Annotated in this window: 110 protein-coding genes (2 of these 110 only partly in view); 65 read left to right on the top strand and 45 right to left on the bottom strand. The window is 40.8% G+C overall.

Annotation, left to right across the window (positions count from 1 at the left end; genetic code table 11):
• From pbpC to G4Y78_RS24405, 7 genes are all read right to left on the bottom strand, one after another.
• Window positions 1–2,097 carry the 5' portion of a penicillin-binding protein 1C gene (pbpC, locus tag G4Y78_RS24435; protein WP_163835490.1) on the bottom strand. Its footprint begins 201 nt before the window's first position, so 2,097 of the gene's 2,298 nt are visible here — the first part of the coding sequence; its start codon is at window positions 2,095–2,097; its stop codon lies beyond the left edge, outside the window.
• A gap of 243 nt (window positions 2,098–2,340) precedes the next feature.
• Complete coding sequence (locus G4Y78_RS24430; protein ID WP_163835489.1) at window positions 2,341–7,212, bottom strand: alpha-2-macroglobulin family protein; 4,872 nt, start codon at window positions 7,210–7,212, stop codon at window positions 2,341–2,343.
• Window positions 7,213–7,507: 295 nt separating this feature from the next.
• The gene (gene ppa / locus G4Y78_RS24425) at window positions 7,508–8,038 is read right to left on the bottom strand and encodes an inorganic diphosphatase (protein WP_163835488.1); all 531 of its coding nucleotides are present in this window, start codon (window positions 8,036–8,038) and stop codon (window positions 7,508–7,510) included.
• A gap of 77 nt (window positions 8,039–8,115) precedes the next feature.
• Entirely contained in the window at window positions 8,116–8,985 is an 870-nt protein-coding gene (locus G4Y78_RS24420) for a hypothetical protein (protein ID WP_163835487.1), read from the bottom strand.
• Window positions 8,986–9,209: 224 nt separating this feature from the next.
• A complete protein-coding gene (locus G4Y78_RS24415; RefSeq protein ID WP_456242949.1) occupies window positions 9,210–9,689 on the bottom strand; it encodes an Hsp20 family protein in 480 nt (159 codons plus the stop codon).
• A gap of 252 nt (window positions 9,690–9,941) precedes the next feature.
• Window positions 9,942–10,148 (bottom strand): HAD-IG family 5'-nucleotidase, encoded by a 207-nt coding sequence (locus G4Y78_RS24410; protein WP_163835486.1) that lies wholly within the window; start codon window positions 10,146–10,148, stop codon window positions 9,942–9,944.
• Between the two features lie 252 nt (window positions 10,149–10,400).
• Window positions 10,401–10,640, bottom strand: a complete 240-nt coding sequence (locus G4Y78_RS24405) for a DUF1127 domain-containing protein (protein ID WP_163835485.1) — start codon at window positions 10,638–10,640, stop codon at window positions 10,401–10,403.
• 301 nt (window positions 10,641–10,941) lie between these two features.
• On the opposite strand from G4Y78_RS24405, the gene G4Y78_RS24400 reads away from it, so the two are divergent.
• On the top strand, window positions 10,942–11,871 hold the full coding sequence (locus G4Y78_RS24400) for a LysR substrate-binding domain-containing protein (RefSeq protein WP_163835484.1): 930 nt from the start codon (window positions 10,942–10,944) through the stop codon (window positions 11,869–11,871).
• Window positions 11,872–11,897: 26 nt separating this feature from the next.
• Here G4Y78_RS24400 and G4Y78_RS24395 read toward each other — a convergent pair whose 3' ends face one another.
• Complete coding sequence (locus G4Y78_RS24395) at window positions 11,898–12,914, bottom strand: AraC family transcriptional regulator (protein ID WP_163835483.1); 1,017 nt, start codon at window positions 12,912–12,914, stop codon at window positions 11,898–11,900.
• A 505-nt stretch (window positions 12,915–13,419) separates the two neighbouring features.
• On the opposite strand from G4Y78_RS24395, the gene G4Y78_RS24390 reads away from it, so the two are divergent.
• A complete protein-coding gene (locus G4Y78_RS24390; RefSeq protein WP_222937579.1) occupies window positions 13,420–14,421 on the top strand; it encodes an AraC family transcriptional regulator in 1,002 nt (333 codons plus the stop codon).
• Between the two features lie 49 nt (window positions 14,422–14,470).
• Here the strand turns inward: G4Y78_RS24390 and G4Y78_RS24385 are convergent, their stop codons facing one another.
• Complete coding sequence (locus G4Y78_RS24385; RefSeq protein WP_163835481.1) at window positions 14,471–15,391, bottom strand: response regulator; 921 nt, start codon at window positions 15,389–15,391, stop codon at window positions 14,471–14,473.
• 922 nt (window positions 15,392–16,313) lie between these two features.
• Here G4Y78_RS24385 and G4Y78_RS24380 point away from each other — a divergent pair.
• Both G4Y78_RS24380 and G4Y78_RS24375 read left to right on the top strand, forming a co-directional pair.
• Window positions 16,314–16,685, top strand: coding sequence for a Mor transcription activator family protein (locus tag G4Y78_RS24380; RefSeq protein ID WP_163835480.1), 372 nt, complete (start codon window positions 16,314–16,316; stop codon window positions 16,683–16,685).
• A gap of 427 nt (window positions 16,686–17,112) precedes the next feature.
• The gene (locus G4Y78_RS24375; RefSeq protein ID WP_163835479.1) at window positions 17,113–17,412 is read left to right on the top strand and encodes a putative quinol monooxygenase; all 300 of its coding nucleotides are present in this window, start codon (window positions 17,113–17,115) and stop codon (window positions 17,410–17,412) included.
• A gap of 139 nt (window positions 17,413–17,551) precedes the next feature.
• On the opposite strand, the gene G4Y78_RS24370 is transcribed toward G4Y78_RS24375, so the two are convergent.
• The 4 genes from G4Y78_RS24370 to mtgA all read right to left on the bottom strand — a co-directional run bounded on the left by G4Y78_RS24370 (window position 17,552) and on the right by mtgA (window position 20,556).
• Window positions 17,552–18,439, bottom strand: a complete 888-nt coding sequence (locus G4Y78_RS24370) for a TraB/GumN family protein (RefSeq protein ID WP_163835478.1) — start codon at window positions 18,437–18,439, stop codon at window positions 17,552–17,554.
• A gap of 84 nt (window positions 18,440–18,523) precedes the next feature.
• Complete coding sequence (locus G4Y78_RS24365; RefSeq protein ID WP_222937578.1) at window positions 18,524–19,012, bottom strand: hypothetical protein; 489 nt, start codon at window positions 19,010–19,012, stop codon at window positions 18,524–18,526.
• Window positions 18,993–19,727 (bottom strand): helix-turn-helix domain-containing protein, encoded by a 735-nt coding sequence (locus tag G4Y78_RS24360; protein WP_163835477.1) that lies wholly within the window; start codon window positions 19,725–19,727, stop codon window positions 18,993–18,995. Before G4Y78_RS24360 ends, G4Y78_RS24365 begins: the two co-directional genes overlap by 20 nt.
• A 76-nt stretch (window positions 19,728–19,803) precedes the next feature.
• Window positions 19,804–20,556, bottom strand: coding sequence for a monofunctional biosynthetic peptidoglycan transglycosylase (mtgA, locus tag G4Y78_RS24355; RefSeq protein ID WP_163835476.1), 753 nt, complete (start codon window positions 20,554–20,556; stop codon window positions 19,804–19,806).
• Between the two features lie 302 nt (window positions 20,557–20,858).
• On the opposite strand from mtgA, the gene G4Y78_RS24350 reads away from it, so the two are divergent.
• Complete coding sequence (locus G4Y78_RS24350; RefSeq protein ID WP_163835475.1) at window positions 20,859–22,181, top strand: NAD(P)/FAD-dependent oxidoreductase; 1,323 nt, start codon at window positions 20,859–20,861, stop codon at window positions 22,179–22,181.
• Between the two features lie 69 nt (window positions 22,182–22,250).
• Here the strand turns inward: G4Y78_RS24350 and G4Y78_RS30875 are convergent, their stop codons facing one another.
• The 3 genes from G4Y78_RS30875 to G4Y78_RS24340 form a co-directional block, all read right to left on the bottom strand.
• Entirely contained in the window at window positions 22,251–22,484 is a 234-nt protein-coding gene (locus G4Y78_RS30875; RefSeq protein WP_222937577.1) for a hypothetical protein, read from the bottom strand.
• Window positions 22,481–22,834 (bottom strand): zf-TFIIB domain-containing protein, encoded by a 354-nt coding sequence (locus tag G4Y78_RS30870; RefSeq protein WP_222937576.1) that lies wholly within the window; start codon window positions 22,832–22,834, stop codon window positions 22,481–22,483. Before G4Y78_RS30870 ends, G4Y78_RS30875 begins: the two co-directional genes overlap by 4 nt.
• Before the next feature lie 154 nt (window positions 22,835–22,988).
• A complete protein-coding gene (locus tag G4Y78_RS24340) occupies window positions 22,989–23,423 on the bottom strand; it encodes a VOC family protein (protein WP_163835474.1) in 435 nt (144 codons plus the stop codon).
• 425 nt (window positions 23,424–23,848) lie between these two features.
• On the opposite strand from G4Y78_RS24340, the gene G4Y78_RS24335 reads away from it, so the two are divergent.
• Both G4Y78_RS24335 and G4Y78_RS24330 read left to right on the top strand, forming a co-directional pair.
• Window positions 23,849–24,442 carry a c-type cytochrome gene (locus tag G4Y78_RS24335; RefSeq protein ID WP_163835473.1) on the top strand — a complete coding sequence of 198 codons (594 nt, stop codon included), beginning with the start codon at window positions 23,849–23,851 and terminating at the stop codon, window positions 24,440–24,442.
• A gap of 48 nt (window positions 24,443–24,490) precedes the next feature.
• Entirely contained in the window at window positions 24,491–25,219 is a 729-nt protein-coding gene (locus G4Y78_RS24330; protein ID WP_163835472.1) for a hypothetical protein, read from the top strand.
• Between the two features lie 16 nt (window positions 25,220–25,235).
• On the opposite strand, the gene G4Y78_RS24325 is transcribed toward G4Y78_RS24330, so the two are convergent.
• On the bottom strand, window positions 25,236–26,357 hold the full coding sequence (locus G4Y78_RS24325; RefSeq protein ID WP_163835471.1) for an acyltransferase family protein: 1,122 nt from the start codon (window positions 26,355–26,357) through the stop codon (window positions 25,236–25,238).
• 145 nt (window positions 26,358–26,502) lie between these two features.
• Window positions 26,503–27,768 (bottom strand): 6-phosphofructokinase, encoded by a 1,266-nt coding sequence (locus G4Y78_RS24320; RefSeq protein WP_163835470.1) that lies wholly within the window; start codon window positions 27,766–27,768, stop codon window positions 26,503–26,505.
• 373 nt (window positions 27,769–28,141) lie between these two features.
• On the opposite strand from G4Y78_RS24320, the gene mpl reads away from it, so the two are divergent.
• From mpl to G4Y78_RS24305, 3 genes are all read left to right on the top strand, one after another.
• Window positions 28,142–29,503 (top strand): UDP-N-acetylmuramate:L-alanyl-gamma-D-glutamyl-meso-diaminopimelate ligase, encoded by a 1,362-nt coding sequence (gene mpl, locus G4Y78_RS24315; protein WP_163835469.1) that lies wholly within the window; start codon window positions 28,142–28,144, stop codon window positions 29,501–29,503.
• Window positions 29,500–30,147, top strand: coding sequence for a flavin prenyltransferase UbiX (locus G4Y78_RS24310; RefSeq protein ID WP_163835468.1), 648 nt, complete (start codon window positions 29,500–29,502; stop codon window positions 30,145–30,147). Before mpl ends, G4Y78_RS24310 begins: the two co-directional genes overlap by 4 nt.
• Before the next feature lie 108 nt (window positions 30,148–30,255).
• Entirely contained in the window at window positions 30,256–30,843 is a 588-nt protein-coding gene (locus tag G4Y78_RS24305) for an LON peptidase substrate-binding domain-containing protein (protein WP_163835467.1), read from the top strand.
• A 2-nt stretch (window positions 30,844–30,845) separates the two neighbouring features.
• Here the strand turns inward: G4Y78_RS24305 and G4Y78_RS24300 are convergent, their stop codons facing one another.
• Window positions 30,846–32,279, bottom strand: a complete 1,434-nt coding sequence (locus G4Y78_RS24300; RefSeq protein WP_163835466.1) for a bifunctional DedA family/phosphatase PAP2 family protein — start codon at window positions 32,277–32,279, stop codon at window positions 30,846–30,848.
• Window positions 32,280–32,590: 311 nt separating this feature from the next.
• Between G4Y78_RS24300 and G4Y78_RS24295 the strand changes: the two genes are divergently transcribed.
• From G4Y78_RS24295 to lipA, 13 genes are all read left to right on the top strand, one after another.
• The gene (locus tag G4Y78_RS24295; protein ID WP_163835465.1) at window positions 32,591–34,180 is read left to right on the top strand and encodes a M28 family metallopeptidase; all 1,590 of its coding nucleotides are present in this window, start codon (window positions 32,591–32,593) and stop codon (window positions 34,178–34,180) included.
• A gap of 161 nt (window positions 34,181–34,341) precedes the next feature.
• Window positions 34,342–34,935 (top strand): DUF2845 domain-containing protein, encoded by a 594-nt coding sequence (locus G4Y78_RS24290; RefSeq protein ID WP_163835464.1) that lies wholly within the window; start codon window positions 34,342–34,344, stop codon window positions 34,933–34,935.
• 172 nt (window positions 34,936–35,107) lie between these two features.
• On the top strand, window positions 35,108–36,364 hold the full coding sequence (locus G4Y78_RS24285) for a glutamate-5-semialdehyde dehydrogenase (protein ID WP_163835463.1): 1,257 nt from the start codon (window positions 35,108–35,110) through the stop codon (window positions 36,362–36,364).
• Window positions 36,365–36,423: 59 nt separating this feature from the next.
• Window positions 36,424–36,771 (top strand): ribosome silencing factor, encoded by a 348-nt coding sequence (gene rsfS, locus G4Y78_RS24280; RefSeq protein ID WP_163835462.1) that lies wholly within the window; start codon window positions 36,424–36,426, stop codon window positions 36,769–36,771.
• A 21-nt stretch (window positions 36,772–36,792) separates the two neighbouring features.
• Window positions 36,793–37,260 carry a 23S rRNA (pseudouridine(1915)-N(3))-methyltransferase RlmH gene (gene rlmH, locus G4Y78_RS24275; protein ID WP_163835461.1) on the top strand — a complete coding sequence of 156 codons (468 nt, stop codon included), beginning with the start codon at window positions 36,793–36,795 and terminating at the stop codon, window positions 37,258–37,260.
• 24 nt (window positions 37,261–37,284) lie between these two features.
• On the top strand, window positions 37,285–39,159 hold the full coding sequence (gene mrdA, locus G4Y78_RS24270; protein ID WP_163835460.1) for a penicillin-binding protein 2: 1,875 nt from the start codon (window positions 37,285–37,287) through the stop codon (window positions 39,157–39,159).
• Complete coding sequence (rodA, locus tag G4Y78_RS24265; protein WP_163835459.1) at window positions 39,156–40,313, top strand: rod shape-determining protein RodA; 1,158 nt, start codon at window positions 39,156–39,158, stop codon at window positions 40,311–40,313. Before mrdA ends, rodA begins: the two co-directional genes overlap by 4 nt.
• A 180-nt stretch (window positions 40,314–40,493) precedes the next feature.
• Entirely contained in the window at window positions 40,494–41,516 is a 1,023-nt protein-coding gene (gene mltB / locus G4Y78_RS24260) for a lytic murein transglycosylase B (protein ID WP_163835458.1), read from the top strand.
• A gap of 61 nt (window positions 41,517–41,577) precedes the next feature.
• Entirely contained in the window at window positions 41,578–42,405 is an 828-nt protein-coding gene (locus G4Y78_RS24255) for a septal ring lytic transglycosylase RlpA family protein (RefSeq protein ID WP_163835457.1), read from the top strand.
• Between the two features lie 158 nt (window positions 42,406–42,563).
• Entirely contained in the window at window positions 42,564–43,754 is a 1,191-nt protein-coding gene (locus tag G4Y78_RS24250; RefSeq protein ID WP_163835456.1) for a D-alanyl-D-alanine carboxypeptidase family protein, read from the top strand.
• A 290-nt stretch (window positions 43,755–44,044) separates the two neighbouring features.
• Entirely contained in the window at window positions 44,045–44,323 is a 279-nt protein-coding gene (locus tag G4Y78_RS24245; RefSeq protein ID WP_163835455.1) for an HP0495 family protein, read from the top strand.
• A 13-nt stretch (window positions 44,324–44,336) separates the two neighbouring features.
• Window positions 44,337–45,020: a lipoyl(octanoyl) transferase LipB gene (lipB, locus tag G4Y78_RS24240; protein WP_163835454.1), complete on the top strand. Its 684-nt coding sequence runs from the start codon at window positions 44,337–44,339 to the stop codon at window positions 45,018–45,020.
• Between the two features lie 3 nt (window positions 45,021–45,023).
• Window positions 45,024–46,016 carry a lipoyl synthase gene (lipA, locus tag G4Y78_RS24235; RefSeq protein WP_222937574.1) on the top strand — a complete coding sequence of 331 codons (993 nt, stop codon included), beginning with the start codon at window positions 45,024–45,026 and terminating at the stop codon, window positions 46,014–46,016.
• A gap of 91 nt (window positions 46,017–46,107) precedes the next feature.
• Here the strand turns inward: lipA and holA are convergent, their stop codons facing one another.
• The 3 genes from holA to leuS are packed head-to-tail and all read right to left on the bottom strand — an operon-like array spanning window position 46,108 to window position 50,370.
• Window positions 46,108–47,115 carry a DNA polymerase III subunit delta gene (gene holA / locus G4Y78_RS24230; RefSeq protein ID WP_163835453.1) on the bottom strand — a complete coding sequence of 336 codons (1,008 nt, stop codon included), beginning with the start codon at window positions 47,113–47,115 and terminating at the stop codon, window positions 46,108–46,110.
• A 45-nt stretch (window positions 47,116–47,160) separates the two neighbouring features.
• Window positions 47,161–47,736: an LPS-assembly lipoprotein LptE gene (locus tag G4Y78_RS24225; protein ID WP_163835452.1), complete on the bottom strand. Its 576-nt coding sequence runs from the start codon at window positions 47,734–47,736 to the stop codon at window positions 47,161–47,163.
• Between the two features lie 27 nt (window positions 47,737–47,763).
• Window positions 47,764–50,370, bottom strand: coding sequence for a leucine--tRNA ligase (gene leuS, locus G4Y78_RS24220; RefSeq protein WP_163835451.1), 2,607 nt, complete (start codon window positions 50,368–50,370; stop codon window positions 47,764–47,766).
• A 278-nt stretch (window positions 50,371–50,648) separates the two neighbouring features.
• Between leuS and G4Y78_RS24215 the strand changes: the two genes are divergently transcribed.
• Window positions 50,649–50,957 carry a hypothetical protein gene (locus tag G4Y78_RS24215; RefSeq protein WP_163835450.1) on the top strand — a complete coding sequence of 103 codons (309 nt, stop codon included), beginning with the start codon at window positions 50,649–50,651 and terminating at the stop codon, window positions 50,955–50,957.
• Between the two features lie 169 nt (window positions 50,958–51,126).
• Window positions 51,127–51,870 carry a YdcF family protein gene (locus G4Y78_RS24210; protein ID WP_163835449.1) on the top strand — a complete coding sequence of 248 codons (744 nt, stop codon included), beginning with the start codon at window positions 51,127–51,129 and terminating at the stop codon, window positions 51,868–51,870.
• Here the strand turns inward: G4Y78_RS24210 and lnt are convergent.
• The 5 genes from lnt to miaB all read right to left on the bottom strand — a co-directional run bounded on the left by lnt (window position 51,867) and on the right by miaB (window position 57,453).
• On the bottom strand, window positions 51,867–53,420 hold the full coding sequence (gene lnt / locus G4Y78_RS24205; RefSeq protein WP_163835448.1) for an apolipoprotein N-acyltransferase: 1,554 nt from the start codon (window positions 53,418–53,420) through the stop codon (window positions 51,867–51,869). The genes G4Y78_RS24210 and lnt overlap by 4 nt on opposite strands.
• Before the next feature lie 126 nt (window positions 53,421–53,546).
• A complete protein-coding gene (locus tag G4Y78_RS24200) occupies window positions 53,547–54,383 on the bottom strand; it encodes an HlyC/CorC family transporter (protein WP_163835447.1) in 837 nt (278 codons plus the stop codon).
• Between the two features lie 13 nt (window positions 54,384–54,396).
• Complete coding sequence (ybeY, locus tag G4Y78_RS24195) at window positions 54,397–54,861, bottom strand: rRNA maturation RNase YbeY (protein WP_222937573.1); 465 nt, start codon at window positions 54,859–54,861, stop codon at window positions 54,397–54,399.
• Window positions 54,858–55,868, bottom strand: a complete 1,011-nt coding sequence (locus G4Y78_RS24190) for a PhoH family protein (protein WP_163835446.1) — start codon at window positions 55,866–55,868, stop codon at window positions 54,858–54,860. Before G4Y78_RS24190 ends, ybeY begins: the two co-directional genes overlap by 4 nt.
• Window positions 55,869–56,094: 226 nt before the next feature.
• Entirely contained in the window at window positions 56,095–57,453 is a 1,359-nt protein-coding gene (gene miaB / locus G4Y78_RS24185) for a tRNA (N6-isopentenyl adenosine(37)-C2)-methylthiotransferase MiaB (RefSeq protein WP_163835445.1), read from the bottom strand.
• 249 nt (window positions 57,454–57,702) lie between these two features.
• On the opposite strand from miaB, the gene G4Y78_RS24180 reads away from it, so the two are divergent.
• The gene (locus G4Y78_RS24180) at window positions 57,703–58,026 is read left to right on the top strand and encodes a DUF1820 family protein (protein ID WP_163835444.1); all 324 of its coding nucleotides are present in this window, start codon (window positions 57,703–57,705) and stop codon (window positions 58,024–58,026) included.
• A 199-nt stretch (window positions 58,027–58,225) separates the two neighbouring features.
• Complete coding sequence (locus G4Y78_RS24175) at window positions 58,226–58,474, top strand: hypothetical protein (protein ID WP_163835443.1); 249 nt, start codon at window positions 58,226–58,228, stop codon at window positions 58,472–58,474.
• 4 nt (window positions 58,475–58,478) lie between these two features.
• On the opposite strand, the gene G4Y78_RS24170 is transcribed toward G4Y78_RS24175, so the two are convergent.
• From G4Y78_RS24170 to ettA, 7 genes are all read right to left on the bottom strand, one after another.
• Window positions 58,479–59,162, bottom strand: coding sequence for a tetratricopeptide repeat protein (locus G4Y78_RS24170; RefSeq protein WP_163835442.1), 684 nt, complete (start codon window positions 59,160–59,162; stop codon window positions 58,479–58,481).
• A 162-nt stretch (window positions 59,163–59,324) separates the two neighbouring features.
• Window positions 59,325–60,608: a glutamate-1-semialdehyde 2,1-aminomutase gene (gene hemL, locus G4Y78_RS24165; RefSeq protein WP_163835441.1), complete on the bottom strand. Its 1,284-nt coding sequence runs from the start codon at window positions 60,606–60,608 to the stop codon at window positions 59,325–59,327.
• A 44-nt stretch (window positions 60,609–60,652) separates the two neighbouring features.
• Complete coding sequence (gene thiE / locus G4Y78_RS24160) at window positions 60,653–61,297, bottom strand: thiamine phosphate synthase (RefSeq protein ID WP_163835440.1); 645 nt, start codon at window positions 61,295–61,297, stop codon at window positions 60,653–60,655.
• A 5-nt stretch (window positions 61,298–61,302) separates the two neighbouring features.
• Window positions 61,303–62,100 carry a bifunctional hydroxymethylpyrimidine kinase/phosphomethylpyrimidine kinase gene (gene thiD / locus G4Y78_RS24155; protein WP_163835439.1) on the bottom strand — a complete coding sequence of 266 codons (798 nt, stop codon included), beginning with the start codon at window positions 62,098–62,100 and terminating at the stop codon, window positions 61,303–61,305.
• On the bottom strand, window positions 62,090–63,460 hold the full coding sequence (gene radA, locus G4Y78_RS24150) for a DNA repair protein RadA (RefSeq protein ID WP_163835438.1): 1,371 nt from the start codon (window positions 63,458–63,460) through the stop codon (window positions 62,090–62,092). The genes thiD and radA overlap by 11 nt, the downstream gene beginning before the upstream one ends.
• Window positions 63,461–63,525: 65 nt before the next feature.
• Entirely contained in the window at window positions 63,526–63,903 is a 378-nt protein-coding gene (locus G4Y78_RS24145; protein ID WP_163835437.1) for a PilZ domain-containing protein, read from the bottom strand.
• Window positions 63,904–64,158: 255 nt separating this feature from the next.
• The gene (gene ettA, locus G4Y78_RS24140) at window positions 64,159–65,820 is read right to left on the bottom strand and encodes an energy-dependent translational throttle protein EttA (RefSeq protein ID WP_163835436.1); all 1,662 of its coding nucleotides are present in this window, start codon (window positions 65,818–65,820) and stop codon (window positions 64,159–64,161) included.
• Between the two features lie 358 nt (window positions 65,821–66,178).
• Here ettA and glyA point away from each other — a divergent pair, with 358 nt between their 5' ends.
• The 3 genes from glyA (at window position 66,179) to G4Y78_RS24125 (ending at window position 69,994) form a co-directional block, all read left to right on the top strand.
• The gene (glyA, locus tag G4Y78_RS24135; protein WP_163835435.1) at window positions 66,179–67,435 is read left to right on the top strand and encodes a serine hydroxymethyltransferase; all 1,257 of its coding nucleotides are present in this window, start codon (window positions 66,179–66,181) and stop codon (window positions 67,433–67,435) included.
• 364 nt (window positions 67,436–67,799) lie between these two features.
• The gene (locus G4Y78_RS24130) at window positions 67,800–68,675 is read left to right on the top strand and encodes a carboxylate/amino acid/amine transporter (protein ID WP_163835434.1); all 876 of its coding nucleotides are present in this window, start codon (window positions 67,800–67,802) and stop codon (window positions 68,673–68,675) included.
• A gap of 173 nt (window positions 68,676–68,848) precedes the next feature.
• On the top strand, window positions 68,849–69,994 hold the full coding sequence (locus G4Y78_RS24125) for an IS4 family transposase (RefSeq protein WP_163830996.1): 1,146 nt from the start codon (window positions 68,849–68,851) through the stop codon (window positions 69,992–69,994).
• Between the two features lie 193 nt (window positions 69,995–70,187).
• Here the strand turns inward: G4Y78_RS24125 and G4Y78_RS24120 are convergent, their stop codons facing one another.
• Complete coding sequence (locus tag G4Y78_RS24120) at window positions 70,188–70,952, bottom strand: substrate-binding periplasmic protein (protein ID WP_163835433.1); 765 nt, start codon at window positions 70,950–70,952, stop codon at window positions 70,188–70,190.
• Window positions 70,953–71,280: 328 nt separating this feature from the next.
• Between G4Y78_RS24120 and G4Y78_RS24115 the strand changes: the two genes are divergently transcribed.
• The 11 genes from G4Y78_RS24115 to ribA all read left to right on the top strand — a co-directional run bounded on the left by G4Y78_RS24115 (window position 71,281) and on the right by ribA (window position 79,268).
• Window positions 71,281–71,592, top strand: coding sequence for a hypothetical protein (locus G4Y78_RS24115; protein ID WP_163835432.1), 312 nt, complete (start codon window positions 71,281–71,283; stop codon window positions 71,590–71,592).
• Window positions 71,593–71,859: 267 nt separating this feature from the next.
• Window positions 71,860–72,321, top strand: a complete 462-nt coding sequence (gene nrdR / locus G4Y78_RS24110; RefSeq protein ID WP_163835431.1) for a transcriptional regulator NrdR — start codon at window positions 71,860–71,862, stop codon at window positions 72,319–72,321.
• Between the two features lie 40 nt (window positions 72,322–72,361).
• Entirely contained in the window at window positions 72,362–73,534 is a 1,173-nt protein-coding gene (ribD, locus tag G4Y78_RS24105; protein ID WP_230425644.1) for a bifunctional diaminohydroxyphosphoribosylaminopyrimidine deaminase/5-amino-6-(5-phosphoribosylamino)uracil reductase RibD, read from the top strand.
• Window positions 73,535–73,541: 7 nt separating this feature from the next.
• Window positions 73,542–74,198 (top strand): riboflavin synthase, encoded by a 657-nt coding sequence (locus tag G4Y78_RS24100; RefSeq protein ID WP_163835430.1) that lies wholly within the window; start codon window positions 73,542–73,544, stop codon window positions 74,196–74,198.
• Window positions 74,199–74,212: 14 nt separating this feature from the next.
• On the top strand, window positions 74,213–75,337 hold the full coding sequence (gene ribBA / locus G4Y78_RS24095) for a bifunctional 3,4-dihydroxy-2-butanone-4-phosphate synthase/GTP cyclohydrolase II (protein ID WP_163835429.1): 1,125 nt from the start codon (window positions 74,213–74,215) through the stop codon (window positions 75,335–75,337).
• Window positions 75,338–75,340: 3 nt separating this feature from the next.
• Window positions 75,341–75,817: a 6,7-dimethyl-8-ribityllumazine synthase gene (gene ribH, locus G4Y78_RS24090; RefSeq protein WP_163835428.1), complete on the top strand. Its 477-nt coding sequence runs from the start codon at window positions 75,341–75,343 to the stop codon at window positions 75,815–75,817.
• Window positions 75,818–75,821: 4 nt separating this feature from the next.
• On the top strand, window positions 75,822–76,298 hold the full coding sequence (nusB, locus tag G4Y78_RS24085; RefSeq protein WP_163835427.1) for a transcription antitermination factor NusB: 477 nt from the start codon (window positions 75,822–75,824) through the stop codon (window positions 76,296–76,298).
• 34 nt (window positions 76,299–76,332) lie between these two features.
• Entirely contained in the window at window positions 76,333–77,316 is a 984-nt protein-coding gene (gene thiL / locus G4Y78_RS24080; RefSeq protein ID WP_163835426.1) for a thiamine-phosphate kinase, read from the top strand.
• Between the two features lie 13 nt (window positions 77,317–77,329).
• A complete protein-coding gene (locus G4Y78_RS24075) occupies window positions 77,330–77,818 on the top strand; it encodes a phosphatidylglycerophosphatase A family protein (protein ID WP_163835425.1) in 489 nt (162 codons plus the stop codon).
• Between the two features lie 100 nt (window positions 77,819–77,918).
• Complete coding sequence (locus G4Y78_RS24070; protein ID WP_163835424.1) at window positions 77,919–78,572, top strand: retropepsin-like aspartic protease family protein; 654 nt, start codon at window positions 77,919–77,921, stop codon at window positions 78,570–78,572.
• A gap of 96 nt (window positions 78,573–78,668) precedes the next feature.
• Window positions 78,669–79,268 carry a GTP cyclohydrolase II gene (ribA, locus tag G4Y78_RS24065; protein WP_163835423.1) on the top strand — a complete coding sequence of 200 codons (600 nt, stop codon included), beginning with the start codon at window positions 78,669–78,671 and terminating at the stop codon, window positions 79,266–79,268.
• 182 nt (window positions 79,269–79,450) lie between these two features.
• Here the strand turns inward: ribA and dxs are convergent, their stop codons facing one another.
• From dxs to G4Y78_RS24050, 3 genes are all read right to left on the bottom strand, one after another.
• A complete protein-coding gene (gene dxs, locus G4Y78_RS24060; protein WP_163836589.1) occupies window positions 79,451–81,361 on the bottom strand; it encodes a 1-deoxy-D-xylulose-5-phosphate synthase in 1,911 nt (636 codons plus the stop codon).
• Window positions 81,362–81,691: 330 nt separating this feature from the next.
• Entirely contained in the window at window positions 81,692–82,594 is a 903-nt protein-coding gene (locus G4Y78_RS24055) for a polyprenyl synthetase family protein (RefSeq protein ID WP_230425643.1), read from the bottom strand.
• A gap of 8 nt (window positions 82,595–82,602) precedes the next feature.
• Entirely contained in the window at window positions 82,603–82,839 is a 237-nt protein-coding gene (locus tag G4Y78_RS24050) for an exodeoxyribonuclease VII small subunit (protein WP_163835422.1), read from the bottom strand.
• Between the two features lie 181 nt (window positions 82,840–83,020).
• Between G4Y78_RS24050 and pomA the strand changes: the two genes are divergently transcribed.
• From pomA to G4Y78_RS24035, 3 genes are read left to right on the top strand one after another with little or no spacing between them, the layout of a single operon-like run.
• A complete protein-coding gene (gene pomA / locus G4Y78_RS24045) occupies window positions 83,021–83,779 on the top strand; it encodes a flagellar motor protein PomA (RefSeq protein WP_163835421.1) in 759 nt (252 codons plus the stop codon).
• 11 nt (window positions 83,780–83,790) lie between these two features.
• Window positions 83,791–84,762: a type VI secretion system protein TssL, long form gene (gene tssL / locus G4Y78_RS24040; RefSeq protein WP_163835420.1), complete on the top strand. Its 972-nt coding sequence runs from the start codon at window positions 83,791–83,793 to the stop codon at window positions 84,760–84,762.
• Between the two features lie 15 nt (window positions 84,763–84,777).
• Window positions 84,778–85,353 (top strand): PilZ domain-containing protein, encoded by a 576-nt coding sequence (locus G4Y78_RS24035; protein ID WP_163835419.1) that lies wholly within the window; start codon window positions 84,778–84,780, stop codon window positions 85,351–85,353.
• A gap of 68 nt (window positions 85,354–85,421) precedes the next feature.
• On the opposite strand, the gene G4Y78_RS24030 is transcribed toward G4Y78_RS24035, so the two are convergent.
• Window positions 85,422–86,906 (bottom strand): alanine/glycine:cation symporter family protein, encoded by a 1,485-nt coding sequence (locus tag G4Y78_RS24030; protein WP_163835418.1) that lies wholly within the window; start codon window positions 86,904–86,906, stop codon window positions 85,422–85,424.
• Between the two features lie 788 nt (window positions 86,907–87,694).
• Here G4Y78_RS24030 and G4Y78_RS24025 point away from each other — a divergent pair.
• Window positions 87,695–88,735 (top strand): DUF4062 domain-containing protein, encoded by a 1,041-nt coding sequence (locus tag G4Y78_RS24025; RefSeq protein WP_163835417.1) that lies wholly within the window; start codon window positions 87,695–87,697, stop codon window positions 88,733–88,735.
• Window positions 88,736–88,802: 67 nt separating this feature from the next.
• Here G4Y78_RS24025 and G4Y78_RS24020 read toward each other — a convergent pair whose 3' ends face one another.
• Both G4Y78_RS24020 and G4Y78_RS24015 read right to left on the bottom strand, forming a co-directional pair.
• Window positions 88,803–90,707 carry an MFS transporter gene (locus G4Y78_RS24020; RefSeq protein WP_163835416.1) on the bottom strand — a complete coding sequence of 635 codons (1,905 nt, stop codon included), beginning with the start codon at window positions 90,705–90,707 and terminating at the stop codon, window positions 88,803–88,805.
• A 34-nt stretch (window positions 90,708–90,741) separates the two neighbouring features.
• Window positions 90,742–91,350: a TetR/AcrR family transcriptional regulator gene (locus G4Y78_RS24015; protein WP_163835415.1), complete on the bottom strand. Its 609-nt coding sequence runs from the start codon at window positions 91,348–91,350 to the stop codon at window positions 90,742–90,744.
• A 259-nt stretch (window positions 91,351–91,609) separates the two neighbouring features.
• On the opposite strand from G4Y78_RS24015, the gene G4Y78_RS24010 reads away from it, so the two are divergent.
• From G4Y78_RS24010 to G4Y78_RS23995, 4 genes are all read left to right on the top strand, one after another.
• A complete protein-coding gene (locus G4Y78_RS24010) occupies window positions 91,610–92,143 on the top strand; it encodes a TerB family tellurite resistance protein (protein ID WP_163835414.1) in 534 nt (177 codons plus the stop codon).
• A 158-nt stretch (window positions 92,144–92,301) separates the two neighbouring features.
• Window positions 92,302–92,844: a hypothetical protein gene (locus G4Y78_RS24005; RefSeq protein ID WP_163835413.1), complete on the top strand. Its 543-nt coding sequence runs from the start codon at window positions 92,302–92,304 to the stop codon at window positions 92,842–92,844.
• A gap of 100 nt (window positions 92,845–92,944) precedes the next feature.
• On the top strand, window positions 92,945–93,538 hold the full coding sequence (locus G4Y78_RS24000; RefSeq protein ID WP_163835412.1) for a tetratricopeptide repeat protein: 594 nt from the start codon (window positions 92,945–92,947) through the stop codon (window positions 93,536–93,538).
• Between the two features lie 111 nt (window positions 93,539–93,649).
• Window positions 93,650–94,240 carry a zinc metalloprotease gene (locus G4Y78_RS23995; protein WP_163835411.1) on the top strand — a complete coding sequence of 197 codons (591 nt, stop codon included), beginning with the start codon at window positions 93,650–93,652 and terminating at the stop codon, window positions 94,238–94,240.
• Window positions 94,241–94,339: 99 nt separating this feature from the next.
• Here the strand turns inward: G4Y78_RS23995 and G4Y78_RS23990 are convergent, their stop codons facing one another.
• Genes G4Y78_RS23990 through G4Y78_RS23980 form a run of 3 tightly spaced genes read right to left on the bottom strand, consistent with a single transcriptional unit; the run spans window position 94,340 to window position 96,724 of the window.
• Window positions 94,340–94,804 carry a GNAT family N-acetyltransferase gene (locus G4Y78_RS23990; protein ID WP_230425642.1) on the bottom strand — a complete coding sequence of 155 codons (465 nt, stop codon included), beginning with the start codon at window positions 94,802–94,804 and terminating at the stop codon, window positions 94,340–94,342.
• 50 nt (window positions 94,805–94,854) lie between these two features.
• Complete coding sequence (gene iolG, locus G4Y78_RS23985; protein WP_163835409.1) at window positions 94,855–95,844, bottom strand: inositol 2-dehydrogenase; 990 nt, start codon at window positions 95,842–95,844, stop codon at window positions 94,855–94,857.
• Window positions 95,845–95,866: 22 nt separating this feature from the next.
• On the bottom strand, window positions 95,867–96,724 hold the full coding sequence (locus G4Y78_RS23980; RefSeq protein WP_329604906.1) for a MurR/RpiR family transcriptional regulator: 858 nt from the start codon (window positions 96,722–96,724) through the stop codon (window positions 95,867–95,869).
• Window positions 96,725–97,047: 323 nt separating this feature from the next.
• On the opposite strand from G4Y78_RS23980, the gene G4Y78_RS23975 reads away from it, so the two are divergent.
• The 16 genes from G4Y78_RS23975 to G4Y78_RS23900 all read left to right on the top strand — a co-directional run bounded on the left by G4Y78_RS23975 (window position 97,048) and on the right by G4Y78_RS23900 (window position 115,216).
• Entirely contained in the window at window positions 97,048–97,974 is a 927-nt protein-coding gene (locus tag G4Y78_RS23975) for a sugar ABC transporter substrate-binding protein (RefSeq protein ID WP_163835408.1), read from the top strand.
• A 19-nt stretch (window positions 97,975–97,993) separates the two neighbouring features.
• On the top strand, window positions 97,994–99,115 hold the full coding sequence (locus G4Y78_RS23970; protein WP_163835407.1) for an ABC transporter permease: 1,122 nt from the start codon (window positions 97,994–97,996) through the stop codon (window positions 99,113–99,115).
• A 17-nt stretch (window positions 99,116–99,132) separates the two neighbouring features.
• A complete protein-coding gene (locus tag G4Y78_RS23965) occupies window positions 99,133–100,014 on the top strand; it encodes an ATP-binding cassette domain-containing protein (protein WP_163835406.1) in 882 nt (293 codons plus the stop codon).
• Window positions 100,011–101,144 carry a Gfo/Idh/MocA family protein gene (locus G4Y78_RS23960; protein ID WP_163835405.1) on the top strand — a complete coding sequence of 378 codons (1,134 nt, stop codon included), beginning with the start codon at window positions 100,011–100,013 and terminating at the stop codon, window positions 101,142–101,144. Before G4Y78_RS23965 ends, G4Y78_RS23960 begins: the two co-directional genes overlap by 4 nt.
• A gap of 18 nt (window positions 101,145–101,162) precedes the next feature.
• Entirely contained in the window at window positions 101,163–101,978 is an 816-nt protein-coding gene (locus G4Y78_RS23955) for a 5-deoxy-glucuronate isomerase (RefSeq protein ID WP_163835404.1), read from the top strand.
• Window positions 101,968–103,902: a bifunctional 5-dehydro-2-deoxygluconokinase/5-dehydro-2-deoxyphosphogluconate aldolase gene (locus G4Y78_RS23950; RefSeq protein ID WP_163835403.1), complete on the top strand. Its 1,935-nt coding sequence runs from the start codon at window positions 101,968–101,970 to the stop codon at window positions 103,900–103,902. The genes G4Y78_RS23955 and G4Y78_RS23950 overlap by 11 nt, the downstream gene beginning before the upstream one ends.
• Window positions 103,899–105,770, top strand: coding sequence for a 3D-(3,5/4)-trihydroxycyclohexane-1,2-dione acylhydrolase (decyclizing) (gene iolD / locus G4Y78_RS23945; protein ID WP_163835402.1), 1,872 nt, complete (start codon window positions 103,899–103,901; stop codon window positions 105,768–105,770). Before G4Y78_RS23950 ends, iolD begins: the two co-directional genes overlap by 4 nt.
• 47 nt (window positions 105,771–105,817) lie before the next feature.
• On the top strand, window positions 105,818–106,717 hold the full coding sequence (iolE, locus tag G4Y78_RS23940) for a myo-inosose-2 dehydratase (protein WP_163835401.1): 900 nt from the start codon (window positions 105,818–105,820) through the stop codon (window positions 106,715–106,717).
• Between the two features lie 264 nt (window positions 106,718–106,981).
• The gene (locus tag G4Y78_RS23935) at window positions 106,982–108,487 is read left to right on the top strand and encodes a CoA-acylating methylmalonate-semialdehyde dehydrogenase (RefSeq protein WP_163835400.1); all 1,506 of its coding nucleotides are present in this window, start codon (window positions 106,982–106,984) and stop codon (window positions 108,485–108,487) included.
• Between the two features lie 233 nt (window positions 108,488–108,720).
• On the top strand, window positions 108,721–109,698 hold the full coding sequence (locus tag G4Y78_RS23930; RefSeq protein ID WP_163835399.1) for a TRAP transporter substrate-binding protein: 978 nt from the start codon (window positions 108,721–108,723) through the stop codon (window positions 109,696–109,698).
• 133 nt (window positions 109,699–109,831) lie between these two features.
• Window positions 109,832–110,392, top strand: coding sequence for a TRAP transporter small permease (locus G4Y78_RS23925; protein WP_163835398.1), 561 nt, complete (start codon window positions 109,832–109,834; stop codon window positions 110,390–110,392).
• A gap of 33 nt (window positions 110,393–110,425) precedes the next feature.
• Window positions 110,426–111,745, top strand: a complete 1,320-nt coding sequence (locus G4Y78_RS23920; RefSeq protein ID WP_163835397.1) for a TRAP transporter large permease — start codon at window positions 110,426–110,428, stop codon at window positions 111,743–111,745.
• 20 nt (window positions 111,746–111,765) lie between these two features.
• Window positions 111,766–112,251 carry a GNAT family N-acetyltransferase gene (locus tag G4Y78_RS23915; RefSeq protein WP_222937572.1) on the top strand — a complete coding sequence of 162 codons (486 nt, stop codon included), beginning with the start codon at window positions 111,766–111,768 and terminating at the stop codon, window positions 112,249–112,251.
• 228 nt (window positions 112,252–112,479) lie between these two features.
• Window positions 112,480–113,706 (top strand): M1 family metallopeptidase, encoded by a 1,227-nt coding sequence (locus G4Y78_RS23910; RefSeq protein WP_163835396.1) that lies wholly within the window; start codon window positions 112,480–112,482, stop codon window positions 113,704–113,706.
• A 12-nt stretch (window positions 113,707–113,718) separates the two neighbouring features.
• Window positions 113,719–114,417 carry an MOSC domain-containing protein gene (locus G4Y78_RS23905; RefSeq protein WP_163835395.1) on the top strand — a complete coding sequence of 233 codons (699 nt, stop codon included), beginning with the start codon at window positions 113,719–113,721 and terminating at the stop codon, window positions 114,415–114,417.
• 166 nt (window positions 114,418–114,583) lie between these two features.
• On the top strand, window positions 114,584–115,216 hold the full coding sequence (locus G4Y78_RS23900; RefSeq protein ID WP_163835394.1) for a LysE family translocator: 633 nt from the start codon (window positions 114,584–114,586) through the stop codon (window positions 115,214–115,216).
• An 80-nt stretch (window positions 115,217–115,296) separates the two neighbouring features.
• On the opposite strand, the gene G4Y78_RS23895 is transcribed toward G4Y78_RS23900, so the two are convergent.
• Window positions 115,297–115,343 carry the 3' end of a polysaccharide deacetylase family protein gene (locus G4Y78_RS23895; protein ID WP_163835393.1) on the bottom strand. It continues 946 nt past the right edge of the window, so only the last 47 of its 993 coding nucleotides appear in the window; its start codon lies off the right edge, out of view; its stop codon occupies window positions 115,297–115,299.

Here is a 115,343-nt window from a genome sequence, read left to right as displayed (position 1 = left end):
TGCAGCAGGAATTAATGTGCGATCTTTTATACTGTTGATTTGAACCCCGTTAGCGAGTATTGGTTGCACGGTTTTACAGTTTGGATCAGAAGAGGGGAGTAATTGATTACGTTGCCATTTTTTCGGTAACCAAGGGTCTAGTTCCCTTGGCCAAAGAACAACTTGCTGGCGTTTAGAAGGGAGCTTTGTGCAATTAATACTGACTCGTTTGCCTGTTGTTGGGTTAATAAGCACACTGAGTTTTAACGGATTTTGAATAATTTCTGGATTGGTTAAGGTAGGTGGCACCTGATCGTTTAACACAAAGGCGCGTTTAGTCTGATAGCAATGTTGTTGGTTTTCTTTTAAGCTTTTTATTGTGCCCAGAGGCCAGCAAATAGAGGTTTGACTGACACTTTGTGGTCGTTTGATATAAGGTTTTTGGTAGGGTAGCAGTTGATAAATTTGTTGTAATAAAGGAACGGCAGTGATTCTACCGTGATAACCTGGCATAGGGCTACCATCTGGTCTGCCCAGCCAAATGCCAATGGTATAATGATCACTGACGCCGATTGCCCAGGCATCACGAAAGCCGTAACTAGTGCCTGTTTTCCAAACCAGTGGTAAATAGTCTTGTGTTGTTTGGTTATCTTGATCAACAAGCATTTGTCTTACAATCCAGGCAGCGCCTGAGCTCATTAAATAGCGTTGCTGTAGAGGTTGATCTATTGTGAAGCGAGGGTAAGCGGCTAAACCACCCATTGCTAATGCACGATAATTGCCGACTAACTCCTCTAGTTTTATTCCAACACCACCTAAGATTACCGATAAGTTGGGTTTGCCCTGTTGGGGAAAATGTAAAGCAAGACCTGCATTTTGTAGTTGAGCAGCAAACTTCTCTGGGGATAGGTATTCCAATATTTGTACGGCAGGAATATTTAATGAACGTTTTAATGCATTGGTAGCAGATACCGGCCCATGAAATCCTTGGCTAAAGTTTTCAGGGCGATAGTGTTTGTTTAAACGGGGTGCATCTGTGAGTAAAGATGCGGAATGAATAAGCCCCTCATCTAATGCCATACCATAAGCAAATGGTTTTAATGTAGAGCCTGGCGAACGAATAGCATTTATCATATCTACATGGCCTAATCGCTTGCTATCGGTGAAATCTGCAGAACCAATATAGGCTTTGGTTGCCATGGTTTTATTTTCTACAACTAATACGGCAGCAGATGTTTTTTTTGGGAGTTGACTGACATAATCCTTAACAATAGTTTCTGCTGTTACCTGTAATTGCCAGTCAATCAAGGTTTGTATTTTACTGTTACTGGGCTTGGCTAATCTTCTAGCCAATAAAGGCGCATTCAAATGATGGGCTAATTTATTGGTGTAAACAGGCTCTATTTTGGCCGATTTAATTCGTTCTTCACTCCATAACGAAAATTGGGTAAGTCGGTCTAAAACCTTATTTCTAGCTATTTCAGCCCGTTTCGGGTGCCTATCTGGCCGGAACCAGCTGGGGGCTTGAGGTAATACGGTTAACAAAGCCGCTTCTGCGTCAGATAAATATTGACTGGATTTACCTAAGTAAGCATAACTGGCAGCTTCAACCCCTATTACCGTACCGCCAAATGGTGCATTATTTAGATAAATAGTTAAAATTTCATCTTTGGTTAAATACCACTCTAGTTGTAATGCTCGAAAAATTTGTTTTAATTTGCCTGTAATAGAACGTTGGTGGGGATCAATTATTCTTGCAACTTGCATGGTTAAGGTAGACCCCCCAGAAACGACTTTTCCATTACTTGTGTTTTGCCAAAGGGCTCTTAATAAAGCAAAAGGGTTTACGCCTGGGTGGGAGTAAAAATATTGATCTTCATAGGCTAATAATGCAGTTAGATAATTTTCTGAGACTTGATTGATGGTAATAGGGTATTGCCAGTTACCTTTTTTATTAGGAAAGTTACGTAATGGAGTGCCATCTTCAGCGACGACAACTTGAGTATATTCAGATGTTTGCTGCAATTGCAGTGGGAAAAACCAATCGAGCAGCAAAAAAGCAGTTAGCAGCAGAATGCTGATTAATGCTGTGAGTTTTGTTAACTGCTTTCGTTTCATATTTTACTTCTATTTTAGCCCTCACCCAAAGAGGGAGTTGCGATATTACTCTAAACCAAGTTCCTTCTCCCCTTTGAGGCTGTCGCAAAACTACTGTGCTTGCAAGTGCTGCGTTAAAAATCGACTCAAAGTGCTCATTTATTAAGTATAAACTCCGCTTTTTCGCCGATTTTTGCCTTGTCTTTGCTGCGCTCCTGATCTTTTGCGACACCCTTCTTTGGGGAAGAAGGTTAGGATAGGGGATTATTTATTTATAATTTCTAAATTATCAGGTGTTTTTCCTATGGCTCTTTTCTCAGGTAAATACATATCTTCTATAAGTGTTGGAGGAACTGCATATTTACCTGGGGTAACAGCTCTTGCTAAATAGAAAATGTGGTAGCTATCATGGGCATAACCACTGGTATTAATAGCAGCGACGAAGCGGTCATCACGATATTCTACATGGTTGAGTTCGACACTTTCATGCCACTTGGCAATGGGCTTACCATTAATTTCGATTTGGTCTAGTTTAATGCTGTGATTCAGACTTTGATTTTCCAATTCTAATCCGGCGGGTAATAAGTCTACTGCGAGAATATTTCTAGAATAATAGTTGCTATTCACGACTAACTCAGTAATCACAAAATCACCACTTTTAAGTCGGTCAAGCTTAACAGGTTGACCTTCTAAGTTATAAAAATTACGGCTTACTTCGATGCCTCCGTTACTCACTGGTTTTGGCGGATCTAATGGGTAACCGCTGTAAAACAGAGAGGCATAAAGTGGTTTGTTGGTTTTACTTTTAATTTTAATAGCCTGGGTTAACTGTTCACCAGTTAATTTATAGTAAAAAGCTTGATCAGACTGATGTTCAATTGTTTCTCCACCAATATTCAAAGTTGCTTGCCAATTATCTTTATGAGTTAGAAAACTATAACCCGCCATTACCAGCGCATTACGCTCCTGAGTGCTTAAGTAACGACGACTTTTTAGCAAGTCTTGCAACAAGTTGGCTAATTTACCAGTGGCTTTGTCAGTAAAGTCGAGGGTATTGGCAAGATACAGAGATAAAGCCAAGTCCCTAATGCGTCCACCATAGTTAATGTAAAATTCATCATCACTTAGCAAACGGGCTTTGGCTTTTTCCCAAGCTTGGTTGGCGTGTTTGTGGTCACCATGTAACTGAAAAGCTGCTGCTAGATGGGTATAAGTTAGCGGTGAAAACTCCTTGTCACTGATTTGTTGAAATAGATTTCTCAGGCTGCCTAGAGGTGCTTTGGTGGCTTTTGCCAAAACATATCCTGCATAGGCTTTAATGCTGGCATCCCATTGATTTTTATCATTATAGTAAGTGCTTATGGTATGACGGGTTTGCACATAATGACGGAGGCGATTCTGAGCTCTTTGAATAGCATCGGTTGGCACTGTAAAACCTTTGCTTTGAGCTAGCATTAAAAAGTCTGTGGCATAAGCCGTCAGCCAAAACTCTTCATGGCTATGGCTATCCCATAGACCAAAACTGCCGTTAGATTTTTGCATACCTAAAATACGGCTAATGCCTTTATTCACCGCTTTAATTTTGCTACTGGTGCTTTTGGTTGAAACGCCGAGTTTTTGAAAGTCCTCAGAGTCCATTAGTGCATGAGGAAAAATGCCGCTGGTAGTTTGCTCAAGGCAGCCATATGGGTAAGCATTTAAGGCATCAATGTGGGCTGCAATATTAAGCGGTGGCATGCTGCTTAATGCCAAGCGGCCAACGGCTGAGCCTTCCAGCCAGTTGAAACTATCAGGTGCCAACGATATTTGTTGGTTAGGAGTAATTTCAGCAAACTGTTTGTTAGCAAGCGCCGGGTAAGCGGGTCGAGTACCTAACCGCCACTCCCGGTTAATTGAAATAGGCTGGTCATGACCGGCTAATTGAATATTATTAACGGTTAAACTAATAATCCCTTGGCCGATAATGGGTCTAGTTTTAATTGCATAGGTTAATTGGGTTTTTGCCTGGTCAGCTAGGTGTATAGTTTGTGGCTCTAAATCAGTTGTTGTTTCGATTGCATTGGCAGTGGTTAAGTGAACGGTTAAATCCTGCTGAGCATCTGACAGGTTGTGTAAGTCTAATACCAGTTGTGATTGGTCGCCGTTAGCTAAAAATCTTGGCATGCCTAACTGAGTTACAACGGGTGCTGCTACAGTGACTTCTTTATCAGCAAATCCAAACTGTTCATCATTAAAGGCGACAGCCATTAAGCGTAGTTTGCCATTAAAATCAGGGATTTCCAGACTAATTTCAGCTTCTCCGTTTTCATTTACTGGAACTAGCCCTGAAAATAAAGACACAATTTTTACTACGGTATCAGGTTTTTTCCCTCCTTTTAATAAATCGCCATCGCCCCCATAGCGTAAACTCCCTTTAACCCCTTTTGCTGCTAACATGAGTTGGTTAAAGACATCTAACTGATCAACTTCATAACGTCTTGGAGCAAAAAAGTATTTGAGTGGGTCGGGGGTAATAAAGTCAGTGATATTCAATACACCCACATCTACTGCTGCTAATGTTACATAAGCTTGTTTCGCCGGCTGTTGTTGTTTATCAATGACATTAACTTTTACTGTTAAGGTTTTTTCTGGTAACTGTTTTGCTGGGCTGTCTATATTAACTGTCAGCTTACGTTGGCTGCGATCAAGGGGCAGGTGTTTAATCCCTACAGCCCGAACTGGGAAGTCTCCTTGCTTAGCGGCTTTACCTGGTTGAATAGCAAGTGCAGAAAGATAAATATTATGTTGCTGCCAATTATTTGGTAAGGTGAATTGAATCTGGCTACCCTCTGGTTTGAAGTTAATGGCCTTTTTCCACAACAGTTGGTCACTTTCAACACTAACAAAACCTTTTCCTTCAATTGGGGCATATAGCGTTGCCACTACTTCATCACCCGGTTGGTAGTGAGGTTTATTTAATTCAATTTTAATTTGGTCTGGTCGGCTCCCTAGTGTTTCGCCACTGCGCCAAGAGGTTCTGAAGTTATACTGACTAATGGCACCACTTACGGTGTTTTTCACTTCTACTCGGTAATGTCCCCACTCAATGGGTAACGAAATTTTAGTTTTACCATTATCATTGGTTGTTACTGGCATATTGAGTAAATTGACTTGTTCTGTGGTGTACTCACTTTGCCAACCATTGTCATTATTAAAATACCAGTGGTAGTTGCGTTCTTCTTTATAAAAACTGACTTCTAAGGTTTGGTTGGCTTGTCGCAGGCCTTTATCATCAATACTGATAACTTCAAACTCTGCTTGGGTGTCATAGTCAGGCCCATCTTTGCTGAATAAAGGACGTAGACCAATTAATTGAGTAGTGGGTAATAGATAAAACAGCCGCTGTCGAGTGATAGGTCGGCCACCAGACTCTTGGACGCTGACTTCAAACTTAACGGCTAATGGTGACTTTGTTTCTTTCCACTCAGAGGTGAGTGTGATTTCATGTAAACCTTCATCGTTCAGGCTAGCTTCTTCTAAATCAACCAGCTGGTTGTATTCACGATAATTTTCCAAGCCAAAATAATAATCTTGCCATTGACTAAATGGGTGACGGTTGGGACGAATTAGTGCTAGCCCAGATATCTTGTTGCCTGCCGCGGGGGCTCCATATAAATATTGAGCATTGGCAGTAAAACTAATTTCGTCTGTATTGCCTGCTAATAATACTGATGGTTGAAGTGGGTTACCACCTAAATCCAGGCTGATCCTTTCTGGGATAAATTCTTCTACTTTAATTTTGTAGGTGTGTTTATTGTTGTCATTGGTTTTGGCGATGAAATTCCAGTCACCTGTAGGTGCATCTGCTGGAAGTGGAAAGCTAAAGCTGTAGTAGCCAGCTGCTTCACTATGCCAGCTGATATTGCTGACAACACGGCCATCGGGACGTTGTAGGCTTGCAGATAAAGGCATAACTGGTAATGGATTTCCATCATGGTCTCTTAAAATACCACTGACTTGCAGCGTTTCTCCTGGCCGGTATAAATCTCTTGGCGAATATAAAAATAATGACTGGGGCTGGCTGGTTTGTTTACCAGTAGCAAAGTCACTTAAATCCAATGTGGCCTGGGAAAGAGGCAAGATGCTGTACTGTTGTTTATCAGTGGCAATAGCCAATGCACCATCGCTGTTATCTATCCAAGTAGTAGCAATTCCTTCACTATCAGTAGTCATTTGTCTGATGGGTTTGTTATTTTTATCAAAGACAGTAATATCTACCCGGCTGGCAGGTTCAGCTGAGCTGATATCGCTTGCATAAATAGCCAGTTGTTTTTGATAGCGACGGGCATGAAGCGCGATATCACTCACCGTAAAATACACACTGGGGTTGCCATAAAGTTGGCTACCTGTTTCTTTTAATATTGCTAGGTAAACACCAGGTTTTTGTAGAGTGGGGATGTCTTTTACAGGAAGGTAGGAAACTGTTTGTGTGTTGGGTTTGGTGTTTAAATCAAAACGACCATTATAAACAAAGTCAATATGCTTTTTTAAATATCGGTTAAACTCATAGCTGTAAACATTCTGACGACTGCCATAGCTTTTAAGAAAATCAATAATCTTGTCTGCTTTAACTCGATAAAAGTCAACAATAACATCATTAGTGTTGGTCGCAAGCACAGGTAAGCCATCGGTTAAACTACCAGGTAGAATAAATCCATTACTTTTAAAGCTAACATGAGGAGGTAATGGAGGTGTTGTAATTGACTTGTCTACGGGGGTTGCAAGGGTTTTGCTGATAATATTAGGTAGGGCTGATGAAATAAATACCTGGTAGTTATGTTCTGGTAACAGGTTTGGGAAATAAAGAGTATTACCACTTTTATTAAGGATCCACTTTCCTGTTATAGGTTGCCCGGTTTTTTCATCAATAATGCGTACGAACTGATTAAGATTTTGTTTAGCGTCAAGAGGTGTACTAAAGGTGATAACTGCTGCAAGACTACCGCTGTACAGTTTTGCAGATATATTAGCAGCCTGGAAGGGGATAGTTTTATAAATGCTTATATTGTTATCACTTGAAGCTTCAGCCACGCTCTTGGACAACAAGAAAAAACTGAGAAAAATGCTGGCTATACACCTTAATTTTAGACTATTCATGATGTGTCCTTGAAACAGGCGGTTGTGCTACAGTTGAGGCATCTTTGGGTAGATGCTCAATCATTAAAGCATTACAAAACTATACGACGCTCATGTTATTAGAGTGCTTGAACAATATACTAACAAAAAAAACAGTCAATTCACTGGACTAAATGTGGCAAATTATGGCGGTAAGATAAACACAGAGAGGTGAAGTAAGCTGGGTGGAAAACGCTTGTTTACATTAGCTGCCAAAAACCATATAGTAAGCATTAACTAAAAACTTGGGTTGTGGCAGCTATGAGGGAATAACTGGCTACTTATTATACGCAGCTACTGAATTAACAATTGCTTTCTTGGCGGCTTCGCTACCTTCCCAGTTATCAATTTTAACCCACTTGCCTTCTTCTAGGTCTTTATAGTTCTCAAAGAAGTGCTCAATTTGCTGAATGAGCAGCTCTGGCAGGTCAGTATATTCTTTGACATTTTTATAAAGGGTAGTCAACTTATCATGTGGTACCGCAATCAGTTTTGCATCTTCGCCACTTTCATCGCTCATATTCAGCACACCTACTGGGCGACAGCGAATCACAGAGCCAATTGCTACAGGGAAAGGGGTAACTACTAAAACATCTAGTGGATCACCATCATCAGCAAGGGTTTGAGGAATATAGCCATAGTTAGCTGGATAGAACATAGGAGTGGCTATAAAACGATCAACAAAGACTTGGTTAGAATCTTTATCAATCTCATATTTAACAGGCACATTGCTGTTGGCTGGAATTTCTATTGCAACGAAAATATCGTTAGGTACGTCTTTACCTGGTGCGATGTCGTTATAACTCATTTAAAAGCGCCTTTAACTCGTTAATTTTAGCTTGCGCCGATTATAAAAGCATTGCAGGTAATTGGCCAGTATGAATATTAATCAGTTTTAGTGTTTGGTTTCAGTAGATATTGATTGTAATACTGCCTAATTTGGCGGCGCTGCTGAAGCGGATACCATCTTTCGGCAATATGGCGGTAGTGAGCCATTGGTAATAGCTTTGCGATGGCGGTATTTATAGCAGCAATTGCCTGTTTACCAAAAGGGCTCTTACTACACCCGACGTAAGTAAGTAAAAAAGGCTCAATTTCAGCCAGCTGGATCATTTTAAGTTTATCAGCATGGTTATGTTTATTAGCCACGTAACTTGCAAAATTGGGGTACTCTAATGTCCAGCCAAAGCGGTTGGAACTGATAATTTCCAGTAGCTGCTTAGTATTTGCTGAAATAAACTGTGCTTTATTAGTTGAAGACTTGTTTAATATTTGGTCTATTGGTTGGCCAAATAGTCGTTTTTGGGGAAGTAAGCCAATCCGGCTGGTCTGGTTTAAAAATTCAGTTAAGCTAATGATTTTAGGTGAGCCAAGTGACTGATATAAACTGGTGGATACAATCAATTGTTGGGTGAGTAAAATTGAATTAGGCTTTGAAAAGTACAAATACTTCTCTCGGTCTGCACTTTTGAGTAAACCTGCAAAACATAGTGGCTGCCCAGATTTAGCCTTAGTGCTAAATTGCCTCAGTGGCATAAAGATGACTTTATGGTCGAAGCCTTTTATTTGTTCAATAAAGGCTTGAATTTGTAAATCACCGACGCCGAGCCTCTGGTCCTCACCATGTACGATGAAATAAGGTTCCCAGTCATTCATTCCCCAAATAATAGCGGGCTTATTAGCTGCCGCAAAACAGGTAGGCATTAATAAGGCCACCAACCATGCCAGAAGCTGGGCCCAGTATTTGTTTTTCATGGTTGTTGCTATTATTCAACACCTTATGTGTATTTGGTGGAAAACAATGAGCAATAAATGCTTGTTTTGAAACGCAATGAAATATTCTGGTTAATGTTGTCGAAATGTCAAGTATTTCTGACAAGATATAAAAATATTTGACCTAATAGTCAAGAATTCAAGTTGCAGGCATCGGTGAAAAAATGGTTGTTTTTCCACCGATGAGAGAGGGTTATTTTATAACATTATGCACAGCAAGAGGTTTTTGCCTCGGCTAGATAAGGACCGCTATCAGCTGACTCAATGGCAATTTTCCTTGGTTTTACGGCTTCGGGCACTTCACGCTCAAGCTCAATGTGTAATAAACCATTTTCTATTCGGGCATTAACAACTTTTACATGGTCTGCTAATTGAAAACGTCGCTCAAAATTTCTGGCGGCAATACCTTGATAAAGAAAGGTTTGTTTGCTGGTATCAGTCTGTTTTTTACCTGAAACACTCAGGTTGTTTTCTTCAACTTCAATATGTAACTCTTCCTGACTGAATCCTGCTACAGCCATGGAAATTCGATATTTATTTTCTTCAATTAACTCAATATTATAAGGTGGATAGGCTGGTTGGTTTTGCTCTGTTCTAGACACGTTATCTAATAAAGAGAATAAACGGTCAAAACCAATTGCAGAACGATAAAAAGGTGAGAAATCATAGCTGTTACGCATCATCATATCCTCGAATTAATAAGCAATATGAAACTGAGTGTTGATCTTAATGAATAGACTCAACAATTAAATTAAAAGTATTTGTAATGATACTTTTAATATTTTGGCAACTCGTAAATAGACCTTGCCTATATCAATAAGTGGGGATGAAAAATTAGCTTTCAACCCCTTTTAAGGAAAAATGTGCGATCATTAGGTGAGTGAGATAAGAATCTAGAATAGGTAAATAAAATTTAACTTCTTTGAGTAAGAGCTTGATCAGTCGTCCAGTGGGAAAAAGCGATTCCCATAGCGATAGAAGCCTAAGTCTCGGAGTTCTTGGTCTGTTAGCTGATTGAATACATGTTCACACCGCTTCATTTTTCGGTGTTCTTGTAGTTTGTTTTTTAGAATGTTGATCAGTTGAGTTGGGCCTACTTTGGTTAATGCCTCTATACCAAATTGGCCAGGCGCATGTTTGGTCATAAGGTCTCCCTGTAACACTGTCTTCCAATGGACATTGCTGCTTATTAATGATGATTAGCTACTTTCTTTCACAGTGATGCCAACCATGGTGAAAGAGGTATTGTCAGGTTCTTCGCTTGAGGTCAAGAGTTATTGCCGCCTGAGTAAGTAGGCTGAATATCACATTAATTTACAAATATGGCTTTATTTTTAGGTAGTGAGCTTGGAAAAAAGAGTATAAATAATATTATGAATATTGTACTCAAGCTTGGTTTAGTGTTGGTTAAATCGATGTAAAGGGAAAAAGTTGGCGCCTTCACGATACCAGCCAATATCCTTCAACTGTCGATCACTTAATTGAGATAACATTTTATGGGTTTGTCTCTTTTTTAACCAGTTAAAAAATTCATGACGAATATTCTTTAATAGCTGACTCGTAGTGATCTCGTTAAATGCTAAGCTGTTAGCTCTGTCTGATTCTAATTGGGTCTCTAGTATGTGACCATTATTCATTGTCTGACTCCAAACGTGCAATAAGTTCTATTGAGGCTGCATTCTGCCACTGAAAAATGTCTATCAGTTGAATAGGCGCAGTCACTTCAGTGACAGTTTCAAGCCCAACATAATTAATTCAATTTAATCTAATGTAGTTGGTTAGATTACAGGCTGAAGCTTGAATGTAACTAGTTGCTTACAATTTAATCTTTAAAAAACAACAGTTAACATTCACTGTAAAAAGTTGTGATGTTAATATTTGTATGAAACAGCAAATTCTACAAACGAGTAATTATCATGTTATGGATTAGAATTTCTCATGCATAAAGTTCGCTTAACGCCTACTATGTTAAGTCGCCTTGCAATTTTTGAAGTGGCTGCTGATGAACTTAGCTTTACTAAAGCTGCAGAGAGACTGTTTGTTACTCAAAGTGCAGTGAGTCACCAGATAAAGGCTCTGGAAGCAGACCTAAATATATCGCTGTTCATCAGACAAGCAAGAAAGTTAGTGCTAACTAAGCAGGGGGAGCTATTAGCTCAAGCGGTAAGGCATAGTTTGCTTGAGCTAAGGCATACCTTAAAGCACTTGTCGTCTGTGGTAAATAATAGACTGACTATTTCTTGTACTCCTTCATTTGCCTCTCGTTGCTTGTTGCCAAGGTTATCTGAATTTCAGCAAATGCATCCGGATGTCGAAGTAGTTGTGGTTGCAGAAGCAAGGCGGGTAGATCTCAAAAAAGAAGATGTAGATATTTGCATTCGAATTGGATACGGCGATTATTCTGGTTTGTTAGTGACTAGAATGACCAATGAGATCATTATGCCGGTTTGTAGTCCTGCTTTATTAAAAAATTTAAAAAAACCGATATCTTTACGGCAACTAAAAAAACTGCCACTGATTGTTGAAAGCGCTCAATTTTGGGATATTCCTGAAAAAGACTGGTCATACTTCTTTCGATCTTTCGGGATGGATGTCAGCATTAAGCCAAAAAACCTTTATAGTCATAGCTATTTAGTGCTGGAAGCTGTTATCGGTGGTCAGGGTGTTGCATTAAGCCAGTCAACGCTGGTTCGGGATGCAGTAAAACATAATATTTTGGTTAAACCTGTCTTGGAGGAAATAGAAACGAGTGCAGGTTATTTTTTGTTATCGAGACCAGATCATGAAAACCCGCAGCTAATTGAATCTTTCAAGGAGTGGTTAACTAATCAAATGAATTATGAAAATGCAGTAACAGCTGTTGCTTAAAAATGGGTTTAAAAATAGTAAGTTATTTATGTGTCTTTTATTTGCAGCTGATGTTGGCGATATTGTTTAGGAGATAAGCCTGTGGCTGTGCGGAATGCATGATTAAAGTTTTGCTGACTATTAAAAAAAAGCTCAAAAGCAATGGTTTTTATTGGCAGCTTGGTATCTTTCAATAATTTTTTTGCTAGATAAGCAAATGCTTTTCCTGATATTTTTTTATAGCTGTTACCTTCAGCTTGGAGCTTTCGTTGTAAAGTCCTTTCACTCATTTTTAATTGACTTGCAACTTGACTAACAGGCATTCGGATAAGCTCTGGTTTTTTTAAGAATAAGTCATATAAGTAAACTGATAGTGGCGTCATTTTCTTTCTTACCACTTTTTGTTTATGCACTTCTTCTAGCATAGTTAGAAAAATACCTTCATCATAGTTGGTATTTTCATAACTTAATAGTGAAGTGGGGAATACTAATTTGGTTTGGTTCATCGAAAAATAAACAGGGCACTGAAATATTTTTTCATATTGGGCATGGTTTGTGGGGGCTGGGTGAATAAACCAAATTTCATTGATTATTGGGTGGGCTCCGATAAATAACTTAATTGCGTATATCCAAGAGCTAACTCTTAATTCATCTGCAATATTAGCTATAGTTGTATGGTTGATCAGTTTTGGGGATACTAACTCACAGTTATCCCCTTGGTAGGTTAATTGAGGTGGGGCATAAATATCCATGAACTCATTGTAGTATTGAATAAAAACTTGAATAGACTTTCCTAATGTGGGAGCAGATAAGGCCATCAAACCTACAATATCACAGCTACAGCATGAATGATTTTTCATTATGTTGAGATGAAAGTTTGGGTCTCCAGTAATTGCTATGCAGCCCAGAATAATACGTTCAAACTGCTCGCTATTATAGCCACAGATATGGCCAAAATTAGTTGCTTGTGAAATACCTATTTCCTTGAAAAAAGATTCTCTGGTAATGCCGTAGTCTTCCATGGTTAAAAATAAGGCTTCGAGATAAGATGCAGCTACATGCATGGTAGTAAAATACCCTTTTTGGCTATAAGGTTAGCCTCCATGCATGGCAATATATACAGAAACTCCTAACTGTTAGTTGATAATAAGGGGGTTTATCAATCATGTAAAATCATTGTTAATTATATATTGGGAGCTGTACTATATATTTGAGTGATGGTTTGGGTATGGGGTAGCCTACTTTCTAATCAAAAATATTTGTTTTTCTGGAATATCAGCTTATGATGAAATTCAGACTGGTTCTGAAGCTTAGATGTGTAAGAGTTGATAGCTCTATATAGTTTGTAAGAAAACAGAGTTAAACATCTGTTTGAATTATTATGGACTGAATTCTAATAGTGAGTCTACCTCAAGAAAATGTAGCATAGTCAGAAGCTAAATAGAGAAGAAGTTGTTACCTTATTTGGCTCATGAGTCACTAGGTGAAGACATTAGTCTACTAAACAAATAATTTATACCTTATGCTAAAGGTATTATAGGCGATAAAATTAACCAGTTAGAATTGAACGTGTTGATCTCAGACCAAATAGCTAAACATATTCGGCAATATGTACACTGTCTTAACTTGGCTAAAGTACAACAGCAAAGTTTGGTAAGCATATTATCTAACGAAGAAGGTGAGAACGGATGCATTTCATTAGCACAGTTAGATGAAGCATTGCTTTTCATTTATGCTGTTACTAAAGATCCTGATATTCACTTGAAAATAGCATCTAATATGACAGTTAGCAGCCTTGGTGTAGCAGGGTTGCTTGCATTAAATTCGAAATCTGTCGAACACTGTATAAATTGTTTAATAAAGTATTGCGGCAATATGATTGGTTCTGGTGCTGAACTAAAGCTTGATAACCATTCATCTAGTTGTAAGCTTAGGTTTTCTTTTAAAGCAGAGTATAGTTTAGTAATAGAGTTTCTATCTGTATATTCTTTGTCATTTGTTGAGTTTGTATTGTCTTCTATGACTTATCAACAATTTCGTTATACTCAACTAAAGATGCTGAGAGGTAAAAATATTTTTAATTTAAGCATTGTGAATAGATTTGGTTGTATTTGTGTATTAAATAGTGCTGATTTTTTGTGGGAGTTTTGCTTTGCAGATAAGCAGCTAAAAATAAAAGCAGTATACTATCATGAGCATCTTTATAAAACACTGCAGTTAAAGCTTTTTGAAAAAATGAATGTTAAACAAGAGCAGACCATGCAAGATATAATTTATAATTTGATATATGATATAAATGATGTGACAAAAGTAAACCTATCGGAAATAGCAAAAACCGTCAAAATGAGTCCAAGAACCATTCAAAGAAAACTAAGTGATGAAGGGGTTTCGTTTACTGAGATTCAGCAAAAAGCTATCTATCAAAGTGGTATTCGTTTTTTGAACAACCCCAGTTATAGCATTAAGGAGATAGCATATTGTCTTGGGTTTACATCTGTTCAAGCATTTCACAGAGCATTCAAGCGTGCTGCTGGTATGACACCCGCTGAATACAGGGAAAAGATTCGGTAAGCATTTTATCTCGCCTTGCTGTCGTAGATAATAATTGTTTGCGAGTATGTTATTTAATAATTTCTTTTATCTTGCTAATTAGTTTATTTTCCCATTTTACATACTTGGGATCTTTAATTTGGTGGTGTAGTTTTGAGTAGACTGGTGGTGGCTCTAAGCCATATAAAATAGGGGAGTTTAAACGTTCAAGAAAGTGGTCAATTTTATCTAGCCATAATTCACTAGTAATGTCTAAAATCCAGCCATCAACAATTTTATCAAGATTCTCTATTGAGCCTTCCAACTGAGATGGGTCAGCATTAAAACAAATATCATAGTTATACTCTACTAGTCGGTGTCTAAGTATTAAGCGATGGCTGGGGGTATCAGAAATTATTCCAAGCATGGGTTTGTTTCGAGGGCTGCTGTAGGCACAATATTTTTTAATTTGCTTGGTAATAGTTGACTGCTTAATTGGGCTGTTTAGACAAGATTCAACGCCTAATGACTTTGCTAATGCTGAAATAAATAGATCATTATTTTGGTTAAGTAAAATAATGGGAATGTTCTGTAATGATCTGTTGCGACGAATTAAAGCAATCAATTGGGTTGCATTCATTTTTGGAAGTACTGATCCTATGATTAACAGATTTGGCTTTTGAATGCGTAACCATTTGAGTGCTTGCAAACCGTCTTGGGCAATATAAGTCCCCACATTGAGGTGATTGCAATAGTCTTCTAACTTGCTGACAGCAGGCTGATGTGAACAAACAATTAGGGCAAATCGCTTATCAGTAGGCAGTTGGGAATGAGTGGCTGATGGTTTAGTAGCCACTGTTTTCAATGTTGGATTGGTTTTGTTGCGTATTAAAGAGTGGCTAGCTTTTTTTGGTGCCGCAATAGCTGGATCTTCAAGCTTATGAGCTGTAGCTGTTTGCTGGTCATGCAAAGCCACCTTGAAAAGATCTATCTCATGGAGGTTATTAACCATAACTACAACCTGTGTGTTGCCTTACTATTAAAATAGAGAGCGTTTCATCAAGCTCGCCAACTCTTTTTGCTTACTAGCCTACTACCTACTAATTGTTTGCTGGTTTTTTGGTCTTCACTTAAATAACATGTATATACGTTATACATGTTATTTAACTTTTTGCAGCTTTCCGGCTCCAGATCAGGTCTTTAACAAATTACATCTTTAGCCAAGCAGGCTGTAATTTTGTTTTTAGCCCCTGGTTTGTGCTTAGTCTGTATATTAGAACGTGCCAGGGTAAGCTATTGTTATTCTCTGGTATAGCAAGCAGCCCAGAAGTACAGTCTAAGTGTTGTAAATTGTACTTTGGTACTAGTTTTATTGCTAAGTAGCCATTTACCAATGGCTACTTAACTTTATCAAAACCAGTAAAATTTTATCCCTCTCCTGTCAGTAGAACAAGTCAAATTTTATTTGATAGTACCTTAGTATTAGTATGTTTCCTGTTGGCTGTTTTTTACCCTGAGTAATCATAGCTCGAAAATTAGAACTCTCTGTTCATGGTTACCCGTCTTTGAGCAATTTATAATGACGTAAAAATAACTACTTGAGTAATGTTTATATAAATATTGGCTATATATCCAACTGTAATGGCAAGCAGGGTAAAAGAACGTCACTTTGATTGAAGTGTATGATAGTTCGTTTGCTGTTTGATTATGTATAGGTCAGTTGTTGTTTAAATACACTATTCTCGAATGGTTTTTAGGGATTGTTGTTGTCGTTCTTCACTCTAATCATTTATAAAAAACATAAACCCATAGGGCTTTATTCCTGGAGGTCGCCCCTAAAAATTACTCGATTTGACTATAGTTCTTGTTGATTACTTATTTATCAAGGAATAAAACCAGATATTTAATATAGGTACCACGGAAGGAATATTAAGATGGAAAGCAAACTATTAAATCAAATTAATGTAGAGAAGTTGCCTGAATCATTACAAGATCTTGTTGACTGTATAGGGGTAACTGCTGCATATCAGCTATCACTTCATTTTGGTGGGCAGCCTTTATATGTACCAAAGAACCCGGAACGATCTGTATTACTCAAACGAGTGGGTTATGAGGCACTCAATAAGTTATCGTATAGGTTTGCAGGTGCCACCATTGAAATTCCCAAGCATGATCATTTTGATAGGCAACTTAGAGATTTGGCTATTATAGAAGAAAGCTTGCGTGGGGCTTCTCGAAAAGAGCTTGCTCAAAAATATGGTTTATGTCTAAGGCATATTGGTAATATAAGAAAAGGTGCGGTTTGAACAAAAATTGAAAGCTGATTTTTCTGTAATTATGTACTTTGATTTTTTACATGAAATTTTTATTAATTGTCTTGACAGCAGAAAAGGATCTTTGTACTGAGATGGATCAGATGATTGTATGATGTTATGGCTAGAACCAGTGCTATCTATTATTGATTTAACCTTGTATTAAGTGTATACATGGCCTGTGTTTGATAGGAATTTGACCAATAAAAAAATATATAAGAGATGGACTAATACAACGGGTTTGTGAGAAGTATGCTAATTCAAGCTTTAACTTGTGGGTTACCCCTTACTCTGAAAATGATTGACTTATAAAATTTTATGACGTGTGTTTGATAAACGAAAGTTTGTTTATCAAAATGAGCAAAACAAGCTACACAAACCAATAATTTAAAAACTAAAATAATTGAGATAGTAGGTGAAAATGGTGTCAGACAAACTAACCGTGTTTGTATCAATTAAAGTAAGTGACGATGCCAGGCAGCAGGTTCGAGAGGAATTACTTTCTCTTATTAAGCCTACGTTAGCTGAGCCAGGGTGTATTAGCTTTCAAATGCATGAGAGTTATAATGATAATCCTCATTTTATTTTTTATGAGGAGTGGGAAAGTAAAGAGGCTTTGCAGGGACATCTTGGTTCACCTCATATAAAAAAATATAGAAATAAAACCAAAAACCAAATTTTACACACTGATATTCAGGTGATGAAAAAATGTAGTGGATGATAGAAAGGATTTTTTAATGGTTGCTTATCCTTGATACTTGCAGAGATAAACAACCAGTGATTGTATATACTAAAACATACTAGCCTGAATATTAAACCAGGTTACAGAAAATCTCCAGGTGGCCTGATGAAATAATACATTAAATACGTTTAGGTGAATGGCCAGTTTGTTTTAATAACTCAATAATGCCTTCTTCTCCAATGTAATGGGCTGCGCCAACCACTACAAAAAAAGTGCCTTCTTTACTTAACATATCTTCTATTGACTTGGCCATTTTTATATTACGTTCTATTAGTAGTTTATCCATTACTGGCTTGAATTGTGGGTACTTATTAATTTGGTCATTGTACATAAAATTGAAAAGCACTTCGTCATTACCTTGTTTCCAGGCATCAATCATTTGACTAAATTGAGTTTTGGCATTGGTGAGGCTTTCTAAGGTAACTTTGATAAACAGGTCTGGCTCTGGTAAATCAGAAAATATTGAAAGTTGCTCTCCAAACGATTCAAGCTCGATTATTTTTTTGTTATTTGTTGCTTGCTTTATAAAGTGTAAATCTAGCCCTTTATCCGGGAAATAGCCTAGCTTCATAAGTTGAGCAGTAGTGAGGTTTAACATCACAAAGCCAGGCCGCATTTTCTTTAATGTTAAAATTGGCACGCCTAAATTTTTAGCATAGTCAGCTAGCGCTTGATACGTTTGGGGGCTTAGATTATCCTGAAGTGTTTCCTGGGCTGGATAATGACCATATTGTTTAACTAGTGTAATTAATTCATTTTGGCTAATTGCTTCTGGATTTACTTCAACAACTAAGGTATCAGCATTTGCAAATGCCTTTTTGATTTCAGGTCTTAAAGGGTAAATAGCCTGATTGGCAAGATGAATTGAGCCAAATAGGTAAACTTTTGCTTTATTATTTTCAACAGACCAGAAAAATACTTTGTCGTTGGCGCTAAGAGCTGGCAAGCTAAACAGCATTAGTAGCCAGGAGAAGCTGAAAATAATTTGTTTAATTAGTTTTATCATGGAATAAACTGACCATTGTGGTTGATCCAAAAACAAGCACATAACTATATTATATACCTGTTGTGACTTTTCATTACCGATTGGCTACCTTTGGGGAGGATTTATTATATTTGATGGGCAATGAGGCCAGCCATATCCCCAACGCCAAGGTAGCCTGGTACATGGCCCACCGCCTGTTCTAACTGCATGGTACATAAGATCTGCGATAAGTGGATAACCTGCTTGATGTACGCATTGCTTTAATGTGTAATCTGCTTGAAGTCGTTGCTTGGCTGTTCCGCCTTGCCAGTACACTTTATCATGTAAAATACAACAGTTTTCCCAAGGTGGACTGTGTTCAAATAGGTTCCATAAGGCTGACATACCCCCACTGCAGCCATCAGTCGTAAAGTTTGAAATAGTAACATTTGGATTGTTAATGAGCTTAAGCAAGCGCTGGTAGTTATCAGCTAGACTGGGGCTGGAAAAAAATAAGCTAAATAATAAAATCGCAATAGACTGTTTGCTAAGCCATCGGCAGTTGTTGCCGTATTTTAGTGGTTTTGATAATCGTTTAAGTCCGACGATAAGCATGGAAAACCTCTAACTCCCATGGCCGCATTGCTATTACCAGACAGGTGCCTTCCCGTTTAGCTAGTGGATATTTTAAATCTTCGTGATGTAAGGTAGTAAACTCATTAGCAATTTGGCTTAATTTTTTTTGTAAGATTGAAATTGAGCCTTGGCTTAGCATGCCGTTAACAGACAGTAGTAATTCATTAGGGTTATCGAATTGGTCATTGAAAAAGTCGCTTTTCACATGCTTAAGAAAAAATTGTTTAATAGGACCATTTTCTAACCAAGAGAAATTACTATCAACTAGGAGTTTTATTTTATTTTTAGGTAAAAGATCGATGATGCCTAGCTTATCCAGCTTTGCTAGCAGGCGAATGAGCTCTGCTTCAGTATATTGGTATTCTGTTAGAATATTCTCAAACCGCCAGTGGTTTAACACGCAGATAGCGACTAGTAACAACTTAATATCTGACACTAACTCAGCTTCTTGCTCTGTTGTTAGTGCCTCCGGTGCTTGCTTAAGCTGTTTCATCTCACTGACCAGATCAGTGATTTCCATATTCATCATCTGGCATATAGACTCTAACCGATCCAGTGAAAACTGCTTACTGGCAAACAGCCGTTTAACGCTAGCTTCAGATAACTTAAGGTACTCCGCAACATCCGCATAGGTTAGGCCATGGGCTTTTAAGGTTTTTTTCAGAGTTGCAATAATTTCATTAATTTGAGACATCTTGGCCTTGCCTTATGCCTGATCTAAAGTATCAAAATATAATACTTTAGAATAAGAGGCAACTGTAGGCTAAATTCTAATGAATGGTAATTTGCTTTATATAAAGTTGACCACCTAGTTGCTTGATTTGTCTGACAATCCAAGACTGTTTTCGTCTGAGGTAGTGGTTAGGATGGGTCACTTTTAAGCGGTGAGGGGCGGGCAAGACGGCAGCCATCAATGCTGCTTGCTGCCTGCTTACCTGGCTGGCTGGTTGGTTAAAGAACGCATGGCTGGCTGCTTCGACGCCAAAGGTACAGGAGTCAAACTGTATAGTGTTTAAATACACTTCAAGGATGCGCTGCTTAGGCCAGGTTAATTCAATAATTGCAGTGAGATAAACTTCTAAACCCTTGCGTAGCATGCTGCGCTCTGGCCAAAGAAATAAGTTTTTCGCCAGCTGTTGGCTAATGGTGCTGCCCCCACGCAGTCGATTATTGGTTAAGCCATCTTTGAGTGCTTGTTGGATAGCGCTAAAGTCAAAACCGATGTGCTCTGCAAAACGCTGGTCTTCAGCTGCTATCACTGCTAAGGCTAATTCTGGTGAAATATTCTGCCAGCTCTGCCACTGGTGGGAAATCTGCTGACAAGCTTGGCCTGGCAAGTTAAACCCTAATTTGCGTTGTACCATGTAAGCAGTTGTTGGTGGATCGAACCAGCGAAGCATGGCGGTTAAGCTGAAGCTAACACCAATTAAAAAAACTGTTATTTTTAAGCAGGCTCGCCTAACTTTTGCTGTTGCTTGCGATAACCAGGATGTTTTTTTACTTGATGGCTTTTTTCTCGCCACTTATTACTCCACAACTTAATATACTTATCCACGAGAGAGGCTAACGGTGTTTGTTCATAATCAATAGAAGGTTACAAGATAACTGTCTGGTTTGCAGATGCGTAATTATACGATACTTATTGAAGAAGCGGTAAAAGCGTGTAAGAAAATAAAATAAACAGTCTAACGAAATATGTGGCATATTAAAAATATTCATTAATTATATTTATGAAGCTTGTTATCCATTATTAAACTACTGAATTTTACCCCTTTGCGTTACCATCGGAGCTACTTAAACTTTTTGGACTTATGAGGTTAACTAAATGAGTGGTAGCAGTGCTGTACCCCATGTGGTGATAGTGGGAGGTGGTGCCGGTGGCATGGTATTGGCGACACGGTTGGGGAAAAAACTGGGTAAAAAGCAATTAGCCAAGGTGACATTGGTGGACCAGGCAGAAACTCACTTATGGAAGCCCTTGCTGCATGAAGTTGCAGCTGGCTCAATCGACTACACGGCAAATGAAGTAAACTATAAGGCGCATGCCAAGCGAAATCACTATATGTTTGTTCAGGGTAAATTAACTGAGATAGATCGTAAAAATAAGCAACTTACCATTGCGCCATTGCTTGATTCTGATGAGGAGGAAATTTTTCCTGCAAGAGAGTTAAGTTATGACTATTTAATTATAGCCATTGGCAGTAACAGCAATAACTTTGGGGTTGAAGGGGTTGCTGAAAACTGCAAAACCTTGGATAACTACTCTCAAGCTAAGCAATTTCATCATCGTTTTCTTAAACAATATAACCAAGTAGAGCAACGCCCAGAAAAACCTCTGAAGATTGTTATTGTGGGGGCAGGTGCAACTGGTGTTGAGCTTGCGGCAGAGTTGCGTCATGCCGCTTATGAGCTGGCCCATTATGGTAATCAGCAAGTGCCTGTTGACCAAGTGAAAATAACAATTATTGAAGGTGCCCCGAGAATACTGCCAGCACTGCCTGAGCGAATCAGTAATGCAGCTGAACGAGAACTAACCAAGCTTGCGATAAATATTGTGGCTGGTGAGTCAGTGGTTAAAGTAACAAGTCAAGGTGTGGCTTTAGGCAATGGTAACCTTGTAGAGGGTGAATTATTGATTTGGGCGGCTGGTGTGAAAGCGCCAGATGTATTAACCACCCTTGATGGTTTGGAGGTAAATCGGCTGAACCAGTTGCAAGTACTGCCAAATTTACAAACCAAGCAAGACCCTAACATTTTTGCTCTGGGGGATTGTGCCGAGTGTATTCTACAGGAAGGTGATCGCCCATTATCCCCAAGGGCGCAAGTTGCTTATCAACAGGCGGTGTATTTATCGAAAGCAATTGCTCATTTGATTACAAAGCCTGCTAATGAAACCAAACAATATCCTAATTTTAGTTTTCATGATCATGGCTCGCTGGTGTCGTTTAGTCGCTATGGGGCAGTAGGCCAGCTGATGGGAGGATTGTTAAAAGGTTCATTGATGTTAGAAGGTATACTGGCTCGTTGGTCATACCAAATGCTTTATCGGATGCATCAAAGCAGTCTGCATGGTTATTTTTTAACAGTACTTTATTGGTTAAGTGATAAGCTGAACAAAGTACTAAGACCGAGATTAAAACTGCATTGAGGACTTAAAAACAGTTGGTGTGAGTTTGTTGCCTCGTTAACGAGGCAACAATAGTTTCAGTCGGGTGGCTTAATGAAGTGCCGAATATGGGTTTTCTGCCAATAAATAAGCAATCATTGACTGTTTGTTTTCTTTGTCATTGAGCCACTCTCTAATACGTTTTAGCTCTTCATAATCATTGTCGCCAAACGTATTTTTGTATTGGTCCGTAAAGTTGCGCTGAGCATTTTTTTCACGAATTTTACGCTGCCAAGGTTCAGTAAAAATTTGATTAAGTTTTCGAGCTAAACCTTCTTTTTTCAATAATGTCCACTCACCTTTATCAAGCCAAATCCCATTCCACCTTTATCAAGCCAAATCCCATTCACTTCAGGACTTAAATCGACTTGGTGAGAGTTATCAGCCGATATCCGGTATTTGAGCATAATTCTGCCTGTTTCTGGGCATAGCAGTGCTTGTTTACTGTCATCAACTTCAATTTGTTCATGGATCTGACGATCAGATGGCTCTTCAGTGGGTGTTTTTTCAAGCCAGCAAAGGTAATCCTCCAAATATACCCAATGGCCTTGACATTCGCTGCATTCAAGGCAGGGGAAAGCGGGCTCTAGTTTTATAGGGGTAAGAAAGCCTTGTTTGCATTTTGTACATTTCATCTGAAGTGTGTACTCCCCTTTGTAGTTTCTACATCATTATTGTGTAACGCGAGACATATTATGTCGAATAAAGTAAAATCGCAAGCTAAATGAGACTTGCTCTGCCTAGCACAGGTTTATTTTTGCAGAATAAGTAGGCGATTGTGGGGTAAAGTTATGACTTAAGTGGTTTAGCTCCAGGCCCAAGAGGTTGTCCATAGCTAAATTCTACATAATTACCATTTGGATCAACGACGCCACAATAATAGCCAACAGGATAGGGTTCTTCTTTTGGTGGCCAGATAAGACAGTTGTCTTGTTTGGCTCTGTCAGCCACTTCATCGACTTGCTTGCGGCTTGCGACAGCAAAGCCCAAATGTCCATAACCTTGATCACTACTTTGGCGGAAAGGCCCGCCAGACATTAATACAAAAATCATTTCAGCCTCTCGGCCAGATTCTGCTAACCAGACAATTGTGTCGTGTTCATTTTTTCGTTGATGAATGACCCGCATGTTACAGTAAGACTGATAAAACGCTATGCATTCTTCAAGGTTTTGAACATGTAAGGCAATATGAGTCAAACTTGGCGATTTAAGGTGAGTATTCATTGGATAGTCTCTTTATTAAGGGTGTAATTAAATTGTTAAAACGCCCTTAGTTAAAACTATACAACAATAATCACATGGAGGCTGTTGATCGGGAAATAAATGCTTTTAAACATTACACTGTTTTATGTAGGATCAATTAGCCTTGTTTGTTTGCCAAAATATTCACACATAAGTTTAGAATTGTAGTGTTTTGGTAATAAACTAAAGTAGTTGGTGCTTGATTACTTTGTTTTTCTAAATATCTTTCCTTGATATAAATCAATTTCCTTTCCTACTAATTCAGTACTCTTAGTTTTTTTGTTAACTTATTGAGTTATGTCACAAAACGTACTGCTAAGTGCTGTGCTATGAGTGTAGTCATTAAGGAATAAACTGTGGGGATAAGATGTTTTTCGAGGTGGTATTTGATTGTGCTTGGTTTGTTTTTGTCAAATTCAAATCACGCAAATGAAACTGAAAATATAATCACGTTATTGAATAGTAAACAATCATCTCCCGAGCTATTAAAACAAGCGATTAAACAAGGAAAAGAACGGGCAATATTATGTGGCTATTGCCATGGTAAGGATGGCAATAGTGTAAAAGGTTATATTCCTAATTTAGCAGGACAGCACCCAGAGTATTTGGTTACTCAGTTTGAAGCATTCAGTCAGGGTGATCGTTATAACTATGTTATGGCTAAGCTAGCGAAAAATCTGACGGTTGAAGAACGGGTTAATTTGGCCCTTTATTACTCCAGTTTGCCGGTTGAAGCTTCGGCTAATAGTAACAACGATATTTTTCAGCAAGAAGGTAAACAGTTGTTTAATAGCCGCTGTGCTGCCTGCCATGGCTCAAGGGGACTGGGTAAAGATAACTCGCCACGATTAGCGGGCCAGCCAGAACAATTTATTGTTAACAGTCTTAACACCTTCAAAAAGGGAGGACGACAGTTGCCTGGCTCCCCTATGCCAGGGATTGCGGCAGGGTTAACAAAACAGGAGATAGCCGCTGTAGCAGTCTACATAACTAGTATGTAGACTGGGCGAGCTGTGCTAGGGTTGCATAGGTAACCTTGAGGGTTTCTTATGCAGCAATTAAGTAGGCAAAAAAAGATAATTGACAGGGTAAAAGTCACATTTCCTAAACAACTTTGTTTAGGAATTAGCTGTTGGTTACTGTTATTGGTAGGAGTTGAGCAAGCAGCTGCTAATAATGAAAGGCTATGCAAACTTTACACTGAAAAGTCACAAACCGGCTTAATTTATTTTAATAGTGTTATGCGTGATTTTGTAGGTGATAAGCTGGTTAGCTACAGCGCTTTAATTGAAGACCTGCAAGGAAAAGACCAATATTGCCCTTTAAGTTCTGAAGAACTGCAGAAGCTGAATAGTAATATCTGTAAAGTGGGTGAATACCTTTATCTTTCTCATCGTGAAGACCTTGGCCAGCAGTTCCGTTTTTTTGAAAATGAAGGCCACTTCCATAAAATACCAGTAACAGTTTGGCTTGATGATATAGCAACAGGTTACTGTGTATATCCTTATAAAACTGTTTACTATATTACCTCGTTAATTAATCCTCAGTACCAGCAAGCTCAACAACACTTGGCTCTTTATCAACCACAAGATCAACAACAGACTAAAACAAGAGACTTAGATGTAAGTCAGCTCACTTTCGAGCCAGAGCCAGTTTCTCACTTTCCTGAAATAATAACAAAAGCTTACCAGAAGATTCTAATAACGGTTAAACAAGCTTTTCCTGATGTAAAATTAATTAGTTTCGCGGATAAAGCTGGGGAAGAGGAAACTAATTAAATGATGCTAATTTTATCTACGCTTTAAAGAAAATCTGCTTTTTATAGAAAATCAGCATAATTGCCCATATTGCAAGCACATGAAAACAGGCAAACAGCAGTGAGCCATTCCAGTGACCAGCCAGGGGAACAAAAACCGTTTGATAAAAATTTTGATAACCATCATAGGTTATTTGACTCTCGTCGTCTTTTATTTGAATAACAAAGAGTAAAACTCGAGCCCATAAATCTGCGAGTATATAAGAAAGCAGAGGGTTTGCACCAAACACTAGGAGAGGTCTGACTGGTTTTAGCCAGGCTTTTATATCTACTGCTATGATAAAGAGTGCAAGAATAATTTGTGCGATCCCAGCTGTGAATAATACATAGGAGCTTGTCCATAAATACTTATTAATAGGAAAGTAATTATCCCAGATATAGCCCAATAGAGTAAGTAGTGCGCCATAGCTAAATAAATAATAACAGTTTTGTATTTTGGTTGTTTGTTTTGCATTGATAAAGTAAACGGTCAAATAGCCTATTAGGCAAGTGGCGATTGCAGGTAAGGTACTTAAGATACCTTCTGGGTCAAATGGGAATCCATTAATCTGCCACATATGATTGGCACCTAATAACCATAAATCAACTTCGCGGACAATGTTTCCTTCCATAGTATAAGGTTGTTCACTTCCAAAACTCCACAGGATTAACCAATAACTTAATAAAATAAATAGACTGGTAATAATAAGTTGTTTGGGTTTTAACCATTGTATTAGCAATGCACTAAAGCAGTAAGCCAACGCAATTCTTTGTAGTACTCCCATAATTCGTAAATTTTCTATGTCTTTATTGAAATAAGGGAAACCATGTAACAATAACCCAATACCACATATGACGGCTGTTCGTTTGAGGATTTTATAATAAATAACTTGTCGGTTGTTGTTACCCTTTTTAAGAGAGTAGTAAATGGAAATTCCCACAATAAATAAAAAGCAAGGAAACACTAAATCAGTTGGTGTGCAGCCATGCCAATCGGCGTGCTTTAGTGGTTGATATACATAAGACCAGCTTCCTGGTGTATTAACTAAAATCATAAATGCAATAGTAATGCCGCGAAAAGCATCAATAGCGTGCCAGCGTTGCGAGTTATTATTTCCCATGGTTTACCATCCCTGAGATTTTAAAATAAGACTAGTTTAAATAGAAAGAAACTGCTTACGGAAGGCTATAAAGGAAAATAGGTTTCAAAAAGGTATGGTTAAGGGGGGTGAGTGGCAGTATGGTGCCACTCACTAGGCGCAGGCTCTACACTTTAAAATCAGTATTTAGTTTTTTCTTAACTGGAACCATTTTCAAGCGAGCATATACAGGCATACCATCTTTGTAAGGTGGGTAATCTTCTCCTTGAATTAATGGCTCTAGATAATCTCTAGCTGCTTGGGTAATGCCAAAACCATCTTCGCTGATAAAATCGGTTGGCATTAACTTTTCCTGGTTAGCCACTTCACTTAAGCAAGATTCTCCAATGGACCACTGATAGGGTGTTTGGCTATCGCGTTGAATGATGGGCATTACAGCATTTTTACCATTGGCTGCAAATTCAACGGCTGCTTTACCGACAGCGTATGCTTGCTCAACATCTACTTTTGAAGCAATATGCCGTGCAGCACGTTGCAAATAGTCTGAAACGGCATAGTGGTACTTATACCCTAGGTTATCTTTAATTAATTTGGTTAATACGGGTGCAATTCCCCCCAGCTGCTGGTGACCAAAAGCATCTACGACGGTCGTTGAAGCTGAAATTAATGAGCCATCAGCGTGACTGGTACCTTCAGAAGCAACAATAACACAGTAGCCGTGCTGTTTAACTGCTTCATCTACTTTGGCAAGAAACTTGGTTTCATCAAAAGCCGTTTCAGGGAATAAGATTAGATGAGGTGGGTCACCGGCTTTTTCAGCAGCCAAACCACCTGCTGCTGCAATCCAGCCAGCATGGCGTCCCATCACCTCAAGAATAAACACTTTGGTTGAAGACTTGCACATAGATTGGATGTCTAATGCAGCTTCTTTGGTTGAAATAGCGACGTACTTGGCAACTGAGCCAAAACCAGGGCAAGTGTCAGTGAAGGGTAGGTCGTTGTCGATGGTTTTAGGAATACCAATACAGGTAATGGGGTAACCCATTTTTTCACTGATTTGAGATACTTTATATGCTGTATCTTGAGAATCTCCACCACCGTTGTAAAAAAAGTAACCAATATTGTGAGCCTGGAAAACTTCAATCAATCGCTCATATTCAGCACGGTTGGTTTCTAAGTCTTTCAACTTATAACGACATGAGCCAAATGCGCCGCCAGGAGTATGTTTTAAAGCAGCGATAGTAGCAGGGTCTTCGGCGTTGGTGTCTATCAGGTCTTCAGTTAGCGCACCAATAATGCCATTATGGCCAGCATATACATTATTGATTAAATCAGGATAACGGCGAGCTGTTTCAATCACACCGCAAGCAGTAGCGTTGATAACAGAGGTTACACCACCAGACTGGGCGTAAAAGGCATTTTTTTTTGCCATTTAATTAAAACTCCGGTTTTGAGTTCTTGTCACCGCATCTAAAACTGTATAACGTTTTTATTATATTTGAAGAAAGTAACGTTTTAAGCTCCCAAGTGTTCTAGGCTGCGGTTGTTTAATTTATTACAGTGCAGTCACTTCTCAAATGAGTCGGTGTCCACAAAGGGGCGAATGATAAAGCAATTTGAACTATTTTTCATGGTTGAAATTTGCTCAATTAGGTCTGGTTGACAAGTTTTGTTTAATTGCATTTTGGTTACTATGATTAGGTCCCTTTATTTATAGGATTTAGCATAAGATTTATACTTAGCTGAATACTCCTCCCTCACATGTTGTCTAACACGGCAAGATAGCTACAGGTGATGAAATTTTTATGCATATACATATTTTAGGTATTTGTGGAACATTTATGGGTAGCTTGGCCCTGTTAGCAAAAGAGCTAGGCTACCAGGTAACCGGCTCCGATACTCATGTGTACCCTCCTATGAGCACTCAGTTGGCAGAGCAAGGCATAATAGTAGAAGAAGGCTACTTGCCAGATCACTTAATCCCTGCGCCAGACTTAGTAGTGATCGGTAATGCAATGTCTCGTGGCAACCCAGCAGTGGAGTATGTGTTAGCGAGTGGTTTGCCTTATATTTCTGGTCCTGCCTGGTTGGCTCAACATTTGTTAAAAGACCGTTGGGTATTAGCAGTCTCTGGCACTCATGGTAAAACTACGACTTCCAGTATGCTTGCCTGGATTTTAGAGTGCGCAGGAATGTCACCAGGTTTTTTAATTGGTGGGGTTCCAAAGAACTTTGGTTATTCTGCGCGCTTAGGTGACACTTCATTTTTTGTGGTAGAAGCAGATGAATATGACAGTGCTTTTTTTGATAAGCGCTCCAAGTTTGTTCACTACCAGCCAAGAACCCTGATCATTAACAATTTGGAATATGATCATGCAGACATTTTCCCTGATTTGGCCGCAATTCAAACTCAGTTTCATCACTTGATTAGGACAGTACCGAGCAATGGTTTGATCATTTACCCTGAGGGTGAACGAGCTATTGACCAGGTTATCGAAAAGGGCTGCTGGACTCCTACTCAAACCCTTGGAATGACAGAAGGGGTAACAGGTAACTGGCAAGCTCAGCTGGTGAAGCCCGATGCCAGCTGCTTTAAAGTGCTTCTTGATGGCAAGCAAGTGGGCTCTGTTAGCTGGTCATTAACGGGTAAGCATAATATGGCGAACGGTTTAGCCGCTATTGCGGCTGCTCGGCATGTGGGTGTGTTGCCTGAAGTAGCAAGTGAAGCACTTTCGCAGTTTGAGGGTATTAAGCGGCGCCTGGAGCTAATTGCTGAGGTTAATGGTGTACAACTCTATGATGATTTTGCTCACCATCCAACAGCCATTGCCACTACTTTAGAAGGTTTAAGGGCGAGTGTAGGAGAGGAAAAAATTATTGCTGTTATAGAGCCTCGTTCTAACACCATGAAAATGGGAGTACATAAAGAACAGTTAGTACAATCAACCCAAACGGCCGATTTGGTGTATTGGTATCAACCGCCAGACATGGATTGGCTTAATGGAATGGTAGATAAAGCGAATGGTCATGGTGTTTGTTGTGATCAAGTGGCTGATATTATTAAGCAAGTGAAAGCACAGGTACAGCCAGGTAGTCACGTGGTTATTATGAGTAATGGAGGCTTTCAAGGCATTCATCAGCAAATGGCTAAGGCATTGGCAGAATGACAGAAAACAGCAGTAAAGCGTTTAAGCAAACTGTTACCTTAGCTATGACTGGAGCATCTGGTGCTCAATATAGCTTGCGGTTGCTTGAAATATTGGTACAGCAACAGGTTCAGGTGTACTTTATGATTTCCAAAGCCGCGCAAGTTGTTGTTGCAACTGAAACAGACTGGCAGTTACCAGGTAAGCCGGCCCAGCTCGTTAATTACTTTCAACAGCGCTTTCAAGCTAAAGAAGGGCAGATAAAAGTATTTGGTAGAGAGCAGTGGATGGCACCAGTGGCTTCTGGCTCTGGTGCACCGAGTCAAATGGTAGTTTGCCCGTGTAGCACAGGTACTTTGTCAGCTATAGCAACAGGAGCCAGTAATAACTTAATCGAACGTGCTGCAGATGTTGCACTGAAAGAGCGACGACAGCTCATTTTAGTGCCAAGAGAAACTCCTTACTCGGCGATTCACCTGGAGCATATGCTCAAGCTGGCAAATTTAGGCGTTACCATATTGCCTGCTAGCCCTGGCTTTTATCAAAAACCCCAGTCAGTTGCTGACATGGTGGACTTCATTGTAGCGCGGATTTTAAATCACTTAGGTATTGAACATCAGTTGTTTCCTCAATGGGGCACCCCAGCACCAGTTAGTGATGAATAAAGCCATTTAGCTATGAAAAGTTGGCATGAATTATCACTTGAGAATAAACCATTTGCACTGAGGTCTTAGTAGGTAGAGATTTTGAAAATTGAGCAGGGAGGGTACCTAATGGCTGCTATTCCAGTTTTTCCTCTCAATACAGTGTTATTTCCTAAGTGCAAATTACCATTGCAAATATTTGAACCCCGCTATCTTCATATGTTGTCACAGAGCCTAAAAGCAGGCAGTGGCTTTGTTATCGCCTTAGTGAAATCTGCTAGCCCAACAGCGGCTATGCCAACGGTTTATTGTGTTGGTACACTGGCTCAAATCATTGACTTTGGTCAGTTACCCAATGGATTATTGGGAGTGACTGTAATGGGGTATGATAAAGTGGTCATTGGCCAGAGCTGGTTAGCAGATAATGGACTGATGATGGCTGAAGTATCCTCGTTACCTATTGAGCAGCCAATATCACTACCCAAAAAATATCAGTGTTTGGCTGAAGTATTGGGTGCACTACTAGCGCACCCTGTGGTAGCTGATTTAGAACTATCCTGTAACTTGGGCAATGGTTTGATTGTTGGTTGGCAATTGGCAAATTATTTACCATTTACTTTGCAGCAAAAACAGTTGCTGCTTGAGTTAAACAATCCATTATTACGACTGGCACAAATTAGTCATTTGCTCGATGACATGGCCCAAGCTGCTGTATAGATTTACTTAAGTAGATAAAGCTGTTGTGCTTCAGGGAAAGTAAATACGACATAAGCAGCACTTATTAGTAAAACACCTGCTAATAACACATAGAGCCCAAAATTGGTGTGGAGACTGCTCTTGTCATAAGGCGTATAGAAAAAACGAGCCAAAGCAGTAATGATGATACTGATAACTAATCCTGCAATAATATCCGTAAACCAGTGGCTCCCTAAATATACTCGGCTGAAGCCTACTAAACAGCCCGGCATTATCCCAATAAAATAAATCCACCAGCGTTTTTTTATGGGTTGTTCTGTAGCAATCAAACAGCTGATAGTTAAAGCTAAAGTAGAGAGTAAGGTAGTATGACCACTAGGAAAAGAATAGGGACTAGGAAGCTCCATTAGTACATCAGGTCGAGGCCAGGCTAGGGATACTTTAATAGTCCATGTAATCAACTGAGCAGCTATTACACTGCCTCCTACATAAATTGCCGTTGCTCGATATTGACTAAACCACAGCCAGCACACTGCAAATATTGTCAGAAATAAAATATTTTGAGTATCGCCCAGTAAGGTAATGCTAATCACTGCATTATCTATTAGTGGCTGGTGTAGGTTAATAAAGTAGTTAAGTAAGGCTTGATTTGTATCATCCCAACAGTATTGTTTAATGCTGGCTAACAGTATAATAAAGACTATCGTACAAACTATGCAGGCTAGTAAGTCAGCCAGAGGAAAACTATAGTTCACTTGTTGTCTTGGAGAGCAAAACCTTTGCCACCAGGATTTTTGGGCAAAATAGCCAGCAAACCACTGATAGCCACGTTGCTCTGCTGTTAATTGGTGAGTGCTTTGACTGACTAGCCAGCAGATAATGCCAATACCCACTACAACAAGAGCGAGTCCCAGGTAAAATGATTGAGGTAACTCAAAAGAGGCCTGTAATAATAGCCCAGAAATATAGCCTGGTAGTAAATAAGCAGGAGCCCAGGCAACTGCTGAACAAATATTGATTAGCAAAAAGCGCCCGATAGGCATATTCAAAATGCCGGCAACCAATGGAATCACTGGTCTGATAGGGCCGACAAAGCGACCAATGGCAATACTTTTACCTCCATGTTTGTTGAAAAAAGCTTCGCCTCGTTCAATAAACGCTGGATAACGATTGAATGGCCAGCGCTGTTTGATTTGTTCGTGATAATGGTAACCAGCTAAAAAGCTGATACCATCGCCTAGCACGGCACCAATAAATCCACAACTAAGCACTAACCAGATATTCATTTCCAGCTTGCCAGCTAAGGCTGCCACACCATATAGCAAGGCAACTCCAGGTATAACAATGCCAACAATTGCGAGGGATTCAAAAAAAGCAAACAAAATAATAGCAACAGCAAGCCACTGTTGGTTGGCGCTTAACCAGTCAAGTAAAGGTTGAATGGCAGTTAGGTCCATAAAGTATCCGGGCTATCAAAAGGAGGCGCTATTTTACCGAAAAAGTAAGTATTAATGATAGCGAGCTGTAGGTAGTGATCACTGTTGATGTTTTTTTATACTTTTGTCGAAATTTAAATTTTTTGATCGTCAAAACTAGTTAGAGATGTTAAAACATATAAGGCTGGTTTAGTATTTTTTAGGATATTAAATCACAATATTTTGATAGACATAGGCCCTTATTCAAATACAAGTAGTGCTGTTTTACTACTTAGTCTTATGTGTATAAATGAATTTAGGAAGCTAAAAAAATAATAATATGGAGGGAATCCATGAAGAAAAAACTACTCCCTGTTTTATTAGGGGTTGTTGGAGTTTCTGGAGGAGTACAGGCCAACGATTGGTTGCTTCAGGACTCTGATGAAGGTTGGTCTTGTGAATATCGTGCAAATAATACCCCGTGGAGTTTAATGCGCTGTGTAACGGCTAATGGCGTTATGCAACATTTAAAAGCATTACAGGCAATTGCTGATGCCAATAATGGTACTCGGGTTGCTGGTTCTAATGGTTATACCCAGTCCGTACAGTATATCGCCTATAAAATGTCAGCTGCTGGTTATCGAGTAGAATTGAATCCTTTTTCTTTTCGCCAGTTTAAAAAGCTAGGTCCTGCCACTTTAAAGCAGACATCTCCAAGAAATGATGTCTATGAAGAAGATACGGACTACCGAGTAATGTCCCATAGTGAGGGAGGGGATATTACTGCGCTAACTTCTGCGGTGGATCTTGATTTAGGTCCAGATAATAAATCCACCAGCGGCTGTGAAGCAGAAGATTTTGATGGGTTTCCTGCTGGGCATATTGCCATTATCCAACGAGGTAGTTGTTCTTTTCGCCAGAAAGCAGAAAATGCTGCAAACGCTGGGGCTGTAGGTGCAATTATTTTTAACCAAGGTAATACTGATGACCGCAAAGGTTTGATGAGCGGTACCTTGTCTGCTGACTATAGTGGTGGAATTCCGGTGTTTTTTGCCACCTATGATAATGGAGTAAGTTGGGCTGATACTGCCAATCTGAAGCTGAATATGGCAGTAAAAGTCGACCGCACAGAAACTACAGCCTATAACGTCATTGCTGAAAGTCGGCTGGGCAACCCCAATAACGTAGTAATGATCGGTGCTCATTTAGATTCAGTTGATGATGGTCCAGGTATTAATGACAATGGATCAGGCAGTGCAGCTATTTTAGAGGTAGCACTGAAAATGAAGCGGGTAATGCCTAAAAATAAATTGCGCTTTGCTTGGTGGGGTGCAGAGGAGTTTGGGCTAATTGGCTCTACCAAATATGTTGAGTCTTTATCTGACACTGAAAAGGATAAAATTGCCCTGTATCTTAACTTCGATATGGTGGGGTCTCCTAACTATAAACTAGGTGTTTATGATGGTGATGGCTCGGAGTTTGGTTTAGAAGGTCCGAAAGGGTCTGACGCAATAGAAGCTCTATTTAATATGTACTTCAACATGCGTGGCACTAAAAGCACTCCATCTGAAATCAGCTTCCGCTCTGACTATGCGGCTTTCTTCAATGCAGGCATTCCCTTTGGTGGACTTTTTACTGGAGCTGAAGGAATCAAAACCGAAGAGCAGGCCAAACTATATGGCGGTGTAGCTGGCGAGCCATTTGACCCTTGCTATCATGCAGCTTGCGATACCATTGATAATATCAGTAAAGCAGCTTTAGAAATTAATGCCGATGCTGTTGGTTTGTCTACTCTGTGGTATGCGTTTTCAACAGAGTCGGTTAATGGTGGTGAAGGCGATTCTGAGGAACAGCCAAATCGGGCACGTCGTCGGTCGATAGTGGATGAAGAAGATAAGCCTAAGCTTGAGCCAGAGCGTTTAGGTCATCATTGGCTGAAATAAAATCTTCAACCAAAGTTACATTAGCTATGCAAACCGGGTTATGCCCGGTTTGTGCGTTTATAGCAAGTGAGTATAGAAAAGGAGTGAAACAATCTCAGTTGAATTTTAATCATATAGTTATATAAAGGCACTAAAAAATTAAAAAGCATAGTGGGTAGCTTATGCTTCATTTCTCTCGCGCTATAGTAATCACCTTTACTTTGGTTATTGGCTGGGCGCTATCTTTTTCAAGTTATGCCTTTCGCTGCAAAACTAAGCTGGTAATCGAGGGCTATACGACTGGCCAAGTTATCAACCGCTGTGGAAATCCTGCTGTTCGGGAAGAAATTGTTGTTGAGTATATTCGCCACTATCATGATGGCTTTGAAGCATCTCACTATATAACAAAAGAGTTCTGGGTTTATGGGGGGAGTTCTAGCCGGTTTATTCGTATTTTAACCTTTGTAGATAATGAGTTGGTGAAGATCGAGACCGGTGGTTACGGTGGGCATATTGCTAAACGGGTAGACTGTACTGCGCCTAGAGGGAATATTGAGCAGGGCGCTAATATAGCGCTGGTCACTTATTTATGTGGCGAACCTAATCAGGCCAGACTGGTAGGGCGGATCAAAGGGCGCTACCTCTATCGTGGTTACAATTTTGCTAATCAGATCATTGAGGAGTGGGATTACTTTCAAAATGGCATGAACCGTAAGCACATTTATCGGTTTAGGGATGGGATTTTAGAAAGTATTCGAGAAGAGGAAATGTACTAGTTTAGCGATGCTTCCTGGTAGCAGGACTAATGCTAAGCTTAACTGTAGGTACTTACAATGAGGTGTTATAACGCCACTTGCTAACTAATCCTAACAAATTATGTGCAGAAGGCTGGAAGCTGGCTATAATCGTGCGCTTGAACTTAAACCATAACAACTTTAGGATAGCTGTATGGATGTGAAAGCGTATATGGCAGATGTAGGCCAACGAGCTCGCCAGGCTTCAAAAATAATTGCCAAAGCCCCCACACAGCAAAAAAACACTGCATTAAACTTTATTGCGGAAGCACTCAGTGCTTCTTGTGCGTCGCTACTCGCTGCTAACCAACAGGATCTTGCCCAAGGCCAGCAAAAAGGTCTGGATGCAGCTTTGCTTGATCGTCTTGAGTTAACTCCTGCCCGAATTGATGCAATGGTTGATGGTTTAAAGCAGGTGGCAAGCTTGCCTGATCCAGTTGGCGAAATCGCTTATCTAAAATATTTGCCCAGTGGCATTCAAGTGGGCAAAATGCGCGTTCCGCTTGGCGTTATCGGCATTATTTATGAGTCACGTCCTAATGTAACCATTGACGCAGCAAGTTTATGTCTCAAGTCAGGTAATGCCACAATTTTGAGAGGGGGCTCTGAAGCGTTTTACTCCAATCAAGCCATTGCTCAGTGCATTCAGCAAGGTCTCCAGCAGGCAGAGTTACCTGCTGATAGCGTTCAGGTAGTTGAAACCGTTGATCGGACTGCAGTGGGTGAAATGATCACTATGCCTGAATATGTTGATGTGATTGTCCCACGTGGTGGTAAAGGATTAATTGAGCGAATTAGTAATGATGCATCTGTACCAGTCATTAAGCACCTGGATGGCGTGTGTCATGTTTATATTGATAGTGAAGCAGATACAGAAAAGGCCATTTCAATTGCATTTAATGCCAAAACTCGCCGTTATGGGGTTTGTAATGCAATGGAGACTTTGTTAATTAATGAGCAGAGAGCAGCTGACATATTGCCCAACTTAGCTGATTTGTATATTGCTAAAGGGGTGGAGTTAAGAGGCTGTGAGCGTAGTCAGGCAGTAGTCTCTGGCATGAAGCCTGCGTGCGAAGAAGACTGGTACACCGAATACCTGGCACCAATCTTATCAGTAAAAGTGGTTGCTGATATGGCTGAGGCAGTTGAGCATATCAATCATTATGGCTCCCATCATACGGATGCTATCGTGACAGAAAATTACACTAAAGCCAGGGCTTTTTTGACTGAAGTTGATTCCAGCTCAGTCATGGTAAATGCTTCGACAGGTTTTGCCGATGGCTTTGAGTATGGCCTTGGTGCTGAAATTGGTATTTCAACTGATAAGATTCATGCGAGAGGGCCTGTAGGTCTTGAGGGCCTGACTTCGCAAAAATATGTGGTATTGGGGAATGGGCACATTCGCCAGTAGCACTTGCCGGTATTACCGGCGTTTTTGTTTGGTAAAGAGAGAGGACTAACAAAACCTATATGTATTCTGAACAACTTAAGCAGCTTGTTGTTGAGACCCTTGAAGATATGAAAGGGAACGACATAACCTGCCTCGATGTGAAAGGTATGACCAGCGTCACCGATCATATGATCATTGTCAGTGGAACTTCCAACCGCCATATTAAATCCCTTGCTGACTCAATTATTGAAAAAGCCAAAGAGAATGGTGTCCGTCCATTAGGGGTTGAAGGGCAAGACTCTGCTGAGTGGGTGCTGGTAGATTTGGGGGATGTTGTAACACATATTATGCTACCTGCTACTCGTCAGTTTTATGACTTGGAGCGGCTGTGGGAAACCTCTAGCGCTAGCTTAGAACACCAGCACTAGAATAAAATAAGGTTTTCCAATATGCGAGTTCGCTTAATTGCTGTGGGCACGAAAATGCCCTCATGGGTTGATGCTGGCTATAATGAATATGCCAAGCGATTGCCATCAGACTGTAAGCTGGAGTGCTGTGAAATCTCTTTAGGTAAACGCACCAAAGGCAGCGACCTAAAGCGAGCTCAAAAAAAAGAGGGGGAACAGATGCTCTCAGCTATTGCCTCAAATGATAAGGTAATAGCCCTGGATCTTACTGGGAAGCCCTGGTCGACAGAACAGCTAGCCGATCAGTTATCCGGTTGGCGGCTTGAGGGTCGTAACATTGCTTTGTTGGTGGGTGGGCCAGAGGGTCTCTCGCCAGAGTGTTTGGCGAAAGCCGAGCAAAAGTGGTGCCTTTCTCCCCTAACGCTTCCTCACCCGCTTGTTCGGGTATTGGTTGCTGAACAGTTATACCGTGCTTGGAGCATTCTCCAAAATCACCCTTATCACCGTTAAGCTAAGAAGTATTAGTGATTAGCAATGTACGACCGGGATACTCTGAAGGACCATAGGCGAGAAGTTAAAATCTTTAAAAATCGGATTATTCTTGCTGCATTTTGCCTGGTATTGCTAACTGGCTTATTAATATCACGATTATTTTTTCTACAAGTTATTCAATTTGAAGAGCTGTCAACTAAGTCAGATGAGAACCGAATTCACCTTAAGCCAATTCCCCCTACCCGTGGGTTGATCTACGACACTCACGGTCTATTGCTAGCTGATAATAAACCGAGCTTTAACTTGTCTTTAATAAAAGAACGCATCAAAGATCTAGATGACACAGTAAAAGAGCTAGTCAAACTCATAGATATTTCAGAAGAAGAAGTTAAAGGGTTTTATAAGCGACTACATAAAAGACGAGCACCATATGAGCCAGTGCCTTTGAAGCACGATTTAACAGAAGAAGAAATTGCCATTATTTCAGTTAATGAGCAACGTTTTTCTGGGGTAGAGATAGAAGCTCAGCTGGTGCGCTATTACCCGCAAACAGAGCCTTTTGCTCATGTGGTTGGCTATGTAGGTAAAATTAACGAACGAGAGTTAAAGAAGCTTGATCCGCAACAGTATAGCGGGATGCGTTCTATTGGAAAAATAGGTATTGAGCGCTTTTACGAAGAAGACTTACTGGGGCAAGTAGGATACCAGGAAGTGGAAACTAATGCGCGAGGGAGAGTATTAAGGGTTTTAAATCAGCAAGACCCCAAACCAGGAGTGAATTTAACCCTTTATCTGGATAGCTATTTACAACAAATTTGTTATGAAGCACTTGCTGGTAAGAAGGGGGCTATAGTGGCTATTGAGCCCAAAACAGGCGGGATTTTAGCTATGGTTAGTCAGCCTTCTTATGACCCTAATTTATTTGTTTCTGGTATTCCTTACAATACTTATAGTGCTTTAAGAGACCATCCTGATCGTCCTCTGTATAACCGTGCTTCATTAGGAGAATATCCACCAGCATCTACAATAAAGCCGATGCTGGCATTAGCTGCTTTAGACCTCGGGGTGAGAGAACCTAGCTATAAAATTTTTGACCCTGGTTATTATAAGTTACCCAATAAGCCCCGCTTGTACCGAAATTGGAAGCGGGGTGGTCATGGTTGGGTGAATCTGGAGCGAGCAGTTTATGTTTCCAATGACACCTATTTTTATGATTTAGCCTTAAATATGGGTATTGATGATTTACATGATTACTTAACTAAATTTGGCTTGGGACAGCGAACAGCAATGGATGTTGCAGAGCAAAGGCCAGGGTTAATTCCATCTCGAGAGTGGAAGCAAGGAGTTAAAGGTGTGCCTTGGTTTCCAGGGGAAACCCTGATCAGTGGTATCGGTCAAGGTTATATGTTAGCCACTCCATTACAATTGGCAACTGCAACAGCAGTGGTAGCTAATAAAGGTAAGTGGATTCAGCCCAGGTTACTGAAGTCAGCCTCTGGAGAAATAAAGCGAGAGCTACCTACGGCACCAGAATCAATTAAAGTGTCTAACCCAGCTTATTGGGACTTTGTTAATGAGTCCATGCGCAAAGTTGTGCATGACCCTCGTGGAACTGCCAATTATCGGATAGGTAAAGATTTACAGTACACCATGGCAGGAAAAACAGGGACAGCACAAGTGGTCGGAATTAAACAAAATGAACGTTATGATGCGAAAAAGCTGAAAAAAATCCATCATGATCATGGTTTATTTATAGCGTTTGCCCCCATTGAAAACCCTCAAATTGCAATTGCTGTTGTTGTGGAAAATGGTGGTGGTGGTAGTTCCGCTGCTGCACCTGTCGCCCGTCAAGTATTAGATGCTTATTTATTGCCCAAACTGGCTGAGCAGCGCCTGGCAGCGAGTAAACCGGAATGAGTCCAGAGTATGTAAGACAGTTGTCAGTTACCCAAGGGCAACTAAGTAAACCGCCAGGCTTTTGGTTTAAGCTGCATATTGACCCTATTTTACTCGGGGCTTTGTTGTTACTAACGGCTGGTGGTTTATTTATTTTATTTAGTGCCAGTGGTCAAAGTGACTCTATTATGACCAGGCAATCGATTTATCTGGCCATTGGCTTTGTTGTGATGGCTTTATTTGCTCAAATACCTCCTCGAATTTTTTGTCGTTGGGCCCCTTGGGTATACCTTATTGGGTTAGGATTGCTTGTCGCTGTATTGCTATTTGGTACTGGAGCTAAAGGTGCACAGCGCTGGATTACTGTGCCTGGCATGGCTAGTGTGAGATTCCAGCCTTCAGAAATTATGAAGTTAGTAATGCCTGTAGTGGTTGCCTGGTTTTTAGCCAAACAAGCAGTACCCCCTCCTTTCAAAGCCATTATTGGGACTCTTTTACTAGTAGCTATCCCTGTTGGTTTAATAGCTAAACAGCCTGATCTAGGTACCTCATTGTTAGTGGCTGCCGCTGGTTTTTTTGTGTTATTACTGGCAGGGTTACGCTGGCGCTTTATTTTTGGTGCTGTTCTACTCGCAATTCCAGCTGCTTATGTCATGTGGCACTACGTGATGCGTTCTTATCAAAAGCAGCGTGTCCTGACATTTCTAAACCCTGAAAGTGATCCGTGGGGAGCAGGCTGGAATATTATTCAGTCAAAAGTAGCGATAGGTTCAGGTGGAATAAATGGCAAGGGTTGGTTGCTTGGGACTCAATCGCACTTGGATTTCTTGCCTGAAAGCCATACAGACTTCATTATTGCAGTATTAGCAGAAGAGTTTGGGCTTATTGGTGTACTGCTTCTGTTGGCTATTTATGCAGTTATTATTGCGCGTGGTCTTATTGTTTCTGCTAAAGCACAAACCTTGTTTGGTAAGTTGCTTGCTGGCAGTATAACTCTCACTTTTTTTGTATATATTTTCGTAAATATTGGGATGGTTAGCGGATTATTACCCGTGGTCGGTGTACCATTACCTTTAGTAAGTCGGGGGGGGACTTCAATAGTTACGCTGATGGCTGGGTTTGGTATTTTAATGTCGATTCATACACATCGAACACTATTAGGCCGAACAACATAATGCACAAAATATAACAATAATGTATCGCGTCCTCTAAACTAGAAGACAATTCATATACTGGCTTATGCTATTTACATTGGCAGCATAAAAAGTGAGAATTGTTGTTTAAAAATAAGACAGCCGAGCTTTTTGTTATTTCCGTTGTCATATAGGAAAGTATTTTCAATTGAGTTAAGTGGTATGGTTTTGTTAAAAAAAGCAACACTGGTAGTTACGCTACCTCTATTATCATTGGGGTTTACGGTTAAGCCTGCAATGTCAACCACTTTTGATAAGCAAGTGGTTGAACACTTCGTTGCCGAAATGGAAGCAAAACACCAGTTTGATAGAAAAGCCCTGGCAGCTTTATTTACCAAAGTAGAGAGAAAACAGTCGATACTTGATGCCATGAGTAGGCCTGCAGAAAAAACCAAAACCTGGGGCGAGTATCGAGAGATTTTTTTAACCAATAAGCGAATTAAAAGTGGTGTAGATTTTTGGCAACAAAACCTGCAAGCGCTAACAAGAGCAGAGAAAGAATACGGTATTCCTGCTGAGATTATTGTTGCTATTATTGGCGTAGAAACTTTTTATGGAAGGCAATCAGGCCGCTTTCGGGTTATGGATGCCTTATCAACACTAGGATTTGAACACCCTAAGCGTGGCCCCTTTTTTCGTAATGAGCTTATTAGCTTTTTGCTCATGAGTAGAGAACAAAATATTGATCCTTTAGCACTCAAAGGCTCTTATGCTGGGGCAATGGGTTATCCGCAGTTTATTCCCAGTAGCTTCAGAAGGTTTGCCATTGACTTTAACAATGATAACAAAGTAGATATTTGGAATAACTCGACTGACGCAATTGGTAGTGTTGCTAATTACTTTAAGTCTCATGGTTGGCAGACAGGTAAGCCTGTATTAGCTACGGCAAAAGTGTCGGGGAAAGATTATCGACAAGCGTTACAACAAAAATTAGAACCGCAAAAAACAATAAGTCAGATTAAGTCTCTGGGATGGGAGTTTTCTGCACCTGTTGTGAATAATACAAAAGCAAGAGCAATAGAGTTAACGGGAAAACAAGGGGTTGAGCATTGGGTAACATTGCCAAACTTCTACGTTATCACTCGTTATAATCACAGCACACTCTATGCAATGGCTGTTTACCAATTAGGGCAGGCAATTAAAACTAAGCGATTAGCGTTAAATCAGTCAAACTCTAAAGGGTGAGTTATACTTATTACCATTAGTGTTTTATTGGTAGCTGACTCTAAGTAAGGTAAATGGCGGCATGTTTAATTTGAAAAAAAACTCTTGGTTTTTTTCGATATTGAGTATTTTTGTGTTATGGCTGGCAGGCTGTACCTTTAATCCTTCTATTGAAAAAGATGGGGCTCCTAAAGGCGAATTTGATGCTGCGATGGTGCCTGATGCAGTCCCTCGTCCTCATAATGGAAAAACCAAGAGTCGCCCATACAAAGTACTTGGCGTTACTTATCAGCCTTTAAAATCTGCTACAGGTTATAGTGCTAAAGGTGTTGCATCTTGGTATGGCACAAAATTTCATGGTAAAAAAACCGCCTTAGGTGAAACATACAATATGTATGGTATGTCTGCTGCCCATCGTACTTTGCCACTGCCTTCTTATGCGAAAGTGACTAACCTGAAAAATGGTAAGTCAGTTGTCGTAAGAGTGAATGATCGAGGGCCATTTGTTAAGGATCGCTTAATTGACCTTTCTTATGCTGCAGCCAAAAAACTGGGTTATCAGGCTAATGGTACTGCCAAGGTAAAAGTTGAGGGTATTGTACCGCCACAATATCAGGCGAAAAAAACCACTCACACAGCACCAACAGAAAAGTTGTTAAGTGACTTTGATAAAAATAAACGAATGTACTTGCAAGTGGCCGCTTTTAGTAAGTTAGAATCAGCACAAGAGTTGAAACTGCGGTTACAAGCTTTGACTAAATTGCCGGTGACGGTGCTATATGCCCCATCTGCTACCAACCCTTTGCATAAAGTGCGAATTGGCCCTATTGCAGATGGTGATCAACTTGAGCGATTAAGGCTGATCGTTGCTAATGCTAACTTGGGAAAACCCCATGTAGTGCTCGAATAGATTTTAATTTGTATGCTATCACTAAGGACGATATTATGAGAAAGCAGACATTCGCCATATTTTCTAATTAAGATTACAGTAGTAATTATTTTTTGTTAACGGGCCTAAATGGTTTTTTACTGGGGACATTAAGTCAGCGAGCTTGATTTTCGCTTATTATGAAATACTTCAAAATTTTTTCAGCACAATTTACTTCTTTTGTTTTACTTATTAGCTTGCTGGTTGCTAATCAGGCATTGGCTGTTATTCCTTCGCCACCTAAATTAGCCGCCAAAAGCTACCTGTTAATTGATGCAGATACTGGCAAAGTCCTAGTTGAGGAAAATGCTGACGAAAAGCTGCCGCCTGCCAGTTTAACTAAAATGATGACAGCCTATATTGCGGAGGCTGAAATTGCTTCAGGCAACTTACAGCTCGGTGAAACTGTCACGGTGAGTGAGAAAGCCTGGCAAATGAAAGGCTCACTGATGTTCATTGAGGTGGGTGAAGAAGTTACCATTGAGAACCTCCTAAAAGGTATTATTATTGTATCGGGTAACGATGCCAGTGTTGCAATGGCTGAGCATATAGCAGGGAGTGAGGAGTCATTTGCAGATGTCATGAATGCTACTGCAACCAAGCTGGGGATGACAAATACTCACTTTATGAATGCTACGGGTTGGCCAGCCGAGAACCACTATACAACAGCTAGAGACCTTGCCAAGCTAGCAAAAGCTATTGTTTATGATTACCCGGAACGCTATGGAGTTTATTCTGAAAAATATTTTCAGTATGGCGTTGATAAGCGTACTGGCAAACCATTAAAACGTCAGGCCAATCGAAATGCTTTGTTGTGGAGAGACTCTTCTGTTGATGGTTTAAAAACAGGTTATACCAAAGAGGCTGGCTATTGCCTTGTTACTTCTGCTAAAAAAGAAGGCCAACGACTTATTTCGGTTGTGATGGGTACTAATAGTTCAAAAGCTCGTGCGGCAGAGAGCCAAAAATTGCTTACTTATGGTTTTCGCTTTTTTGAGAATGTTAAGGTTAAATCAGCAGGTGCTTCATTAGAACAAGTATCTGTTTGGAAAGGTGACGCGAACCGGGTTTCAGTTGGTGTTGCAGAAGACTTGCTAGTGACCATTCCAAGAGGTGAGTCAAAAGCACTGAAAGCTGAAATGGAGGTCAACTCTGTCATTGAAGCACCACTTGAGCAGGGGCAGTCATTAGGGGCTGTAAAAGTATCACTGAACGATCAGTTGATTAGAGAAGTACCTTTAGTGGCTCTAGAGTCAGTGGCAGAAGCAGGCTTCTTCAAAAAGTTGTGGGATCAGTTGCGCTTATTCTTTTATAGGCTGTTTACTGAATAATACTTAAATAGCTCGTTCTTTAATAAAGCAGGCCCTCTTTTAGAGGGCCTGTTTCGTATGGTAGCCAGTTTAAACTTTTCAAGCTCGCTTGCTGCTTTAGTTTATCATGAGTGCTTGTACTTTAAGCAGAAAAATTTACAATAGGAAACTTAGTTTATTATTGTAAACAAAAGACCTTGGCAGCAAACGCTAACAAATCGTGAAGCTGATAAGATTTCTTGGCTAGCTTAGACGGGTGTATAATAGGCAAACTAACTAAATAGCTTTAGAGAGTAATGCTGGTTGACTATATGACTGGACAAGATAAAAGTCAGACACCACCTAAAATAGAATTTCCTTGTGATTATCCGATAAAAGTGATGGGCTTTGCGGCTGCTGACTTTGAGCAGTTTGTTATTGAAGTTATGAAAAAGCATGATCCCAGTTTTAATGGTGAAGCGACAATTCGCGATAGCCGTAATGGTAAATATCAAGCTGTGAACGTTACTATTACAGCCACTGGTGAAGTGCAATTAAAGGCTATTTTTGAAGAGCTAAAAGCCAGTGGTCGTGTAGCGATGGTGCTATAAACTTGGGTAATACATGAAAACACCAGTCAATCAGCCACTAATTATTCGTAACCTTAATCAACAGCCTTATCTTGAAATGCTTCAATTGATGAAGCAGTTTACTGAGGAAAGGAAAGCTGATACTGATGACGAAGTTTGGTTGTTAGAGCATGACCCTGTATTTACTCAAGGACAAGCTGGTAAAACTGAACATGTATTAGTGCCAGGGGACATCCCTGTTGTTCAGGCAGATCGTGGTGGGCAGGTAACTTATCATGGACCAGGTCAGTTAATAGGCTATCTGATGCTGGATCTGAAGCGACTAGCTTGTGGTGTTAGAGAGTTGGTTACGCTAATTGAGCAAACCTTAATTACTACACTAGCTCAGTTTGGCCTTAATGCTGCTGCTAAGCCTGATGCTCCAGGGGTTTATGTGAGTGGAGCGAAAATAGCCTCACTAGGCCTGAGGGTCAGGCGAGGCTGCTCTTATCATGGCTTTGCTTTAAACGTGAATATGGATTTAGAGCCATTTACTCGTATTAATCCATGCGGCTATGCGGGAATGGCAATGGTTGACATGGCTGGGTTGTTAAGCAGCCCAGGGCTTAGCCTACAAGAGGTAAAAGCAGTGATTGAGCAAAGCTTGCAACAGCGACTGGGGTATTCAAGAGTAGTGACTTTAGAGAACATTACTGAAACTAAAACAGATTGGGATTAGCAAATGACAGACATGCAACCAATGCCTCCTGCTAAGAAAAAGCCAGTACGTGTTGAGCGTGGGGTGAAGTTACGTGGCGCTGAAAAAGTTGCCCGTATACCAGTAAAAGTTATCCCAACTGAAAAAGAAAACATGCCTCGTAAACCCGATTGGTTGCGGGTAAGAATACCAATTTCACCAGAAGTAGACCGTATCAAAAAGCTACTTCGGAAACACAAACTGCATACAGTATGTGAGGAAGCTTCTTGCCCTAACCTGGGTGAGTGTTTTGGTGGAGGCACAGCAACCTTTATGATTATGGGGGATATTTGCACCCGCCGTTGTCCTTTTTGTGATGTTGCCCATGGACGGCCCAATAAGTTAGATGAGAATGAACCAGCCCACCTTGCCACAGCTATTGCTGATTTAGGATTGAAATATGTGGTTATCACTTCGGTAGACAGGGATGACTTAAGAGATGGTGGTGCTCAGCACTTTGCTGACTGTATCCGTGAGTCTCGAGAAAGAAGCCCGAATCTGGAAATTGAAATATTAGTACCTGACTTCCGTGGCAGAATGGATGTGGCATTAGATATTTTAGGTGAAACACCACCTGACGTGTTTAACCACAACCTTGAGTCAGTACCTAGTCTTTATCGAAAAATTCGCCCAGGCTCTGATTATCAGTGGTCATTGGATTTATTAAAGCGTTATAAAGAGCGTGCTCCTCATGTGCCAACCAAGTCTGGTCTGATGCTGGGCTTGGGTGAAACCAAGGAAGAAGTGATTCAGGTGATGCATGATATGCGTGAGCATAATATTAATATGATCACATTAGGCCAGTATTTACAGCCTAGCCGCCACCACTTACCTGTTGATCGTTTTGTTCACCCTGATGAGTTTGCTGAATTAGCAGCTATTGCTAAATCGTTAGGTTTTAACAAAGTGGCTAGTGGTGCTTTAGTTCGTTCTTCTTACCATGCTGATCAGCAAGCGAAAGAAGATATGATTCTCTAAAGGGCGCACCCTGATAGAACATTTTAAATTATAAGAAGCCCTCGAAAATATTTCATTGAGAGGGCTTTTTATTTTTTGCTTTGTGGTCTTTTTATATTTGAGTGCCAGCCAGACTTAAAGCTAGTCGAGTTAATTCATCCCAGACATTTTCTTTGGTTAATCCTTTAATTGCGTTATCAATAGCTGCAGCATGCTGTAGCATTAGACGAAAGCTTTTTTCACGGTGGCGTCGCGCTGCTTGCTGAACTAATGGTTTGCGTTTTGGCCAGATTTTTAACTGTTTGCAAACCTGGTCAATCGGCTTGCCTTGGTGAGCTAAGTAAGAAAACTCAGACAAGTTGCGTATTTCTCGTGTAAGTGACCATAACACCAAAGTTGGTTCCGTTGCTTCTGCTTTTAGTCCTGAAATAATTCGTAAGCAGTGTTTAATATCGCCTTGTAGAGTGGCATCGACTAAACCAAAGATGTCATAGCGAGCACTATCTGATACAGCGTCAGTAATATATTCAGCTGATACTTTTCCGTCTATAGCCAGTAGTTTCAGCTTTTCTATTTCTTGAGTTGCTGCTAGCAAATTCCCTTCAATTCGATCTGTTAGCAGTTCAATGGCTTCTGGTGTGGCTGACAATCCTGCTTGTTGAAATCGCTGGCGAAGCCAGTTGGGTAAACGGCTGGGTTCGACTGGCCAGATAGGTAAAAAAATACCTAATTGATCGACTTTTTTAAACCATTTACTCCTTTGCATTGCGCTATCTAACTTGGGAGTAATAATTAGCAGGATATTATCGGGCGAAGGGTTTTGGCAGTAGGCTTCAAGTGCTTTATTACCTTTTTCCCCAGGTTTACCATTAGGGATTCTTAATTCTAATAATCTTTTGTCAGTAAATAATGAAAGTGCATTGGCTGACTCTAATAATAAATCCCAGTCAAATCCTGCTTCTGCATGGAATAATTCTCTTTCAGTAAAGCCCTGGTGGCGGGCGGCAGCACGAATTTGATCAATTGCTTCAATTTGCTGTAATGGCTCATCGCTGGCAATCAGGTATATGAGTTTGAGAGGTGTTAAGTGAGAGGGTAATTGATCAATATGAATTTTCATTGCAGGACTGCAGGCCTGATAATTAATCAGGCCAAAAAAGTTAGTTTATGAGGGTTGTTTTTTTTGTTCTTCAGCCAATTTTTTAGCTTCAGCTTCTGCCTCGGCATTTTCGATATCAGCGTTACTAAGTGCTGCTAAACGTTGTTGAATTTGGCGAATAATATCTTTATCCAACTCTTCTGTAATAAGTCTCTCTTCACTGGCTGAGGCTGCAGCATTATTAGGCTCATGTAAAAACACCCGCTCAGAATTGGCTTTAAATGGCCCAATAATAACCAGTCCATTACGGTTTTCCAGTTGATACTGACTAGACAGCCTTACCCTATATTCTGCAGCTTGAGCATTACCTGCAAAGCTTGCCACTTTTCTATCCCGCTCATGTTTGAGGACTTTCAAGGTATAAGGAGCTTGATCAGATATATTAATATTATTCGACTCCAGGCTACGAACGAGCTTACGGCTAAACTGACTGAAATTATCAGGAGTAGACACTTTTAAGGTGGAAAGTAGAGGTGCTACTTCAACTAGGCCTCGTAGTTGAAAGCCACAGCCTGTGACTAAAGTGGCTGCCATCACTGTTATTAATGCTTTCCCTAACAGGTTGTTCAGGGTAATCCGCATAGCTCACTCCTAAATAAACAGGTCGGCTTAACCGACCACAATGTTGACCAGTTTGTTTGGAACGACAATCACTTTGCGTACAGTTTTATCCGCAATAAATTTTTGTACGTTATCACTTGTTAAGGCAGTTTGCTCAACGCTGGACTTGTCAGCATCAGCGGCGACCTCAATTTTGGCTCTGACTTTACCATTGACTTGGACTACGTACTGTAGAGTGGTACGAGTTAATGCACTTTCATCAACAGCTGGCCAATTAGCATCAACAACTGCTCCTTGATGGCCTAGTGTTTGCCATAAGTTATGCGCAATATGAGGTGTAATAGGTGCTAAGGTTAATGCTATTGTCTCAAGGGCTTCTTGGGCAACAGCACGACCTTGAGTAGAGTTGTCCTCAAATTTTGCTACTGCATTAACCAGCTCCATCACCCTAGCAATAGCGGTATTGAAGGTTAGCCGGTTGGCAAAGTCATTGGTGACATCGCGAATGGTTTGATGGGTTTTTCGGCGTAAGGCTTTTTGAGTCTCATTCAGCTCAGCAGGATTTACTTTGTCGGCAGCACCCTGGCTTACATGCTCATAAACCTGCTTCCAGGCACGTTTTAGAAATCGGTGAGCGCCTTCTACACCTGCATCGGACCACTCTAATGATTGCTCGGGGGGGGCAGCAAACATCGTAAAAAGGCGAACAGTATCGGCGCCAAATTTGTTGATAATCACCTGAGGGTCGATGCCATTATTTTTCGACTTCGACATTTTACTCATGCCGTCATAATGCACTGGCTGACCATCGGTCTTATGAGTGGCTTTAATTAGACGCCCTTTGTCATCAAGTTCAGCTTCGACATCCTGTGGTGATATCCAGATTTTACCGCCCTTATCATCTTCACGATAATAGGTTTCTGCCAGTACCATGCCTTGGCACAGTAAGCGTTTGAATGGCTCATCACTGGATACTAAGCCTTCATCACGCAGTAGCTTATGGAAAAAGCGGGCGTACAATAAGTGCATAACCGCGTGCTCAACACCACCAATATACTGATCAACAGGCAACCAATGGTTGGCCTTGTTTTTATCTAGCATGCCATCGCTAAACGTAGAGCTACAATAGCGAGCGTAATACCAGGAAGACTCCATAAAGGTATCGAAAGTGTCGGTTTCTCGCTCAGCAGGCTCACCTGTTACAGGGTCTGTGGTTTTAGCCCATTCTGGATTGCTTTTGATAGGTGATTGCACACCATCTAAGGTGACATCGGTAGGTAATTTAACAGGTAGCTGCTCTAAGGGAACTGGTACAGCCTCACCATTACTACGGTGAATCATTGGAATAGGTGTACCCCAGTAACGCTGACGAGATACCCCCCAGTCTCTTAGGCGGTAGTTAATTTGCTTGCTCCCTTTACCTGCTTCAATCAGGAAGTTGGCAATAGCTTCAAATGCTTGCTCAAAACTTAGGCCATCAAATTGATCTGAATTGATTAAAACACCTTTTTCAGTAAAAGCAGCTTTATTCAGATCGCAATCAATATTGTCAGCTTCGGGTTTAATAACTTGCTTAATGGCTAAACCATATTTAGTGGCAAACTCCCAGTCTCGTTGGTCGTGGCCTGGTACAGCCATGACTGCACCTGAGCCATAATCCATCAATACGAAGTTGGCAACCCAAACAGCAATCGGCTCGCCAGTAATGGGGTGAATAGCGGTTAAGCCCGTATCTACACCTTTTTTCTCCATGGTGGCCATATCGGCTTCGGCCACTGTGTTCTGTTTGCACTCTTGAATAAAGCTGGCTAGCTCAGGATTATTTTTTGCTGCAGCTAATGCAATAGGGTGCTCTGCTGCTAGTCCCACATAAGTAACGCCCATTACGGTGTCTGGGCGGGTGGTATAAATTGAAAACTCAGCTGGCGCATCTGCAATAGGGGTTGCCAACTGGAATTGCATCTCGATGCCTTCAGAGCGGCCAATCCAGTTTTTTTGCATGGTTTTGACTTGCTCAGGCCAGTCGGCTAGCTGCTCTAAATCAGCCAATAATTCATCAGCATAATCAGTAATTTTGATAAACCACTGGGGAATTTCTTTTCTCTCAATTAATGCTCCAGAGCGCCAACCACGACCATCAACGACTTGCTCATTGGCCAAAACTGTTTGATCAACAGGGTCCCAGTTTACAGTGGCCATTTTTTTATATACCAGCCCTTTTTCAAAAAGGCGGGTAAAAAACCATTGTTCCCACTTGTAGTAGTCTGGTTGGCAAGTAGCTAATTCACGAGACCAGTCATAGCCAAATCCTAAGCTTTTTAGCTGGTTACGCATATAAGCAATATTTTCTTCGGTCCATTTTGCTGGTGCTACTTTGTGCTGAATAGCAGCATTTTCAGCTGGTAGACCGAATGCATCCCAGCCCATAGGTTGCAGTACATTTTTGCCCTGCATCCGCTGAAATCGGCTAATCACATCGCCAATGGTGTAGTTACGAACATGCCCCATGTGGAGTCGTCCGCTGGGGTAGGGAAACATGGAGAGGCAGTAAAATTTTTCTTTGCTGGAATCTTCGGTGACTTCGAATGAACGATTGTCATTCCAGTACGCCTGTGCGTCGGCTTCAACACGCTGGGGTTGATACTGTTCTTCCATTGCGATGATCGGGATTTCTCTAAAAGGTTGCTAACAAATAGTGATAAAGTCTAAACAGCGTAGGATACATTAGACAGAAGATAACGGGTAGTGTTGATTCATAGTCTAACCTTATATTAAGTAAATTGTGAAAGAGAGGGTGATAGCAACCAACTGCTCGTTTGGGTGTTGTCCCTGATGATAACTACCAAAACGACTTTTACCGCTTTGTTTATGTAACCCCGCAGTCAAAAATAGGGTAGTGTTGAATTAGTGCTCATGATGAGCTGGGATGGATAATGAAACTACATTTGGTTTGGGATAACGGAGTTTTATACCCGAATAATGAACCACAACAGTTGCAGCCAGTGGTGCCCGCAAGTAGTGAACGAACTTCTGAAGCCAAACAAACAACTTACGATCATCTGATTGACTCTTTAGAAAAAACCTTGCAAGGTTACCATGCGCGGCAGTGGCAAGCGGTTGATAAACCTGATCAAAAGCCTTCTGAGCTAGTGGAGATACCTGACCTGTCTCATAATGAGTTGGAAATTGTTAGTGCTTATTTTCGCAAGGATGCCAGCTTGATTTGTCGTTTTTTAAAGTAAAAACAATATTTATTTTTTGTAGTGCTGCCTTTTACAGTTACACTGCATATGCAGTAAGTAAGAGGTAAACCCTCATATTTCTTATGATATCAGTAGCGCTGGATATTTCAGATAAGTATATTTTCTCAATAAGACGACTTTTTGGATCTAATATTAAATGTTACACACCATGATTAAATTATTGGTGCTTCCTCCTGGCATCAATTTAGTCTTGCTGTTATTTGTAGGAGTACTATGGTTTAAGCGGCGTACGATGTCTTTGCTCTTATTAGCTTTTACATTCTTGCTTACCTACTGCTTGGCAACCCCGTTTGTAGCTAGCAAACTTCTACAACATCTTGAAGCTGAATTTGAACCGTTGAATATAAGTGAAAGGGATCAAATTAAAGCTGAGGCTATTGTGGTGCTTGGTGCTGGCCGGCATTCCCAAGCAGCTGAGTTTTCTGGAAAAGATGCACCATCAGCGTTTGGGCTTGAAAGGATGTTGTATGCCGCTCACTTGGTTAAACAGCTCCAATTACCATTGGCTGTGGCGGGTGGGGCAGTTTTTGACCCTAAAATGGAAAGTGAGGCTAGCATTATGAGCCGCTATTTTCTTGAGTACTTTCATATTATTACTCGTTGGCAAGAAGGAAGTAGCCGCAATACTTGGGAAAATGCTATTAATTCTGGGAAAACGTTTGGTAAGGATGTATCTACCATTTTACTGGTGACCCATTCCTGGCATATGAAACGGGCTAAAGCCTGTTTTGAAAAAGCAGGCTTTACGGTAATTCCTGCACCTACCCGTTTTTCCAGTGATAGCTTGCCTGTTGCTTTAAACTTGATCCCTAGTGCTAATGCACTAAGCAAATCAACTTATGCATTACATGAATATATAGGGTTCCTGTGGTATAGACTGGTTTATTTTTAGTGATAGCTTCTAAGGGTAATCTGTCGAAAAATCAATAATCCAGCCATAATAACTAACGTCAAAAAGACAATTGGCCAGCTTTGCCACTGCATAAATGGAGTCTTGCCTGCCATTGCTTTTACTTCGCCAGTTAATACTCCCTGATCGAATTGTGGTAACTGTTTAACGGTTTTGCCTGTGCTATCTATGATGGCGGTAATGCCATCATTAGTTGCACGAATTAAATAACGCTGAGTTTCTAATGCTCGCATTCTGGCCATTTGGAAATGCTGGTGAGGGCCGATTGAATCGCCAAACCAAGTGTCATTACTGATTGTGACTAATACATCTGTTGCAGCATTTTTAGCGACAAAGTCAGGATAAACAATTTCATAGCAGATAAAGGGGGCAACAGTTGTATTATTTGGACCTTGTAGTGGTGATTGGCTGGCTTTACCTTTAGCAAAGTTAGACATAGGTAAGTCAAAAAAAGAAATTAAGCCGCGTAGCCAGGATTCTAGTGGTACATATTCACCAAAGGGAACCAGCTTTTGCTTATAATATCGCGTTTCTTGATCGCTAATGGCTAAAATACCGTTAAAAAAACGGTGGTTAGTCGTGGTTTTTTCGATAAATGGAATACCTGTAATTAGGGTGGTTCCGGTAGCTTTAGTTTGGCGGGTAAGGCTTTCTAATAAGCGCTGTGCTCGTGGGTATAAAACAGGTATCGCATTTTCAGACCAGACTAGTAAATCCTTTTCCCAGTGCTGTTCACTTAACGTTAAATAGCGTTCAATGGTGGTTTTCACATAGTTAGGGTTCCACTTAAGTGTTTGGGGAATATTAGCTTGTACTGCAGCTACTTGTAAGGGAGGTTGTGGCTTAGGGGATGTCCAAGCTGTATCCTGAGTAAACCAGCCGCTAGCCCATAAGCCAATGGCTAAAGACAGTGGAATTAAGTTTAATGACCAAGTGACTTGTCTATTTGCCTTTAGCTTTTCACTGGCAGTAAACCATAGCTGCCAAACTAGCCAGGCACTAGATAGTGAAACTAAGCTGAGGGATAGCACGCCAAATAAGGGAGCTAAGCCGCTTGCGAGAGTGTCAGTTAAACTGTAACCCGCTAACAGCCAAGGGAAGCCAGTTAACAGCCAGGTCTTTGTCCACTCCACTAATAGCCAGCTTGCAGTAAATGCTAGTCCAGTAACGATGGTGTTTGCAACGAAGTTTCGGCTCAGAAAACGGTATAAAAGGGCTTGAGGTATAGCAAATAAGGCAGCAATAAAGGCAACAAATAGTAGGGTGAGAAATCCAGCTAAAACAGGGTGGGCATTACCAAATTGATTAATGCTGACATACACCCAAGATACGCCTGTACCGTACATTCCTATACCAAATAGCCAGCCTCGCAGTGCAGTAGTTTTTGCTGTGGGCTGGCGCAATAGCGGTATCAGTAATGCTAGTGCTAATAGTGTAATAGGCCACCAGTTAAAAGGGCTAAAGCCAAGTGGATAAATGGCGCCAGCAATGAGTGTTAGAATATGGCCTGGCCATGGAGCAGATTTATTCATTGGTTATCTGGGGCTTTGCTGAATGAGGCAGGTATTGTTATCAGGGCCGGTAGCAGGCGTCAACAGTATTTGGACCAGCTTAAAACCTCTAAGCTGGTCCTACAAAATTACTCACAAAAAATTACGCTAAGCAGGGGTTACCCTTAATAACCGAATACGTCGACTATCGGCGTGTAATACCTGGAATTGAAAGCCTTCAATATTGACAGTTTCACTTCGTTTAGGCATATGCCCAAAGCTATGCATGACAATACCACCAATGGTGTCGAACTCCTTGTCACTGAATGATGAGTGGAAATGCTCGTTAAAGTCATCAATGGGGGTTAATGCCTTGACAATAAAGTGACCATCTTGCATAGGTTTGATGTTGGTGTCTTCCTCAACGTCGTGCTCATCTTCAATGTCGCCCACAATTTGCTCAAGTACATCTTCAATAGTGACCAGACCTGCGGTACCGCCATACTCATCTACAACGATTGCCATATGGTTGCGAGTTGAGCGGAATTCATTGAGTAGCACGTTTAAACGCTTACTCTCCGGTACGAATGCTGCCGGGCGGAGTAGGCTCTTGATGTCAAAGTTTTTGTCTGGCGCTAAAGCTAAAGGCAGTAAATCTTTAGCCAGCAGAATACCCAGAACATCATCTTTGCTCTCAGTAATAACAGGATAGCGTGAATGGGCGCTGCTAATGACTTTAGGAAGAAACTGTTGGGGAGATTGATCAGCACTGACACAAACCATTTGTGCCCGTGGAATCATAATTTCTCTCACTTGCATTTCGGAGACCTGCAAGGCCCCTTCGATAATGCTAAGTGACTCTCCATCCAGTACTTCATTGGTTTCGGCTTCTCGTAGCTGTTCTAATAATTCTGTACGGTTACGAGGGTCGCCAGAGAAAGCTTGGGTAATTTTATCTAACCAGGTTTTTTGGTGATGACCTGAACTCGATCGATCGTCGCTCATGACTCCATTTACTCTATAAGGACTCACTAGGTTGGTAGGGATTGGGAAAATCTAATTCCATTAAAATCTTGGTCTCAAGGGATTCCATGATTTCGGCATCTTTATCATTAATATGGTCAAATCCTAAAAGATGCAAGGTGCCATGTATCACCATATGAGCCCAATGGGCTTCTAATGACTTATTTTGCTCAGCTGCTTCACGAATTACAACCGGAGCACAAATGGCTAAGTCTCCCAATAGCGGTAGCTCAACAGCTTCAGGCAGCTCAGCAGGAAAGGACAGAACATTGGTTGGTCCCTGTTTTTGGCGATAAGTCAGGTTTAGTTCTGCACCTTCTTCTTCATCAATAACTCGAATACTAAGCTCCGCATGGTTTTTGAGGTTATTGACGGCAGCTGTAGCCCACTGGATAAACTGCTCTGTGGTTGGGATATCTTGGCACTCAGAAGCTATTTGAAGATCTACAGAAACACTCATGATTTATCTGCTGCTTCCTGTTCCTGCTGTGACTTTTGCTTTTTGTTGTCGTGTTTTTCATAGGCCTCAACAATCCGTTGGACTAATGGATGCCTAACCACGTCTTTTGGCTTAAAGTATGTTAAGCCTATGCCTTTCACATCTTTCAGTACTTCTATAGAGTGCTTTAAGCCTGATTTGGTGCCTCTAGGTAAGTCTACTTGAGTAGTATCTCCAGTAATCACTGCAGTTGAACCAAAGCCAATCCGGGTTAGGAACATTTTCATTTGTTCAACAGTTGTGTTTTGGCTTTCATCAAGAATAATAAATGAGTTGTTTAAGGTTCTACCGCGCATATAAGCAAGTGGGGCGACTTCAATAACGTTTTTTTCAATCAGCTTTTCTACCTGCTCAAAACCCATCATCTCATATAACGCATCGTAGAGCGGGCGTAAGTAGGGATCGATTTTCTGGCTTAAATCGCCAGGCAAAAAGCCTAGTTTTTCACCTGCTTCAACAGCAGGTCTTACCAGTAGAATTCGTCTTACAGTTTCTTGCTCTAGGGCTGCAACTGCACAGGCAACAGCTAAATAGGTTTTACCTGTTCCGGCTGGGCCAATACCAAAATTAATATCATTATTTTGAATGGTCTTAACATAGGTTTGCTGGTTAGGGCCGCGGGGTTTAATCAGCGCTTTGCGGGTTTGAATGGCAATTTGTTGATTGGACTCGTTTCCTTCATAGATAGCTTCTACTCCTGACTCTTGCAGGTACAGATGGACTATATCCGGGCTTAGCTCGGTACCATTACAGCTTTCTCGGTAGAGTCGTTTGAGGATTTCTTCGGCGGCAAGAATACAGTTGTGCTCACCTTCTACTTCAAATTGATTACCGCGGTTGCGGATGCGGATATTTAAGCGTTGTTCGATTTGCTTCAGATGTTCATCAAATTGTCCGCATAAATTGGCAAAGCTTTTGGAATCGTGGGGTTCAAGTGAAAACTTAACAAGTTCTGTTGGTTCGCTCAAAATGTCTTTCAGCCTCAGGGGCTTAACCTCTTTTTCAGCCTTGATATTGTTAGCTTAGTGGTAGTTGATTAGGTAAGGCAATGACTGACTCTGCAAGATGCATTTTAAGCTATGGAGTCAGCCAACTGAGTGAACTGATAGTGCTTACCTTTTACTGCTTTCGATATTGTTTTTGAGTATGGGTGCTTCCCTATTATGTAGGGAGCATACAGCTAGCAGTTAACCGCTAATTCATTGTTTTGCTGTCATCCAGCTCTGAGCCTATCATATCGCCTCTTAACGAATTGGGAAGCGCTTCAGTAATAATTACATCAACAAACTTTCCAATCAACTGAGGGTCAGTGGCACGGAAGTTGACCACTCGGTTGTTTTCAGTGCGCCCTTGAAGTTGACCGGGATCTTTCTTGGAATAGCCTGTTACCAGAATACGCTGCTGGCTATCCACCATTCGTCGGCTGATTGCCTGGGCATTTTGATTAATCCGCTGTTGCAGAATTTGTAGGCGTTGCTTTTTGATTTTTTCAGGAGTGTCATCCACCAGGTCAGCTGCTGGAGTACCAGGCCTGGCGCTATAAATAAAGCTAAATGAAGTATCGAAACCAATTTCCTGAATCAAATTCATTGTTGCTTCGAAATCTTTATCTGTTTCACCAGGAAAACCAATGATGAAGTCGGAGGATAGGCTAATGTCAGGGCGAATTTTCATTAGCCGACGCAGCTTGGACTTGTACTCTAAAATAGTATGGCCACGTTTCATAGCTGCGAGAATACGATCGGAGCCGCTTTGTACAGGCAGGTGAAGATGGCTGACCAGTTCAGGTACATCAGCATACACATTGATTAGACTATCGGAAAATTCCACTGGGTGTGAAGTGGTAAAGCGAATCCGCTCAATGCCATCAATTGCGGCAATGTAAGTAATAAGCTCGGCTAAATCAGCATTATCACCGTCGTCTTTTAAACCTTGATACGCATTTACGTTTTGGCCAAGTAGGTTAACTTCTCTTACCCCTTGCTCTGCAAGGTGGATACACTCAGCCATTACATCATTAAATGGACGGCTGACTTCTTCTCCACGGGTATAGGGCACAACACAGAAAGTGCAATATTTACTACAGCCTTCCATGATTGAAACAAATGCTGAAGCACCTTCAACACTTGGGTCAGGTAAACGATCAAACTTTTCTATTTCTGGGAAGGTGACATCAACAACCGGCACATGTTGCACCTGGCTAGTTTCAATCATTTCTGGTAGTCGGTGTAAGGTTTGTGGGCCAAAGATAACGTCAACATAAGGCGCGCGATCTTGAATAGCACTACCTTCTTGGCTAGCAACACAGCCACCTACACCGATAATCAAGTCGGGGTTTTTGTCTTTTAAGGCACGCCAGCGTCCTAATTGGTGAAACACCTTCTCTTGTGCTTTTTCTCTAATCGAGCAGGTATTTAGCAACAGTACGTCAGCGTCTTCAGGGTTGTCGGTCAACTCAAGCGCATGGCTTTCACCCAATAAGTCAGCCATGCGAGATGAATCATATTCATTCATCTGGCAACCATGGGTTTTAATAAAAAGCTTTTTGGCCATCGATTGACACCTAATAAACTTCACATATTACATTGCGGTACTGACTGTATGTAAGCACTGCAATAGGATTGAAAATTATGGACCGGGCATTATATCTGCCTGAACACTTATTGCAAAGTCCGAGAATTTATTGGCTATTAACTTTCAGTATGCAATACCGTAATGGTTTCTGCTATCCTAGCGTCACTTAAAAAAACAGGGTCTGTAATCAGGCCTGTAGTCTTCCCTTCACGGTAGATGATAACCACTATGGCGAATACGATTTTTAAGGTTATTTTTTTTAACCAAGGTCATGTCTATGAGATTTATGCAAGGCAAATCTTCCAAAGTGAGCTGTATGGCTTTATTGAAGTAGAGGAATTTATCTTTGGTGAGCGCTCTCAGGTAGTAGTTGACCCAAGCGAGGAAAAGCTTAAAACAGAATTTGAAGGGGTTAAGCGTAGCTATATTCCAATGACTTCTGTGATCAGAATTGATGAAGTGACTAAAGAAGGTGTCGGCAAAATCAGTGAGGCTAAAGGAGATAAAATCGCTCAGTTTCCATTGCCGCCAGTGCCAGGGAAAAAAGATTAATAATCTGCAAGTGGGTCATAGAGTTGGCCTTTTAAGGAAGACTGCCTTTCTAATTAAAGCGAGCATCTCACATTAGAAGGAGCTAAAGTCTTTAGTCAAGTGGCTCGCTTTATGTGCACAATAGTATATGTAGCTAAAAAATATGTGCAGATAATGGATGAAAAAATAGTACAGTCACTTTGTAGCAGGGAAGCAAGCAATGGTGTGCGTATCGTTCGATTTTGAGCAAGTATTTCAGGATCAGGTTTATACTTTTAGAGCCAGTGATGAGAGAGAACATCAAGTACAACAGTTGACAGAAAAGCTAAAGCAGGAAATTGCTGATCTGGAGCAACGAATTGAGCAGATTGTGGCAACTGGTAGTAATTCTCGTGAGTCGATGGTAAAAACCTTTCGTACCATGGTGAAAACAAGGCAGCAATTATTGAAACAATTAATAAAAAAATAATGTATTACTGATGCAAAGAGCTGGCAGGCTGGCCGTTTTCTGCTTGTAGCTGGTTTGCATATAGTTGAAAAATTTGGCTTAAAGTATAAAACGCCATTGCTCGTTGTTCTTGAGATAATTTACTGTTGATTTTGTCACTAAAGTCGACCGCTTCCTCATAACCATTAACTGCAGCCATTTTCATCATGATATAGGCTTGGGTATAGTCTTGGTTTAAGCCAATTCCTTGATAATACATGAAAGCGAGTTGGTACTGGGCTTTACTATGTCCTTGCAAAGATGCCTGTTCATACCAGTATTTAGCGTGTTCATGATCTAAATCCACCACAATCCCTTGGTAATATAAATGACCCAATAAATACTGGGCTTCAGGTTCGCCATTATTCGCTGCTAGCTCACAGGCTGCTACGGCGGCTGGTAGGTTTTCTGTTTCAGGACCAATATGGCAGCGTTCAGCAGGTGGAATTAACAGCTGATTTAAACCGTAGTTTTTGGGTGGATGACTTGTCGTCTGGTTGTCATCTGCACTTGCAAAATTATGAAAAACAATGAAAAAAAGCTGGCAGCAATATAAGGCAAGTTGTGTTTTAGTGAAGGAGTTTCTCTGTTGCAACTGACGAATAACTCGAAAAAATAGGGTTCGAGAGTAAGTCGAATGAAGGTGACATTGCTTACAAAAGCAGTTCATTACTATTTACTTAAAGCGATCAAGTTAACTAGAAATCATTAGTCTAATTTAAATTTATCAGACGTGTAGAATATTTGTATTCTAACAAGCTAGCAGACGAGTGTCTGCTAGTTGTAGTAAATAAGCCGCGTGTGCTTATTCGCTGTTGCTATTTTGTTGGTCTTATCCCAATTTTGAAAAAGCAATTTTTGCAGCGGCTAGGGTTTTTTCAATCACTTCTTCAGTATGAGTAATTGAAATAAAGCCAGCTTCAAAAGCAGATGGCGCTAAATACACACCTTCGTCGAGCATGGCATGGAAAAAGCTTTTAAACTGCTCAAGGTTGCAATTAGCGGCTTGTTGATAACTGGTGACTTGATGTTCTGATGTGAAGAATAGTCCAAACATGCCTCCTACTTGTTGTGTGGTAAAAGGTAATTCTTGCTTGTTTGCTAGTTCTGTTAAGCCTGCTGTTAGTTTGCTGGTAGTAGCCGTTAATGTTTCATAAAAATCGGGTTGATCCAGCTGTTGCAAAGTTGCCAAGCCTGCAGCCATGGCAACAGGATTACCAGATAAGGTGCCAGCTTGGTAAACCGGACCTTCTGGTGCTAAGTAGGCCATGATTTGTTGTTTGCCACCAAAGGCACCAACAGGCATTCCACCACCGATAATCTTGCCCAATGTGGTTAAGTCTGGAGTGACTTGGTAATAAGCCTGAGCCCCGCCTTTAGATACCCGAAAACCTGTCATCACTTCATCAAAAATTAATATGCTGCCATATTGATCACAGATACTACGCAAGCCCTCTAAAAAGCCAGGATCTGGAGGTATACAGTTCATGTTGCCTGCTACAGGTTCCACAATAATACAGGCAATCTGTTCACCTAGCTCTTTAAAGGCTGCTTCGACTTCGTTTAAGTCATTAAAAGAAAGGGTAATTGTGTGGTTTGCCAAATCAGCAGGCACGCCCGGTGAAGTCGGTACCCCTAGGGTGAGTGCACCAGAGCCTGCTTTTACTAATAATGAATCAGCATGGCCATGGTAACAGCCTTCGAATTTAACGATTTTATCTCGGTTGGTATAGCCTCTGGCTAGTCGGATGGCGCTCATAGTAGCTTCGGTGCCGGAGTTCACCATCCGTACTTTGTCCATGCTGGGGACCATTTCACAGACCTTGTCAGCCATGGTGACTTCAAGCGCAGTAGGAGCGCCAAAGCTTAAACCATGCTTGAGTTGCTTTTGAATGGCATCCATTACGGCGGGGTGATTGTGGCCTAAAATCATGGGGCCCCAAGAGCCAATATAATCAATGTATTGTTTGCCATCTTCATCATAAAGATAAGGGCCTTGGGCAGACTTAAAAAATATCGGTGTACCACCCACTCCTTTGAAGGCTCTTACAGGGGAATTTACTCCGCCAGGAATATGTTGCTGAGCTTGCTGAAAAAGATGTTCTGATTTGGACATTAGACTTGTTCCTATGGAAAACAGGTGTAGTAGTCTTCAGTTGATTAAGATGTGCAGTTTGCTCCTGCAAATAACTGAGAAAATTGCTGGGCAGTGTCTTGAATATTATCACTGGCAAATAAACCATTGATAACTGCCACCATGTGAGCACCTGCATTAATAACTATGGGGGCATTATCCAGGGTTATTCCGCCAATGGCCACTACGGGTAAAGGAAGTGCAGCTGTAATTTGTTGCACTATGCTTAAGTCCGCCGGTGGGGCGTTGGGTTTGGTGGCAGAAGGGAAAAACCGACCGAGGGCGATATAGTCTGCACCTTGTTGATAGGCTGTTTCTGCTAGTTGGTAACTGCCATGACAAGTAGCGCCAATAATGGCTTTGTTGCCTAGCGTTTTCCTTGCGTGGGTAATAGCTTGGTCCTGTTGACCTAAATGTACGCCATCAGCTTTTACGTTAGCAGCTAACTCAACATCATCGTTAATAATAAAACTGACACTATATTGTTGGCATAGTGTTTTTAACTGGGTTGCCTGGTTGAGTCTTTTAGTTTTGTTTTGGGATTTATCCCGATATTGTAAAACTTTCATTCCTCCTATCAGGGCAGCTTCAACAGCATTTCGTAAGGCCTCTGTGTTAGGTAGTAATGTGCTATCAGTAATTCCATAAAGGCCATAAAGTTGGGTCGTCATAAGTTTTAATAGAAGCGCCGAGTTGGGATTAATTGACCGCTGCCGATTTGCACAGCATTTAGTAGGCTTTGGTATGTGAAATCTAACGCTTGCTGACAGGCAAAGGTAATTGATTTTTGTAATGCCAGTTGGGTTGCTAATGCTGAAGCTAAAGTGCAACCAGAACCATGAAATTCGCCTGTTAACCGAGGAGAAAATAAAGCTTGTGTTGGCTGGTTAATTGTAAACAACTGGTGTTGTAGGGTTTCTGTAGAATCTGCAAGGTGGCCTCCAGTCGCCAGTACCGCCTCAACTCCATATTTAAGTAATGACTGTGCTGCTTGGTTAAGTGACTGTTTTGAGGTTAATTGCTGTAATTCAAGTGTGTTGGGGGTGCAAACAGTTGTGTAAGGGAGTAATTGTTGTTTAATGGCTTCAATTAACTGGTTTGTGACAAGAGTGGTACCACCGCCTGCGGCAAGCACAGGGTCTAGCACAATCGGGCAGCGCGGAAATTGCTTAATAATGGAAGCAATTAATACGGCATTTTCAATACTGCCAAGCACACCTAACTTAAAACCATCAGGTTGAATATCGTGAAGCAAAACATCAGCTTGTTCAGCAAGAAATGTTGTGTCGACAGGCGCTAACCGTTTTACATTGTGAGTATTTTGTATGGTTAAGCAGGTAATTAATGAAACGCAGTGACCACCATTGGCTTTAATAGCTTCAATATCGGCCTGAATTCCTGCACCACCTGTGGGGTCGAGCCCTGAAAAACAAACAATAACAGGTGGTTTTTGAGCTTCCAATTTAGAGTGCATCTAATGCTTCCGCTAAGGTTTTGACTCCGATGACTTCCATATCAGCAACTGCATTTTTAGGTGCGTTGGCGGCAGGCACTATAGCTTTTTTAAAGCCGTGTTTGGCTGCTTCATAAATTCGCTCCTGACCGCTGGATACAGGGCGAATTTCCCCTGATAAACCAACCTCACCAAAAGCCACTACGTTATGGGGAATAATCTGGTCTTTTAAACTGGAAACCATTGCTAAAATAGAGGCTAAGTCGGCACTGGTTTCGGTGACTCGCACCCCACCTACCACGTTCACAAATACATCCTGGTCACTGGTAAAAATACCGCCATGGCGGGTGAGCACTGCCAGCAGCATAGCAATCCGGTTTTGATCCAAGCCTACTGTTACCCGTCGAGGATTACCCAGTTGTGACTCAACAACTAAGGCTTGAATTTCCACTAATAACGGTCGAGTACCTTCCCACAGTACATTAATAATGGAGCCAGGAGCAGGCTGTTCTGAGCGAGACAAAAATATTGCCGAAGGGTTTTTGATTTCCCGCATGCCTTTTTCGGTCATAGCGAAAATACCTAATTCGTTGACCTGGCCAAAACGGTTTTTAGTGGCTCGTAAAATCCGGAAGCGAGAGTCGTCAGTATTACTCAACATCAGTTGGGTATCGATAATATGGGACAACGTCATGGGACCAGCCAGGGAGTTATCTTTGGTAACATGCCCCACGATTAATAAGACAGTATTGGTTTGTTTGGCAAAGCGGGTTAAAAATGAAGCGCTCTCTCGAACTTGAGAAATACCACCAGGCGCAGAATCAACTCCTTCAAGAAACATCACCTGAATTGAGTCGATAACAATAATGCTGGGTTTTTCCTGTTTAGCGACTTCAACAATTTGATCGACAGAAGTTTCTGCCAGCATTTTTAATTGATGTTTAGGTAAGTCTAAACGTTCGGCACGGGCTGCGATTTGTTGCAGCGATTCTTCGCCAGATACATATAAAGCAGGCTGGGTTTGGGCAATATGACAGAGGGTTTGCAATAAAATAGTACTTTTCCCGGCACCTGGGTGACCGCCGATTAATACTGCACTACCAGGGACAAAGCCACCGCCTAAGACCCGGTCAAGTTCGCTGATGCCACTACTGAAGCGAGGGGCTTCTGACACATCTACATCTTTTAATAAGGTGATATCGGTACGGCTACCAGCAAAGCCACTGAAGTTAGCTGATGCTGAGCGACTAGCGGGAGAGGCACCTAGCTTGATTTCAGTAAAAGTATTCCAGGCCTTACAGTCTGGGCACTGCCCTTGCCATTTGGAGGACTCGCTACCACATTCGGTACAAACAAATGCTGTCTTGGCCTTTTTAGCCATTGTTATAAAACCCTGCGCTGCTGTTTTATTAGAATGCAAATTCTAGCTGGCAGGGTCTGGTTTAATCAATCACAGCCGAGTGCGCTGAGTTCTCTTTCCAGTAAGTCGGTAGAGCCCAAGTTAAGTTCGGTTAGGCGTCTTAGGTGGGAAATACTGTCAATATCAATTTGGGTGCAGACAAATCCCATCTGGCTGCCTTCTTTGTGGGCAAAGCGCAGAGCCATTGTAATATTGCTGACATCGTCTAATTGGATCTTAGCGAGTAAGGGTTTGTCTGGGTTAATATCGAACTCGTTAGGTGCGTTAATAAGAATTCCTTTCAATGAAATATCAACCAGTGACACCTTCCAGTTTTGCTCATTTTGAGTAAGGGTTGTGTCTGCATCAAACGAAATACGGCTGAACTTGCGCCTTTCTTGAGCACCAGAAGATTTTTTTGCCATAGCGATACCTATTCCTAGATCAGCTTACTTAACTATAGCTAAGGCAGTTAGTGGAGCAAGTGAGGTTGGGGAAGAGGCTGTCGCTAAGGCATTTGGAGTTAGATATGGAATGACTGGGTATTCTTCCACCGCTCTACAAGTCCATCCATGGCCTTTAGAGCTTTAGCTGTTCCCAACAGCAGTTCCGGAACACCCAGTCACTCCATATTTTTTAAGCTTTGCAGCAGCCTCTGTTTGCAGGAGTAGGGGAAGGGCTTAAGCCAGCCGCTTATATTTCACCCGCTTCGGTTGGGCATTATCGCCCAGGCGTTTTTTCCGGTCAGCTTCGTACTCGGTGTAGTTGCCTTCGAAGAATGTCACTGTAGAGTCGCCTTCATAAGCCAGAATATGAGTAGCAATCCGGTCTAAGAACCAGCGATCGTGGGAAATTACCACTGCACAGCCTGGGAATGCCAATAATGCTTCTTCCAAGGCTCTTAAGGTTTCTACATCCAGGTCGTTTGATGGTTCGTCCAATAACAGGACGTTAGCGCCTTTTTTCAGAGTGTTTGCTAAGTGTAAACGGCCACGCTCTCCACCAGATAAGTCTTTAACAAACTTTTGTTGGTCAGAGCCTTTAAAGTTAAACCGACCTACATAAGAGCGAGAAGGAACTTCGTAACTACCAATGCGAATCATGTCTTGGCCTTCGGAAATTTCTTCCCAAACAGTTTTGCTGCCATCTAAGCTATCTCTGCTTTGATCAACAAAAGCCAGTTCGACAGTTTCGCCGATAGTCACTTCGCCATTATCAGGCTGCTCTTTTCCGGCAACTAATTTGAATAAAGTAGATTTACCCGCGCCGTTACCGCCGATAACACCAACAATTGCTCCTTTGGGGATGGAGAAAGATAAGTTTTCAAACAACAGCTTGTCGCCAAAGGCCTTGCTAACGCCATTAAACTCAATGACTTTATCCCCCAAGCGTGGACCGGGTGGAATATAGATTTCATTGGTTTCGTTACGGCTTTGGAAATCTTGTGAGTTCATTTCTTCAAACCGAGCAAGACGTGCTTTGCTTTTTGCCTGGCGGCCCTTAGTGTTGGAGCGAACCCATTCTAACTCGTGTTTGATGGCTTTATCTTTTGCTTGCTGCTGTTTTTCTTCAGTAGCTAAGCGTTGCTCTTTCGTTTCCAGCCAATGAGTGTAATTACCTTCAAATGGAATACCATGGCCACGGTCAAGCTCAAGAATCCAGCCGGCGACGTTATCAAGGAAATAGCGGTCATGGGTAACGGCTACCACAGTACCGGGGTATTCGTGAAGAAAGCGCTCCATCCAGCCTACACTTTCTGCATCAAGGTGGTTAGTAGGCTCGTCTAATAACAGCATGTCTGGGTTAGATAATAGTAAGCGGCATAATGCAACCCGACGCTTTTCACCACCAGATAGGTTTTTAACTTGAGCATCCCAAGGGGGTAAGCGCAAAGCATCGGCTGCGACTTCAAGCTTACGCTCAAGGTTATGGGCATCAGCAGATTGAATTATATTTTCCAGACGGGCTTGCTCGGCTGCTAAGGCGTCGAAGTCAGCATCGGGTTCTGCATAAGCAGCGTAAACTTCATCAAGACGTTGTTGAGCTTCTTTAATTTCAGAAACAGCTTCTTCAACAATTTCTTTTACGTTTTTCTCTGGATCAAGCTGTGGCTCCTGTGGTAAGTAACCGACATTAATTCCAGGTTGTGGGCGCGCTTCACCTTCTATTTCAGTATCTAGCCCTGCCATGATTTTTAACAGGGTGGACTTACCCGCACCATTTAATCCTAAAACACCAATTTTAGCGCCGGGGAAAAAGGATAAGGATATATCTTTTAAAATTTCACGTTTGGGGGGAACCACTTTCCCCACTCGGTTCATAGTATAAACGTATTGAGCCATTGTTTTGCTTTAAACTTTGGTTGGTTAAAAATGCTGCACAAGGTACCGAAAGCTGTCGTTGATAGCAATCCGTTACAGTTAATATTTCTTGGCAGTTGTGTCGAATATAAGTTGAAAAATGCCGTAATTAAACCATTTGTCAACGAACTTGAGTAAAATAGTGAGTGTACTTGCCGTTATTTCATATGCTTTGTTATGAGCTAATGGGGTACAATAAGATTTTAATTATACCCTAATTTATAGGGCTCGGTATTTAGAGGTCAGTCTGTACAAAAGTAACTGTACAAAAACACCTGTATAAGCTAAGCGTTAGTATTGCCGCGATAACCTTGTATTAAGATGGGAGTAGAGGATTTTCATGTTTACACGTGATATGAACATTGCCAGTTTTGACCCAGACCTATGGCAAGCGATGCAAGACGAGACCCGTCGGCAGGAGGAGCATATCGAGCTGATAGCTTCTGAAAACTATGCCAGCCCTCGAGTGATGGAAGCACAAGGTTCTGTGCTGACCAATAAATATGCTGAAGGCTATCCTGGTAAGCGTTATTACGGTGGCTGTGAGCATGTTGATGTAGTTGAAGAGTTAGCAATTGAGCGTGCTAAAGAGCTATTTAAAGCAGACTATGCCAATGTTCAGCCTCACTCTGGCTCTCAGGCAAATGCTGCTGTCTATATGGCGTTGTTGAAGCCAGGCGATACTGTATTGGGTATGAGCTTAGCGCATGGTGGTCACTTAACTCATGGTGCTAAAGTAAGCTTTTCTGGTCGTATTTATAATGCTGTACAGTATGGTTTGAACCCTGAGACTGGCGAAATTGATTATGATCAGGTTGAGCAGTTGGCTTTAGAGTACAAGCCAAAAATGATTGTAGGTGGTTTTTCTGCTTATTCTCGCGTGGTTGACTGGGCTCGCTTCCGTGAAATTGCTGATAAAGTTGGCGCTTATCTTTTAGTGGATATGGCTCATGTGGCAGGTTTGATTGCTGCTGGGGTTTATCCTTCACCTGTTCCTCATGCTCATGTCGTCACTACCACTACTCATAAAACATTGGGTGGGCCTCGTGGTGGTTTGATTCTTGCCGCAGGCAATGATGAAGAGTTACAGAAAAAATTAAATTTTGCTGTATTCCCTGAAAGCCAAGGTGGCCCTTTAATGCATGTGATCGCGGCAAAAGCGGTTTGCTTTAAAGAGGCTATGAGCGAGGAATTCAAAGCTTATCAAGAGCAAGTGGTTAAAAATGCCCAGGCGATGTGTGATGTTTTCTTGAGTAGAGGCATCAAGATTGTATCCGGTGGTACTGACGACCATTTATTCCTGGTTGATTTAATCGACAAGGAATATACCGGTAAAGACGCTGATGCGGCTCTCGGAAAAGCGAATATCACTGTAAATAAGAATGCAGTGCCTAATGACCCTCGCTCTCCATTTATTACCAGTGGTTTAAGAATTGGTACCCCGGCTATCACCCGTCGCGGTTTTAAAGAGGCGGATGCTAAAGAATTAGCGGGTTGGATTTGTGATGTACTGGATAACATCAGTGATGAGTCAGTAGCTGAATCAGTTAAGGCAAAAGTGAAAGCGATTTGCGCTAAGCTGCCTGTCTATAGCTAATTGCTGAAATATCTTTTCGACACATAAAAAACCCGGCAAAGGCCGGGTTTTTTATTGGTGTTGGAATAGCAGGAGGTTTTTTGTCATTATGCCTCCCCCTAAATACTGCTGTGTGAATTCTGAACTATACCCAAAGCGTAGGGTTTTTAGGGGCGGCCATCGAGCGATGAGTTCCAGTAGCACTTTTATGTAAATTAAGGTGGCTACCGCAAGTCTTGCTGTATCAGACTTGCCCCCATGAGTTTATGTTTTTAAAAATGATTGGGGTGAAGACAGTATATTGCTCCTGCATAAACTGCATTCACACCATCCTTGGTGCTTAGCAACGACAACAAACCCTAAAAATCATTCGAGAAGGGTATATATGTATTACTTAATAGGTGTCACCTTACTCTGGGCTTTTTCGTTTAGCTTGATTGGTGTTTATTTGGCTGGGCAGGTTGATGCCTATTTTTCAGTATTAACCAGGGTTGTTCTTGCTAGCCTGGTATTTTTGCCATTTCTTCGAAAAAGCTGGTTAAAGACTTCTTTAGCATTGAAGCTAATGGGGGTGGGTGCTGTTCAATTAGGATTGATGTATGTTTTTTACTATCAGTCTTTCTTGTTGCTCACTGTGCCAGAAGTACTGATATTTACTATTTTTACGCCGATTTATGTCACCCTGGCCTATGACTTATTAGCAGGGCGTTTTTCTCCAAGCTATCTAATTACCGCTGGGCTGGCTGTGCTCGGTGCTGCGGTAATGCGTTATAACAACTTAACCCAAGACTATATTTTAGGTTTTTTTGTGGTACAAGGCGCTAACCTTTGTTTTGCTCTTGGTCAAGTGGGGTATAAGGTGATTATTCAACGTGAGTCGGAACAGTTGCCCCAACACGCAGTGTTTGGTTGTTTTTATTTAGGTGCTTTGGTGGTTGCCATCGTCGCCTGGTCCATTATGGGGCAACCCAAATACCCCACAACGACTGTTCAGTGGGGCATTTTATTATGGCTTGGTGTGGTTGCTTCAGGTGTTGGTTACTTTCTTTGGAATAAAGGCGCCACCTTGGTCAATGCTGGAGCCTTGGCGATTATGAATAACGCATTAATTCCAGCAGGTATTTTGGTTAACTTACTGATTTGGAATCGAGATGCTGACATATTAAAGCTTTGTTTGGGTGGCGGTATTATTTTGTTGTCGCTACTGCTGAATGAATATTTAGCTAAGCGATTTGAAAAAAAGCCTCTGGTAAAGGTGTAAAGTTTGTTAAAAAAGCTTTTTAGCGAAGTTTTTGGTATTTTGCTTGGGATGTTGATTGGGGTATATGTCACATCACTGCTGTCCCATAAGATTGAAACAAAAAAGGCTTAAGTCCCCATAAGTTGTTACAATGAGAGTGCAACCAAACACTGCAAAACCAGAGGATTTAAGCCTTGGCTCATCGTAACACAATCTTGCACCAAATACTTCAGTTGCTTTCTAGACATGAGTTTGAATCACTAGCCAATCAGCATCATACGGGTCAACGGCTACGTAAAATGACTCGGTGGGGGCAGTTTGTTGCGCTATTATTTGGTCAACTCTCAGGTCGCAATAGTTTGCGTGACATCATTGATCACCTATCGATTCAGCAGCATAAACGCTATCACCATGGTATTGGAAATATCACCAGAAGTAGTTTGGCCCGTGTCAATGAACAGCAACCCGCTACGCTTTATGAAGCCTTGTTTTATAAGCTATTAAATAAATGTCATCATCATCGGCCAGGGCATAAGTTTCGTTTTAAAAATCCATTGTATTCTCTTGATGCATCAGTGATCGACTTGTGTTTATCCATGTTTCCTTGGGCAGATTTTCGAAAAAGTAAAGGTGCTATCAAGTTACATGTTGGGTTTGATCATAATGGCTACTTGCCTGCATTTATGAGTATTACTGAAGGGAAATGTCATGAAATACAGATAGCACGCAGCCTTGATCTCCCCAAGGGGAGTATTCTTGCTGTAGACCGTGGCTACACTGATTATCGCTGGTTTAATACTTTAAATGAGCAAGGAATCTTCTTTGTAACCCGACTAAAAAAGCAAGCCAAATACCGTGTACTAAAGCGCCAGCCTACCGACAATAGCAGTACAGTCACTTCTGATCAGCACATTCAGTTGACTAGCCAACAAGGGGCTGTTTATAAAGGTCATTTACGTCGTATCGGTTTTAAATGCCCAGAGACTGGCAACCAATATTACTTTTTAACTAATAATAGTAAGCTCGCAGCCAGCACCATTGCAGCTATTTACAAAGAACGCTGGAAAATAGAGCTATTTTTTAAGTGGATAAAGCAAAACCTAAAGATAAAATCGTTTGTCGGTACCTCTAAAAATGCCGTGTTAACCCAGATATGGGTAGCCATGTGTGCTTATTTGCTCGTCGCTTATCTAAAATTTTCTCATGGAATAACACTATCGATCACTCAAATAGCTCGACTCATGCAACTCACTTTGTTTGAGCGTAGAGAGCTTAAAGCATTATTTACACCCTCACCACCGAATAATACAGATGATCATAAGCAAATGAGGATGCTGTAAATGTGGGACAGCAGTGATGTCACATCAATAATTCATATAGATATGCGCCAGGCTTACTATCAAGAAGCTGGCGTTTTGCCTGACATGGATCCTCGTTAACTGCTGAATTAGTAGGTGTTGGGCTGTTTTACTTTATTAATAGTATTAAAAATAGATAAGTATATTATTGGCGAGAAAGTTAATTACAGGTGTTTTAATGTTTTTCATAAAACCCTTCGAGTAGTAAATCATAATACTTATCGTAGAAACCATCTTGTTTTATCGCCTGTAAGCCTTTATTAAAAACCTTAAGTAAAGGCTGTGCATCTTCTCTTACTTTTGGAAATAATAAATGGGCGGTACTGCTGAATAAAGGCTTGTGATGGTAGGTTAAGGTTTGAGCCTGGGGTGGGGAGAACTCTTTTTGTAAAAGGCTATAGCCAGCCACTGTTGCCATTAAGAAAAGGTCTATTCTTTTTCTTAACAGCATTTTGAAATTAATTTTATCTGACTTATTAACTATTATATTTAATGTGCCAACTTCTTGAGCTTTCCAAAACTCGGGGGTGTAAGTATAGCCTCTGGTGGCGCCAATTCGGTATCCCTCTAGATCTTTTAGAGTATTCCAGGTTGTAAAAGCTGTTGTTTTTAAATGAAAAAAAACTACATCTTCTGAATAAAGCGCGTCGCTATAATAGAAAAGTTTTGCTCTTTCTTCTGAGTGGTACCAAAATGCAGTGGCATGGTATTTTCCCTTTTGTCCTTCTTTATAATTTCTTGCCCATATGTGGTATATGTAATTTACTTTATAACCTTCTCGCTGAAAGGCTTCTGAAATCATATGGTGAACGAAACCACCATGCTTATAATCTTTCGCTGACCAGGGTGGGTATTCGCCGGTGGTGATTTCCAGTAGCTTATCTTCTGCGACAGAAGATAAGCTAATTAGCATGATAAGAAGAGCAGCTGGTAGCCTCATGATATCTTGCTTCAAATAGGGGGTTAGCTAAAAGCTTAGCAGCTTCTAGCTAAGCTGTATTAATTAGTTGCATCCTATAAAATAAGTGTACTTGTTTAGTTGCAAGGCACATTTATGTAGAACGAGGTTTTAGAGTGGCTTTGCTTTTGTTGTTGTATCCAGTAATCTGTTGAGGTGAGGTAGCTTCGTATCCCTCTTCCCACAAGAAAAGGCTAATCAGCCAAGAAGTGTTCACCGTTTGCTCAAGAGCATTCGCAGTTTAATAGCAACATTGACTGATTGTCATGGCTTTGAGCCTATTATGGTTTGTGTCTGTTAGAGTGGGACTTTGGCACGACTAAGCTTGGCAAGGGTGAATGTTATACCTCTCCTAATTGCAGTGGGTACTTTTAAACAACAAGCCAAATCTGTTGTTAAATTCTGGCCTCGCGATTCATTACATCATGCTCAAGCTCATGAGCTGTTGGCGAAGTTATACGGTTTTAAATGCCAGTATCAATATCTTCAATGCCTTAAGTTACAAAATGGCTTATGCCCTGAAATTAGCCAGGCGATGGTTTTGCCCTATTCTCGGATGGGGAAAAAACTAGCTGTGTTGGCGGGTATCAATGAAATTCAGGCAAAGAATCTGATTGTTTAACTATGGCCTGGTTTTTTATATCAAACGACAACTGAGTTATATGGTGTTGAAGTTTCACAACCATGCAAATGGTGGTTCGTCAGTTGTATTACGTGCTCATCATCCTGTTTGCTTAATACACACTTAGTTCAACCCTAGACTTGTATTAGTGCTATTTATAGGTAGTATGCTTGGCAATAAATTATCAGAATTATCTATTGCCTGGCGTTTATTAATAGCTGCTAGGAAAAAATTAAATGCAGGAATCGGGTTGGGCTCAGAGCTACTATGTATTGTCCGTTTTGTGGTGCACATGATACTAAGGTCACAGACTCTCGGTTAGTGACAGAGGGTAACCAGATTAGGCGTCGGCGTGAATGCTTGTCTTGTAGTGAACGTTTTACGACTTACGAAACTGTTGAACTGGTTATGCCACGACTTATAAAACAGGATGGTAGCAGAGAACCCTTTGATGAAGATAAATTGCGTGGGGGAATGTTACGTGCTCTAGAAAAGCGGCCAGTGAGCATGGAGCAAGTAGAGGAAGCCATTAGCCGACTAAAGCATAGGGTTCGAGCCAGAGGGGAAAGGGAAATGGAGTCGCTGCTGGTAGGTGAAATGGTAATGCATGAGTTAAGAAAACTAGATGAAGTCGCTTATATACGCTTTGCTTCTGTTTATCGTCAATTTAAAGATTTAAATGAATTTCGCGAAGAAATTGATCGACTAAAACAGGACTCTGATAAATAACCTTTCAAGTACTTGCGGCAACATTTACGAGGAAAATAAAGTGGCCATAGAATTTAGTGCCCAAGACTATGCCATGATGAACAGGGCCTTGCAATTAGCCAGGCAGGGCATTTATACAACCCGACCAAACCCCAGAGTAGGTTGTGTAGTAGTCAAGGGAGGGAAAATTATTGGTGAAGGCTGGCACCAGCGAGCAGGTGAACCTCATGCTGAAGTTTATGCTCTGAAACAGGCTGGAGCAGCAGCAAAAGGTAGCACGACATATGTCACCCTTGAGCCTTGTAGTCACTTTGGTCGCACCCCTCCATGTGCTAATGCTTTAATTGAAGCAGGGGTTGCGAAGGTTGTTATTGCAATGCTTGATCCTAATCCGTTAGTAGCGGGAAGTGGAAAAAAACTACTTTTACAGCATGGCATTGATGTAGAGGTAGGTCTGCTATATGGAGAAGCTTACCAGCTAAACCAAGGCTTTTGTCAGCGAATGACACTCAAGAAACCACTAGTTCGATGCAAGTTAGCCATGAGTGTGGATGGCCGTACTGCTAAAGCCAGTGGTGAAAGTCAGTGGATTACTGGCGCAGATGCCCGCTCTGATGTGCAGCAATGGCGGGCTAGAAGTTGTGCAGTGATTACTGGGGTTAGCACTATTTTTGATGATGATGCTGCATTAACCGTTCGTAATAACCAGCTAAAAATCTCAGCAGCTAAAAACTGCCCGCCACCTTTCAGAGTCGTAGTCGATAGCCAGCTAAAAATACCTGTTACTGCAAAAGTATTTAAAGGTGAAGGCAAGGTTTTGGTTGCTACTACTCATCGGGATACAGCCGCAATTCAGCAATTAGAAAACCTTGGTGCAGAAGTTATCGTATTTCCTGATAAAGTAGATACGGCAGATGACGTAAATCAAGCTGGTGAGAAAAGCCCAAAAGTACCTTTGGATTTGTTGTTGAATTATCTGTCTGATCACTATCATTGTAACGAGGTAATGGTTGAGGCTGGTTCTACCCTTGCTGGAGCGTTTATCAAAGCGGGACTTGTGGATGAATTGATTGTGTACATGGCTCCCACCATAATGGGCCATGAGGCGAAACCGCTATTAACTATTTCCGATATGCCCAAAATGGCGGATAATGTTGACCTTGAAATTAAAGATATTCGCCAAATCGGTAAAGATTGGCGAATGATGATTCACCCAATTAATCAGCTTACTTAGCCGCTTTATGTTTACAGGCATTATTCAATCGGTTGGCAAAATACGCTCGCTTATCCCACATGATGGTGATTTATCAATCACCATTGATACTCAAGATTTAAATATGAGTGATGTCCAATTAGGCGATTCGATCGCGACCAATGGTGTATGTCTAACTGTTGTAAAACTAGGGCAGCAAAATTTTACCGCAGATGTTTCTGCTGAAAGCTTACGTTGCTCAACCCTGACTGATTTAAAAGTGGGCGCACCTGTTAACTTAGAAAAAGCCATGACTCCAACAACCCATTTTGGTGGCCATATTGTCAGTGGTCATGTTGATGATGTGGCAACGGTGGTCAAACACTTTAAAGATGCTCGTGCCCATCGATTTTGGCTGGAAGCTCCGGCTCATTTAGAAAGGTATATTGCAGCAAAAGGCTCAATAACAATTGATGGGGTCAGCTTAACGGTTAATGAAATTGCGGGTAACCAGTTTTTGCTGAATATTGTCCCTCATACCATTGAAAACACTATTATTAAACATTACACCACGGGTAGCCGGGTGAATCTTGAAGTGGATATTATTGCTCGCTATTTAGAGCGGCTTTTAACTGGCAGCAAATCAACGTCAGCAAGCTCAGTAATAGATAAAGCATTTTTAGCCAACCATGGCTTTTTGAAGTAACAGGCGGAAATAATATGCAGCTAAATGCCATTGAGGAAATAATTGAAGATATTCGCCAGGGTAAGATGGTTATCCTGATGGATGATGAGGATCGGGAAAATGAAGGTGACCTGATTATTGCTGCTGAAAAAATTACCCCAGAAGCCGTTAATTTTATGGCCAGTAAAGCAAGGGGACTGATTTGTTTAACGTTGACAGGTGAGCGCTGTGACTATTTAGGTTTACCTTCTATGGTACAGGGAAATAGTGGGGGGCAATATGGCACGCCTTTTACTGTATCAATTGAAGCTGCCCATGGTGTAACAACGGGTATTTCTGCTGCAGACAGAGCAAAAACGATTCAAGTGGCCGTTGCCCCTGATAGCAAATCAGAAGATATTGTTCAGCCAGGACATATATTTCCATTAAGGGCACAGCCAGGTGGAGTGCTTAGCCGTGCAGGGCATACTGAGGCAGGTTGTGATCTTGCTAGGCTGGCTGGATTAACCCCAGCGGCGGCAATTGTGGAAATTATGAACGAAGATGGTACCATGGCCCGCCGGCCAGACCTGGAAACATTTGCGGAGACGCACGGGTTGAAAATCGGTACTATTGCCGACTTGATTCACTATCGAATCTTGAATGAGCGTACAGTTACTAAAGTAAACCAGCAAAACCTGGCAACAGAGTTCGGGGCGTTTGAGCTAACTACGTTTACAGACTCTATTCAGGGTAATACCCATCTTGCTCTCTCTCTTGGTGATGTTAATGCTGATGAGCCAACCTTGGTAAGAGTGCATGTTACTGATCCGATTCGTGACTTGTTAGCAGCACAGCCTCCTCAGCATGCAAGCTGGAGTATTCATAAAGCGCTGAAAAAAGTAGCAGATGAAGGTAAAGGGGTAATTGTGCTGTTAAATCCAACAGCTTCACTGGATTTTGAAGAAAGCTTGGGCCGTTTCTTCCACCCAGAGCAAAGCCAGCGTGCTCCAGGACAGTCTGGATCAGGCGCTTATTTAATGGTCGGCACTGGCTCGCAAATCCTAAGAGAGCTGGGTGTGGGTAAAATGAAACTGCTGAGTTCACCCATGAAGTTTGGTGCCATTTCTGGGTTTGATCTAGAGATTTGTGAATACATTCCGTTTGATGAGGCAGAATAGTCAATGTCAGAGATAAACACAGTGGAAGGCTTCTTAACCCCTAATGATGGTAAATATGCCATTGTAGTGGCTCGCTGGAATGGTTTTGTGGTTGAGAGCTTGTTACAAGGGGCAGTTGATGTACTCATTAGACACGGTATTGATCGAGATAACCTAACAATTATTCGCTGCCCAGGTGCCTTTGAAATCCCGCTTACGGTCAAGAAAGTTGCCAAGCAAGGCCAGTATGATGCGATTATTGCTTTAGGTGCAGTTATTCGTGGTGGTACTCCCCACTTTGAATATGTAGCTGGTGAGTGTACTAAAGGCTTAAGCAGTGTTTCTTTAGATTATGAAGTACCCATTAGCTTTGGTGTACTAACTGTAGACACCATTGAGCAAGCTATTGAACGTTCTGGTACTAAAGCGGGTAACAAAGGTGAAGAAGCTGCATTGTCAGCACTGGAAATGGTTAGTTTGTTAAGTAATTTAGAGGCTTAATTAAGTGAGCGACGCAGTATCTCAATCCGCAGATAAACCCAAACCTTCAGCTCGCCGTAAGGCCCGTCAGTTTGCGCTACAAGCACTTTACCAATGGCATATTGCTGGCGGTAATGTGTCGGCTATTGAAGCGCAGTTTCGTACTGATAATGACATGAAAAAAGTGGATGTGAGCTATTTTCACGATTTGTTGCATGGCGTAACCAGCAATTTGGCTGATATTCAACAGGCTATCGAGCCATATTTGGATCGAGACCTGAAAGAGCTTGATCCTATTGAACTCAACACCTTGCGCATTGGTGCTTTTGAGCTGTTAAAGCGAATCGATGTGCCATATAAAGTGGTGATTAATGAGTCGATTGAGCTTGCTAAGCGGTTCGGTGCTGAAGAAAGCCATCGCTACGTGAACGGGATATTAGATAAAGTCGCCGCAAGAGCGCGTTATCAAGAAGTTAATAGCCATCGGTTGAAACCTTCTTGACCAACCCCAGCAAATCAGCGGACTTTTGTAGAGATTGAGCGAATTTCAATTAATCGCTAACTATTTTAATCAGCCATCTCTAACTTCTGTAGGTGATATGCCAGCTGAGTTAGGGATAGGTGATGACTGCGCGCTTCTCTCCCTTCCAGATCAACAACAGCTAGCCATTTCTATTGATACGCTAGTAGCTGACGTACATTTTCCTGCTGAAGCAGCTGCCGAGCAGATAGGCTACCGAGCCCTGGCGGTGAGTGTTAGTGACTTAGCGGCAATGGGGGCCAAACCTAGCTGGTTTACCTTGGCTTTAACCTTACCTGAATCAGATCGGAGTTGGCTTGCTCAGTTTGCAAAAGGCTTGAGTCAAGCTGCTAACCAGTTTGATATTAGGTTGGTTGGTGGTGATACCACTAGGGGATATTTAACAATTTCGATTCAAGTGCATGGCCTGGTAGATCCAAGCCGGGCCATGCTACGAAGCAAAGCAGCTGTTGGAGATTTAATCTATGTGTCTGGTACCTTGGGTGATGCTGCAGCTGCCTTAAAGTATGTTAAAAGCCAACCTAACTTACCAGAGTTTACTAGTTCAGTAGTTAGCCAACTGTATCAACGCTTTTACCGACCTGAGCCACGAATTAATCTGGGGCAAAGGCTAGCTGCATTAGGTGTTAAGTGTGCTATTGATATTTCAGATGGGCTGTTGGCTGATTTGGGACATATTTTGGAAGAGAGTGCTAAAGCTGACCACTCAGTGGGGGCTAAGCTTGATTTGGCAGCTTTACCTGTTTCACAGGCATTACTGAGTGAGGTAGATAACGCCAGCGCATTCAATTTAGCGCTAACCGGGGGGGATGACTATGAGCTTTGTTTTACAGCACCACCTCAGCTTGCTCCACAACTGTCTCCTTTGGTTGAGGCGGGCGACATTACCTTAATTGGTAAAATTACTGCTCAACCAGGCATTGTTGATATTTACGATCAAACCATTGCTGTTGACCAGCCTGGCTACCAACATTTTTAGTGGTGCACCTTATATGTCTGAACTTCCTAAAGTAACTCTTGCTAGTGTTTTACGTAATCCCGTTCATTGCTTAGCTTTTGGTTTTGGTAGCGGAGTTGCGCCGAAAGCCCCCGGTACTTTTGGTACTTTGGCAGCGGTCCCCTTTTGGTTACTGCTCAGTCAGCTGCCATTGGTTTGGTATAGTTTGGTGGTTTTATTGACTGCAATCGTTGGTGTTTGGTTGTGTGGTAAAACTGCCGAAGACCTTAAAGTACATGATCACCCCGGTATTGTTTGGGATGAAATGGTGGGCTACTGGATTACTATGTGGGCTGCACCTACCGGCTGGTATTGGCCAATACTCGGATTTGGTTTATTTAGGTTGTTTGATATCTGGAAACCCTGGCCAATTTCCGTTGCTGATAAAAACCTTAAAGGTGGGGTTGGCATAATGCTGGATGATTTATTGGCGGGTTTATTGGCATTAGGTTTTATGCAGCTGGTTTACTATTGGGCCGCTTAGCATAAGGCGCTACAATTAATTCATAATATTGTCATAGACAAAGTTATTAAAAGTCATGACGTTTGAGGTGACTGGTTGGGGGGCATGGAGCGAATAGCGAATGATGAAAACTAATATCTTAACCCTTAGTTTATTAATAGGCTTAAGTTGCTCAATACCCTGTTTCGCAGAGCCTCAGGTTAGTGTGGTAGGTTTGTTTAGTGGTCGGGCAGTGGTAAATATTGATGGTAAACGTTATGTATTGAAAAAGGGTAAGCCTGGCCCCAAAGGTATAAAGCTAATTAGTGCTAATGCATCAGAAGCCGTGTTAGAAATAAACGGTAAAACCCGTACTTTTGGTTTGTCCCGTGATTATTCTGGTCAGTACACTGCACCTGAAAAAATAAAAGTTAACCTCAACCGGTCTCCAGATGGCCATTATTATGCCTATGGCGCTATTAACGGTGTACCTACTAAGTTTTTGGTTGATACGGGAGCAACTTCTGTTGCAATGAATTCAAAAGTAGCCAAAGCAGCAGGGGTTAATTATATTGCGGACGGAATTCCTATTAATACAGCGACTGCCAGTGACGTAGTGAAAACATTTCGAGTCACGCTGCAGTCAGTAAGTATTGGTGGAATTAAAGTCCAAAATGTTGCGGCAGGTGTTCACGAAGGTAGTATGCCGGATATAACGCTGCTGGGCATGAGTTTTCTTCGTCATGTAAAAATGACGGAAGAAAGTGGTGTGTTAACGCTAGAGCAAAAGTATTAGTAATTTTGATTGTCGTCTGCCGGGAAAAGAGATGCTTTATTAATGTAGAGCATCTTTATCAGCTCATCCTAGGACAGTAGCGATTTAGGAGTGATTGTGTCGGTATTATTTGTTGCTTCATCAAAGCTTCCCACCCCATTTGGTGTTTTCGATATGCACGGTTTTATGGATGAGATGACCGGTAAAGAGCATATTGCATTAACAATGGGCAATGTCTGTGATGGAGAGCCAGTATTAGCACGTGTTCATTCTGAGTGTTTGACAGGCGATGCATTATTCAGTTTGCGCTGTGATTGTGGGGCCCAGCTTCAGGCAGCATTAAAGGCTATTGCAGAGGAAGGCCGAGGGGTTATCCTTTATTTAAGACAGGAAGGCCGGGGAATTGGCCTATTGAATAAAATTAAAGCTTATCACTTGCAAGATGGTGGAGCAGATACTGTCGAAGCCAATGAGCAGCTTGGATTTGCAGCTGATTTACGCAAATACGATATGTGTCACCCAATGCTAGAGCATCTGGGTATTGGTAGCCTGTGTTTGATGACTAATAATCCTGCAAAAGTAGCTGCTTTGGAAAAAGCGGGTTTAAAAATTATTGAGCGCAAACCACTGCAAACTGGACGCAACCCCCATAACGAACGTTATTTATTAACCAAAGCAGATAAAATGGGGCATTGGATAACTCCCCCGGAAACTTAGAAACAACGCTCTTTATTTCGGAACGTGCACGAAATAAGCTCCACCGTTGTTCCCACTCTATTTGGCTTGACTGTGTTGCAAAAATTCATGCGCGTCTTGGAATAAAAAGCATTTAGTGCATGTCTCATAGAATGAAAAAAGCCAGCAATTTGCTGGCTTTTTTGGTCGGTTTACCCAGATGATTAAGCGAGAGATGGTTGAGCTTGGGTTGGCTCGTTGGCCTGGTGAGCTTTTACCGTAGCAATAATGCTCGCTGCATCTAAGCCACAAGCAACTAATTGTTCGCTGCGTTTGGCTTGCTCAATAAACTGATCAGGAATGCCCAGGTTAATGACGGGTATGTTGATATCTAGCTGGTGTAGTAGTTCATTAACTCCTGAACCTGCGCCACCTATCACGGCGCCATCTTCAATAGTGACTAATAATGAATGGCTAGTTGCCAGTTGTTTCATTAATTCCACATCAAGGGGCTTGGCGAAACGCATATTGGCGACAGTTGCGTTTAATTCAGTAGCAGCCTGAGTTGCATTTTCCAGTAAGGTGCCGAACGCCAGAATAGCCACATCATGGCCTTGCTTGACTACTTCACCTTTTCCAATAGGTAAGGTTTCCAGGCCGGGCTGAATGACTGCACCAATGCCTGTGCCGCGAGGATAACGAACTGCTGCAGGTCCTTGGTGTCGGTAGCCAGTAGACAGCATGAGTCGGGTTTCGTTTTCATCTGAAGGGGTCATAATCACCATTTCAGGAATACAGCGAAGAAATGAGATATCGTAGCAGCCAGCATGAGTTGGGCCATCTTCACCAACCAATCCGGCACGGTCAATAGCAAACAGCACATCAAGGTTTTGTACGGCTACATCATGAACCAGTTGATCATAGGCTCTTTGTAAAAAGGTTGAATAAATGGCGACTACTGGCTTAAGCCCCTCACAGGCCATGCCTGCTGCTAGAGTGACAGCATGTTGTTCAGCAATGGCTACGTCAAAATAGCGTTCAGGGTATTGCTCAGCAAACTTAATCAGGTCTGAACCCTCTTTCATCGCTGGAGTAATACCAATTAGTTTGTCATCTGCTGCTGCCATATCACAAAGCCAGCTGCCAAATATATTGGAAAACTTGGGCTTCTTAGCTTTTGGCGTGATAGGTTTGATTGGTGGTTCAGGCTCTAACTTAGTAATGGCGTGATAGCCAATAGGGTCTTCTTCCGCAGGATTAAATCCCTTCCCTTTACGGGTAACTACATGTAAAAACTGAGGGCCTTTCAAATCTTTGATGTTACTTAAGGTGTGAAGCAATGTGTCCAAATCATGGCCATCGATAGGGCCTATATAGTTAAAGCCAAGCTCCTCAAACAAAGTGCCTGGAACTACCATCCCTTTCACATGCTCTTCTGTACGCCGTGCTAGCTCCCAAGCTTTAGGAATATTACTCAACACCTTTTTGCTGCCTTCACGCATGGAGTGATACATCTTGCTGGACAAGACTTTGGCGAAGTAGTTGGAGAGCCCACCTACATTATTGGAAATGGACATGTCATTATCATTGAGGATAACCAACATATTGGCATTGACATCTGAGGCATGATTTAGCGCCTCAAAGGCCATACCTGCCGTTATGGCTCCATCACCAATCACTGCAATGGATTTACGGTCTTCACCCTGTAGTTTTGAGGCAATAGCCATCCCTAAAGCTGCACTAATAGAGGTGCTGGAGTGCCCTACACCAAAGGTATCGTAGGGGCTTTCTGATCTTTTAGGGAAGCCTGCCAAGCCATCTTTCTGGCGGAGTGTATCCATCAGCTTACGTCGACCTGTCAGTAACTTGTGTGGATAGGCCTGATGGCCTACATCCCAAACCAGACGATCGTAAGGTGTGTTAAAAATGTAATGGAGTGCGATGGTGAGTTCAATTACACCCAAGCCAGCACCGAAGTGTCCGCCTGTCTGGCCAACACAAAAAAGCAGGTATTCTCTTAGTTCCTTTACAAGTTGAGGGAGCTGTTGTTCAGATAGTTTGCGTAAATGTTCTGGCAAATCCACCTGATTCAGAAGTGGTGTAGCTGGTTTTGTTAGAGGAATCTCATTAAACATTGACATGCAAACTCATTCTAAAATGGTGATGAGCTCAGGCTTTAAGCAGGTAATGCTGACAAGTGCTTCAAGCCTCAGTGACTAAGCACCCTGTGACCCAAAGCTGGTCATTTTACCTGATCTATGAATTTTTGACCATTTCAACAAGGTTGGTTGGAACTCGAATACTTCACCAGTCCACAGAAATTTTATAGGTAACACAGTGAGCCCACGCCTTTCGCTTTTGCATAGTGTTAACTGGCCCTAATAATAACTGCAATCAATGCCAAAACATTACACCAGAAAGGCATTTAGTAATAACTCTGATTACTTATTTGAGCGAGTGTTTCACTAATGATTCCTTTGAGTAATCAGTAGTGCCAGTTGTTTAAGGGGATCAGACGCTTCCCCTAGTGGGGCTAGTATTGCCAATGCATTTTCAGTCAGTTGTTGAGCTTTTTGTTTGGCTTGAGCTAAGCCCATTATGGCTGGATACGTGGGTTTGTCATTAGCAATATCGGCACCTTGCATTTTACCCAAGGTTTCAGTATCTGACTCGATATCCAGAATATCATCCTGAATTTGAAAAGCGAGTCCAACAGCATCAGCAAACTGATTCAACTGCTGCCAGATATGTTGCTCAACTTGTCCACTGGCTAGAACACCTAGTTGAACACTTGCTTTTATCAAAGCTCCTGTTTTGCATTGATGCATTGTTTCAAGCTCATTTAGGGTCAGCTGTTTGCCAACTGAGCAAAGGTCAATGGATTGTCCTGCGACCATGCCATTCATCCCCGAGGCTGTCGCTAATACTTGAATTTGCTTGAGTTTAGTAGGTGGTGGCAGTTTACAGTTTGGAAACCATTCATCAGTCGCTATAGCCTCAAATGCCAAAGTTTGCAATGCATCACCTGCTAGAATAGCGGTAGCCTCATCAAAGGCAATGTGGCAGGTTGGCTGACCGCGTCTTAGCGCATCATCATCCATGGCTGGGAGGTCATCATGAATTAATGAGTAGGTATGGATGCACTCAATAGCAACAGCAGCCGGATCTGCATCAGCTAGATTGCCGCCTAACCCTACACAAGTTGCAAACGTTAATAAGGGCCGGAGACGCTTACCACCTTGATTCAGGCTATAATTAATTGCTTTGGTTAAATAGGGTGCTGTATTAGGGTGCTCGGCTAACAAGTGGCCCAGTAGCTGATTGGTGCGCTGTTGAAAATTGGTAAGCTGCTGATACTGCGACATCATAGTGGCTACTACTCTTCTGTCTCAAATGGTTCGATATTCTGTAGACCATTCTTTTCCAGTAGCAGATTTACCTTTTGCTCAGCTTTAGCTAATGCTTGTTGGCAATCCCGGGTTAGCTTAATGCCTTGTTCAAAAGCTTGTAATGCATCTTCTAGAGGAAGCTCCCCAGACTCTAGCTGTTCAACAAGCTTCTCTAACTCTGTTAGTGACTCTTCAAATGAAATTGCCGTTTTTTTTCTGGCCATTGATGGTCTGCTCCCTAGTCTGATGGTTGGCAACAGTACCGAACCCCGCCTTGCCGGTCAATGGGGCTCCATGGTTAACGGCCTGTTAAATGCTACTTATTTATTGAATGCGGCCTATACTTTGAAACTGGGGAATCTCTACAAAATTTCAATTTCATAGATAAGGAAAAGGAGCGCACCGGTGGATCTTGCGACACTGGTAGGATTGCTTGGCGCATTTGGTATTGTTTTAGCTGCGATGGTGTTAGGTGGTTCAGTGATGGTGTTTATCAATGTGCCATCACTGTTAATCGTTATTGTGGGCAGCATTTTTACAGTATTAATGAAGTTCACCTTGAAGCAGTTCCTAAGTGCTTTTGGAGTAATGGGTAAGACTTTTAAATTTAACTCTGTCGACTTAAATGCATTGATGGAGCAAATTATTGAATTGGCAGAAACGGCTCGCAAAGGTGGACTTTTAGCGCTGGAAGATAAAAAAGTCGATCATGACTTTTTACAAAAAGGTATTCAAATGCTGGTCGACGGCCATGATCCGGAAGTGGTTAAAGCTGTGCTTTCCAAGGATATGCGACTAGCGGTGGCGAGGCATGAGCTAGGCTCCAAAATTTTCAGTGCCTTAGGTGATGTAGGTCCAGCGATGGGGATGATTGGTACCTTGGTTGGTTTGGTACAGATGCTATCCAACATGGCAGACCCAAAATCAATTGGACCTGCCATGGCGGTAGCACTTCTTACTACCTTGTATGGGGCTATGTTGGCCACTATGTTTGCCCTGCCAATCGCTGACAAATTATCAATTCGACGAGATGAAGAAGCACTCAGTAAGTCTTTAATTATTGACGCGTTATTAGCTATTCAAGAAGGACAAAACCCACGGGTTATTCAAACCATGTTGAAGACCTATCTGCCAGAGGGTGGGCGTGGCCCTGAAGAAGATTAAAGGGGCAAGCGATGGCTGATAATAACGATGAGTGTGAATGCCCCCCATGCCCAGCCGGAATACCAGGCTGGGTAATGACCTTTGCTGACTTAATGTCATTATTGATGTGCTTTTTTGTCTTGCTGCTTTCTTTTTCTGAAATGGATGTAAAAAAATACAAGCAAATTGCCGGGTCTATGGCAAGTGCATTTGGTGTGCAAAATATCATTAAACAAAAAGATATACCCAAAGGAACCAGTGTAATTCAGCAGGAGTTTAGTCCAGGACGTCCAGAGCCTACCCCATTAAATACAATTCAACAACAAACGACAGAAGTAACCAAGCAAGATTTGGAAACCAGTCTTGAACAGTTTGAGGCATCAGAAGGGGTACAAAATGAGAAGTTTCAAGAGCTAATTGAAATTATGCAGCAACTGCAAGAAGAGTTAGATCAAGAAGCCATGAAACTGGCAAATTCTCTTCGGGAAGAAATTGACAAAGGGAATGTTGAAGTTGAAACCAAAGGCAGAAAAATCGTTATTCGGGTTCAGGAAAAGGGCTCTTTTCCCTCTGGCTCTGCTGAGTTACAACCTGACTTTATTCCTGTGATGGCCAAAATAGCAGATGTATTGTCTGGCCATAAAGGCAATATTTCGGTGGAAGGTCATACCGACTCTATTCCTATTGATACAGAAGAGTTTCCCTCAAATTGGTCACTTGCCTCAGCTCGAGCAGTTTCAGTAGCTCATGAGTTGATGGCTGATACGCGAATGGATCAGAGTCGTTTTCAAATTAAAGGTTTAGCCGATACTCGTCCTTTGGTGAATAACGACACGCCCAATAATCGGGCGAAGAATCGCCGGGTAGAGATTGTAATTCAACAAAGCACTGATCAAGAACTGAAAGAGGGTATAGAAGAACTTAAAGCAGAGGATAAAGAGTTATTTGAAAAACTTCAGGAAAAAGAGCCTGACTTCTTCTTAACCCCTGATGAGATTTTTTAAATGAGATAGTGAGTGATGGAAGAGCGCCGCCGTTTTTTTCGAATTGATGACAAAGTGGGCCTTCGCTTTAAGGTTGTTACTGAACAAGAGTGGCAACACTTTAAAGAAAATGGCGTAGCGCCGATACCCGACTCTCAAGGAGTAGCATGTCCTGGACTAGAGCAAAAAATTTCAAAGGCTATTGAGAAGCTAAAAGCTATTTCAGTAGAAGCGGCTGAGGTAGCCTGGTTATTAAATGCCAAAATGAATGGTTTAGTAGAGTTAATCGTTGAAGATGCTACATTGTCTGACTTGATTAAATCTATGGATGTGAATATCAGCGCTTGTGGTATGGCTTTCCATGTTATACAGCCATTGCAGAGTAATCAGCTGTTGTACTTGGAAATTACATTAAAGCAGCAGGATGAACCCATAGTGGCTCTAGCGAAAGTGATTAGCTGCAGCGAAAGTGAAGAAGATACAGAAATACCTGAGCGTTATTTGGTGCGCATTGATTTTCATGATATTGACCATGATACCCAGGAGTTGTTAATTCAGTATGTGGTCAAACAGCAAGGGTATCTGTTAAAGCAGAAAAAACACCTTAAGTGACCACCATAAAAAAAGCCTCAACAGCAGATACTATTGAGGCTTTTTTGAAAGACAGTTTGTTTACTTAGCTAGTCTTTTTTATTCCACACATTTGGATCCATAGTGCGGTCCAAGAATGGGAATTTCTTCCGATCAAATACTGGTTTTTTGTTAGCTTTAATTTGCTCATCAAAGTCTTTCAGTACTGAGAAGGCAATCTTGGACAACAGTAAAATGGCGATAATGTTGATAATGGCCATCACACCCATTGATAAGTCTGCCATATTCCAGACCAGGCTAACTTTTGCTACTGAGCCAAACAAAATCATACCTAAAACTACCAAACGGTAAGCTAGCAACAGCGCTTTACTCTCCTTGATAAACATCAAGTTAGTTTCGCCGTAGTAATAGTTGGCGATGATAGAAGTAAATGCGAATAGCAAGATAGCAAAGGCAATGAAATAGCTACCCCAACTACCAACATGTTCTGTCAGTGCAGCCTGAGTAAGGTCAGAACTGGTTAAGCCGCTGCCTGGAACTAGTTGGTCTGATAGTAAAACGATAGAGGCTGTCGCAGTACAAATAACGATAGTATCCATAAATACCCCCATCATTGACACAATACCTTGAGTCGCAGGGTGAGGAGGATTTGGACTAGCTACAGCAGCAGCGTTTGGCGCACTACCCATACCAGCTTCGTTAGAGAATAAGCCGCGCTTCAAACCGTTCATAAAGGCTTCTTTGATCATCCAGCCTGCAGCACCACCTGCAGCACTTTCCATTCTAAAGGCATGCTCAAAGATGGTGGAAAATACGCCAGGTAGTTTGTCAATATTCATGAAGATGACGGCTACTGCAACTAGCAAATAGAGCAGTGCCATGAAAGGCACGCAGTATTCAGCAAAACGAGCAATTGAGCGAATGCCACCAAAGATTACAATAGAAGCAATAATGATAATCGCGAAGCCAATGTAGTAATCAAAATTCTTGATACCATCAGCATTGAAAGCTGACTGCATAGCGGCAGAAATAGTATTTGACTGGACGGCATTGAACACTAAGCCAAACGCAATAATTAAGCTAATGGCAAAGACAATACCTAACCAGCGCTGGCCTAAACCTTTTTGAATGTAATATGCAGGGCCGCCTCGGAAGGTGCCATCACCACTATCAGTTTTGTAAACCTGTGCGAGGGTACACTCGATAAAGCTGGTAGCCATCCCCAGCACAGCAATCACCCACATCCAGAAAATAGCGCCCGGCCCACCAGCATAGATAGCCGTTGCTACGCCAGCTAGGTTACCTGTACCCACTCTAGCGGCTAAACTGGTACAAAATGCTTGGAACGAGGAAATGTTGCCATCACTACTTTGGCGACTGCTAAACAGAGCTTTTGCTGAATAGCCAAACCGTCTGATTTGAATAAAGCCTGAAAAAACTGTGAAATAAAGTCCGGCAGCTAATAGTAGCCAAATCAGGAGGTTCCCCCAAATAAGGCCGTTACCGGCATCTACATAGCTACTAAGAACCTGCTCCAAAGCTTGAAGGCTGGTCACTTTTTCAGTTGTACTCATACTGCATACCTTTGTTGTACTACTTGAGTTGGCGATGCATAGTGACATTGCCGATAAGACATACACAAGGAGGCGAAGCATAATGGTGGAAAATCGCTTTTGAAATAGTACTTATACGTAGTGACAGAATCTGGGTAATGTGATCAATAGGGCGTGTGCGGTGTAATTTAAAACAACAAGACAGCGTCCGAAAATGAGGTTAAGCTATTGAAATATAAAAATTTATTGGCTTATTTTAAGGGCTTTCATAAGACTGTCAGACTACATTTGTATTGTGTCTAACAGGTGTTTTATTGGGGTGACATTTTTTTTGTAAATGTTTGAAATGTGATCTGTATGAGGAGTAAAACTGCCTATTTGCTTCTTAAATTTTACAGGTATCAAGTAAAACCAAGAGCTGCTATTAGTGAGCCAAAAATTTCTACTCGGCTATTTCATCAGGTATCAAAAGTTTTGGGCGATATGAGAAAGTGATTGTAGCTTAGAAAAGTATTCAGGATTGCAAGTTGTAAATTTGAAACACCTTGAATAATTATAGGGTAGAACAAATATTGGCAAGCTGGTGTCACTACAATGGGTTACTAATACGGGTTTTTTAGCGCTTGGCTATTGGATGTGCTAATTGTTTAGGGGCGTGTGTATGCTCCTTAGTTGGCCCAAGGAAAGGCATGAATACTGAAAATAGCAAAGAACGCTACTAGAAGTATGACCTTTATCGCTATAATTGTTGAATAGGCTTTAAGGTTAAGTAAAGCTCTACCTCTCACTCATTCAGGTCAATATAGAGGATGTCAACGTCTAAACGGTTTCAAGTTTTTGTCAGCTCTACCTATCGTGACTTGGTAGAAGAACGTCAGCAAGTGTTTCTTGCATTGCTTGGGTTAGGTTGTATACCTGTTGGGCCTGAATTTATCCCTGGGTTTGATAACGAAAGCGATGACTGCTGGCCAAAAGTGCGACAGCAAATTGATGAAAGTGATTATGTCGTGTTAATGCTTTCTGGGCGCTATGGCACATTAACGCAAAGTGGAATCAGCTTTTTGCACCGGGAATATACTTACGCTAATACCCTAAAGAAGCCCATACTCTGCTTTATTCGTGACCCTCGGTATCCACTGGCTCCCACTAAAAAAGAGCGTACCGCTGATGGTGTTGCTCGTTTTAGGGTATTTCGTGAATCTTTGCAAAAACACGAACATTTACCATGGGATACTACTGATAGCTTAATCATGTCACTACGTCAGTACTTGCCGCAATTTATGGAGAAGTATCAGGCTGTTGGTTGGGTTAGAGCTAATACACTGCCTGGCATGAATGAGCAGTCTGGTAATCTGAACTTTTCTGAACAGTTGACTGAGCTGCAAGAAGTAAAAAATGCGTTGAATTACCCAGAAATGTTGCAGCAAAACCGCTCAGTGGCCTTATTGAAGCAATCTGTTGAGCTGACTTACATCTGCAATATTTATATTCAAGGCAATTGTAAGCTGATAACAGAGAAAGCATCATTGCTTTGGCAGGATATCTTTACGGCATTTGTTAGCCATATGCAGCAAAGTGCTTCGGAAGATAGGATTAAACAATCGCTAGCGCATTTTTTAGAAGAGCGCTTTGCCAGTACGATTTACGAACAAAATCAGGAAGTGCACGCAATTAATGACTTTCAGTTTACTGATACTTCATTACGAATGATTCGTTTACACTTGCGGCGAATGGGGTTAATTCGAAAGGATACCTTGCGCTCAAGTCGAAGTCGTTCGGTTTGGCAGCTAACACCGATTGGTCGTAAGGCGTTGCAAGACCTTTCAATGGCAGAAGCCATTAAATCCTAAGGCTGTAGCTGTTAATTAAGCTGGCAGCCCAAAGTTAAATTCGCCATAGTAAATTACAAATAGTGGCTTAGAGGTGTTCACCTCTTAATGAAAGCACGATGTCTTGTAGCTTTTCTGCGGAGACGGCTTCTGGCTGGATTGAGTCTCCTATTACTACTGATACCTTGGACCAGAAACGCTTGGGCAAGGTTGTTAAAGCATGACCCCCTTTGTGGCTAAAGAAACTACCCCACAAGCCACGCAATGCCATAGGGACTACTGGCACTGGGTCTCGCTCGATAATCTTTTCAATGCCTTTTTTAAACTCATTAATTTCCCCATCTTTGGTGAGTTTCCCTTCAGGGAATATACAGACTAGCTCCCCTTGTTTAAGTGCTTCTGAAATGCGTTCAAATGCAGCATTAAAGACATCAGGATTTTGATGACGAGAGGTAATGGGAATTGCCTTAGCAACCCGGAAAATAAAATTAAGTACGGGTAAATCGTAGATAGGTTTATACATTACAAACCGTACTGGACGATGACAAACCCCAGCTAGTAATAAAGCATCTACATAACTGACATGATTGCAGACAATTACGCCTGGACCTTCATCAGGGATTTTTGTGATATTTTCACTACGCACCCGGTACATAGTGTGAGTAAGTAGATAAATTAAAAAACGCATGGTAAATTCTGGTACGGTTGAATAAACATAAAGAGCAACAACGGCATTCAGTAAAGCCAGTACCAGAAAAAATTGCGTGATGGTTAAACCTGCAACTCCAATAAACAAAATACCACTCAGAGCACTGACCACCATAAACAGCGAGTTGATTATATTATTGGCGGCTATAACTTGGGCACGATATTCCTCTGGCGTTCTGTGTTGAATAAGGGCATATAAGGGCACAATAAATAGCCCGCCAAAAAAGCCAATTAGTGCCATATCAATTAATACACGATAGTTGCTGCCGGTTTGAAAGAATTCTGTAAAACTTAATAGTTCTGCTGAGTTACTAGGTTGAGTGGCAAAGAACAGGTCAATGCCAAAAATGGTCAAGCCAATACTGCCAATGGGAACAATACCAATTTCTATTTTATGGCCTGATAACCTTTCGCACGACATGGAGCCTAAGCCAATGCCAATAGAAAAAGAGGCTAATAAACAGGTTACGACTCCTTCGGCACCTCGTAAAACCTCTTCAGTGAAATTTGGCAACTGGGTTAGATAAGCTGCCCCTAAAAACCAAAACCAGCTGATAGCCATAATGGATAAAAATACTGAATGAGATTTTTTAGCTTGCTTGATTATTCGCCAAGCTTCTGTAATAGGATTTAAGCTAATTTTAAGGGAAGGGGCGCTGGCAGGAGCTTCAGGAATTTTGCGACTACAGATATAACCGATCACTGCGAATACAATCACTGAGATAGAAATCCAGGTGGATGCCGTTTCTAAGCTTGCCAATAAACCTCCAGCAATGGTGCCAAATAAAATGGCGAGAAACGTACCCATTTCAACAAAGGCATTACCACCCACTAATTCATCTTCATATAAATGTTGAGGAATAATGGCATATTTGACTGGGCCAAAAAAAGCTGATTGAGTACCCATTAAAAATAAAATAAATAACAGTAGCCATAGACTGTTTAGGTAAAAGGCAACAGCAGCAGTTAGCATTATGCCTATTTCAAGTATTTTAACTCGCCGAATAATTTGCGATTTTTCATATTTGTCGGCAATTTGACCTGCTAAAGCAGAAAATAAAAAAAAGGGTAGAATAAACAGACCAACTGCTGCGTTTATCAGAATATCTTCAGAAATGGCAGCTACCTCGCCACCAAACTGAGTAATATTATAAGTGACCAAAAACACTAATGCATTTTTAAAAATATTGTCATTAAATGCGCCAAAAAACTGAGTAAGAAAAAAAGGCAGAAAGCGGCGCCTTTTCAATAAGCCAAACTGGCTTTTTTCCTCATTAGGGTGCATGGTTACTACTCCTTTACGCTTTAAAGTACGACCTTTAGTTAGTTTGTACAAGCCCTGTTAAAAAGTGATGTACTAATTGTTCTAGCATGTATTCAGCACTTGTTGTATTACTGATAAACAACTTATCGCCTAATGCAAGGCTGGTAATGCCATGAACGCTACCCCATAGGGTACGAGCAGTTAGCGAAATATCCTCTGCTGACTTATTTGGACAGAGCTGAATTAACTGCTCCTCGACCAGCTTAAATAGCCGATTGATCTTTTGTTGGTGCCATTCCGGTACCAACTCACCTTCAGGCATTTTATGATTAAAAACTAAAGCCCAGTGATTAGGCTCGGTAGTAGCAAACTGTAAGTATTGTTTAGCCAGTGCATTGGTTGCTTGTTCAGGTGAAAGGTTTGGCTTCGCCTGATGACTGGTTAGCTGTTGATATAGCCGGTCCAGGGTACGGCCATTAACCTGCAGCAGCATATCATTCTGGTGCTGAAACAGAGTGTAAAGCGTACCAGGCGTGTAATTGATAATACTGGCAATCTTCCGTACCGAAAGCTTCTCTGCTGGCAGCTCACTAAGCAGCTGCTCTATTGCACTTAAAGCCATTTCCCGGATTTGCTCTTGGGTGTGTTCGTGTCGTCTAGCCATATTACAGTTGCGTAAACTACTCTAATTGAACAGTGTTCAATTAGAGTAGTTTATTTTGGTTGGGGAGGCAAGCTTTGATTTAAAACCAGGATAAGGCTCAAAAATAGCTTGGATAAGGTTGAGGGTAGAAGCTTGAACGATTAAAACGGTTTTAGTTTGTAATAAAAATGTAACTTGTTTAAAATATGTTCGCTTTTTGCTGTTCCTGCGTATCAGTGATAAGCAAACAAAGAGTTATCGTTAAGGAAGTATGTAGTAAATGCACATTATTATTGGTTTTTTAACTGCTGTTGCGGGTCTTGTTTGGGCATTGTATAGACTCCAGAACTCAGGCGTTGACCTCAATTCATTTAATCCATTCTACTGGGTAAGAAGACGGAATTGGGAAAAGAGGATCGGTACTAAAGCCCTTCATTCAATTAGTAATCCCATGGAAGCAGCTGCAGTACTTGTTGTTGCTATGGCTGAATTGAATGGCATGGTAACGCAGGAACTCAAACAGAAAGTTATTGCGTTGTTTTCTTCAGAGTTTAAGGTTTCAGAAAAAGAGGCTATTCACCTTTATGCTTCTTCATCACATTTGCTTAAAGACGCTTTAAATGTTTCTGCTGAGGTAAAGCATATTCTTGGCCCGACTATTTCATTATATGAAAATCGCCATAAAAGCTCTCTCCTGGATATGTTAAATGAAGTTGGCAATTTTGAAGGAGGTTTTAGTCAGCCTCAAGAAGAACTGCTGAAAAATATTAATCGATTACTCAGCATGAATAAAAGCAACTCAAAACAGTGGTAAAATATATTAAGGTGAGGCATTGCAAGGAAGCCTCAATGCCTTTCCACTTAGCATAGAACTGTAGTTATTGAAAAATAAGTTATTAAATACAGCTAAGTATATATCAAAGCATCAAATGAGCTGCTCGAAATAGTAAAAGGCTAGCTTCAAATATTAACATGGATCGAAGAAAAATCCTCTCAACAGCTACATTATTGGTCGCAATAATTGGAATCGGCTTTGCGATGAGTCCATTTATAATTTCGCTTAACCCTCCATCTCACTTGCCTGAGTATGCAAAGGGATTTGATATTAGTGAAATGGAGGAAAACTCTATAAAAACCATTCATATAAGATCAAGCAAAAAAATTGAGTATGGCAGAGGAAGTAGCTGGGAGCCAGGAGATGCTTTGATTATTGTAAGAGGAGATGAAAAAGAATTTCATCTTTATTGGGTACCTACCTGGGAACAGCAATTTCTTATGCCTATGACATTTTGGGGGCAGCATGGGGGATATTGCAAAAAGCTTGGGGTTGAAGTGAATACGAATAGGAGGGTGATTAAATGCTTGAGTTCTGAATCCTCTCGGTTTCCTTACAAAGAATGGATGTGGTCTATAGAGGGTGAAGGATTAGGTAGAATGAGTCCAGACTTATATAGAATTAATTTTAGAGTAGAAAATAATGTGATTTATGCATTTTTGGCCACCAATCAATACTAATTGAAATCCAATAACCAGTCTACAACTGAATTATCATTTAAACTAAAAAATAGTGAACCTATCTTTGGCGATGAGTCAGGAGCATAAAAAGGCAATTAACATGAATCAGGACCAACTAGATATTATAGAAGTTGAAAAGGTTTTCGAAGCTGGTGATATAGAAGGCCTAAAAAAACTATTACCTCCATTATTAGAGCGCAATATACCTGAAGCTATTCGTATTAATGCATCGTTTTTCGACTCGGACATACCTGAAGAGGAATGTGAGCGCTTGTTTGTTGAAGGTATGTTCAGAGCTGCTAAGTTAGGTGACCCTAAAGCAAGATATCAAGTTGGTGTGTTTTATGACTTAGGTGAGTATGGGATCAAAGAGGATAAGTACAAAGCATCGCTAATATTTAAAAAACTAGCAGAGGAAGGTGATCCACATTGTATGTGGATATATGCTTGTGAGTTAATCTGGGGAAATGGATCGTTTCCAAAATCATTTAATGAGGGTATTCAGTTGCTGATGGAAGCATCAGAGAGGGGATCAGCAAATGCTTGTATGACTATTGCTGGTTTTTATGATGAAGGACAGTTTCGCTTTGAAAAAAATATCGAGAAAAGAGATAAATATAGAGCGTTGGCTTTAGTATATGATGATACAACATTCGACCCCTACGCTAAGCAGATTAAAGCCCCAGAAAAATAGCCTATCAAAATCGCTAGATGAAAAATTTTTATTAATGAATAGTTAGTATCTAAATAAAATTTAGTGACTTTGAAGGTTTATCTTAAATTTAATTTTTAAGACTAATGTTTGATGAAAAATATTAAGTATATAAAAATATTAACATTAAATGGTGTGCCAATAAACATGCATTGGTCCCTTTGTATTACTTTGCTTGTAATATTGGCTGCTGGTATTTCTGATTTTTCGGTTATTTTGGGTGGTTTTTCATTTTGGGGTATTATGCTGCTACATGAACTTGGGCACATGTATTTTGCATCAAGGCTTAACTTACAGACTATAAAAATAGACTTGCACTTACTGCATGGAATTTGTGAGTATGAGATTGGTACAGAATTTGAGTCATGTATTGTTTCATGGGGTGGAGTTGTAGCTCAGTCATTAGTATTTATTCCTTGTATTATACTGTATAGTTTGTTTGGTGAACAGTTAGAATGGTATTGTAATACCCCTTTAATTATCCTAGGGTATTTGAATGCAATGATTGCAATACTAAATTTGTCTCCTAGTAAGTGGTTAGATGGTGGCTCATGCTGGCGATTGTTTCCCTTGTTAGTACAAAAATTTAAAATTTATAGAGATGTAAGAAAGACCATAGAGGCTCAAGTTTTGTCTCCAGAAAAAATTGTCAAGAATGCAATAAACAAAGCACAGATAAAGTAAGTTAATACTCATATTCTGTCGAATCTATTAATGCCCCCCCTATTAACTTGGAATTCTGAGTGGTAAAGCAAGACTTGACCCCGAAGGTTTCTGACCTTATCAAGAAATTTTATATTGATATTCAATACAATCTATACTAACATCATTCACCTCCGCATAATCCTTGTGAATTTTTATCTCCTTAAAGCAATGATACCCTAATACTTTCAGGGATGCTTTATTCTCTGTAGATACTAATGCAATTAATGTTTTTATATTCATTTGAATAGCATGATAAATGATTTGTCCAACAGCAAATTTAGCGGCTCCACAACGGGTAAATTTTTCCCCAACACGATAGCCTAAATATGCGTTTTTTTTGTCGCTGTCAATCTTGGTTAAATTAACACGCCCAACAATCTCTTCTTCTTCATTAATGATCAGCATGGGTAACGAACGTTGTATACTGTATTCATTAAGAAGGTCTTTAATGTGTTTTTGAATACCAAAGTTAGAATAAAAGCCGGGTTCTCTGGGGTTGATATGAGACTCAAACCATTGTTTATTTTTAATTTCAAAAGCCAATAAATTTGTACTGTCGAACTCTGTTAATAATCTAAATTTCATGAGTGTATTTAATTTATAGTGATCCGCTTCCCTGTTGTTGCTGACTCCAACGCAGCATCCGCTAACATGAGTGCTTTTAAACCATCTTGCTGATTAGCTAGGGGATTAGTAGTGCCACGGATAGTTTCAATAAAGTTATCCAATTCTGCTTTATAGGCATCGGCATATCGTTCTAAGAAAAAATGCAGGGGTTTTTCTGTAATAACACCTTGTTCACCACTAAAGGATAAATTAGTAGCGGTATTATTATTGGCTTGCAACATACCTTTACTGCCAAATACTTCGATACGTTGATCATAACCATACACTGCTTGACGGCTATTACTGATTTGACAAAGTTTTCCAGAGGCAGTTTTTAAAACTACCATGGCGGTATCAACATCACCTAATTCACCAATTGCTGGGTCAATTAAACAACTGGCGCTGGCAAACACTTCTACAGGCTCTTCATCTAACAGCCAACGGGCCATATCCAAATCGTGAATCATCATGTCGCGAAATAAACCGCCAGTTGCTGGTAAAATATGAGCAGGGGGGGGAGAAGGATCACGACTGGTGATAGATACCATTTGTAGTTCACCAATTTTACCTTGTTGTAATTGGTAATGGAGTTGATTGAACTGTGGATCAAAGCGTCGGTTAAATCCTAAAGCACAGGCTACTTGGAAATCATCAATGACTTTCAGGCATTCTTTAACCCGTTCGATATTTAAGTCAATGGGTTTTTCACAAAATATAGTTTTACCTGCACGTGCTGAGCGAATCATTAAATCAGCATGAGTATCAGTTGAGCTGGCAATAATCACCCCTGTAACTGTCGTATCAGCTAAGGCTGTATTAGCATCTGTAACAGTAGCACCATATTGTTTTGCAAATTGTTCTGCTGCCGTTTGGTTAACGTCCACAACAAATTTAATTTGCACATCAGGGTGCTGCGATACATTTGCCGCATGGATGGCACCAATTCTGCCAGCCCCAAATAAACATAAGTTAATCATTACTTGTTTTCCTAATATTATTTTATTTTTTGATTATATTTTTCGTTGTTTGTTGTTCTTCTTGTTTATATGCCAGTCCAATAGAAAGCGCTTGTGCAATACATAACGATGAAGTCAGTGAACGAAACGAACGTACCTCTGCTTCTTTTACTACAAAGCTCACTGTTGCTTGTTGTACCAATGGGCTGAGCTGACTATCAGTAATTACAATTAAAGGCACTTCGTCTGGTTTTGCTTTTATGGTTTCTTGAGTTTCTTCCGAATAAGGCTTAAAACTGATAGCGACCATTGTGTCTTGAGGTTGAATTACACTGGCTTGTTCTCTAAACATACCGCCCACGCCATCAACTAAAAATGCGCTTTTTTCAACATGACGCAAAGCGTAAGCAAAGTAGGAGGCCACCACAAAAGAACGACGGAAGCCAACAATATGAATGATATTTGCTTTTTCAAGAATATTAACAGCTAAATCCAGTTTGTCAGCATCCGCTTCAGCTTTGAGCTGATCCATAGCAATCATATTGGCTGATGCAAACTCGTTAAGTAACTGAATAGGTGACGTTGGGCTTGACTGGTTCAGTTGTTCCTTAGCCAGGCGAATGCGTGCGTTGTAACTGGGCGTGTCTTCAACCAGCTTTGCACGAAATAGCCGTTGCATATCACTAAAGCCTTGGAAGCCAAAAGCATTAGCGAATCTCACTAATGTAGAGGGAGGAACATTGGCTTCTTGTGCGATAGCAGCCACAGTGCCAAACGCAATATTTTTTGGGTGATCTATCACAAATTGGGCGACCTGCTGTAGCCGTTTACTCAGCGAAATGTGCTTGGTAGTTATGGCAGACTCAAGTTCTGCCAGGCTCTCTGGCGGTGTGATCATCATGCATGGAAACCTTGTTATAGTAATGTTTCATTTATAGCGCAAACCCTTTAAAAATGAAACGAACATTTTATTTTTGATTGTTATAACAAAAAAATTTTAAAATATAGTGGAAATGAAATAAATATTTCAATATAACAGTAAGGACACATACAGAAGATGGCTGAGTATCACTGCTATTTCTGAAAAAAGTAAACTAATAAAAAGAATACAAGTGGCGAAAAATAAAAACTGACCTGTTTTAACCCAAAGCGACGCTTTTTAGAGGGCAAACGCTAAAAACCGTTAGCGAAGGGCATAATTATTATAATAAGGAGCTTTGAGTAATGAAAAAACTAGTTATTGCTGCAGTAACGGCTATAAGCACCTATTGTGGAATGTTAACAGCTGACACTTCCCGTGTAGTTGTTGTTAGCCATGGCCAACCCCAAGACCCTTTTTGGTCGGTGGTGAAAAATGGAGTGGATGAAGCGGCGAAAGAAGCACAAGTCAAAGTTGAATACCGAGCCCCCGACACATTTGATATGGTAAAAATGGCGCAAATTATAGATGCTGCCATTGCTACTAAACCGAATGGGTTAGTGGTGTCTATTCCAGATAAAGACGCTTTATCTGACTCAATAAAAAAAGCCGTCAATAATGGTATACCTGTTATTTCAATGAATTCTGGTGCTGATGCCTATAAACAGCTAGGCGTTAAACTTCATGTGGGGCAAAGTGAATATCTAGCTGGTAAAGGGGCTGGCGAAAGAATGCGCCAGGCAGGTGTGAAAAACGGTTTGTGCATTAATCATGAGCAGGGTAATGCAGGCTTGGACCAGCGATGTGATGGTTTTGTTGAGGGAATGAAAGGCAAAGCGGCGATTTTGGCGGTTAGCACTGACCCTACCGAAATACGAAATGCACTATTAGCTTATTTAAATAAAAATAGAAATATAGATGGCATTTTGACTTTAGGTCCTATCGGTGCAGATCCAACAATTGCAGCGATTGAACAAGCAGGCGCTGCAGGAAAAGTTAAAATAGGTTCTTTTGATTTATCCCCCGCAATTTTAAAAGCCATTAAAAAAGGTAGCATGGATTTTGCCATTGATCAGCAGCAATATTTACAGGGATATTTGCCAGTTATTTTCCTTGCTCAGTATTCAAAATATGGCGTATTACCTAATGGTGAGGTGCAAACAGGACCTGGTTTTGTTACTAAAGAAAATGCCAATCAGGTTGTAGAGTTAAGTAAAAAAGGTATTCGATAGTTAGGATGATTTTTTCAGTATGAACTCAACAACAACTGCATCTGCCGTAGATATTGCAAAAGATGAGCGGCTGCGAAATCAAAGTATAATTCGTAAAGCAATGCATCGCCCAGAGCTAGGTGCTGTAGCAGGGGCTTTATTAGTATTTGGCTTTTTTGGTATTTTTGCTGGCGACAGTGGAATGTTCAGTGCTAGTGGTACCATTAACTTTTTAGAAGTTTCTGCTCAGTTAGGTATTATTGCTGTCGCTGCGGCATTATTAATGATTGCAGGAGAATTTGATTTATCCATTGGCTCTATGATTGCTTTTTCGGGGTTAGTGGTAGCCATTCCTGTATCAGTATGGGGTTTACCCATGTGGATGGCTATTATAATAGCCTTTATTGGTGCAGTTGGAATTGGCTATCTCAATGGCTATCTAGTTGTGAGAACAAAACTGCCTTCCTTTATTGTGACACTTGCTTTTTTATTTATCCTGCGTGGTTTGGCTATAGGTTTCACACGTCTTATTACTGGCAGAACTCAAGTGGGTGGCTTAAAGGAGGCTGCAGAGAACGATTGGTTAGCATCATTATTTCATGGAGAGGTAGGTACCAGTTTATTTTCCTGGTTAGCTAAAATAGGCTGGCTTGAAACTAACTTTGCAGGTCAGCCGATGGTAACGGGTATTCCCGTTTCAATTATCTGGTGGATGGTTATTGCTGCACTTGCTACCTGGGTATTATTGATGACCCGATTTGGTAACTGGATATTTGCTTGTGGTGGCGATGCCAACGCGGCAAGAAATGTGGGTGTACCGGTTAATAAAGTAAAAATTACATTATTTATTTTTACTGCATTGGCAGCTACGGTTTTTGCTTGTTTGCAAGTGTTGGATGCAGGTTCGGCTGATACCAATAGAGGGCTGCTAAAAGAGTTTGAGGCAATCATTGCGGTGGTTATTGGTGGCGCCTTATTAACCGGTGGTTATGGTTCGGCCATTGGTGCGGTATTCGGTGCCTTAATTTTTGGTACAGTACAAATGGGGATTTTCTATACCGGTGTGAATACTGACTGGTTTAAAGTGTTTATGGGAGTAATGATGCTACTTGCCGTGATGTTTAATAACTATGTTCGTAAAAAAGCGACAGAATCTCATTAAAGGTAAGGGCTTTAAATATGAATAATAAACCTTTAATTGAATTAAAAAATGTTCATAAATATTTTGGTAGTGTAATTGCTCTGCAAGATATCTCATTAGCAGTAGCTTCGGGTGAAGTGATGTGTTTGTTGGGAGATAACGGTGCTGGAAAGTCAACCTTAATCAAAACACTCTCAGGGGTACATAAACCCACTAAAGGACAAATGTTAGTCGAAGGGCAGGCGGTTAATTTTAACTCACCAGCAGATGCACTTGATCATGGTATAGCAACCGTATTTCAGGATTTAGCCATGGTGCCGTTAATGAGTATTACCCGTAATTTTTTCATGGGGCGTGAGCCAACTATTGGTAGAGGGATTTTTCGGTGCATTGATTGGCAGTTTGCGAATAAAGTAGCCAAAGATGAAATGGCTAAAATTGGTATTGATGTACGTGACCCGTCCCAGCCAGTCGGTACATTATCCGGAGGTGAGCGTCAGTGTGTGGCAATTGCCAGAGCGGTTTATTTTGGTGCTAAAGTTTTAATTTTAGATGAACCGACTTCAGCCTTAGGCGTTAAGCAGGCATCAGTTGTTTTACGTTATATTGCCCAAGCAAAGTCACGAGGTTTAGCCGTTATTTTTATTACCCACAATGTCCATCATGCTTATCCAGTGGGTGATGCCTTTACCATATTAAAACGTGGTACCAGTTTTGGTACATTTCTTAAAACAGAAGTCAATCGTGAAGATGTTTTAGCTATGATGGCTGGTGGTGATGAAATGGAAAATTTAGCAGCAGAGTTAGAAGAATTTGCGCGTATTGATGCCTCTCAAGAAAAAGAACAATTAACGAATGCTGTTAGTAAACAAGATAACCCAGCAGAAAATAAAAATACCTCATTAGCTACTCAAGTATGAAAAAGTTACGAATTGGCCTCATTGGAACTGGCTACATGGGCAAAGCCCATAATATTGCATTTAAAGCCTGTCCTGCTGTGTTTTCCTTATCTGCAACTATTGAGTGTGAAATGCTAGCAGAGGTAAGCCAGGCACTAGCTGAGCAAAAAGCGAAAGAACTTGGTTTTAACCGGGCAACTGGAGATTGGCGAGCTTTAGTACGTGATCCAGATATAGATGTCGTTGATATTTGCTCGCCAAACTATCTACATAAAGAAATGGCTCTGGCAGCCATAGCTGCGGGTAAACATGTTTATTTAGAAAAACCTTTGGCACTTAATTCCGCTGATGCAAAAGAAATGACCGAAGCAGCCGAGCGAGCTGGGGTTAAAACACTAGTCGGTTTTAACTATATAAAGAACCCCGTTGCACAGTTAGCAAAAGAAATAATTATGAATGGTGAAATAGGGGAGGTTGTCCATTTTCGAGGCACCCATAACGAAGATTATCTAGCTGACCCCAAAACACTTTTTAGTTGGCGATTAAAGCGAGAGCTGGCAGGTTCTGGCACCTTAGGTGATATGGGGTCACATATTATTAATATGGCCCAGTATTTAGTAAGTGATATTGTCGAAGTGATGGCTGATTTACAAACTGTTATTAAAGAACGACCTCTTCCTGATAACAAAGAAAAATATGCCAAGGTAGAAAATGAAGATCAGGCGCATATGCTGGTGCGTTTTACTAGTGGTGCTATTGGTACGATAGAGTCTAGCCGAATTGCCTGCGGCCGAAAAATGGGACTGACTTATGAAGTCACCGGTACTAAAGGATCGATTGTATTTGATCAGGAACGATTGAGTGAATTAAAACTTTATACTAATAATGATCCAACCAATCGCCAAGGATTTCGTACCATTTTAGTTGGTCCGGAACATCCTGATTATGCTGCGTTTTGTGTCGCCTCTGGGCATGGTCTGGGGTATAACGACCAAAAAATTGTTGAAGTACGTGATTTAGTTGAAGGTATTTGCACAGATAAACCTATGTGGCCAGACTTTCGTGCTGCTTATGAAGTGAATAAGGTATTAGATGCAGCGGAACTGTCTTATAAAGAAGGTCGTTGGATTAAGATCAGTGAAATAGAATAATGAAGGAAGTTTACTGTTATGACAATTCATATTAACCAATATCGAGAAGGTTTTCCTTTGGGGATAACTGAAATTACCCGTTATGATGAAGCTGAAGATAATACGGGTATCGCACTGACAGTGCATAAACTTTCTACTGATGAAATTTATAGTACTACAACCGATGTTGAGACTGCTTGGTTATTAATGAAGGGGGAAGTAACAGTTGAAGTAGCAGGAAAAAATTATACTTTAACCAGACAGTCGTTATTTGATGAATCACCAAAATGCTTACATGTTTCTGCACAAACGACAGTTAAGTTTAATTGTCATGTTGATACTGAGTTTACTGTCTATCAGGTACCTAATAGAAAAAAATTTAATTATAAGATTTATACTGATGTAACTAATGAGCATCGTGGCAAAGGTCAAGTAGGCGGTGCATGTTTACGTTTTGTCAGAACGATTTTTGATCTTAATAATGCTGATCCCAATGCTGAGTTAGTACTAGGTGAAGTAGTAACTATGCCTGGGCGTTGGTCAAGTTATCCACCCCACCATCATCCTCAGCCTGAAATTTACCATTATCGGTTTACTCACCCTCAAGGATATGGGCATGCAGAGCATGGTGAAGACATATTTAAAATAAAGCAGTTTGATACGGTGAAAATTTTTGATGGTAACGACCACCCGCAAACAGCTGCACCTGGTTATGGTATGTGGTATTCCTGGGTTATACGTCATTTGCCTGATAATCCTTATACCGTACCGGAATTTACGCCAGAACATACCTGGACCCAAAGCCCAGATGCAGAGATTTGGTTTCCAGAGGAGTTGAAGGGTAATGAATACTAAGAACTTGGATGTTATTTGTCTTGGTCGTGCTGCAGTTGATTTATATGGTCAGCAGATAGGCTGTCGATTGGAAGATGAGTCTTCTTTTGCAAAATATTTAGGTGGCTCGTCTGGCAATATTGCTTATGGTACGGCTCGGTTGGGACTGAAATCAGCTATGTTAACCCGAGTGGGCAATGAGCATATGGGCCGCTTTGTGAAAGAAGAGCTTAGCCGGGCTGGAGTTGATGTTACACATGTTAAAGCTGATAACGAACGACTAACCGGATTGGTACTATTAGGAATTAAAGATCAAGATACTTTTCCGTTAATTTTTTATCGCAACGATTGTGCTGACATGGCAGTCAGTGTTGAAGATTTTGATCAAAATTTTATTGCCTCCAGTAAATCATTATTAATTACGGGTACTCATTTTTCTACTGAGCATACATTTAAAACCAGTTTACAAGCCATGAAGTGGGCGAGAGAAAGCAAGACAAAAGTCATTTTAGATATTGACTATCGTCCAGTGTTATGGGGGTTAACCGGTTTGGGCGAAGGGGAAAATCGCTTTGTATCAGCAGCAAACGTTACCCAGCATTTACAAAAGATTTTACCCTATTGTGATTTAATTGTTGGCACTGAAGAAGAGTTCCATATTGCTGGTGGTTCTACTGATACTATTCAGTGTTTAAAAGCGATACGCGGTTTAACTGAAGCTGTACTCGTGCTTAAACGAGGCCCTTTAGGCTGTAATGTTTTTTCAGAAAATATTCCTGAGTGTTTAGATGATGGTTTAACAGTTCAGGGAGTAAAAGTTGAAGTACTCAATGTGTTGGGTGCTGGTGATGCTTTTATGAGTGGTTTTTTAAGTGGTTGGTTAAGAGATAAGTCTTTAACGGAATGCTGCCAGTTAGCTAATGCATGCGGGGCAATAGTGGTATCTCGACACGGTTGTGCACCAGCAATTCCTAGTAAAGAGGAACTAAAATATTATTTAGCTAATTCAACAGATATACCCAGGCCTGACTTAGATCAACATTTAAATTACTTGCATCGAGTGACAACTAGATACCGAGCTAAATGGGAAGAAGTCTGTGCATTAGCATTTGATCATCGCAAGCAATTTATTGAAATGATGAATGAAACAGGAACGGATGAAAGTCAAATTATTGTATTAAAAAAATTATTATTAGAAGCGACTAAGCTAGGTGCAGATAAAGCAAAATTAACCACACCTGGTGTATTAATTGATGATAGTTTTGGTCAGTCTGCATTAAATGAAGTATCTGGAAAAGGTTGGTGGGTTGGTCGCCCAGTAGAATTGCCAGGCTCTCGTCCGCTACATTTAGAGGGTAAAACAAGTATAGGTAGCCGCTTAATCTGTTGGCCCAAAGAACACATTGTTAAATGCTTGGTTTTTTATCATCCTGAAGATGAGTTAATGATAAGACATCAACAAGAGCAACAAATTATTTCATTATATGAAGATTGTTGTGCCAGTGGCCATGAGTTTTTACTTGAGGTTATTCCGTCTAAAGATTTACAAGTTGATGATGACACTATATCTAGAACATTAATGCGTTTTTATAATTTAGGGGTTTATCCTGATTGGTGGAAGTTACCACCACAAAGTGAGTCATCCTGGCAAGCAATTCAACAGATTATTAATCAACGTGCGCCTCATTGTCGTGGAGTGGTCATTTTAGGCTTGGATGCACCTATTGATGAATTAGTAGCAGGATTTAAAACAGCAGCCAACTACTCAATCGTAAAAGGGTTTGCGGTTGGCAGAAGTATTTTTGCTGATCCAGCTCGTCAATGGTTAAAAAATATTATTAATGATGAGCAGTTAATTGAGCTGGTCGCAAATAACTACCAACAGTTAATTACCGTATGGCAAACAAATCGTCAAAACACCAAATGCTTGCGGAGGGTAGGATGAATACAGTTCGGCTAACTATGGCTCAGGCCTTAGTTAAATATCTTGCTGCTCAATTGGTTGACATTGATGGAAATAAACTGCCGTTGTTTGAAGGCGTGTTTGCTATTTTTGGCCATGGAAATGTGGCAGGAATAGGAGAAGCTTTATTTCATGTTCAAGATCAATTACCGACGTATAGAGCGCATAATGAGCAAGGTATGGCTCATGCAGCTATTGCGTTTGCTAAAGCCAATAATCGTCGCCGAATGATGGCTTGTACTACTTCCATTGGCCCTGGGGCGACTAATATGGTGACGGCAGCAGCATTAGCCCATGTTAATCGATTGCCAGTTTTATTTTTGCCTGGTGATACTTTTGCTAGTCGAATACCTGACCCGGTGTTACAACAAATAGAGAATTTTGCAGACTCGACTATAACAGCAAATGATTGTTTTAAGCCAGTTTCTCGGTATTTTGATCGAATTACCCGGCCAGAACAAATTATTTCTAGCTTACCAATGGCTATTGCAACATTAACTGACCCTGCTAACTGTGGTCCAGTTACTATAGCATTGCCACAAGATGTGCAGGCAATGAGTTATAATTTTCCTGAACGTTTTTTTGAGCCAAAGGTTCATCATGTATTTCGCCAGCCTCCTGATCAACGACAGTTGATGGATGTGATTGCAGCAATCGAAAAATCAGAAAAACCAATTATTATCGCTGGCGGAGGGGTACATTATTCGGAAGCAGTTAACGAGTTAATGTCATTTGCTGAGAAGTTAAATATTCCTGTAACTGAAACGCAGGCAGGTAAAGGAGCTTTACTTTGGAATCATCCAAATCAGCTTGGCAGTGTTGGGGTAACGGGTAGTCAGGCAGCTAATGTGATGGTTGCACAGGCAGATTTAATCATTGCAGTAGGCACTCGATTACAAGACTTTACCACCAGCTCACGCACTTTGGTGAAAGATACTCAACAGTTGGTACAAATTAATGTGGCACAGTTTGATGTGATCAAACATAATGCATTACCCTTAGTTGCTGATGCAAAATTAGCATTACAACAATTGTTGTATTGTTTATTGGAAAAAAATAAACACGAAAAAGAAGCTAAGTATCAAGTAAGCAAGGACTGGCTATCTACAACTCAAGCTAATATGGCTGAATGGAATAAAGTAGTTGAAGAAAAAACATTAGCTACTAATGAGGCATTACCCACTGATGCACAAGTGCTTGGTGCAGTAAACCGAACTATAGACCCTAACGATGTAGTGGTATGTGCTGCTGGAGGCTTACCTGGTGAGTTACACAAGTTATGGAAAACAAGAGATGCAAGAGGCTATCACGTGGAATATGGGTTTTCCTGTATGGGCTATGAAATTGCCGGTGGTTTAGGGGTAAAAATGGCCTGCCCAGATAGGGACGTGGTGGTGATGGTAGGAGATGGCAGTTATATGATGCTTAATTCAGAAATTGCTACCTCAGTTATGTTAGGGAAAAAACTGATTATTGTTGTATTGGATAACAGAGGTTTCGGTTGTATTAATCGCTTGCAACAAGCTTGCGGCGGCGCTCCGTTTAATAATTTATTAACAGATTGCAAAACTATAGAGGAAGGTGCTCCTGTGATTGATTTTGCAGCCCATGCACGGGCCATGGGAGCATTTGCTGAACATATTCAAGGAATAGTGGAATTAGAAGCGGCATTAAAGCGAGCAAAACAATCCAATAGGACTTATGTAATTAGCTTGAATACTGACCCAGTGCATACGACAAGTGAAGGTGGCTCTTGGTGGGATGTTGCTGTACCAGAAATTTCTCAACGAAAGGAGGTCACAGAAGCGCGGGTTAAGTATGAAGAAGCAAAGAAGCAACAACCCTATTAAATACTCTATAAATTGAATCATTATGAGTTCTGGATGAAGGTACAAATATGGCAGTAAAAATTGGAATTAATCCGCTTACCTGGACTAACGATGATATGCCAGCACTTGGGGCAGAAACACCACTGGAGGTTTGTTTAGCGGAAGGAAAACAAGCAGGATATAGTGGGTTTGAGTTAGGCAATAAATTTCCTAGAGACCCTGCCGTATTGGGACCTATTCTAGATAAGCATGCTTTACATCTGGTGTCGGGTTGGTACAGTGGTCAGTTAATGACTAGAAGTGTCGAGGAGGAAATTGAGGCTATCCAGCCTCACTTACAATTATTAAAAGCGCTTGGTGCTCAAGTAATGGTATTTGCTGAAGTGACAGGATGCATTCATGGTAAAAAAGATATGCCTTTAACTCGTCGCCCTGTTTTAGCTAAAGCAGATTGGCAGCCTTATGCCGAGCGATTAACTCAATTAGCTGATTATACACTGAGTGAAGGAGTTCAAATTGCTTATCACCATCATATGGGAACGATCATTGAAACAGAATCTGAAATCGACCAGTTAATCATGCTAACAGGAAAGTCGGTAGGGCTACTGTTAGATACTGGACACCTGGTTTATGCTGGTGGTGATCCATTGGTAACTATAAAGCGACATATTGGGCGTGTTTGCCATATACATTGTAAAGATATCCGCCCAGAAATTCTACAGTGGGCAAAAAATACTGATAGCAGTTTTTTAAATGCGGTATTACAAGGTGTATTTACAGTACCTGGTGATGGTTGTGTTGACTATCCCAATATTTTGCAACTACTAAAAATGCATAATTATACTGGATGGTTAGTGGTAGAGGCAGAGCAGGACCCAGCAGTAGCTCGCCCTCTAACTTATGCAAAGATGGGCTATCAATATTTGTCTGAACAGGTGTCAATAGCTGGACTTGAACTCGCCGGTTAACTGGCACTAAATAAATTTTTTTGAAAATGGAATAATGATCAATTTCATAGTCAAAGAGAATGTTTTTTTGGGGCGGCCGTTGAGAGAGGAAGTCTTATGAGTTTATATTTTAATAAATGATTAGGGCGAAGACAGTTTATTGCTCCTGCATTGCTATACGGCCATGCGTAAACTGCATTCAAACCATCCTTGGTGCTTTGCGACGACAAAAAACCCTAAAAATCAATCGTGAATAATATATTTGGGTGGTATGGGAATATAAAAATGCAACTAATTAATAACTTTATCAATGGAATTATCGCTCATAGTGAAAGTGGACGAGTTAATCCAGTATTTAATCCAGCTACTGGTAAGCAAACTGCAGAAGTGGTGTTGTCAACAGCAGAAGAAACGCGGCAGGCAATTAGTGCGGCAGCTGATTCATTTACCGAATGGTCAAAAGTTACTCCATTAAATCGTGCCAGAGTATTATTTAAATTCAAAGAATTAGTTGAGAAAAATCGCAATGAGCTAGCTGAAATAATCACAGCAGAACATGGAAAAGTTTATAGTGATGCCCAAGGTGAAATTACCCGAGGCCTTGAAGTGATAGAGTTTGCTTGTGGTATTCCTCATTTATTGAAGGGGGAGCATTCACTTAATGTGGGAAGTAATGTTGATAGTTATTCAATGATGCAACCCCTGGGTGTTGTTGCGGGGATTACCCCATTTAATTTTCCGGCGATGGTACCCATGTGGATGTTTCCTATTGCCTTAGCTTGTGGTAATACCTTTGTTTTAAAGCCTTCTGAAAAAGACCCGACTTGTCCCATTCGCTTGGCTGAGTTGTTACAAGAAGCAGGTTTGCCTGATGGTGTATTTAATGTAGTGAATGGTGACAAGGAGTCAGTTGATGTATTACTAACTGATAGCCAAGTTGAAGCAATTAGTTTTGTTGGCTCGACACCTATTGCTGAGTATATTTATCAGACAGGCTGTGCACATGGTAAGCGAGTACAAGCGTTAGGTGGTGCAAAAAATCACATGATAGTCATGCCTGATGCAGATTTAGATCAAACAGTAAATGCATTGATAGGAGCTGCTTATGGCTCAGCAGGAGAGCGTTGTATGGCTATTTCTGTTGCTGTAGTGGTGGGTGATCAGGTTGCAGAAAAGCTCACTGAGAAGCTAGCCGTGCAAGTCGAACACTTAAAAGTGGGGCCTGGGTTTGGCCAAACACCTGAAAACAATATGGGGCCATTAGTTAGCAGTGAACATCGGGATAAAGTTGTCAGTTACATTGATGCTGGTGTTGCTGATGGTGCTAAATTAATTGTTGATGGTCGTGGTTTTGCCGCAAAAGGTAATGAAAATGGTTTTTATGTGGGTGGGACTTTATTCGACCATGTAAAACCTGATATGAAAATATATCAGGAAGAAATTTTTGGGCCAGTGTTATGTGTTGTCCGGGTGCCAGACTTACAATCAGCAGTGGAGTTGGTTAATGCGCATGAATATGGCAATGGTACCGCTATATTTACTCGTGATGGTAATGCGGCCAGACAATATGCTCAGCATATCCAAGTGGGAATGGTAGGTGTTAATGTGCCAATTCCAGTACCAATGGCATTTCATTGTTTTGGTGGTTGGAAGCGATCTTTATTTGGTCCACTACACATGCATGGTCCAGATGGGGTGCGATTTTATACAAGAATGAAAATGGTAACAGCACGTTGGCCTGATAGTTCGACTGTGCAAGGGGCTGAGTTCTCAATGCCAACAATGAAATAACTACATAGCCGAAAATGAAGCATAAAAAAACCACAGTTAACTGTGGTTTTTTTATGCTTAGTCATAATGTCAACTATTGTTTAGTATGCTGTGAAATTTCTGGGGTGGATGACAATTTATACGGCACTGGTTTACACTGTCGCCTTGATTTTGGACAAATTTAGTACTTGCAGTAGATAAACAAAAGCATTTATCGAAAGTAAATAATTACAATCAAAAGAAGGGTGTGTGTTATGAGAATTTGTAGAAGCTTCTACGCTATTATGGTGTGCTTGGTTCTTTTACTTAACATGAATGTTATCCAGGCCGAAATACGATGGGATATGCCAACACCCTATAGTGATTCAACTTTTCATACTAAAAACATCAGGTTATTTGCTGATGAAGTACTAAAAGCGACACACAATGAATTGAACATTACAGTACATAGTGCTGGGTCATTAATAAAACATCCAGAAATTAAAAAATCAGTCAGACGTGGCATAGTACCAATTGGTGAAGTGTTAATATCTCGGTTATCTAATGAAGATAGCTTCTTTGCATTAGATTCTATTCCTTACTTAGCAACTGATTATCAGCAAGCACGTAAACTTTGGCAAGCGAGTAGAGAAAAAACTGAAGTAAAATTAGCAAAACAAGGCCTAAAATTATTATTTTCTGTGCCTTGGCAGCCTCAAGGACTATTTGCAAAGAAAAAAATAAAAGCAGTTATTGATTTACAAGGTTTGAAACTAAGGGTTTACAATAAATATACAGAAAGACTTGCTCAATTACTACAGGCTGTGCCTACTCAAATTGAAGCGGCTGATATTGCAACAGCTTTTTCAACGGGGCGGGTTGATTCTATGATAACTTCACCAGCAACTGGCGCAAATACGAAAGCATGGGACTTTCTAAGCCATTATCATCATTTTCAAGCGTGGATACCAAAGAATATGGTGTTTGTAAATGCTAAGCAGTTTTCTAAACTCACTAAAGAAAATCAGGCTGCTATATTAATTGCAGCAAAGAAAGCTGAAGAGCGCGGTTGGGAAATGAGTGAACAAGAATCAAATAAAAAAGTGGCGATAATGAAAGCAAATGGATTAAAGATAATTTATCCTTCAAGTAAGTTGCATTCTGAACTATCTTATGTTGGTCATGTCATGACTGAGGAATGGCTTAAAGAAGTAGGCAGTGAAGGAAAAAGAACGTTGGCGCTTTTTAAGTAAATAATAATTTATATAATAAATAGTTTGAAAGTGTTTCTAAGGGTATCCATAAGCTAACCTGGATATATAATCAGATATTAAAACGCTACATGACTCGATTTTGTTGGACTATATCTAAGTATTATGTATTCTGATGGAATATTCAGGCTCAAAGTCTAAAAAATATGGTATGAGAAATATTTTAGATAGAATTTATAAAACTAGTGGTGTGTTAGCTGCGGTATGTTTGGTTGCTAGTTGTTTGATAGTATTTATGCAGGTTGTTGGTCGAATTATTGATAAATTTTATAGTTTTTTTACTGGCAAAGTCTTAGGCTTGATGATTCCATCTGCTGCAGACTTCATTGGTTGTTTATTAATTTCTGGTTCATTTTTTGCTCTAGCTTATACCTTGCACAATAGACAGCATATTCGGGTTAAAATTCTTATTGAGCAAGTAAGAGGTAATTGGAACAGGTTGTTGGAGTGTTTAAGTTATGGTATAGCTGTTACAGTTGGTGGTTATTTTACTTATTATACCTATAAGCTGATGATAGATAGTTATGAATTTTCTGAAGTAACGCCAGGAATTATCCCAATTCCTCTATGGATACCACAGCTGGCTATGTTAATAGGTGTAATATTTTTTATTATAGCTGCTTTGGATGGACTAGTAAAAGCAGTTTTTCATCAAATCAGAAGTACATTTAACTAATAGCGATTAAAAGCTCTTAAAGGAAGTTTGTTAATGGAAGTAGGTTTAATTGCGATTATTCTAACCCTAACTTTATTTATTTTACTTGCTGCTGGTATATGGGTATCAATTGCTTTAATTTGTGTTGCCTTGTTAGCAATGGTTTTAGGCTCTCCTGTGTCACCGGGTGATGTATTGGTAACAACAATATGGGGGGCGGGTAACTCCTATGAATTAGCTTCACTACCTATGTTTATTTGGATGGGGGAAATATTATTTAGAAATAAACTCTCTGAAGCAATGTTTGCAGGGTTAGCCCCCTGGTTAGGTAAACTTCCCGGTAGTTTGCTACATGTGAATATCTGGGGATGTGGTTTATTTGCAGCCGTTTCAGGCTCTTCTTCTGCAACAACGGCTACAATTGGTAAAATGACTTTACCAGAGTTAGCAAAACGAAATTATGATGAAAAACTTTCTATTGGTACTTTAGCTGGCTCTGGCACACTGGGTTTACTTATACCACCTTCTATTATTCTAATTGTTTATGGGGCTACTACTGATCAGTCCATTGCCAGATTATTTATCGCAGGAATAATACCAGGTTTACTGTTATTGTTACTATTTACAAGCTATGTAATGATACAGTCATCATTTAAAAAGTCGAGAAAAAACAATGAAATTTGTCAAATATTGAGCTATCAGTATACGCTTGCAGAAAAACTGTCCGCTTTAACTAATTTATTACCTATTATTTTACTGATTGGCGGACTGATAGGCTCTATATATTTTGGTATAGCCTCCCCTACTGAAGCGGCTGCAGTAGGGGTGATATTGTCATTGCTCATTACCAAGCTAAAAGGAACGTTATCAATTAAAGGATTTATTGATTCATTAATGTCAGCTACTGGTACCTCTTGTATGATTGTCTTTATATTATCTGGTGCTGCATTTTTAACAGCGGCTATGGGGTTTACTGGTATTCCAAGAGAGTTAGCTGAGTGGATAGGGGCTCAACAGTTTTCGCCTTTATTGTTATTAATGGTGCTTACACTTTTTTTTATTATTTTAGGTTGCTTTTTAGATGGTATTTCAGTTGTGGTGCTGACGACTTCGATTATTTTACCTATTATTGAAAGTGTTAGTATTGATCCTATTTGGTTTGGTATTTACTTAGTGGTGGTAGTGGAAATGTCACAAATTACTCCACCTGTCGGTTTCAACCTATTTGTGATTCAATCTTTAACAGAAAAGAATATATTAACCATTGCACGTTATGCATTTCCGTTCTTTTTACTCATGTTATTTGCAGTAGTATTAATGGGCTTTTTTCCTCAGATTGTATTATGGTTGCCAGAACAGATGAATAATTTCTAGAAGCTGTTGAGGTAGTTATAGTGCATATTAGGAAATTAAAACAACAGGATTTCGATGTTTTTTGGCCAACGTTTCACCAGGTTATAACCGATCAAGAAACCTATGCTTTTGATTCAACTATGTCGAAACAACAGGCGTATGATGTATGGTGTTTGCAGCCGCTAGAGACCAGTTTTGCAATAGAAGCTGAAACAATACTTGGCTCTTACTACTTAAAGCCAAATGGAGCTGGCCCAAGTAGCCATGTTTGCAACTGTGGCTATATAGTAACCCCACAGGCTAGAGGCAAAGGTGTAGCGAAGCAGTTATGTCTTCACTCACAGGAACGTGCTTTAGAGTTAGGTTTTAAGGCAATGCAGTTTAATGCTGTTGTTTCAACTAATGAGGTTGCTGTGAAACTATGGGAGAAGCTAGGATTTAATATAGTTGGTACTGTACCAAAAGCATATCTACATAAAAGGTTTGGTTTTGTTGATACTTATATTATGTATAAGTGGCTGGAATGAAGTAGGGCCTGTTGACATTATTTGGACCACCACTGTCGTAGATTGTTTTTTAATCAATAAAGTACAAGGAATGCCGTGTAGTCATTCTACATAAATGACTTGTAAGCCCGCTGGGTGGAAAAATAATCACGGCCCGAAGGGTTATGACTGTAAAAGCACTACTCGTTGTTGCGCATCGTTTATTTAGAACAACTAAATGATAAAAGCTGTTAGAGGTAAAGCACAATCATGCATCCATTAGCTAACAAGATAATTGTTTTCTTCTATTTAACTGTTGTTTCCTATACTGTAACAGCACGAGAGCTGACTTACTGGCTTGACACTGCTAAAGACAATCCTACCAGTGCAACCATTTCTATAGATACCTCTCAACTAGGGGAATTTGTGTTAGAACCCTCTAGAGAAGTTTCTTCAAGTGCTAATCCATCAACGCTCAATATTGGTTGTTTAACAAGCGAAAAGTCTAAAACTACTATTCAATTCGGTAAACCAATAGATTGCCAATCTTTACAGTGGCAAGTGCAGTTTAAAAAGCTACAAAATAATCAGTATAATGCTTCAAGCCAACAAAATATCTATTCACCAGAGGGGTGGTGGTTGTTATTTGAGTGGGGTAATTTGCCCCGTATTGCTGGTGTTAAGTTTGCTTCTGTTTGTGTAGCGGGTAATGAAAATATTTGTGCAAAAATACCCGACAAAAGTGGTGGGCCTTTGCTATTTGCTTGGGGAAAAAATACAGCAACAATCACTACTGATCGTTTGAATTTAAAGCTTTTTGCTGATTCTGATATATTATCACATGAGCTGCCAAATATTAGCCGTCAATTGGAGCAGCAATATACTTACTTAAGCCAGGTATTTTCTCATAAGCAACAGCAACTGAATTGGTCATTAATCTGGACTGCGATTGACCAAAAATATAAGACAGTGAGTGGTGCAGCAGGTGCTGGCGCCTATATTGCTAATTATTTGGTTGATGATGGTAAGTTAACTAATAAAACTCTACCTATGTTATTAAGGGTTTCTGCTCATGAGACAATACATGGCTTATCGAGTTATACTTTCCCAGCCTGGATAAATGAAAGTTTAGCTGAATATTATGCTTTCAAAGCTGTACAGCTTTCTAAGGTAAAAACCAGAGTGCCAGTAAATGAATGGCAAAAAAACAAGCATACTTTTCCTCATGCTAATGCAGGGCTATATGAAGCCCAAAACATGGTTGTAGAACAGCAGGATATGAGTTACTACCCGTTGTTTTATCTAAAAGGAGCTGCTTTTTGGCAAACATTGGAGCAAGCATTGCAGAAGTCAGGTAAAAATTTAGATACATATATCGCTTTACTTAATAATAAGGCTGATACCAACACAATCAGCTTAAGTCAGCCGTTTATTGATGCTATGATTAAGGCTATTGGAAAAGAAACTTGGCAAACCATTGCTAACCAGTATTTATAATATGTAATTATTATGATTTTAATCATTTTGGCTGGTAAGTCACAATCACTTGATAGTGTCACTCAAAGTGCGGTAAATAAAACACCAATAAATGGCCCGGTGTTTTGTAGTTATCATGGGCTTGAAGCAGATGAACAGTATGAGAAACAATTTCATGGCGGATTAGAACGAGCCCTACATTTTTACCCTGCTGAACATTATGCATATTGGAAAACATATTGGCAGGCTATGCACTTGGATAGTCCGCCAGTGTCTTTTAAGCCAGGTGTTTTTGGAGAAAATCTATCGAATGCTCAGCTTAATGAAGATAACTGTCACATAGGTGATATCTTTAACTTGGGTGAAGCTATAGTACAAATCAGCCAACCCCGTTCCCCCTGTTTTAAAATGAACATCCAGTTCAATTACCCTATGATGTCAGTATTAATGCAGGCCAATGGTAAAACCGGATGGTTGTTACGGGTATTGCAAGAAGGTATGGTAAAACCAGGTGATGAATTGGAGTTGTTAGAGAGACCAACTGAGGGGCTGTCAGTTAGAAAATGTGCGGATATCTTATATAACAGAGCCTATAACCAAACTGACCTTGAGCGTTTAGCAAACTATAAAGCACTATCTGAAAACTGGAGAAATCATGCACATAACTGGCTAGTGAGTAGTAAATCAGATAGCTGGTGTCGTCGTTTATTAAATTATACTCTTGGCGAATGATTTTTAAGCTTTGTTACCGTTGCTCTTTACTTCAGTCTTTTAGCCTATTATCTATACTCATGGGGCTTCATCGCTCGGTGGCCTCGCTTAAAAACCCTACGCTGTGAGTAATGTTGAGGTTATGATTGGCTTTTATATCCATTAGTAAGTCGATAGGGAGTTTGTAGTGTCTTTTGATAACTGGCTGTTATTTTTGTCTATTGCTTTAGTTGCAACTATTACTCCAGGACCTGCTGCATTGTTGGTGTCAACTCATAGTGTTTGTTATGGTCCTACAAAAACCATTAGTACAATTTTTGGTAATCTCACTGGCATTTTCTTGATGTCACTCCTCTCTGTGATGGGGTTAAGCACTATTATTCTTTACTCAACAACTGGCTTTTTTATCGTAAAAATGGTGGGGGCAACTTACTTAATTTACGTTGGAATAAAATTATGGCGTAATGGATTAGGTTTTAACTCAGTGCATAGCGATATACAACAGCCTAAAAAACAAATTGGACTAAAAAATCTTTATTTTCAAGGTGTATTGGTAGCATTAACTAACCCTAAAGCGATTGCTTTTACTACAGCACTATTTCCACAATTTATTCAAGCCAATGAGCCAATTATCTATCAATTTGGGCTGCTTGTAGCTACCTTTATGAGCTGCTCTTTTTTTTGCTTATCTAGTTATGCAATGTTAGCGGTAAAAGCAAGTAATAAGTTAAGGCCGATGAAACAACAAGAAATTGGAAAAGTGTTTGGCTCAACTTTTATTGGTGCTGGTGTTGTTTTGGCAATGCAATCTAATAAATAATACTGTTGTTGAAGTCTTTATATTGGGTATAAAACTATAATAAATAATCATATACCCAATTTATAGATTAAAGGCCAGCCCTAAAAATTATTTGGATTTAAAGGAAGTTTTGCCCATTCAAAGGGGA

The organism is Spartinivicinus ruber, from assembly GCF_011009015.1.
Taxonomy (GTDB): Bacteria; Pseudomonadota; Gammaproteobacteria; order Pseudomonadales; family Zooshikellaceae; genus Spartinivicinus; species Spartinivicinus ruber.
This window is presented reverse-complemented; position numbering and strand designations above follow the sequence as displayed.

Coding starts and splice junctions, on each gene's coding strand:
- G4Y78_RS24430 (WP_163835489.1), bottom strand. CDS start 7,212: ATGAATAGTCTAAAATTAAGGTGTATAGCCAGCATTTTTCTCAGTTTT.
- ppa (WP_163835488.1), bottom strand. CDS start 8,038: ATGAGTTATAACGACATCGCACCAGGTAAAGACGTACCTAACGATATT.
- G4Y78_RS24420 (WP_163835487.1), bottom strand. CDS start 8,985: ATGAAAAACAAATACTGGGCCCAGCTTCTGGCATGGTTGGTGGCCTTA.
- G4Y78_RS24415 (WP_456242949.1), bottom strand. CDS start 9,689: ATGATGATGCGTAACAGCTATGATTTCTCACCTTTTTATCGTTCTGCA.
- G4Y78_RS24410 (WP_163835486.1), bottom strand. CDS start 10,148: ATGACCAAACATGCGCCTGGCCAATTTGGTATAGAGGCATTAACCAAA.
- G4Y78_RS24405 (WP_163835485.1), bottom strand. CDS start 10,640: ATGAATAATGGTCACATACTAGAGACCCAATTAGAATCAGACAGAGCT.
- G4Y78_RS24400 (WP_163835484.1), top strand. CDS start 10,942: ATGCATAAAGTTCGCTTAACGCCTACTATGTTAAGTCGCCTTGCAATT.
- G4Y78_RS24395 (WP_163835483.1), bottom strand. CDS start 12,914: ATGCATGTAGCTGCATCTTATCTCGAAGCCTTATTTTTAACCATGGAA.
- G4Y78_RS24385 (WP_163835481.1), bottom strand. CDS start 15,391: ATGGTTAATAACCTCCATGAGATAGATCTTTTCAAGGTGGCTTTGCAT.
- G4Y78_RS24380 (WP_163835480.1), top strand. CDS start 16,314: ATGGAAAGCAAACTATTAAATCAAATTAATGTAGAGAAGTTGCCTGAA.
- G4Y78_RS24375 (WP_163835479.1), top strand. CDS start 17,113: ATGGTGTCAGACAAACTAACCGTGTTTGTATCAATTAAAGTAAGTGAC.
- G4Y78_RS24370 (WP_163835478.1), bottom strand. CDS start 18,439: ATGATAAAACTAATTAAACAAATTATTTTCAGCTTCTCCTGGCTACTA.
- G4Y78_RS24365 (WP_222937578.1), bottom strand. CDS start 19,012: ATGCTTATCGTCGGACTTAAACGATTATCAAAACCACTAAAATACGGC.
- G4Y78_RS24360 (WP_163835477.1), bottom strand. CDS start 19,727: ATGTCTCAAATTAATGAAATTATTGCAACTCTGAAAAAAACCTTAAAA.
- G4Y78_RS24350 (WP_163835475.1), top strand. CDS start 20,859: ATGAGTGGTAGCAGTGCTGTACCCCATGTGGTGATAGTGGGAGGTGGT.
- G4Y78_RS30870 (WP_222937576.1), bottom strand. CDS start 22,834: ATGAAATGTACAAAATGCAAACAAGGCTTTCTTACCCCTATAAAACTA.
- G4Y78_RS24340 (WP_163835474.1), bottom strand. CDS start 23,423: ATGAATACTCACCTTAAATCGCCAAGTTTGACTCATATTGCCTTACAT.
- G4Y78_RS24330 (WP_163835472.1), top strand. CDS start 24,491: ATGCAGCAATTAAGTAGGCAAAAAAAGATAATTGACAGGGTAAAAGTC.
- G4Y78_RS24325 (WP_163835471.1), bottom strand. CDS start 26,357: ATGGGAAATAATAACTCGCAACGCTGGCACGCTATTGATGCTTTTCGC.
- G4Y78_RS24320 (WP_163835470.1), bottom strand. CDS start 27,768: ATGGCAAAAAAAAATGCCTTTTACGCCCAGTCTGGTGGTGTAACCTCT.
- mpl (WP_163835469.1), top strand. CDS start 28,142: ATGCATATACATATTTTAGGTATTTGTGGAACATTTATGGGTAGCTTG.
- G4Y78_RS24310 (WP_163835468.1), top strand. CDS start 29,500: ATGACAGAAAACAGCAGTAAAGCGTTTAAGCAAACTGTTACCTTAGCT.
- G4Y78_RS24305 (WP_163835467.1), top strand. CDS start 30,256: ATGGCTGCTATTCCAGTTTTTCCTCTCAATACAGTGTTATTTCCTAAG.
- G4Y78_RS24300 (WP_163835466.1), bottom strand. CDS start 32,279: ATGGACCTAACTGCCATTCAACCTTTACTTGACTGGTTAAGCGCCAAC.
- G4Y78_RS24295 (WP_163835465.1), top strand. CDS start 32,591: ATGAAGAAAAAACTACTCCCTGTTTTATTAGGGGTTGTTGGAGTTTCT.
- G4Y78_RS24290 (WP_163835464.1), top strand. CDS start 34,342: ATGCTTCATTTCTCTCGCGCTATAGTAATCACCTTTACTTTGGTTATT.
- G4Y78_RS24285 (WP_163835463.1), top strand. CDS start 35,108: ATGGATGTGAAAGCGTATATGGCAGATGTAGGCCAACGAGCTCGCCAG.
- rsfS (WP_163835462.1), top strand. CDS start 36,424: ATGTATTCTGAACAACTTAAGCAGCTTGTTGTTGAGACCCTTGAAGAT.
- rlmH (WP_163835461.1), top strand. CDS start 36,793: ATGCGAGTTCGCTTAATTGCTGTGGGCACGAAAATGCCCTCATGGGTT.
- mrdA (WP_163835460.1), top strand. CDS start 37,285: ATGTACGACCGGGATACTCTGAAGGACCATAGGCGAGAAGTTAAAATC.
- rodA (WP_163835459.1), top strand. CDS start 39,156: ATGAGTCCAGAGTATGTAAGACAGTTGTCAGTTACCCAAGGGCAACTA.
- mltB (WP_163835458.1), top strand. CDS start 40,494: ATGGTTTTGTTAAAAAAAGCAACACTGGTAGTTACGCTACCTCTATTA.
- G4Y78_RS24255 (WP_163835457.1), top strand. CDS start 41,578: ATGTTTAATTTGAAAAAAAACTCTTGGTTTTTTTCGATATTGAGTATT.
- G4Y78_RS24250 (WP_163835456.1), top strand. CDS start 42,564: ATGAAATACTTCAAAATTTTTTCAGCACAATTTACTTCTTTTGTTTTA.
- G4Y78_RS24245 (WP_163835455.1), top strand. CDS start 44,045: ATGACTGGACAAGATAAAAGTCAGACACCACCTAAAATAGAATTTCCT.
- lipB (WP_163835454.1), top strand. CDS start 44,337: ATGAAAACACCAGTCAATCAGCCACTAATTATTCGTAACCTTAATCAA.
- lipA (WP_222937574.1), top strand. CDS start 45,024: ATGACAGACATGCAACCAATGCCTCCTGCTAAGAAAAAGCCAGTACGT.
- holA (WP_163835453.1), bottom strand. CDS start 47,115: ATGAAAATTCATATTGATCAATTACCCTCTCACTTAACACCTCTCAAA.
- G4Y78_RS24225 (WP_163835452.1), bottom strand. CDS start 47,736: ATGCGGATTACCCTGAACAACCTGTTAGGGAAAGCATTAATAACAGTG.
- leuS (WP_163835451.1), bottom strand. CDS start 50,370: ATGGAAGAACAGTATCAACCCCAGCGTGTTGAAGCCGACGCACAGGCG.
- G4Y78_RS24215 (WP_163835450.1), top strand. CDS start 50,649: ATGAAACTACATTTGGTTTGGGATAACGGAGTTTTATACCCGAATAAT.
- G4Y78_RS24210 (WP_163835449.1), top strand. CDS start 51,127: ATGATTAAATTATTGGTGCTTCCTCCTGGCATCAATTTAGTCTTGCTG.
- lnt (WP_163835448.1), bottom strand. CDS start 53,420: ATGAATAAATCTGCTCCATGGCCAGGCCATATTCTAACACTCATTGCT.
- G4Y78_RS24200 (WP_163835447.1), bottom strand. CDS start 54,383: ATGAGCGACGATCGATCGAGTTCAGGTCATCACCAAAAAACCTGGTTA.
- ybeY (WP_222937573.1), bottom strand. CDS start 54,861: ATGAGTGTTTCTGTAGATCTTCAAATAGCTTCTGAGTGCCAAGATATC.
- miaB (WP_163835445.1), bottom strand. CDS start 57,453: ATGGCCAAAAAGCTTTTTATTAAAACCCATGGTTGCCAGATGAATGAA.
- G4Y78_RS24180 (WP_163835444.1), top strand. CDS start 57,703: ATGGCGAATACGATTTTTAAGGTTATTTTTTTTAACCAAGGTCATGTC.
- G4Y78_RS24175 (WP_163835443.1), top strand. CDS start 58,226: ATGGTGTGCGTATCGTTCGATTTTGAGCAAGTATTTCAGGATCAGGTT.
- G4Y78_RS24170 (WP_163835442.1), bottom strand. CDS start 59,162: ATGAACTGCTTTTGTAAGCAATGTCACCTTCATTCGACTTACTCTCGA.
- hemL (WP_163835441.1), bottom strand. CDS start 60,608: ATGTCCAAATCAGAACATCTTTTTCAGCAAGCTCAGCAACATATTCCT.
- thiE (WP_163835440.1), bottom strand. CDS start 61,297: ATGACGACCCAACTTTATGGCCTTTATGGAATTACTGATAGCACATTA.
- thiD (WP_163835439.1), bottom strand. CDS start 62,100: ATGCACTCTAAATTGGAAGCTCAAAAACCACCTGTTATTGTTTGTTTT.
- radA (WP_163835438.1), bottom strand. CDS start 63,460: ATGGCTAAAAAGGCCAAGACAGCATTTGTTTGTACCGAATGTGGTAGC.
- G4Y78_RS24145 (WP_163835437.1), bottom strand. CDS start 63,903: ATGGCAAAAAAATCTTCTGGTGCTCAAGAAAGGCGCAAGTTCAGCCGT.
- ettA (WP_163835436.1), bottom strand. CDS start 65,820: ATGGCTCAATACGTTTATACTATGAACCGAGTGGGGAAAGTGGTTCCC.
- glyA (WP_163835435.1), top strand. CDS start 66,179: ATGTTTACACGTGATATGAACATTGCCAGTTTTGACCCAGACCTATGG.
- G4Y78_RS24130 (WP_163835434.1), top strand. CDS start 67,800: ATGTATTACTTAATAGGTGTCACCTTACTCTGGGCTTTTTCGTTTAGC.
- G4Y78_RS24120 (WP_163835433.1), bottom strand. CDS start 70,952: ATGAGGCTACCAGCTGCTCTTCTTATCATGCTAATTAGCTTATCTTCT.
- nrdR (WP_163835431.1), top strand. CDS start 71,860: ATGTATTGTCCGTTTTGTGGTGCACATGATACTAAGGTCACAGACTCT.
- G4Y78_RS24100 (WP_163835430.1), top strand. CDS start 73,542: ATGTTTACAGGCATTATTCAATCGGTTGGCAAAATACGCTCGCTTATC.
- ribBA (WP_163835429.1), top strand. CDS start 74,213: ATGCAGCTAAATGCCATTGAGGAAATAATTGAAGATATTCGCCAGGGT.
- ribH (WP_163835428.1), top strand. CDS start 75,341: ATGTCAGAGATAAACACAGTGGAAGGCTTCTTAACCCCTAATGATGGT.
- G4Y78_RS24075 (WP_163835425.1), top strand. CDS start 77,330: ATGTCTGAACTTCCTAAAGTAACTCTTGCTAGTGTTTTACGTAATCCC.
- G4Y78_RS24070 (WP_163835424.1), top strand. CDS start 77,919: ATGATGAAAACTAATATCTTAACCCTTAGTTTATTAATAGGCTTAAGT.
- dxs (WP_163836589.1), bottom strand. CDS start 81,361: ATGTTTAATGAGATTCCTCTAACAAAACCAGCTACACCACTTCTGAAT.
- G4Y78_RS24055 (WP_230425643.1), bottom strand. CDS start 82,594: ATGATGTCGCAGTATCAGCAGCTTACCAATTTTCAACAGCGCACCAAT.
- G4Y78_RS24050 (WP_163835422.1), bottom strand. CDS start 82,839: ATGGCCAGAAAAAAAACGGCAATTTCATTTGAAGAGTCACTAACAGAG.
- tssL (WP_163835420.1), top strand. CDS start 83,791: ATGGCTGATAATAACGATGAGTGTGAATGCCCCCCATGCCCAGCCGGA.
- G4Y78_RS24035 (WP_163835419.1), top strand. CDS start 84,778: ATGGAAGAGCGCCGCCGTTTTTTTCGAATTGATGACAAAGTGGGCCTT.
- G4Y78_RS24030 (WP_163835418.1), bottom strand. CDS start 86,906: ATGAGTACAACTGAAAAAGTGACCAGCCTTCAAGCTTTGGAGCAGGTT.
- G4Y78_RS24025 (WP_163835417.1), top strand. CDS start 87,695: ATGTCAACGTCTAAACGGTTTCAAGTTTTTGTCAGCTCTACCTATCGT.
- G4Y78_RS24020 (WP_163835416.1), bottom strand. CDS start 90,707: ATGCACCCTAATGAGGAAAAAAGCCAGTTTGGCTTATTGAAAAGGCGC.
- G4Y78_RS24015 (WP_163835415.1), bottom strand. CDS start 91,350: ATGGCTAGACGACACGAACACACCCAAGAGCAAATCCGGGAAATGGCT.
- G4Y78_RS24010 (WP_163835414.1), top strand. CDS start 91,610: ATGCACATTATTATTGGTTTTTTAACTGCTGTTGCGGGTCTTGTTTGG.
- G4Y78_RS24005 (WP_163835413.1), top strand. CDS start 92,302: ATGGATCGAAGAAAAATCCTCTCAACAGCTACATTATTGGTCGCAATA.
- G4Y78_RS24000 (WP_163835412.1), top strand. CDS start 92,945: ATGAATCAGGACCAACTAGATATTATAGAAGTTGAAAAGGTTTTCGAA.
- G4Y78_RS23995 (WP_163835411.1), top strand. CDS start 93,650: ATGAAAAATATTAAGTATATAAAAATATTAACATTAAATGGTGTGCCA.
- iolG (WP_163835409.1), bottom strand. CDS start 95,844: ATGATTAACTTATGTTTATTTGGGGCTGGCAGAATTGGTGCCATCCAT.
- G4Y78_RS23980 (WP_329604906.1), bottom strand. CDS start 96,724: ATGATGATCACACCGCCAGAGAGCCTGGCAGAACTTGAGTCTGCCATA.
- G4Y78_RS23975 (WP_163835408.1), top strand. CDS start 97,048: ATGAAAAAACTAGTTATTGCTGCAGTAACGGCTATAAGCACCTATTGT.
- G4Y78_RS23970 (WP_163835407.1), top strand. CDS start 97,994: ATGAACTCAACAACAACTGCATCTGCCGTAGATATTGCAAAAGATGAG.
- G4Y78_RS23965 (WP_163835406.1), top strand. CDS start 99,133: ATGAATAATAAACCTTTAATTGAATTAAAAAATGTTCATAAATATTTT.
- G4Y78_RS23960 (WP_163835405.1), top strand. CDS start 100,011: ATGAAAAAGTTACGAATTGGCCTCATTGGAACTGGCTACATGGGCAAA.
- G4Y78_RS23955 (WP_163835404.1), top strand. CDS start 101,163: ATGACAATTCATATTAACCAATATCGAGAAGGTTTTCCTTTGGGGATA.
- G4Y78_RS23950 (WP_163835403.1), top strand. CDS start 101,968: ATGAATACTAAGAACTTGGATGTTATTTGTCTTGGTCGTGCTGCAGTT.
- iolD (WP_163835402.1), top strand. CDS start 103,899: ATGAATACAGTTCGGCTAACTATGGCTCAGGCCTTAGTTAAATATCTT.
- iolE (WP_163835401.1), top strand. CDS start 105,818: ATGGCAGTAAAAATTGGAATTAATCCGCTTACCTGGACTAACGATGAT.
- G4Y78_RS23935 (WP_163835400.1), top strand. CDS start 106,982: ATGCAACTAATTAATAACTTTATCAATGGAATTATCGCTCATAGTGAA.
- G4Y78_RS23930 (WP_163835399.1), top strand. CDS start 108,721: ATGAGAATTTGTAGAAGCTTCTACGCTATTATGGTGTGCTTGGTTCTT.
- G4Y78_RS23925 (WP_163835398.1), top strand. CDS start 109,832: ATGGAATATTCAGGCTCAAAGTCTAAAAAATATGGTATGAGAAATATT.
- G4Y78_RS23920 (WP_163835397.1), top strand. CDS start 110,426: ATGGAAGTAGGTTTAATTGCGATTATTCTAACCCTAACTTTATTTATT.
- G4Y78_RS23910 (WP_163835396.1), top strand. CDS start 112,480: ATGCATCCATTAGCTAACAAGATAATTGTTTTCTTCTATTTAACTGTT.
- G4Y78_RS23905 (WP_163835395.1), top strand. CDS start 113,719: ATGATTTTAATCATTTTGGCTGGTAAGTCACAATCACTTGATAGTGTC.